We start from the raw sequence: 114,215 nt of genomic DNA on the forward strand, positions 1-114,215 counted from the left end.
TCGTGTGTGGTGGTCATGGCCTGGTGGGTCATGGCCTGGTGAAGATGGGGATGTAGCCGTCGCTGGTCTGTTCGACCTTGCCGTCCTTGACGATGCCCTCGATGATCTGGCTGTTGAAGAGGCGGGGCATGCGGGGGAGGTCGGTGAAGGGCCTGGTGGTGTTGAAGCCCTCGGGGAGCAGGCCGAAGACGTTGAAGTCGGTGAGGTTGCCGAAGGCCGCGAGGACGCTTTCGCGGGTGATGTCGCCGTCGATGGTGCGGGCGACCTGCGCGAAGGCCCAGGTGCCGAGCCAGCCCTGCAGGCCGACCTGGTCGAGCTTCTTGCCGGGCTGGTACCTGGCCATCTCGTCGCGGTAGCGGACGATGCCTTCCTGGTCGCTGGCGACGAGCGGGAGGCCGGAGGCGACGAGCACGCCGTCGGCTTTGTCGCCGAGGGCCTCGAGGGTCTCGGGGCGCAGAACGGAACTGCTCGCGGCGAGTTTCTGGTCGTAGTCGCCGGCCTGGGTGGTGGTGAGCCAGGCGGCGAAGTGGGTGGGCATCATCGCGAGGGCGACGGCGTCGCCGTCCGCGCCGCGGGTGACGGCGGGGGTGAGGTCGGTGGCGGTGACGTCGATCGGGATGCCGCCCTTGATGGTCAGCCCGCGGCCCTTCTGCAGGGCGGCCGTGTTGAACTGCACGGCGGCGGCCGCCTGCGCGACGTTCGTGTAGGCGACCTGGATGTCGGTGGCGCCCGCGTCGGCGAGGACGGTGGCGATGGCGGCGCCCTCGGAGCCGGACAGCGGGAACGAGTTCGGGGAGTTCAGGACGGACTGGCTCTGCGGCGGTGGGCCGATGTTCGGGACGCCGGCCTCGTTCAGGATGGTGTTCGTCTGTTCCTGGAAGGCCTGGAAGTCGCCGACCTCGGCGATGACGTCGCGGTCGGCGACGAGATCACGGGCGCACGCGATGGCCTTGGCCGGGGTGTCGGTCTCGCCGGCGTCGCAGACCTCGACCTCGAGCGGGCGGCCGTTGATGCCGCCGGAGGCGTTGACGGCCGCGGCGGCGGCCTGGGCGCCCTCGTAGGACTCGGTGTGCGGGGTGACGCTGTTCAGGGAGGTGAACACCTGCACGGTGATCGGTGCGCCGGTAAGCCCGGCCGCGTTGGTCGTGCCGCCGTCGTCGCCGTCGTCGCCGCAGGCGACGAGGGCGGCGGATAAGAGTCCGGCCGCGGCCATGGCCGCGAGGGCCTTGCGGATTATCACGTGATTTCCCTTCCCGGATGTGGTCACTGCGCACAGGCCGGTAGGCCGGCCCGGTGAAGTGGTCGGGTCGCGCGGTGGATGTGTCTCGCGGGTGGCCCGGCCCGGGGCAGGGCGGCACGGGGTGTTTCCGCGTGGCTGTGTTTCCCGTATGGGGCTGTTTCCCATGCGGGCGCGTGTGTGTTCCGGACTGGCCCGGTCCGGCGACCGGCCGCGAAGGGTGGTTTGTCCCATTCCGCCCGCCCGCGGCCAGAGTTTAAACTGAGTCAAATTTAGCGGGGTCCTCTTTTTAACAGGTGGAGGCAGGTCACACAACCCTGGAGCGGGGGTGGCCGTGGCGCGCGAGCCGGCGGGACGGGGCTGCGGCCGGACGGCGCGTGGCGGGACGGTGATGGACGGTGGCCACAGAGGCGCGGGCCGTTCAGGAGATGGAGATCCAGTCGTTCCGGACTCTTGCATAGTTAGACTCGGTCTAACTATGGTGTGCGAGCGAGGTCGTGTCGGACCATGGCGTCTCGGACCATGGCATCCAGGCCGGTTTCCACGCTCACCGCGGAAGGGAGCCACCACACGTGACTTTCACCATCGATCTGGGCGGCAAATCGGCCGTGGTCACCGGGGGCGGCCAGGGCGTGGGGCGGGCGATCTGCCTGAGCCTGGCCGCGGCCGGGGCCCGGGTCATCGTCAACGACTACGTGCCCGACCGGGCCACCCTCGTCGCCAAGGAGATCGAGGAGCTGGGTGGGTCCGCACTGGCCAGCCCCTTCGACGTCTCCGACTACGCGGCGGTGACCAGGGCGATCGGCACGGAGAAGGTCGACATCCTGGTCAACAACGCGGGCAACGCCGGCCCCCCGGCGCTGGAGGCCGCGCCGGCGGGCGGGCGCGGGCCCTCGGTCAGCCTCGGGGAGTTCACGAACACCGAGCCGGCCGACTGGGACCGGTACTTCGCCGTGAACCTCTACGGCGTCATGAACTGCACCCGCGCAGCGCTCCCCCACATGATCGCCACCGGCGACGGGCGCGTCATCACGATCGTGTCGGACGCCGGCCGCGTGGGTGAGCCGCACATGGCACCGTATGCCGCCGCGAAGGCGGGAGCGGCGGGCTTCACCCGGGCGATCGCCCGCGAGGTGGGCCGGGACGGGATCACCGTCAACAACGTCGCGCTGGGCACGGTCGACACCATCGGCCTCGAGGACATGGCACGCGAGTCGCCGGAAATCGCCGAACGCGTGCGGCGGCAGCTGAAGCGTTACATCGTTCCCCGACTCGGGCAACCCGACGACGTGGCCGGCCTCATCACCTTCCTCGCCAGCCCGGCGGCGTCGTGGATCACCGGCCAGACCTATCCGGTGAACGGCGGCTATTCGGTCAACATGTGACGGCGCGGCACATCGGAATGCCCGGTCTGCCAGAAAACCCGCACATTCCGGCGGCAGCGACAGTGGCACCATCACGCGGGCCGCGAAGCCGAGGAATGCGCAGCAGCGCACGGCTGCGCCGACACAGCCCCGAAGGGAACAGGAATGGATCCCGATCTCAGTCCGGACCAACGCCTCCTCAAGGAGACGACGGAACGGTTCATCGAGTCGCGCCTGCCGCTGCCGGCGTTACGTGAGCTGATCGACGCCGGCGGCGAGGTCGATGCCTCGTACCGGCGCGAGGCCGCCGAGCTGGGCTGGTTCGCGTTCCTCGCTCCCGAGTCGCTGGGCGGGGGCTCGGTGTCCGGTGACGGGCTCCTCGACGCGGCCGTCCTCGCCGAGCTGCGCGGCCGGTACCTGCAGCCGGGCGCCTTCATCGACACGAACGTCGCCGTGGCGGCCCTGTCCCGGGACGGTTCGGAGGAGCAGGTCACGAAGATCCTGCCGAGTCTGATCGAGGGCGAGGCATCGGTCGCCTGGGCCGTCGCGGACCCGGCCGGGGACTGGTCGGGCACGGCCGGCGTCGAGTGTCGGGCGGTGGACGGGGGGTACCGCCTGACCGGCGGCAAGGGTCTCGTCGTCGAGGCGCAGACCGCACAGTGGCTGCTGGTGACGGTCACCGCGCCGGAGGGCCCCACCCAGTTCCTGCTGCCGGTGGCGACGCCCGGAGTGCGCGTCGAGGTCCTGTCCGGGTTCGACCTCAGCCGGCGGCTGTGCGAGATCCATTTCGACGACGTCGAGGTGGACGGATCCGCCGTCCTGGGAACGCCCGGCGCGGCCGCGGGCACGGTCGAGGCCCAGCTGCGGATCGCCGGGGTGCTCAGCGCCGCGGAGACCGCCGGGGCCATGCAGTACCTGTTCGACCTGGCCCTTCAGTACTGCAAGGACCGCATCGCCTTCGGACGTCCCATCGGCTCGTTCCAGGCGGTCAAGCACCAGCTGGCGGACAGCAGCCTCGCGGTGGAGATGAGCCACGCCGTGGTCACCTCCGCGGCGCGGGCCGTCCAGGGGGACGTCCACGGCGCGGCGCATGCCACGAGCCTGGCGAAGGCGTTCGTCGGCGACGCCGCGGTGGAGGTCGCGCACAGCTGCTGGCAGCACTTCGGCGGGATCGCGTACACCTGGGAGCACGACTTCCACTTCTACCTGCGCCGCCTCACAACCGACGCCTCGCTGTACGGCTCGCCGACCTGGCACCGCGAGCGGGTCTGCCAGCTGGCCGGGGTCTGACCGCGATGGGGAACGAAGGAGGGGTCATGGCCGCCGAGCCGGACCTGGAGGAGTACCGCCTGGCGGCGCGCAGCTGGCTCGCCGCGAACCTCGAGCGCCGCGAGGCGGGCCAGACCGGCGGGCGTGGCGGCAGCGACGCGCACACGGAGGAGGACTTCCGTGCCGAGCGGGCGCTGCAGAAGAAGATCTACGAGGCTGGCTACGCCGGGATCAACTGGCCCAGCGAGTACGGCGGTCAGGGCCTGACCGACGCGCACGCACGCGTCTTCGCCCTGGAGGCGATCCCCTACCGGCTGCCCGATCTGGGCCACGCCGGGGGCACGACCTACGGCCCGGTCGGGCAGACCCTCATCCGGCACGGCTCGCCGGAGTTCCTCGCCCGGCACATCCCGCGGATCCTCGCCGCCGACGAGCTGTTCGTCCAGCTGTTCTCCGAGCCGAACGCGGGCTCGGACATGGCGGGCATCACCACCCGGGCGGTGCGCACCGACGGCGGCTGGCTGATCACCGGCTCGAAGATCTGGACCAGCGGCGCCACCGAGGGCGACTTCGGCATGTGCCTGGCCCGGAGCAACTGGGACGCGCCGAAGCACCGCGGCCTGACCTGGTTCGCGGTGCCGCTGCGGGCGCCCGGCGTGACGATCCAGCCGATCCGGGAGATCACCGGGGGCGCGGAGTTCTGCCAGGAGTTCCTCGACGACGTCTTCGTCCCCGACAACGACGTGATCGGCGAGGTCGACCAGGGCTGGACCGTCGCGCAGACCATGCTGCTCGTCGAGCGCGGCGCCGGCCGGGACGACCCGGTGAACCTGCCCGAGGTCGGCCCGGCCGACATCGACCCGTTCCTGGTCGAGCTCGCACGGTCCGCCGGCCGCGCGCAGGACCCGGTCGCGCGCCAGGCACTGGCGCGGATCCACACCGCCGACTGGGCCCGCGGGCAGCTCGGCCGGCGGATCACCGGCCTGTTGCGGTCCAGCGACAAGCCGGCGAGTGGAATCGCCTCCTACTGGAAGCTCTCCGCCGGTGTGTACAACCCGGAACGGGCGCGCCTTGCGCTGGAAATCGGGCGCGGGATCCCACTTGTCTGGCGGGAGGATGACGGCCGCCGGGCCACGCTGGACTATCTGAACAGCCGGGTCTGGTCGATCGCCGGCGGCACCAACGAGATGCAGCGCAACGCGATCAGCGAACGTGTGCTGGGCCTGCCCCGGGAGCCGAGCTTCGACCGGGGCAAGCCGTTCAACGAGGTACAGCGCAGCGCCCGGCAGTGGCTGGACAATAGCTGAGACGGAAGGCGCGATGTTCACCCGCGTTCAGCGGGTGACGGACGGAGGGGTGATGCGATCGGATGTGGCGGAAGTCTCGGGGACATCGGATGTATCACGCCCACTGTCGATGACCCCTGCGCCATCGGTATACTCCGGAAGGTGAGCATTTCGCCTGAGCCGCGGCGGCGCGCGGGTCTCCTGCAGGAGCGTTCCCGGGAGACCCGGCGCCGCCTGGTCCGTTCCGCGTTGCATTTGTGGACCGAACGCGGTTTCGAGACCGGTATCGAGGACACACGCGTCGAGGAAATCTGCCAGGCCGCCGGGGTGACAAAGGGTACGTTCTACTTCCACTTTGCCCACAAAGAAGACATCCTGCTCGAGATGGGTGTCGAGACGGCCACCCTCCTCAACGACACCGCGGATCGGTGTGTCCGCTCCGACCGCAGTCTCGACGACTCCCTGCGCATGATGCTGAACGCGTTGGCGCGCAATATCAAGGGCACGCCACCGGCCGCGGTCAGCCGTGCGCTCGCCGAGTTCCGGCGCCCGCACCGGGCCCCCGTCTCCTATCAGGGGCCGGCCTTCGCGGAGGCCTTCGAGAAGGTGTTCGCGAAGGCCCAGAAAAAGGGCGAGGTGACCGAGGAGATCGAGCCCGGGGAGATGTCACAGATCCTGGAGGCGCTGGTGGTCGACTCCATCATGGAGTGGTCACACGGCCGGCTCGGGCGGCTCAACCAGGCTCTGTACCGCCGGGCGGCCATCGTCACGGCGGGGCTGCACCCCGATGTCACTCTCCCGAGCTGACCCGGCTGCCCGCCCGCCCTCCGCCGGGGGCTCCGGCTCCCGGGCCTCGGCCAGGGAGCGCCGGTTGAGTTTTCCCGACTCGGAACGACCGAGATCGTCGACGATCTCGAAGGTCCGCGGGACCTTGTAGGCCGCGATGTGTTCCTTGCAGTAGTCGCGGACGTTGGCTCCGCCACTCACGATCATGCCGGTGCGCCGGTCCGCGATGTAGAGGTAGCCCTCGGCGTCCAGTAAGCCGACAGTGACCTCACCAGCGGCGACGGGTGGCCGGCCGACGATGACCACGGCCGGCCGGGCGGCCGCGAGGATCCGCTCGCGTTCCCGCTCCGGCAGGTCCGGGCGGAGCGGGAGCACCGTCGCGCCGGCCCGCCAGGCCGCGTGCGCGCACACCACATGTGCCGCGCGGCTGGGAAGTTCGACACACACCACATCGCCCGGACGAACACCCAGCCCGAGAAGGCCGGCAGCGGTGCGCCGACTCGCTTCGGCAAGGTCCTCCCAGCGCAGTGTCTCGCCGCCGCGGGCGGTGGTGGAAAGCGCGACGGCAGCCGGGTGAATCGCGGCCAGCGCGTCCACGCGCTGTGGCCAGGTGACCGCCGTCACGTTATCGGGCAAGGCCGCGGCCTGAAGCGCCCACATGCCCGTGCCGGGCGGCCGTCAGCCAACCGGATAAGAAATCTTCGCAACCCACGATCTCGCTCCTCGGCCACGCCGGAATACCACGGGGGACGGATGGCTGCGAGGGCGGATTGTACGCGGTTTTCGGACCGGAGCGTAGGGGGCCGCGAACCGCGGATGGGGTAGCGCCCGAACCTGTACCAGAGTTAGACTCGGTTCAAATCTGAAGGCCATGATGAACTCTCTGGAGGGCGAGTTGACTGAGACCCCTCAGCTTGGGACGCGCGGAATCTATGTCGCCGATCTTGAGCAGAGCCTGTCCTACGGCATTTTCGATGCGGATCATCATCTGTACCCGCCGGCGGACGCGGTGACGCGATACCTCTCGGCTGAGATGACCGAGCGGGCCTGGCTGCCCGGAGAGCCGCGGATGCTCACCGAGGAAGAACACGAGGAAGACGACGAGGCCGACCACGAGCGGCGCACGCTCGGTGTCCACTCGCAGCCCGAGGGCGGCCACGGTGGCGTCGACATCTCGGAGCTCCCCGCGATGCAGGGAAGTATCCCGATTCCCGGCGCGATGCTCAACAAGCTGAACCCGATGAAGGACCTCGACCAGCTGAGCCGCGCCCAGCTCGTCGAGCGGTACAACGCGATGCGCCCGGCCTTCGAGAAGAAGGACCCGCGGCTGGCACTGATGGACATGCAGAACGTCGAGGTCGCGGTGCTCCACGCCGTCGGCACCGGCTGGGAGAGCGCCTTCCGCCGCGGCGACGTCGAGGCCGGCTACGCGGTGAACCGGGCGTTCAACGACTGGCTGTACGAGGACTGGGGCTTCGCCCACGAGAACCGGATCCTCGTCCCGGTTCCCGTCCAGCTGTACGACGTCGACTACGCGGTGGCCGAGCTGAAGCGGGGCCTCGAGCGCGGCGCCAGGCTCGTCGACCTGCTACCCGGGCCGGCCTACAACGGGCGCTCGCCGTTCGACCCCTACTTCGACCCGTTCTGGCAGCTCGTGAACGACGCGAACATCCGGGTCGCCGTTCACCTCGGCGGCACCTACGCCCGGCACGGCGCCGAGTGGAGCGAGGACCCGAACGCCCGCTACCAGCACTTCAACGGCTTCCAGTGGGTGTCCTACTGGGGCGACCGCCCGATCATGGACACCGTGACGGCGATGTTCTACCACAACCTCTTCGGCCGCTTCCCCAAGATCAAGGTCCTGATCGCCGAGTTCGGCACCGTCTGGCTGCCGTACCTGCTGCGCAAGCTCGACCACGCGATGCTCCTGGGCCGCAAGCCGAAGTGGGGCACGCTCCCCGGCCGCCCGTCGTCGATCTTCAAGGAGCGGTGCGTCATCGCCCCGTTCCCGGAGGAGAACGTCTCCAAGGCGATCGAAACCGTCGGCTCCGACGTCCTCGTCTTCGGGTCCGACTTCCCGCACTCCGAGGGCATCCCCGACCCGATGCAGTACGTCTCGCTGATCAAGCACCTGGACGACGCGACCATCCGCAAGATCATGCGCGACAACCTCGTGAACTTCCTCGCCGACTGACACCGAACCCCATCCGGGCACGCACGATCCGCCCGGGACATGCTCGGTGGGTACCGGGCGGATGGGGCCTACCGGTACCCACCGGATCTGACCAGAACACCGGCCGGCGCACCGGCCGCCCGCGTCCCACCAGCCGCACGCGTCCCACCAGCCGCACGCGGTGTCGCCGGGCAGCAACTCCGCCGGGCACCGCGCCGGCCGGTGCCGCAGGAAGGTGGACTGGCCATGCGCTTCGCGCTGCGCTTCGATTTCCGCAACCCGGCATTCGCGGGGACCACGACAGCTGACCGCTACACCGCGGCGCTGGACATCGCCGAGTGGGCCGACCGGCTCGGCGGCTCCACCATCACGCTGTCGGAGCACCACGGCTGCGACGACGGCTACCTGCCGAGCCCGATCCCGATGCTCGCCGCGATGGCGGCGCGCACGAGCACCATCCGCTTCAGCATCGCGGCGATCGTCGCGCCGTTCCACGACCCGCTGCGGCTCGCCGAGGACCTGATCGTCCTCGACAACCTGAGCCGGGGGCGGGTCGACGTCATCATCGCCGGCGGCTACGTCCGCGAGGAGTTCGAGCTTTTCGGCGTGCCGATGCGGGAGCGACCGAGCCGGGTCACCGAGATGGTCACGACACTCAAGGCGGCGTTCACCGGCCTGCCCTTCGAGTACCGCGGCCGGCTCGTCCACCTCACACCCGGGCCGCACCAGCCCGGCGGGCCGTGGATCTGCCTCGGTGGGAGCAGCGAGCCGGCCGCCCGCCGGGCCGCGCGGATCGCCGACGGCTTCCTGCCCACGGACCCGTCGGTCTGGGAGTTCTACCGCGACGAGGTGCTGCGGCTCGGCCGCCCCGACCCCGGCCCGAGCCCGATCGGGGCCACCAGGACGGTGGCGCTGGCCGAGGACGCGGAGAAGGGCTGGCAGCAGATGGGCCCCTACTTCCTGTACCAGACGAACGCGTACGGCGCCTGGCAGGCGCGGGACGGCCTGGCGAATCCCTACCGCACCGTGCCCGACATCGACGCGCTGCGTGAGACCGGCCAGTACCGTGTGCTGACTCCGGACCAGCTGGTGGCGGACCTGACGGCGTCGCGGACCCCGTTCGTCAACTTCCACCCGCTCTGCGGCGGGATGCCGATCGACCTGGCCTGGTCGAGCCTGCGGCTCTTCGAGCACGAGGTGCTGCCCAGAATCCGCTGAGAACCCGGTCCGCCGGGGACCGGGTCCGCCGGGCCAGCCGCACCGGACGGCGCCGCCGCGCCCATCGACCGTCGAAGGAGAGATCGATGCCCGAGCCGACCCCGACCCCGGACCCGGCCCCGGCCCCGGCCCCGGCCCCGGCCCCGAAGCTGCCACTGAGCGGCGTCACGGTGCTGGACCTCACCCGGCTGCCGCCGGGCGGTTTCTGCACCGTCCTGCTCGCCGATCTGGGCGCCGACGTGATCCGGATCGAGTCGCCGAAGGGCCGGTTGTTCGACGGGCCCATCGGGCTGAACCGCGGCAAGCGCTCGTTCGCGCTCGACCTGCGGCACCCGCGCGGCCTGGACGTCCTGCGGACCCTGGCCGGGCATGCGGACGTCCTGGTCGAGAACGAGCGGCCCGGGGCGATGGACGAGCGTGGGTTCGGCTACGGCCACGCCGCCGCCCGGACGCCGCGGCTCATCTGGTGCTCGATCACCGGTTTCGGGCAGGACGGGCCGTACGCCCAGTGGTCCGGGCACGACCTGTCGTTCGCCGCGCACTCCGGCCTGCTGACCGCGCTGAACCCGGAGCAGCCATGGCATCCGCAGCTGATCCTGCCGATCCCGGTCGGCGCGCTGATGGCATGCGTCGGCATCCTCGCCGCACTGCGCGAGCGGGACCGGACGGGCACGGGCACCCAGCTCGACATCAGCCTCTCCGAGTCGGCGACGTGGCTGCTGTCGTCCGCCGACGGGATCATCGACCGCGGGCCCCGGGGGGTCCCGCTCGGTCCCGACCGGCGCGTCTACGAATGCGCGGACGGGACCTGGGTCGCTGTGACCGCCGCCGAGCCGCGCACCTGGGCGGCGCTGTGCGGGGCGCTCGGGCTGGACGACCTGGCCGGGTCGCTGCACCGCTGGGACGACGCCGAGGCTGCCACCGAACGGGTCGCGGCGGCGCTGCGGGCCCGGCGGGCCGAGGACTGGGTGGCCGAGCTCGGCCCGCTCGGCGCCAGCGTGGTCCGGGTGAACCGCGGGCAGGACCTGCCCGACGACCCGCATGTGGCGGCCCGCGGACTGCTGCAGACGGTCGGTGACCTGACTGTCCCGCGCTCCCCGATCCGGCTGCGCGACGGTGCGGCGGCCGAGGAGCGCCCGCCCGCCGCCACCTACCCGCCACCGCCGGTCGGTGAGCACACCCGCGCCGTGCTCACCGAGGCCGGGCTCAGCGCCGACCTCATCGACGAGCTGCACGACTGCGGCGCGGTGGGCCGCCGCGCCTGATCCGTCCAACCTCTGCCAACCTCTGCCGACCTCTGCCGGCTGGCCGGGTGCGCGGGGTGAGGCCGAACCCGGCACCCGGCCAGCGGAGCTCAGGTCAGCCGGTTCAGCTGGGGAAGCCCGTCGGGCAGGCAGAGGACCTTGTCCTCCGCGAGCTGTTTCATCTCGGGCTCGGTGAGGCCGAGCCCGGTCAGGATCTCGATGGCCTGTGAGCCCACCGCCCCGGGGTTGGCGCCCACGACCGGCGGGGTCTCCGACAGCCACCGCCCGATGCCGGGGCGGGCGATGTCCGCCCCGTGCGGGCCGCGCTCGAAGTAGACGACGCCGCGGCCGTGCAGGTACTCGACCGCGTCGTCGATCGCGACGACGACATGCGCGCCGAGGCCCGCCCCGGTCAGCACCTCGACCCAGTGCGCGGCCGGCCGGGTGGCGAACCGCGCGGCCAGCTGGTCGGCGAGGGCACCACCCGGGTCGCGCCAGCCGTCGGGGTCCTCCGAACGCTCAAGGCCGACCAGGCCGGCGAGGGCGGGCAGGTCCGGCGGCGTGGCGGCGACGAAGAACCAGGTGTCGCTGCCGGCGTAGAAGCGGTAGAGGGCGTTGGCGCCGTACTCGTTGCGCAGGGTGTCCGGGCCGGCGCCGGCACCGGTCGGGTCCTGCGCCTCGGCGATCAGGTGCACCGCCTGGTGGAACGTGGAGCCCTGCACCAGGGACGCACCGACCGCCTGGCCGCCCGCCCCGCGCAGCCGGGCGTAGAGCGCGACGGCCACCGCGTAGGCCCCGAGGATGCCGGTGTCGGCGTCGTTGATCGGGGTCGGCTGGTAGAGCGTCCAGCCGAAGCGCGCGCCGTAGCGCCAGCTCATGCCGGTCGCCGCGTTGCACTGGTTCTCGTAGCCGCGCCGGTGCGCCCACGGCCCGCGCCGCCCGTAGGCGGTGATGGAGCAGTGCACCAGGCCCGGGTTGATCCCGCTGGTCCGCTCGTAGTCGATGCCGTACCGGGCCTGCGACTTCCACGTGAAGTTGGTGACCAGCGCGTCGGTGTCGCGGATGAGGTCACCCAGCAGGCCACCGCCGGCGGAGCTGCGGGCGTCCATCAGGATGGTGCGCTTGCCCCGGTGCAGCTGACCGACGATGCCGTCGGTGACGGCGGGCACCGGGTTGCCGACCTTGACGACGTCGGCGCCGAAGTCGGCCAGCACCCGCGCGGCGGTCGGGCCGGCGACCGCCTGGCTGACGTCGAGGGCCGTGTACCCCTCCAGGGGCAGGTCCACCGACCGCCGGCCACCCGGACGCGCGGCCCCGGATCCGGCGGCCCCGGATCCGTCTGACCCGTGCGATCCGCGCGATCCGGTGGCCGGACCGAGGCCGCGCAGCTCGGTGCGCAGCTCCGTCAGCATCTCGGCGAGCAGGTCCTCGCGGTCGGAGTCGGGCAGGTGCCGCGGCCGCGGGGGCGGCGGCTCCAGGCCCAGGTCGAAGCTTCGCCCGGGCATCACCAGCGGGCCGGCGACCGGGTCGTCCAGCGTCAGGACGGCCCCGGACTCGCGTGCGTGGTCGGTCGCGACCCACTGCGCCGGGGTCCGAACCATCGACACCGGCATCTCCGCGGCGGCCGCCACCTCGTCCCACCAGGCCGCGGGACGGCTGCGCACCAGCTCGGCGAACATCTCCATCGCCCGGTCGCGGTGCTCCATCGAGAAGCCGCGGCCGGCGATGTCGACCAGGCCCTGGCGCTCCCACTCCTCGGCGACCCCGGCGGCGGCCAGCAGGGGGATGACGAACTTGGAGTAGGGCGACAGATCGATGAGACCACCGTCAGAACACCGGTAGGTGAGGTCGCTCAGCAGGTGGCTGTCACCCATCAACGGGTTCTCGTACACCCGCATGCCCAGCATCGTGCTGTAGGCCTCGGTGAACACCTCCGCCAGCGGGATCTGGATCTGCTGCCCGCGGCCGGTGCGCTCCCGCGCGATCAGGGCCATGACCACCGACACCGCGCCCATCAGCGCGCCGAAGTTGGAGGCGGTCGTGATCGGCGTGAACAGCGGCGCCGTCGGGTCGGCCACGGTCGCCTTCTTACGACCGGACGGATCCCAGTGCTCGCTCAGCGGCCGGTAGCCGGCGACCGCGGTCTGGATCACGCCCTCCCACGCGGCCAGCGGGGCCTTCGGGTCGTCGCCGGCGAAGCCGGGCAGCGACAGGTAGACGAGGCGCTCGTTGGCTGCGCGGACGGCACCCGGCCCGAGACCGAGCCGGTCCATCACCCCGGGCCGGAAGTTCTCGACCAGGACGTCGGCCCGGGCGACGAGGTCGTGCGCGGTCGCCCGGTCCGCGGCGTGCCGCAGGTCCAGGGTGATGCGCCGCTTGCTCCGGTTGACGTACGGGTCGATGGGGCCCGGGGCCCGCGCGGCGTCCGGGGCGTCGACGTGCACGACGTCCGCCCCGGCCTCGGCGAGCAGCAGCGCGGCCACCGGGCCGGCGATCTGGTGCCCGAAGTCGACGACCCGGACACCCGCGAGCCCGGCCATGCTAGTTGACCTCGCGGGTACGGCCGGCCCAGTACGGGGCGCGAAGCTTGAACTTCTGCAGCTTGCCGGTGGCGGTGCGTTCCAGGGCGGGCCTCAGCTCCACGCTGGTCGGGCACTTGTAGTGCGCCATCCGGGACCGGCAGAACTCGATCAGCTCCGCGGGGGTCGCCCCGGACCCGGGGCGCAGCACGACGAGGGCCTTGACCGTCTCGCCCCACCTGGGGTCGGGGACGCCGATGACCGCGGCCTCGGTGACGTCCGGGTGCTGGTAGAGGCACTCCTCGACCTCGATGGAGGAGACGTTCTCCCCGCCGGTGATGATGACGTCCTTCTTGCGGTCGGTGATGCTGAGCGACGAGCCGTCGAACGTGCCACCGTCGCCGGTGTGGAACCAGCCGTCCCGGATCGCCGCGGCCGTCTCCACCGGCTGTTCCCAGTAGCCGTCGAAGACGTGGTTCGACCTGGCGAGGACCTCGCCGGACTCATCGGTGCGCAGCCGCACGCCCAGCGCCGGGGCACCGGCCTGCGACAGCAGCCGGGCACGCTCGGCGGCGGGCAGCTTCTCCCACCCGCGCCGGGCCCGGTTGACCGTGAGCAGCGGCGACGCCTCGGTCAGGCCGTAGATCTGGATGAACTCCCAGCCGAGCAGCTCCTCCACCCGCGCGATCACCGCACTGGGTGGGGGCGCACCGGCGACCACCATCCGCACCCGGTCGCGGCCGGGGATCTCGCGGCCGGCCTCGGCCCGGGCGGCGGCGGCATCGAGGATGGAGGCGACCACCGCGGGGGCCCCGCACATGAGGGTGACGCCGTCGCGCTCGACCCGGGTGAGGATGTCCTCCCCGTCGATCCTGCGGATGACGACGTGCGTACCGCCCATGCCGGTCACCGCGTAGGGCATGCCCCAGCCGTTGACGTGGAACATCGGCAGCGTGTGCAGGTGCACGTCATGCTCGGTGACGGTGGTGTGCCAGCCGAACGAGGCGGCGTTCAGCCAGCAGTTGCGGTGGGTGAGGCGAACCCCCTTGGGCCGCGCGGTGGTGCCGGAGGTGTAGTTGATCGTGGCGACGGCGTCCTCGTCCGGTTCCCACTCGTCCGCGGCGCCGCCGGGGTCCGTGGGAGCGAAGAGCTCCGCGTCGGACACGCCGTCGAGCACCAGCCGCTGGGGGATCTTCACGTCGGCGAGTGCCTCGGCGTAGTCCGGGTCCACCAGCAGCAGTTCGGCGCCCGAGTGCTGGAGCACATAGGACACCTCCTCGGCCCCGAGGCGGAAGTTCACCGGAACGAGCACGCGCCCGCTGCCGGACACCCCGAAGAAGGAGGTGAGGAAGCGGCCCGAGTTGGGGGACACGATCGCCACCCGGCCGCCGACCGGCACGCCCAGACGCGACAGCCCCTCCCCCACTCCACGCGCACGCGCCGCGAGCTCCGCGTACGACAGCCGGCCCAGCGAACCCGTCTGGCCCGGCTCGTCGATCACCGCGAGCGCCTCCGGATACACCGACTCGGCGCGCTCCAGAAAGTCCCTGACCGTAAGAGCGACCTTCATGCCCGTCCTCCCCTCCGCACGACCGGGTTGACAGTACAGGTACTTCAACCTAGTGTAAATACAGACAGACAAATCCAAGATGACCAATCCAAGATGACCATTCGCCGCCACGACACGCGCCGGAGCAGTTGCACAGACCAGCAGAGCAGTTGCGGGTCAGTCTTCAATAGCGCGGGAAGCGATTCNTCTTATCCGGTTCCCGGCATGCCGTCAATACGCCGGCACCGGTTCCGGGCGGGATTCGCGCGCAGCCGTCGTGACGCGCACCCGAGCGCGGGGAGTTGTTCGTGGCAGAGCGGATTCCGCTGGTGGATTATCTGGTTCTCGGCGACGAGCCGCATATCGTCGCCCAGGAGTGCGTGCGGTGTTCCGCACGCTTCTTCGACCGGCGTAACGCGTGCGCGTCCTGTAGCGGTATGGAGTTCCGGGCGGTCGACCTCCCCCGGGAGGGAACGGTGTACACGTTCTCGATCGTGTCACTGGCCCCGCCAGGCGTCCCGGTGCCGTTCGTGGCGGCGGTCGTCGACTGCGGCGGGACGAAGGTGCGCGGAGTGCTGGTGAACATCGAGCCGCGCCCGGAGAACGTCACTCTCGGGATGAAGGTGCGGCTGGCCACCGTTCCCCTTGGGGCGGACACCACGGGCGTCGAGGCGGTCGGGTACGGGTTCGAGCCGGTCTAGCGCCGGTCACGGCACCAGTGCCGGTCACGGCGCCGGTCCAGTGCCGGTCACGGCACACCCCAGCAGGCTCGCGGAGACGATCGGAAGGTCAGCCATGGCGGAGGACGTCTGGATCCTCGGGATCTCGATGACGAAGTTCGGCAAGCACCGGGACAAGGACACCATCGACCTCGCGTCACAGGCGGCGCTCGCCGCGCTCGCCGACGCGGGCGTCACCATGCGCGACGTCGGCGTGCTCGCCGCCGGCAGCCTGACGGGCGGCAGCTCCAGCTTCGGCCAGCTGCTGCAGAAGCAGATCGGGCAGACCGGCATCCCGGTCTACAACGTCGCGAACGCCTGCGCCACCGGCGCGACCGCGCTGCGCGTCGCGATCATGGCCATCCGGGCCGGTGAGACCGACATCGGGCTGGCCGTGGGCGTCGAGAAGCTCGCCGGCGCGGGCCTGCTCGGCTCGCCGCCGAAGGAGGAGGACGGCACCTGGTCACGCCGGGGCCGCTTCGGCGCGCTCGCCCCGCTCGAGGGCCGGATCGGCACCGACTCCATGCCGGGCGTCTTCGCCCAGATCGGCCTGGAGTACGGCCACCGGTACGGCGGCGCGGACTTCAAGCTGTTCGCCCGGATCGCGGAGAAGAACCACGCGCACTCGACCCTCAACCCGCTCGCCGCCTACAGCCGCCGCTTCACGCTCGACGAGATCATGAACGACGTCATGATCGCCTATCCGAACACCCGTCCGATGTGCTCGGCGAACTGCGACGGGGCGGCGGCGGCGGTCGTCGTCAGTGACAGCCGGCTGCGACGGATGGATCCCGAGCAGCGCCGGCGCGCCGTGAAGATCAGCGCGTCGGTGCTCACCAGCGACCCGTGGCAGGACGCCTGCCAGGTGCTGCCGGACGTCAACACGCTCACCCGCCAGGCCGCCGCCAGGGCCTACGAGCAGGCCGGGATCGGCCCGAGCGAGCTCGACCTCGTCGAGCTGCACGACTGCTTCGCCACCGCGGAGCTGGTGCACTACGACAACCTGGGCCTGTGTGAGCCCGGCGGCGCGGTCGACCTCTTCGAGTCGGGCGCAACCTGGCGGGACGGGACGATCCCGGTCAACGTCAGCGGCGGTCTGGAGTCCAAGGGCCACCCGATCGCGGCGACCGGCATCGCCAACATCTGGGAGATCTGCCACCACCTGCGCGGCGAGGCCGGCGAGCGGCAGATCCCCGGCGCCCGTGTCGGGCTCGCGCACGTCATCGGGCTCGGCAGCGCCTGCGGGGTGCACATCCTGGAAAAAGCCGCCGCCTGATGCCGCCGGAGCGGGAGCCAGCCTCCTCGGCGGTCTCGGCGGTCTCGGCGGTCGCCGCGGAGCCCGCCGCCGGGGACGGCCCGTCGGTCGGCGGCCCGTCGGTCGGCGGCCCGTCGGTCGGCGGCCCGCTGGCCGTGCTGGTGATGGCCGCGACGGCCTTCTCCATCGCGCAGACCACGGTCGTCCCCGGGGTCGGGACGCTGACCGAGGCGCTGCACACCACCCCGGCGAACGTCTCGTGGGTGTTCAGCGCCTACCTCATCGCCGCCGCGATCCTCACCCCGATCATGGGGCGGCTCGGCGACATGTTCGGCCGGCGGCGGCTCCTCGTCGTCGCGTTGCTGCTGTTCGCCGTCGGCAGCGTGGCGGCGGCGCTCGCCGGCAGCATCTGGCTGGTGGTGGCGGCGCGGGTGCTCCAGGCCTCCGGCGGCGGGATCTTCCCGCTGTGCTTCGGCATCATCCGCGAGACCTTCCCGGAGCGCCGCCAGCCGGGCGCCATCGGCCTGATCGCGGCGATCGCCGGTATCGGTGCCGGTGCCGGTCTGCTCGTCGGCGGCCTGCTGCTCGACCACGCGTCCTGGCGCTGGATCTTCTGGATCGGAGCGATCATGTCCGGCGCCGCGGCGGTCGGCGCGCTGCTGCTGCGGGAGTCCGGCACCCGCAGCCCCGGCCGGATCGACCTGCCCGGCGCCCTGCTGCTCGCCGTCGGGCTGACGACGCCGCTCGTCGCGCTCACGCAGACGTCCAGCTGGGGCTGGGGCAGCCCGCGCACCCTCGGGCTGATGGCCGCCGGCCTGGCGGTCCTGGTGTGCTTCGGGCTGTTCGAGCGCCGGGTCGCCGAGCCCTTGGTCGACATGCGGGTGCTGGGCCGCCCGGTCATCCTGGCCACCAACTTCGCCACCCTGCTGGCCGGCTCCTGCATGTTCGGCGCGTTCGTGCTCGTCCCGCAGATCGCGCAGGCGCCGGAGTCGGTCGGCTACGGGTTCGGCCTCGACGCCACCGGCGCCGGCCTGCTGCTGCTGCCCGCCTCGGTCGCCATGCTGCTCATCGGCGCGAACGCCGGCCGGGTCAGCCTGCGGCTCGGCGCCCGCAGGCCCCTCATGGGCGGGTTCCTGTTCGCCGCCGCCGGCCTGGCCCTGCTGGCCGTCAACCACGGCAGTGAGGGCGTGGTGATCGCGGCGACGTGCGTCGTCTTCATCGGGATCGGCCTGAGCATGTCGGTGGTTCCGAACATCATCGTCGTGTCCGCCCCGGCCGACGCGACCGGGCAGGCCACCGGGGTGAACGCGCTGGTGCGCTCGGTCGGCGCGGCGCTCGGCTCGCAGGTCGTAGCCACCCTGCTCGCGGCCAGCGGGACCGCGGATCACCCGCTGCCCACCGACGGCGCCTTCACCCGGGCCTTCTGGCTCGCCACCGGCGCCGCCACCTGCGCGGCCCTCGCCGCCGTGCTGATCCCCCGGCACCGCCCCGCCCCGAACGTGGACGCGGACATCGCGGGCGTGCCCCCCGCCGACTCGGGCGCGGACCCGGCGGCGGCCGCGACCATGGGGCAGCCGAAAGCCGACCGGCCGGCCTGAGCATCTCCCGAGCTCCGGGGCGGCATCGGGTTCGCCCCGGAGCCGCCCCGGAGCCGGGTCAGCGCTGGCCGGGCAGGAGAGTGATGAACAGGGCCTCGGCGTCGGCGGTCACGGTCTCCCCGTCGTAGATCGCACCGGTGATGTGCCGCTTGCGCCCCTCCTCCCCGCCGAACAGGATCTCCACCCGCAGCCTGACGTCGATCGGGGTGATGTTGCGGAAGTTCACGTTCAGGTAGGCCGTGCGTGCCATCGGGCGACCACCGGCATTCGAAAGGCGCCCCATCATCTCGTCGAACATCAGCGGGATGGCCCCGCCGTGGGCCGCACCGAAACCGCCGAGATAATAGCGGCCGAAGGTCACGTGCCCGACCAGGCGCAGTTCGTCGGCCTCGTCGACGTGCACCACCGGGAGCAGCGCCTGCGCCCGGCCCGGGATACCGGGAATCCGGCCCGAGGCCTGCACGGCCTCCGGCACGGAATACGACTTCATGAGGCCGGTCAGTTCTTCCATCCCCTGCCGGGCCCGGGCCGCCACCTCCACCGGGAGCCGAACACCACTGATCGTGTCCTGCAAGACCCGCAGGGCATCGGACAGCCGACCGAACTCGGATTCCTCGGCGGACAGCTGCCGATCACTGTTCCAGATATCCACCCGCCGATTATCCCATTTCAGGACGCTTGGTGGAGCAGGTCGGCGCCAGGTTACTCAGTACCCGGCCAATACGTCCGACAAAGATCGCGAGAAGCATTGTCCGGCGCCGCCCGGCTCCGGAACCGCCCGGCGGGCCCTGGCCGACGTGCTCTCGGCCAGGGCCCTCGGTTCGCGGGCGGTCAGATGCGCCAGGAGACGCTGCCCGGGCCCGGGTCGTCGAACCGGACGAGGTCGTACCCGTCGGTGACGTCGAAGACGAGTGTCGTGGTCGTCGGGGAACCTGGCTCGCTGACATCCACACCGAACATCGAATCCGAGAAGAGCGGAGTGGTGATCCTTCCGTCGGGGCCCTGGATGGAGAAGGTGAGGAAGTCGGGCCACCCGTAGTTCGGGCTCTGCACCGTCACGTCCACCACGACGTAGGTGCCGTTGCGGGGCCGCGTCGGATATCCCCCTTCGGGGGCCGTCGCCTGCCGGCGGACGTTGTCGACGGTGAGGCTGAAGGAGACGGGCTGCTCGCAGTCGAGCATGTCGTAACGAAGGACCACCGTCTCGCCCGCGGCGACGACGGGGTCCGTTTCGTCCGGTGACCGCGGACCCAGATCCGCCACACCACCCAGGGGTTCGGGGCAGCCGGCGATCCCGCCCGACACCGGGCCCATACCCGACATCGTCGGGCCGTAGAAACCCTCCTCCTCGGGGCTGGTGTCGTTCAGTTCCCAGGCGAGGTCTCGTGCCAGGTCACCGCGGTCGTCACGGACGGCTGTGAGTGCGCTCAGCGCGACGGCCGCGGCCGAGAACACCGTGATGACGACGAGCAGCCAGCCGTGCCACGCCGGCGTGCCCGCGGGCGCCGCGGGTGGCTGCGGCGGATACCAGCCGTAGGGCGGCCACGGACTCCCGGGAACGCCTGGCGGCACGGGCCCGTGGTCGACCGATGCCACCTCCGGCCCCTGGGCCGGGGCCTCCGGAGACGGCGGCGACACCGGCGTGGATTGGGAAGCGGCCACTCCGGATTGTTCCTCTGGTGCTTTTTCGCGGTCCTCCGCCATGCCCCACCCCTTCGTTCGGGATCCCGGGGCTCCGGAATCCCGCCACACGGAACGACGCACATTAGCAGGAATGCACTGCCGGTCGCCTTTTCCGCATTTCGGCCGAAGATGGCGGGGACCGCGGAGGTCACGAAGCCTCAGAACAGCGTCAGGGGCTCCGCGGGAATCGGCGTCGGCAGCGCTTCGAGTTCCGGAACCCGGGCTCGGACGTCGTCGTGGAAACGCCGGGCGAGCAGCGGCGCGTCGGCGTTGTCGGGGGTGTGGATGAAGACTGTCGGCGAACGGCCCTCGCGCAGCCATCCGGTGACGACGTCGACCCAGGGCTGCCAGCCCTCGGCGGTCCGCTCCGCGTCGTCCCGGCCGAGGTAGCGGACGATCGGGCGGTCGGTCAGCGCCTCGGTGCGCAGGGGGGTGCGGGGTTTCTTGGCCCAGGCGTCCCGCTCGGCGTCGCTCGTCGGCGGGCTGCGGAAGAACACCGTCGTGTCGAAGGGGATCCATTCGGCGTCCAGCGGCGCGAGTGCCGACGCGAGCAGGCTCGCCGCGCGCGGGTTCTCGAAGAACGCCGGATGGCGGACCTCCACGGCGTACCGGTGGCCGGTGCCGAGCCGGCTCAGGAACCGGCCGAGCAGCCCGACGTCGGCCGGCCCGAAGGCCGCGGGCAGCTGCGCCCACACCGCGTGCACCCGGGGGCCGAGCGGCTCGATCGCGGCCAGGAAGGAGCGGGCGAGGTCGTCGACGTCGGTCAGGCAGCGGTCGTGGGTGATGGTTTTCGGCAGTTTGGCGACGAGGCGGAACCCGGGGTCGGTCTGCCGCGCCCAGGAAAGCGCCGTCTCGCGGTTCGGGGTGGCATAGAACGTGGTGTTCCCCTCGACCGCGTTGCACCAGCTGGCGTAGCTGCGCAGCCGCTCGTGTGCCGGCAGCGGATGCGCCAGGAAACGCCCCTGCCAGGAGCGGTGGCTCCACATCGCGCAGCCCACGTGAAGGCGCATGCCACGGAGCATATGCACCGCCGGCACCGGAACCGCCGCCGTGACGGGTGCGGTGCGGTGCCGGATACCGGGTGCCGGGTGACTCCGTCAGACCGCCGTGCCGGAGCTGGCAGGGCTGCCGGAGCTGGCTGACCGGCCCCGCGGGATGGCCACCGACAGGAGTGCGGCGATCACGGCGGCGGCGGCGCACATGGCGAACAGCACCTGGTAACCCTCGAGCGAGGGCAGCTCGGCGGCGCCGACGGACACCGTCTGCGCCGCGAGGATGCTGCCGCCGATGGCGCTGGCCAGCGAGCTGCCGATCGAGCGGAACAGAGCGTTCAGGCCGTTTGCCGCCGCGATCTCGGTCGGCGGGGTGAAGAGGTTGATGAGCGAGGGCATGGCGGCGTAGCCGATACCCGTTCCGATGCCGACCACGGTGTTGCACAGGATGATCTGCCACAGCGAGTCGGAGAAGATGATGCGCGTACCCCAGCCGAGGGCCACCACGACGGCGCCGACGGCGAGCGTGGACGCACCGCCGAACCGCACCACCATCCGTGCGGCGACGGGCGCCAGGAGCAGCATGCCGATACCGCTCGGCAGCATCGCGAGGCCGCCGACGACCAGCGACGAGCCGAAGCCGTACCCGGTCTCCTCCGGCGCCTGCACGAACGACGCCGTGCCGATCATCGAGGCGAACAGGGCGAAGCCGAACAGCAGCGAGGCGATGTTCGTCAGCAGCAACGGGCGGCGCAGGAAGGCCGCCATGTCGACGAGCGGGTCACGGATCCGGCGCTCGACCGCTCCGAGCGTCACCAGCAGGACGACACCGAGGGCCAGCAGGCCGAGCACCCACGGCGAGCCCCAGCCCCAGTTGCCCGCTTCGGCGAGCGGGAGCATCAGCGCGACCAGCCCGGCGCTCAGCAGCGCCGCTCCCACCAGGTCGACCCGCCCCCCGGTGCGGCTGGGAGCCTCGGGAACGATCGCGAGAATCAGGGCGAACGACAACACGCCACCGACAGCAGTGATCCAGAAGAGCACGTGGAAGTCGGCGTGCTCGGCGATCAGGCCGGCCAGCGGCAGGCTCAGCGCCGCGCCGACACCGAGCATCGAGCTGATCAGCGCGATGGCCGACCCGACCCGCTCCTTCGGCAGCAGCGACACGAGCAGGCTGATCCCGAGCGGAATCGCGGCCGCGGACAGGCCCTGGATGGCCCGCCCGACGATCAGCAGCGCGACGTTGCTGGTCAGTGCGGCCATCAGGGATCCGGCGGCCAGGGCGGCCATCGCCACGAGCAGCATGCGGCGCTTGCCGAACATGTCACCGAGCCGCCCCATCACGGGTACGGCGACGGCTGCGACCAGCAGCGTGGACGTCAGCAGCCACTCGACGTTCGTGTGCGTGGTGTTCAGCTCGGCCGGCAGGATCGACAGCACCGGCACGAGCAGCCCCTGCGCCATCGCCACCAGCAGCGCGGCAAAGCCGACCACGACGAGCTCGAGGCTCGCGCGGCCGGGGGACGTGTGGGACCTGATCTCGGCCTCCGCCGCGGCCTGACGGCCGGGCGGGCCCGCGGTCTGGGCGGTCCCCTGCGGGCCGGCGTTCCCCACCGACACGGACACCTCGGTCATACCTGGTCCCTCGGGGTCTTGTGTGCTGACAGCCCCGCCCGGCCCGCGGGCCGACGGCGGAGCCGAGCGCTACCGGAAGAATTTCCTCCATTTACGCTAGCACAACCGGACGACAGGCCTCCGCTTAGTCCTGACCGACCCCCCCTGCAGGTCACGTCACCCGAGCCGGGGCCATCGGGTAGCAGGAAGAAGGCCAGCAGGGCCCGGCGTCCCGTCGGGTCGGAAGGAGGGGCCGTGGCGACGCAGTCCGTGCCCAAGGAGCTCGGTGAGCTGCTCACCGCGCCGAACCCGAGCGTCATCACGACGCTGCGGCCGGGCGGCCAGCCCGTGACCGGATCTCCACGCACTACATCGGCGGGCCCTGTCCCGACCGGGTCCGCGGCCGGGTGAGCGCCTGGATCGAGGTCCTGCGCTGGCACGGCTGGCAGGCGGGCAGGAGCAGCGGCGGCACCACCCACTGACCACGGCGAAAGGCGCGGGCGCGGGACGACCTCCGAGAGGCACCCAACACCCGCGCCCGGTGGCTCAGCCTGTGGCTGTTCCGCCCGCGGCAGCCCCCGCGACGGAGCCGGCGGCGGCGCTCCCGGTACCGGCGTTCCCGGCGGCGGCGTTCCCGGCGGCGGCGTTCCCGGCGGCGGCTTCGGCGCCGGCACCGAGGCCGCGCAGACAGAACGCCCAGACGCGGTCACCGACCTCGGCGGCCGACTCGTTCCTGTGGGATGCGAAGGCGTAGTGGTGGAACACCGCCCGCACCAGCAGGTTGACGAACTCCGCGGCCTCCGCGGTGTCGATGGGCGCGATGAGCCCGGCGTCGCGTGCCGCTTCCAGCTCGCCGGCGACGAGACTGGCGAAGGGGCGGGTGGCGTGCTCGACCTCGTCGGGGTAGAGCTGGTGCAGCCGCCAGTGCTCGGCGGTGATGAACCGCGCCCCGCCGCCCACGCCGAGCTTGACGCCGTTGCCGCCGCCCCCACCAGCGGCGGCACCGTCACCAGATCCGTCACCGGCGGCCTCGCGGTCGCGGTCGATGGCGGACAGGGCCGCCTGGATGTGCAGGCGCAGGCGGGCGAGCGGGTCCGGCTCGTGTGCCGCCCGCTCCCGGTAGTGCGTGGTCTGCTCGCTGATGACGTCCTCGATGACCGCGAGCAGGAGCTGGTCCTTCCCCGGGAAGTGCCGGTAGAAGGTCTGCATGGCGACGCCGGCCTCCTTCACGAGGTCCTGCGTCGTGAAGGAGGAACCCCTGCTGGTGATCAGTCGCCGCGCGGCGTCGACGATCACCTTCATCTGCTGCATGCTGCGGGACCGGGACCGCTGGACCAGCGGCGACCGGTCCACGGCACGGTCGGCCCAGGACACCCCTCCGACGGTACCGGTGTCTAGGCCGCGGGCGCCGCGGGCGTCGGGGACAGCACGACCACGGGTATCGGGCGCTCCGTTCTGGCCTGGTACACGTCGTAGTTCGGCCAGACCTCGGTCATGATCTTCCATAGTCGAGGCTTCTCCTCGTCGGAGGCGGTCCGCGCGACCACCGGCAGGTGCTGCGCGCGGACCTGGATCTCCGCCGCCGGCTGCGCGGTCAGGTTCTCGTACCACAGGGGCGCCGTCGGCGATCCGCCCTTGGAGGCGATGACCAGGTAGTCGTCACCGTCCCGCCCGAAGATCAGCGCGGACGTCCGGGGCTGCCCGGAGCGCCGGCCGGTCGTGGTGAGTAACAGGGTCGGCACGCCGTTCCACTCGTAGCCGACCGCACCGTCGGTCTCCCGGTAGCGCGCGATGTGCTCCGCGCCGCGGAGAGAGATATCCGGCGGGCGGTATCCGGGCTCACTCATGCTGGACTGTCTCCTGCCGTGTCAGTGCTGCGAAGAGGGCTCAGTGCCGCGAAGAGGGCTCAGCTGTCGAACAGGACGGGGATCTCGGTCGCGCCGCGCTCGTACATGCCGATGAGGCGCGGCGGCTCGGCGGCCGGGTCGAGGCGCAGGTTCGGCAGCCGGTCGAGCAGTGCCCCGATCCCGACGGTGATCTCGGCCCGGGCGACGTGCATGCCGAGGCACACGTGGGCGCCGCTGCCGAAGCCGAGCGAGCGCTTCATCGGACGGTGGATGTCGAACTCGTCGGGCCGGTCCCACCGGGCCGGGTCCCGGTTCGCGGCTCCCAGGCACAGGTGCACCACCGACCCGCGCGGGATCGCCAGCCCGCCGAGCTCGACGTCCCGGGTGGCGAAACGCGCGAACATCGGGTCGGTCGGTGACCAGCGCACCGACTCCTCCACGGCCGGGCGCAGCAGCGACCGGTCGGCCCGGACGGCCTCGAGCACCTCGGGCCGGCGCAGCAGGGCCGTCAGCGTGATGCCCATCTGCTTCCAGGTGGTGCCGGAGCCGGCGAGCAGCAGCAGGATCGCGAACGTGTAGATCTCGTGGTCGGACAGCTGGTGGCGCACCCCCTCCTCGTCGGTGATCTCCGCCTGGACCAGCACGCTGATCAGGTCGTCCTGCGGCGCCTCACGCCGGGCGGCGACGATCGGCGCGAGCATGCGGATCACCTCCGGCGGGTCGTTGAGCACCTCGCGGATGTGCAGCGCCTCCTCGACGGCGACCCCGAAACTGCTGGTGATGGTCAGCACCGGGATCGCCGCGCAGAAGTCGACGTTCAGCTCGGCGGCGCCGTCGCCGGCGAACCGGTCGATGAGGGCGTGCACCGTCTCCTCGATCCAGTTCGTGATCCACCACGGCCCGCGGGCCGGGACGAACGACGGCTGGACGAGCGCGCGGTAGCGGCGGTGCTGGGCGCCGCCCATCGACAGCATGCTGCTGCTCGCGCCGATCTGGCCCCCGGTGGGGTCGACGGCCTGCGGCGACGACGCGAACGTCTCGTTGTCACGGAAGACCTGGTCGCACACGTCGAACGAGAACACCGAGAAGTGCGGCCGGTCCGGGTAGGGCAGGCCCTGGAACATCGCGGGCCGGTCGTAACCGGTCAGCTCGTGGACGATGCCCTCGTGCACGGGACCCTGCTCGCGCAGCTCCCGCCAGACCGGGTTGGGGTCATCCTCGTAGTCGCCGCCGCTGCGCGCGTTGTAGCTGCTGCGCAGGTCGAACAGCTCCCGCAGCCGTTCCCGGTCGAGCACCGCCGCCGTCGGCGGGGCATCACTGCCGCGGTCGTTCACCTGGGTCACTCCGCTCATCCGTCCTCATCCGTCCTCACCTGGCCAGATATCCGCCGTCTACCGGGAGGAGGACGCCGGTGATGTTGGCGGCCCGGTCCGAGACCAGGAAGACCGCCGCCTCGGCGCAGTCCTCCGCGGTGATCGGCCGGCCCAGCGGGTGGTTGGCCCCGGTCTGGCGGGCCACCGCCGCCGTGGTCTCCTCGTCGCCGCCCAGGCCGCCGGCGGTCATGAAACCGGTGTACGGCATCCCGGCCGGGCAGATCGCGTTGGCCCGGATCCCGAACGGGGCCCCCTCGATCGCGACGGCCCGGGTCAGCTGGTGCACGCCGCCCTTGGTCGCGCCGTACACGGAGCCACCCCAGGCGACGCTCCCGGCGACGGAGCCGGTGTTGAGGATGACCCCGCCGCCGCCCTGCCGCCTGAACCGGAGCACCGCGTGCTTGCTGCCGAGGAACACCCCGCGCAGGTTGACGGCGATCAGGCGGTCGAAGTCCTCGACCGAGTGGTCCTCCAGCTTCGCGCCGAGCCGCGGGGTCGGCACACCGGCGTTGTTGAACACGATGTCGAGGGTGCCGAACCGCTCGGCGGCGTGGTCGAGCGCGCCGACCACGTCCGCCTCCACGGAGACGTCGCACCGCACGGCGACGGCCCGCGCCGCGACGCCGCCCGTCCCGCCCGGCCCGCCCGGCCCCTCCGATCCATCGAGCTTCTCGATCTCGCGGACCGTCTCCTCGGCACCGTCGAGGCTGATGTCCGCGCACACGACCCGGGCGCCCTCCGCGGCGAAGCGCAGGGCGGAGGCCCGCCCGACCCCCGATCCGGCGCCGGTCACCACGGCGACCTTCCCGTCGAGCAGCATGCTCGTCACGTTCCCTTCTCCTGTGTCAGCTCCTGTGCCAGCCGCAGCGCGCCGGTCGGGCAGGCGTCCACGGCGGAACCGATCACGTCCTCCTCGTCGCCCATCGGGTCCAGGACGACGACCTTGGCCACCTCGTCGTGGGCGAAGCTGTCCGGCGCGTAGAGGACGCACATCCCACTGCCGACACAGCGCTCGCGGTCGACGGCGACCGAGGGGGCGCCCACTCAGACGCCGCTGAGGACGGGCGGCTCGGCCGGGGTGAAGCGGTAGAGCCGCTCCGCGTTGCCGCGCAGGATCTTGTACTGCGTCTCGGCCGGGAGGTGGCCGATGATGCCCTTGACCGTCTGGATGCAGTTCGGCCAGGTGGAGTCCGAGTGCGGGTAGTCGGTCTCGCACATGATGTTGTCCTCGCCGATCTCGGCGATGCTGGCGATGCCGTGGTGGTCCTCGATGAAGCAGCCGTAGACGTGCTCACGGAACGTCGCGCGGATGTCGAGCGTGTCCAGGTCGAGGTTGGCGGCGGCGGCGTGGTCGTTCCACTGGACGCCCTTCTTGACCCAGTGCCGCTGCTTGTCGAGCACCTGCTCGGCGCGCTCCAGGTAGTACGGCATCCAGCCGATCTCACCCTCGGACAGCGCGATCTTCAGCTTCGGGTACCGCTGGAACATGCCGCTGAACAGCCAGGAGAGCATCGCGCCCGAGGTGCGCATCGCACCCCAGGTCAGGTTCGCCATGAACGGCGCGTCCGGGGCGATCTTCGGCACCTGCGACGACGAGCCGACGTGCATCGACACGACCATCTCCAGGTCGTTCGCCGCGGCCATCACCGGGTCCCAGTACCGGTCCTTGTCATGGATGGTCGGCAGGCCGAGCGGCGCCGGGTTCTCCGAGAAGGCGAACGTCGTCGCGCCCTTGGCGGCGCAGCGCTCGAGCTCGCGGGCGGCGAGCTGCGGGTCCCACAGCGGGATCAGCACCAGCGGGATGTAGCGGCCCGGCGCGGCGCCGCACCACTCCTCGATCATCCAGTCGTTGTAGGCCTTCAGGCAGACCAGCCCGAAGTCCCGGTCGCTGGCCTCCATGAACAGCTGGCCGCAGAACCGGGTGATGGTCGGGAAGCACAGCGAGGCGAGGATGCCCGCGCGGTTCATGTCCTCGACGCGGGCGGCGGCGTCGTAGCAGCCCGGCCGCATCTCGGAGTACTTCAGGGGGTTCGGGCTGAACTCCTCCTTCTCCTTGCCGGCGACCGCGCTCAGCCCCGAGCTGGGGAACCGCTTCCCGTCGTAGACCCAGGCGTCCATGCCGTCGGCGTCGAACTCCATGTGCGGGGCCCGGTCACGGTCCTTCGCCGGAAGCCGGTCCAGCCACAGGTTCGGCGGCTCGAGCACATGGTCGTCCACCGAGATCAGCCAGTCGAGCGGAAGGTTGCCAGTCATTGCTGCTCCTTGTAGATCGTCAGTACTCGGACATTCGGGCACTCGAACTCGCGATCAGCGGAGGTCGCTGATCGCCAGGTGCTTGACCTCCTGGAACGAGCGGATGCCGTCGGGTCCGCGCTCGCGGCCCAGACCGCTCTGCTTGTAGCCGCCGCTGGGCGCGTAGGCACTGAACATGCCGCCGACGTTGACGTTGACCGCGCCGGTGCGCAGCCGGCGGGCGATCGCCGTCGCGGTGGCGACGTCGGCGCCGAAGACCTGCCCGGACAGGCCGTAGTCGCTGTCGTTGGCGATGCTCACGGCGTCGTCGATGTCGCGGTAGCCGATGATGCTGATGACCGGCCCGAAGATCTCCTCCCGGGCCGCCGGGTTGGTGTTGTCCCGCAGGTCGAGCACGGTCGGCTCGAAGTAGTAACCGCGCTCCAGGCCCGCCGGGCGGCCGCCGCCGAACGCGACCTTGCCGCCGTGCTCCTCCGCGGTGGCGACGAACCGCTCGCAGCGCTCCCGCGCCGCCGCGTTGATGAGCGGGCCCATCCGGGCCGCCGGGTCGCTCGGCGGGCCGACCGTGATGGCCGCGTACGCCCGTGACACCGCCTCGACGACCTCGTCCTTGCGATCCTGGGGCACCAGCATCCGGGTGGCGGCGACACACGCCTGCCCGGCCGTCGCCCCCACCACCATGGCGGCCCCCGCCGCGACCCTGCCGAGCGCGTCCGGCAGGTAGATCTGCGCCGACTTGCCGCCGAGTTCGAGGGCGACCCGCTTCACCGTCGGCGCGGCCTGGGCGAGGATCCGCCGGCCCACCACCGTCGAGCCGGTGAACGACACCATGTCGACGAGCGGGTGGCCGGTGAGCAGCTCGGCGCCGGCGGCCCCGGCCTCGACGACGACGCTCAGCGCGCCCGCCGGCAGCCCGGCGGCCTCGGCGGCCGACCCGAACAGCAGCGAGGAGATCGGCGTGAGCGGGCTCGGCCGCAGGATCACCGAGTTGCCCGCCATCAGCGCCGGGATGAGCTTCTGGAACGCCATGATGATCGCGCCGTTGTACGGCGTGATCGCGGAGACGACGCCGACCGGCTCGTGCCGGCGGATGCTCAGCGTCGCCCCGGCGCGCACCAGGTCGTCCAGCGGCAGCGGGTTGTGGTCCTCGTGCTGCATGGACAGGTACAGGTCGATCGTGCCGCGGGCCAGCGCCACACCCGCGCCGAACTGGGCCCGCTCGGCGAACGACACGGGCTGGCCCGCCTCGGCGACCATCGTGGCGACGAACGCGCCGCGCTGCGCCACGATGTGGTCGACGAACGCGTGCAGCACCCGGGCCCGTTCGACCGGCGGGGTGTCCGCCCAGGTTCCGGCGTCGAAACAGCGCCGCGCCTCGACGACGGCCCGCTCGATCTCGGCCAGCGGCGTGACGGAGACGTCGGCGACATGCGACTCGTCCGCCGGGTTCTCCACGGCGAGCGGCGCGTCGCCGTCCACCCAGGTGCCGGCGACGTAGGAGCGCCGCTCGGCGATGAGGTCATCCACCGGCTCTCTCGCTTTCTCTAGGGCAGGGTCAGGAAGGCACAGCGTCAGGAAGGCACACAGCGTCAGGACGGCTCGGCCGTGTAGACGACGGCACCGCCGTAGTGCGGGGACGAGTGGCAGGCGACACCGACCGTCGCGCCCGCGCGCTGGCGGTCACCGGCCCGGCCGGAAAGCTGCAGGTAGCACTCGAGCATCTGGGGGATCCCGTGCATCCGGCCGTTGCCGAGCGCACCGCCCCCGGACAGGACGGGCAGCGCGCCCGGGCGGTCGCTGTCGATTCCGCCGTTCTGGACGAAGCGGTGTGCCTCGCCACGCGGGCAGAGGCCCAGGGCCTCCAGCCAGAAGTAGACGAACGGTGAGAACCCGTCGTAGACCTGCGGCAGGTCGACCTCGGCCGGCCCCACCCCGCTGGCCTCCCACAGGCGCCGGGCGGTCTCGGTGCCGACGTCCATGATGTCGTCGAGCGGCCAGTGCAGCGGCGCGCGGCGCGTCGCCGGCAGGCCGCTGGCGAAGCCGGAGACGTACACCGGCCGGTGCGGCAGGTCGGCGGCCCGCTCGGCCGAGGTGAGGACGAAGGCCGCCACCCCGTCGACGGGGATGTCGCAGTCGTACCGGCAGACCGGGTCACTGATCATCGGCGCGGCCAGGTACTCCGCCTCGGTCAGCGGGCGCTTGTACCAGTACGACCAGGGGATGCGCGAACCGTTCTTGCGGGCCTCGACCACGACGGACGCCATCGCCGCGCGGTCCGCGCCGTACCGCTGCAGATACTCGTTGTACGGCAGGCCGATCATGGCTAGCGGGCCGAAGAAGCCCTGCGGGGCGGTCCACTGCGCCGGCCCGGCGGCCCGCTCCATGCTGTTGGCGTGGTACTTCCCGGGCGGGTTGTACAGCGCCCGGTAGACCACGACCGTCTGGGCGGCGCCGCTGGCGACCGCGTTGACCGCCATCCCGACCATCCCGGGGATCTGGCCGATGCCGTGGAACCCGGCGACATGCCGCGCGGCGGTGTGGCTGGGAGCTGTGTGGCTGGGAGCTGTGTGGCTGGGAGCTGTGTGGCCAGAAACGGTGTCGAGCCGCTCCGCCAGCCAGGTGGCCGGCACGGAGCTGATCCCGTCCTGGACGGCGTGCGAGCCCGCGGTGGGGAACAGCGCCGAGGTGACGACTCCGTCGACGTCCGCGGGCGTCAGCCCGGCATCGGCGATCGCGGCCCGCGCGGTCTCCAGCGTGACCGCGCCGAGCGGACGCGCGGCGTGACGCTGGACGGCGCTGTGCGCGTACCCGACGAGGGCCACCTTGTTGCGGGCCGCGAACCGCCGCCCGCTCACCGCGCACCCCCGGACGACTCCGCCGGGCCGGGCACCGCCGGGCCGGGCACCGCCGCCAGCGTGAACGCGGGGACGCTGACACCGGGCTGGACGTCCTCGAAGGCGACCTGGACCGGTACGCCGAGGCGCAGCGCGGGCTCGGGGCCGGCCAGCACGCCGGGGCCGTCGAGCAGGCGCCCGATCATCCGCAGCTCGGCCTGCTCGGCGAGCTCGACGTCCACCAGCACGAACGGCACCTCGGCCGCGAAGCCCGGCAGGCCGGACTGGCGGACGACCGTCCAGGACCGGACGGTGCCGCGGCCGCTGACCGGTTCGAAGGCGTAGTCCGGGTCGGTGCTGCGGCAGTGCGGGCAGGCCAGGTCGGGCGGCAGCACGAACGACCCGCAACGGGCGCACCGGGCCAGCGCCAGGACGTGCTCGGCCGCGGCCGACCAGTAGGGACCGGACGTCTCGTCCGGCACCGGTAACGGTCGCGCGGCGGCGGGCGGCGGGGTGGCGGGCGGCGGGGTGGCGGGCGGCGCGGCGGCGGGCACGGGGGCGCTCACGGGATCACCCGCGTCTCGGCGAGCTCGCCGATCTGTTCCCAGGTGTAGCCGAGCTCCAGCAGCAGCGACTCGGTGTGCTCGCCGTGCTCGGGGGCGCGCCGCAGGTGCGGCGGCTGCCCGTCGAACTGGACCGGGCCGGTCGGCAGCCGGTAGGACGGTCCGCTCTCGGCGGCGACCTCGCCGATGTAGTCGTTGGCCAGCACCTGCGGGTCGGTGAGCAGCTCCTCGACCGCCTGTACCGGGGCCCACGGGGCGTCGATCCCGGCGAGCAGGTCCTTCCACTCGGCGAAGGTCCGGTCGGCGAAGATCGCCGCGATCTCGGCGACGCACGCCGGGCGGTTGGCGGCGCGGGCCGCCAGATCGGTGAAGCGGGGGTCGGTGACGAGGTCCTCCCGACCGACCAGGCGGCAGAAGTCGGCCCAGTAGCGGTCCGGCTCCAGGAACACCAGCTGGATGTGCCGGCCGTCCTTGGTGCGGTAGGAGCCGACCAGCGGGTTGCGGTAGGCGTCGGTGCCGGACGCCGCCCGCGGGGTGTGGCCGGCGAGGGCGGAGAGCACGTCGGAGGACAGCGTCCACATCGCGGTCGCGAGCAGGGAGACGTCCACGACCGTGCCGCGCCCGGTGCGCTCGCGCCGCAGCAGCGCCGCGGCGATCCCGAACGCCACCGCCATGGCGCCGTTGCGGTCGCCCATCGCGCCGCGCTGGCTGATCGGGGCGTCCTGGTCCGGTGGGGTCAGGACGTGGGCGAGGCCGCCCTGCGCCCAGAAGGCCGAGGAGTCGTAGCCGGGGCGGTCGGCGCCGGGGCCGCGCGCGCCGTAGCCGTGCCCGCGGGCGTAGACCAGACGCGGGAACCGCGCGGTCAGCGTGTCGGAGTCGAGCCCGAGGCGACGCAGCGCGCCGGGCCGGAAGTTCGTGAGGAAGACGTCGGCGGTCTCCAGGAGCTGGCCGAGCACCTCGCGGCCCCGCTCCGTCCGCAGGTCCATGGCGAGTGAACGCTTGCCCCGGTTGGCCAGGGCCACCGAGAGGTTGACCCCCCCGCCGTCCGTCCCGATGCCCTGCGTGGCCAGCCCGCGGTACGGATCGCCCTCCGGACGTTCCACCCGGACGACGTCGGCGCCCCAGTCGGCCAGCAGCGCACCGGCGACGGGCACGAACACCCACTGGGCCAGCTCGACCACGCGGACACCTTCGAACGCGGCCTGATCCACGCTGACACCTCCCCTCGACCTCGGAAAACAAGCACGTAGAGCGAGAATGTAGAACGTCACTCTCGTACTTGTGAAGACGTTGACTTCTCCCACAATGCGTGTAAACATCCACTCGCCAGGCTGACCGGTCGGGCCGGCCGGCCAGGCCACCCGGATCCGAACCGTCGCGAGCCGCCGCGGATCACGCGGGCCCCTCCGTCCAGCCGGACCCCTCCGTCCAGCACAGTGAGTGAACGCTCTTTTTTTAGGTGCGGGAGTGCGGCGGTGCGCCCCGGCGCCGCCTGACACGGCCGAGAGGAACGCCTGTGGACATCCAGATCAGCCATGCCCGCCGCATCCGTGAACTCGCCGCGACCCGCCCGGACGAGGTGGCCGTACGCAACGTGTCCCTCGACGGGACCACGACCGCGGCGACCTGGGTCGAGCTCGACCGCCGCTCGAGCCAGCTCGCCGGCGCGCTCGTCGAGCGTGGGCTCGCCGTGGGTGACCGCCTCGGCATCGGGCTGCGCAACTCCCCGCAGTTCGTCCTCGCCGTGCTGGCGGCCTGGAAGGTCGGCGCCGTCCCGGTGCCGGTGCGCTGGGACATCCCCGAGTGGGAGCTGGCCCGCCTGCGGGAGGTCATCGACCCGCGTGTCTTCCTCGGCGCCGAGGACATCCCCTGGATCGACGCCACCGCCGGGCTTCCCGTGCCGTTCCTGCCGGACGCGGTCTCCCCGCAGATCAACGGCATCTGCAGCAGCGGCTCGACCGGGACGCCGAAGGTCATCCTCACCGATCGGCCGTCGCTCTACGACGAGCGGACCACCGTCCCGTTCATCGCCGCGTGGAACCCCGTGCCGCGCCCGCAGACGATCCTCGTGCTCGCGCCGATGTACCACGCGAACGGGCTCACGACTCTCTACACCCTTCTCGCCGGCGACCGCCTGGTCATCATGGAGAAGTTCGACGCCGCCCGGGTCGTCGACGTGATCGAGCAGCACCGCGTCACCACGTTCACCGCGACGCCGACGATGCTGCAGCGCATCGCCGACCTGCCCGGCATCGAGCAGCGGGACCTGTCCAGCCTCGTCTGGATCCTGCAGGGCGCCGCGCCGATGCCGCCGTCGCTGGTGCACCGCTGGGCGAAGCTGATCGGCGCCGAGCGGATCGTCATGGCCTACGGGATGACCGAGGGCCTCGGGTCCACCGCCCTGCGCGGGGACGAGTGGATGGCTCACGAGGGCAGCGTCGGGCGCCCGTTCCGCGACACGGAGATCCGCGTGCTCGACGACGACGGCAACGAGCTGCCCGCCGGCGAGGCCGGGCTGATCTACCTGCGCTCGCGGATCACGGGCAGCTACCGCTACCTCGGCGACGCGCCGCCCCTACGGAAGACCGAGGACGGCTTCAGCACCGCCGGGGACGTCGGCTACCTCGACCCCGACGGCTGGCTGTACGTCCTCGACCGGCGCGTGGACATGATCGTCACCGGTGGCGCGAACGTCTTCCCGGCCGAGGTCGAGGCCGCCCTCATCGAGCACCCCGAGATCGCGGACGTCGTCGTCATCGGCCTGCGCGACCCGCGGTGGGGCCGCCGCGTCCACGCCATCATCGAGCCCGCCGACCCCGCCAACCCCCCGTCGACCGGCGAGGTCGTCAGCTACGCCAAGAGCCGTCTCGCCCCCTACAAGGTCCCGAAGACCGTCGAGGTCGTCGACGCCATCCCGCGCAGCGCGGCGACGAAGGTGAACCGCGGTGCCCTGGTGGCAGCCCGCGACGCCGTGACAGCCTGAGAACGAACAGAACCAACCGGGAGGATCGGATGCCAGTCAGCAAGCCGAGCGAGTTACCCAGGGGTGGCGGCGGCCGCTGGCCGGCCAGCGGCAGCGGGTTCAGGTCGGCGCAGTGGGGTGACATGGAGGTCGGCTACACGGCGACCGGCCCGCTGGACTGCACGCCCGGCTACCAGGGCCTGCCCGGCGGGGTCTGCCCCTGCCCGCACTACGGCTACGTCTTCGCCGGCCGGGTCCGGGCCGTCTACCCCGGCACGAACTGGCCGGACGAGGTGGCCACCGCCGGAGACGTCTACTTCTTCCCCGCCGGCCACTCGCTGATCTACGAGGAGCCCAGCGAGGTCCTCGAGATCAACCCGGCGGCGGCTCTGCAGCAGGTCATGGCGCACTTCGAGTCGCTCGCGGGCACCGGCCGCCTGGCCTCCGACGGCGGCTGACACCGGGCATCCGGCCAGCCCGCCCACCGACACCCAGGAGGAAGCGACGTGTCCGACCTGCCCACCGCCACACCGGCCCGCGTGCCCGAACAGCTCGACGAGGTGCTGTCCCCCGGATGGCTGAGCGCGGCGCTCGGCGCCCGCTTCCCGGGTATCGAGGTCACCGAGGTGACCCCCGGCCCGGTCGTCAGCCGGATCTCGACCAACGTCCGGTTCCACATCACCTGCGCCGGCGGTGTGCCCGCCGGACTCTCCCCCCACCTGTGCGTCAAGGGCTACTTCTCCGAGCGGACCCTGCCAGCTCGTCACGCCGGCATCCCGGAGACCCTCTTCTACCGCGACCTGGCCGAGCGGACCGGGGTGCGCACCCTGCGCAGCCCCTACGCCGAGGTGGACACCGCGAACGGCGCGAACGTCCTCATCACCGAGGACGTGATCGCCGCCGGCGGCACCTTCCTGGACGGCCAGCACCCCTACTCCCCCGACCAGACCGCCGCCAGCCTCGAACAGCTCGCCCGGCTCCACGCCACGACCTGGGGCGACCCGAGCCTGGCGGACGCCAGCTGGCTCTCCTCGCGGATGGGGCCCCGCACCGGCCCCACCTGGCGGGAGAAGATCGAGGCCAACTTCACCACCGCCACCGGCGCCGGCGCCCCCGAGGAGGTCCGCGACGTCGGGCGGCTCGTCGCCGCCTACAGCGCGCTGGCCGATCTGGTCACCACCACCTCGCCGTGGACGATCGTGCACGGCGACCCGCACGTCGGCAACATCTTCCTGGACGGCGAGGGACGGCCGTCGCTGCTCGACTGGCAGCTGGTGCAGCGGGCCCCGTGGTACATCGACGTCGGTTACCACATCGCCTCCGCTCTCACCGTCGCCGACCGCCGCACCCACGAGACCGACCTGCTGCGGCACTACCTGGACGCGCTGGCCGCCGGCGGGATCGAGCCGCCGTCGTGGGACGAGGCCTGGCTCGGGGTACGCCGCAGCGTCCTGCAGGGCTTCTACCTGTGGAGCATCACCTCGATGGTGAACCCGGCGATCACCGCCGTGCTCATCGAACGCCTCGGCACCGCCGTCGCCGACCACGACTCGTACGCCACCGTCGGCCGGTAGGCCGCCGACCAGCCGACCGCGGAGCGGCCGGCCCTGCAGTCGACGAACGGCGTCGCCTCATGAGGTCAGTACACGCAGTCCTCAGGCGGTGCCGGGGCCAGCGGGGCCGCCGCCTGGAGCGGTTCCGCGGAACCGCCCGGCCCGGTCGCTGTGCCCGCAGCGCCGGTGGCGGCTGCGACTGGGGCGCTCCGGGTGGAGGGCGTCGCCCCGGGGCCCGACGCCGGCCCGTTCTCGCCTGCCGCGAGGGCCTGCACCGCGGGATTCGGGTCCGGCGGGTCGACCACGCCGTCGAAGGCGGATCCCACGATGATCTGGACACCCTCGACGGAGCCGTCGGACGCCAGCCTCGCGCCCGGCATCAGGGGCAGCAGCCGGCGTGCCGTGGCCTCGGCGTCAGCTCCATAGCGGATCCAGGTGGCCTTGTAGTCGCTGCGCGGGGCGCTGTCCGCGGTGTCGGCGCTGACGCCCCTCGCCGCGAGGTCGCGCACGACTCTGCTCGCGACTCCCGCGACCGTGGTGCCGTTGACCACCGTGATCCTCGCACCCGCCTCGCCCTGGGCCCCGGAGTCGGCATCGACGGACCCACCTCCGCCACCGAGCGGCTCGAAGACGGCGTCGAGATCCGCCTGATTGTACATTTCGACGGACCCGACACGATTGGAGATTTCTCCCCGGGAGGGGTCGATGGCGCCCTCCTCCCGGGTAGCGGCATGCGTGGGAATCGTCTGCGTCTGGAGTCCGCCGCTGGCGGCGCCCTGCAGGCGGCCGGCAAGCCGGCCCAGGTCGACCGGCTTGGTCTTGCTGTCGAGTTCCAGCGCATCGCCGACCGCGCCCAGCAGGCCAGTCACCCTGGACGGGTTGTTCAGCACGCCACCGCTGCCGACCTTGGCGAGGATTCTGCTCAGAAAGTACTGCTGACGTCTGGTGCGGTCGATGTCCGAGTCGGGAAGGCCGTAGCGCTGACGCACGAAGGCCAACGCCTGCTCACCTTGGATCTGGATGGTTCCGGGGCCTCCCCGGAACTGGCTGTAGGGGTCGTTCGTGTTCGTGCTGACGATGTTTCTTCCGAGCTCCTCGTTGTAGTTGGTGGCCGAACCGTCCCATTGTTTGATGCAGACATCCACACCGCCGACGACCTCCGAGATCTTCATGAAGCCGGCCAGGTCCACGGAGACGTAGTGGTCGATGCGCAGCCTGGTCATCCGCTCGACCAGCTTGATCAGAAGCGTGGGTCCGCCCTCCGAGAGGGCGGAGTTGAACTTGTTCTCGGTCGGCGGGTGCACCTTTCCGTCGGTACCGGTGTACTCGGGAACGAGGACGTACATGTCACGGGGGAAGGAGACCATCGTGACCTGGTCGTCGGCGCTGATATGCGCGAGGATCGTGGTGTCCGAGCGCTGCCCGGCCACATCACCGAATGCCTTCCCGGTGCCGAGGCGGCTGTCCGTGCCGACCAGGAGGACGTTCGTCGCGTCCCCGCGCGCGGGCGGGCGGTCGTCACCGAGGTCGCCGATCGCGACCCGCTCGATCCTTCTGTCGAAGTAGGCGTACGCGGCCCAGCCGCCCACCGCACCGAACAGGACCAGTACGGACAGCACCGCGGCGAGCCCGTAGCGCAGACGCCGCGCCATCGTCGGCCGCGGACGGCCTCCTTGCAGGTCAAAGGGGTGCCCCCGACCGGTCGGCCCCGGATCCGACCGCTCCGGATCCGGTTGTTCCGAAGCCGGCTGTTCCGGATCCGACCACCGCGGCGCGCCCTCGTCCAATCCGTGCTCCTCTGCCGTCTCCCCGCCCCGACACCCGCACCACCCACCAGGAGCAGCCGCGCCGGCTGGCCGGAAGCCCGAAGGCCGGGCGCGGCCGTTCCGATCGCACCCGATACCAGGACAACAGGCCTGTATGGACCCGTTGGCTGCGAATGCTAGCCGAACGCAAAACGACGTTCTTCACAGGCGAGAGCGCCATGAGTTACCCGTACGGGGCAATCACGCCAGATCCGTCCAGAACGGCCCATTGACCTGCACATATCCGTCCGGAACGGGAACGGCTGCGGTCACGGCTGGCAGCGGTGTGCCGACGCGGTGACGATGGCGGCGACATCTGACGTCGTCAGTCGTGAGGAGCGGGCCGGGGATGGCAACGGTACGTGCCGCGATCACACAGGTGGCCTGGACGGGCGAGCGGGAGTCGATGGTCGCCCGGCACGAGGAACTGGCCCGCGAGGCCGCCGCCGGGGGTGTGCGGGTGATCGGGTTCCAGGAGCTGTTCAGCGGCCCCTACGTCGGGGCGGTGCAGGACCAGCGCTACTACCGCGGCGCGGAGCCGATCCCCGGCCCGACCGTCGAGCGGTTCCAGCGGCTGGCCGAGCAGCTCGGTCTGGTCATGATCCTGCCGATCCACGAGGTCGCGGCCCAGGGCGAGTACTACAACGCCGCCGCGGTGGTGGACGCCGACGGCAGCCTGCTCGGACGGTACCGCAAACACCACATCCCGCAGCTGCCGTCGTTCTGGGAGAAGTTCTACTTCCGCCCCGGGAACCTCGGTTACCCGGTGTTCGACACCGCGGTCGGCCGAATCGGGGTGTACATCTGCTACGACCGGCACTTTCCCGAGGGCTGGCGCGAGCTGGGGCTGGGCGGGGCCCAGCTGGTGTTCAACCCCTCGGCGGCGAAGCCGGGCCTGTCGAACCGGCTGTGGGAGATCGAGCAGCCCGCCGCCGCGGCCGCCAACCAGTACTTCGTGGCGGCCAACAACCGCATCGGCCAGGAGGCCGGCGAGTTCGGGGCCGACGCCCCGCGTTTCTACGGCTCCTCCTACTTCGTCGACCCCCGCGGCGTCGTCGTCGGGGAGGTCGCGTCGGCGGACAAGGAAGAGCTCGTCGTCCGCGACCTGGACCTCGGCGAGATCACCCGGGCCCGCGACGACTGGCAGTTCTACCGCGACCGCCGCCCCGAGACCTACCAGCGGGCGGTGCGGGAATGACCACCCTGCTCATCCACGGCGGGACGGTCGTCAATCCCACCGGCCCCACCCGCCAGGACGTCCTGGTCGAGGGCGAGACGGTCGCGGCGCTGCTGGCGCCCGGATCAGCCCTGGCGACGGCGGTGCACAGCGGCGCGGTGCGCCCCGACCGGGTGATCGACGCGACCGGGCGGTACGTGATCCCGGGCGGGGTGGACGTCCACACGCACATGGAGATGCCGTTCGGCGGCACCCGGGCGTCCGACACGTTCGAGACCGGAACCCGGGCCGCCGCCTGGGGTGGCACGACGACCATCGTCGACTTCGCCGTCCAGACCCGCGGGCAGCGGGTGCAGGACCAGCTCGCGCTCTGGCACGCGAAGGCGGCCGGCAACTGCGCGGTCGACTACGCGTTCCACCAGATCATCGGCGACGTGAACGACGAGTCGCTCAAGGCGATGAGCGAGCTGATCGACTCCGGCGTCACCAGCTTCAAGCTGTTCATGGCGTACCCCGGTGTGTTCCTCTCCGACGACGGGCAGATCGTACGGGCGATGCGGGCGGCGGCCGGCAACGGCGCCCTGATCATGATGCATGCCGAGAACGGGCCGGTGATCGACGTGCTCGTGCGGCAGGCGCTGAGCGAGGGCCGCACGGGGCCCTACCACCACGGCACGACGCGGCCCTGGCAGACCGAGCAGGAGGCCACCCACCGGGCGATCATGCTGGCGGACCTGACCGGCGCCCCGCTCTACGTGGTGCACGTGTCGGCCCGGCAGGCACTCGCCCGCGTCGCCGAGGCCCGCGACGCCGGGCAGAACGTGTTCGCCGAGACCTGCCCGCACTACCTGTACCTGTCGCTGGAGGAGCAGCTCGGCGCCCGCAGCGCGCAGTGGGGGGAGTTCGAGGGTGCCAAGTGGGTCTGCTCGACCCCGCTGCGCGCCCGCTCCGAAGGACACCAGGAGGCACTGTGGCGTCACCTACGCACGGGCGACGTCACCGCCGTCTCCACCGACCACTGCCCGTTCTGCATGACGGACCAGAAGGAGCTTGGCCGTGGTGACTTCTCCCGGATCCCCAACGGGATCGGCGGCGTCGAGCACCGCCTGGACCTGATGTTCCAGGGCGTGAAGGAGGACCGGCTGAGCCTGGGTCGGTGGGTGGAGGTTTGCTGTGCCGCCCCGGCGCGCATGTTCGGCCTGTACGGCCGCAAGGGCGTGATCGCCCCGGGCGCCGACGCCGACATCGTCGTCTACGACCCGGACGGGCACACCTCTTTCGGGCTCGGCCCGGGGCGCAGCCACCACATGAACATGGACCACTCGGCCTGGGAGGGCTGGGAGATCGACGGGCACGTGGACGTCGTCCTCTCCCGCGGCACGGTGATCAAGGACGAGTCCGGCTACGTGGGGCGCCCGGCCCACGGCCGGTTCGTCCGGCGCGGCCTTTCCCAGAACCTGATCTGACCGACCCGCAGAGGCATCGGCAACGGAGGCATCGGCAACCATGGATTTCGGCGTCGTCCTGCAGACCGACCCGCCGGCCTGGCGGGTGGTCGATCTGGCCCGCCGGGCCGAACAGTACGGCTTCAGCCATGTGTGGACGTTCGACTCGCATCTGCTGTGGCAGGAGCCGTTCGTGATCCACAGCCAGATTCTCGCCGCGACCCACCGGGTCACGGTCGGGCCGATGGTGACCAACCCGGCGACCCGCGACTGGACCGTCACCGCCTCGCTGTTCGCCACCCTGAACAGCATGTTCGGCAACCGCACCGTGTGCGGGATAGGCCGCGGCGACTCCGCGGTGCGGGTCATCAACGGGCGTCCGGTGACCCTGGCCCAGCTCGGCGAGGCGATCGAGGTGATCCGTCCGCTGGCCAACGGCGGGGTCGCCGAGCACCGGGGCGGCAAGCTGCGGTTCCCCTGGGGCGGGGAGTCCCGGCTGCCGATCTGGGTGGCGGCCTACGGCCCGCGGGCACTCGCCCTCGCCGGCCGGCTCGGCGACGGTTTCATCCTGCAGCTGGCCGACCCGGACATCATCGCCTGGTCGGTGGCCGCCGTACGCAGGGCCGCCGCCGACGCCGGGCGCGACCCGGGCGCTGTCACGATCTGCGTGGCCGCCCCGGCCTACGTCACCGACGGCTCCGCGGCCGGCCTCGCCCACGGACGCGACCAGTGCCGCTGGTTCGGAGGCATGGTCGGCAACCACGTCGCCGACATCGTCGCCCGCTACGGCGCTGGCCCGGACGCCACGCCGGCCGCGCTCGTGGCTTCCATCGCCGGCCGCGAGGGCTACGACTACAACGCCCACGGCAAGGCCGGCAACCCCCACACCGACTTCGTGTCGGACGAGGTCATCGACCGGTTCTGCCTGATCGGCCCGCCCGCGACCCACGTGCGGCGCCTTGACGAGCTGGCGACCCTCGGTGTCGACCAGTTCGCGCTCTACCTGCAGCACGACCACAAGGACGCCACCCTCGCCGCCTACGGCGAGAAGATCATCCCACAGGTGAGCACGCACCTCACTGCCCGTCCTTAGCCGTCCTCAGCCGTCCTCAGCAGCCGTCCTCAGCCCTGGCTCCCTCCTGCGCGCGCGCTGTCACGCCGATCGCGCCGACGGTGGGCGATCATGGGCACGCCGCCACGCGGGCGGAGGGTGAACGACGGTTCCGGGCGCACCCGCACCTCGGGCGCCGGCGTCAGCGACCACTCCCGGGCGATCGTCGCCAGCGTCAGGACGCCTTCGGTGATCGCGAAACTGGTGCCGATGCACTGGCGCTTCCCGCCGCCGAACGGGAAGTAGGCGAACCTCGGCCGCCCGGCAGCAGCCGCCGGGTCGAGCCAGCGGCCGGGGTCGAACCGCTCCGGCTCCGGCCACCAGCGTTCGTCCCGGTGCATCACCCACTGCCCCAGGACCAGGGTCGACTCCGCCGGGAGGAGGTAGCCCGCGACCACCCGGTCCTCCAGCAGGTGGCGGACCATCGCCCAGACGGGCGGGTACAGCCGCATCGATTCGCGCAGCACCGCGTTCGCGTAGACCAGTCGCGGCACGTCGGCCACGGTCGGCGTCCGGTCACCGAGGACGGTGTCGAGTTCCGCCCGCAGCCGGGAGGCGGCTTCCGGTGCCGAACCGAGAAGGTGAAACGTCCACGTCAGGGCATTTGCCGTGGTCTCATGGCCGGCGAGCAGCAGGGTGACCGCCTCGTCCCGGATGTGGATGTCGTCCATCCGCTCACCGGTGTCGGCGTCCTGGACGGCGAGCAGCAGCGACAGCAGGTCGTTGCCGGACGCCCCGGCGGCGCGGCGCTCGGCGATCAGCTCGTACACGGTCTCGTCGAGCGCGGCGGTGGTGGCGCGGCGGCGCCGGGCGGCGGGCAGCGGGAAGCGGTCGACGTGCCCGAGGCCAAGCCCGCTCGCCTCCTGCGGCGCCGATCCGGCCATCGTCTCGTCCAAGGCAGCACGTACGACGTCCACGACATGGTCACTGATGTCGACGTCGAACAGGGTCCGGGCGACGATCGCCAGGGTCAGCTCGGTCATCTCGGCGTGCACGTCCATCAGCTGCCCGTCCTGCCAGCCCGCGGTCGCCGCGGCGGCGAGCGCGACGAACTGCTCGCCGTAGCCGGCGATCCGCTGCTTGTGGAACAGCGGCTGCATCAGCCGGCGCTGGCGCAGATGCGACTCCCCCGTACTGGTCAGCAGGCCGTCGCCGAGCAGCATGCGCAGCGGCTGGACGAGGTGTGTCCACGAGCCGGGGCCGTGCATGACGGCGCCCTTGCCGTAGGCCCGGCTTCCACCCACGAGGATGTCGGCGATCGCGTCCGGGTCGCTGACGAGGAACAACGACACCGGACGCCGGACCAGTCGCACCAACGGCCCGTACCGCTGGTGCAGCTCGGTGAATCGGGCCAACGGATCGCGGCGCATGCGGAGCACGGCTGCGAACGGGCCACCGGGCGGCCCGGGGACCTCGTCGGCGGAGTGGGGCGGCGGCTTCGACAGCCGCGGCGGGGTCACAAGCGAGGACACAGCGGACACCACGCGGACCTTTCGCGATCGAGAACGGTGGTCGTGGTCAGGCGCACGAACACGCTCACATCGGCCGGCCGGGCGACGCGCAGGCTGGGCGCCGGCCACACGGCCGGGCACCTTCCCCACAAGCACGGTATGCCCGCCCGCACCAGTCCGCATCCGCTCGCACCCGCTCTGGTGCCGCAGCCGGCCCGGTGACCGGAATCGTCCGTACCGATCGGACGAACGGGAATCAGGGGCGAAATCGGAGTACCGGCGGGAATGACGGGTAAATCCAATGTATCCGCCTCCCCGCGAGGCCCGACCGCAACGAAGCCTCCCTGGGGGAGGTCCTGGAAAGGAGCGCAGGCCAATGGGCATCGGTGCCGCCATCCTGTTGATGGCCCTCGGCGCGATCCTCACCTTCGCCGTCGACTTCAGCGTTTCCGGGCTCGACATCGCAGTCGTCGGCGTGGTCCTGATGTTGGCCGGCGCCGCCGGGCTCATCCTTGACCTCGCGTTCCTCGGCCCCCGCCGCCGCGGCGGCGTCGTCTACGACAAGGCGCCGACGGAGACGAGCACCACCGAGGTCTATCCGGAGGCCCCCGACTACCAGCGGTCCACGGAGGTCTACGAGGACCAGCCGGTCGGCCGGTCCTGGCGTCGCCGCCGGGTCACCAACGTCTACCGCGACTGACGCACGGCAACCGCCCCGCCTCCCCCGCCCACCCGGTGGACGTCCGCCGGGTGGGCGGGGGAGGCGGCGTCGCGTCCGGCGTCCGGCGTCCGGGGTCCCGCCAACGGCCCCGAGAATTTCCGAGGTCGCCGTGTCGATCCGCGGCGATGCCGTTCGACCACCAGGTGAGAGGGTCGACAGGCAGCCCGCAGACAGGAAGGACGCCGGCGATGGCGAAGTACATGCTGATCATGAGGAGCACGGACGAGGACCTCGCGAAGATGGCGGACATCTCGTTCGACGAGATGCTGGCGACCGTCGGGCGCTTCAACGAGGAGCTGATCCAGGCAGGTGTGCTGGTGGCGGCCGAGGGCCTCGACGACCCGGCACAGGGCGTGGTCGTCGACTTCGGCGGCGAGACCCCGGTGGTCACCGACGGCCCGTACGGCGAGACGAAGGAGCTGTTCGGGGGCTTCTACATCATCGAGGTGGCCTCGAAGGAGGAGGCTGTCGAGTGGGCCAGGCGGATGCCGTCGCTCGGCGGTGGGAAGTGCGAGATCCGCCGGGTCCCGAGCGTGGACGAGTTCCCGCAGGACAACGAGTGGATCGCGCGGGAGCGGGCCTGGCGCGAGCGCACCGGTCAGCTCTGATGCCAGCGGCAGCCGACTGTCCGCCCGGCGCCGGTGGCACCGATCCGGTGCGGCGGGCCGTCGAGGCCGTCTGGCGGATCGAGTCCGCGCGGATCGTCAGCACGCTCGCCCGCTACACGGGTGATTTCGCCCTTGCTGAGGACGTCGCCCAGGAGGCGATCGCGGAGGCGCTCGCCAGCTGGCCCCAGGCCGGGATCCCGGCGAGCCCGGCCGGGTGGCTGCTCACGGCCGCCCGGCGCCGCGCGGTCGACAGCTTCCGCCGCCGGTCGGCGCTGGACGAGCGGTATGCGCTGCTCGCCGGCCCGCTGGCCGAGGGTGAGGCGAGCTCCGGCGCGCTGGTGCCGCGGAGCCGCCCCGAGGACGACCTGCCGTGGGATCCGGACCGGGTCGACGACGACGTCCTCGCGCTGATGTTCATGGCCTGCCACCGGGTGCTCGCGCCGGAGGCCAGGGTGGCGCTGACCCTGCGCGCGGTCGGCGGCCTGTCGAGCGAGGAGATCGCGCGTGCCTTCCTGGTACCGGTTCCTACCGTCCAGGCTCGGATCACGCGGGCGAAGAAGACCATCGCCGCGGCGAAGGTGCCGTTCGAGCTGCCCCCGGCCGAGGAGCGGCGGGCGCGGCTCGGCGGCGTCCTGAGTGTCCTCTATGTGATCTTCACGGAAGGCTCCACAGCGACGTCCGGTGACAGCCTGCTGCGCCCTGATCTCGCCCACGAGGCGATACGGCTGGCCCGGATGCTGGCCGCGCTGCTCCCGGACGAACCGGAGGTGCACGGGCTGCTCGCCCTGTGCGAGCTCACCGCGGCGCGTTTCCCCGCGCGGACCGGGCCCGACGGCGAGGCGGTGCTGCTGGCCGACCAGGACCGGCGCCGATGGGACAGGTCGGCGATCCGCCGCGGCCTGGCGGCGTTCCGCCGGGCCACGGCCGCGGGGCGTGGCCTCGGGCCCTACGGCCTGCAGGCCGCGATCGCCGGCGCTCACGCGACGGCGCCGTCCACCGCGGAGACCGACTGGGAGCGGATCGTGCTGCTCTACGAGGCGCTCGGCCGGGTGGCGCCGTCCCCCGTCGTCGAGCTCAACCGCGCCGTCGCCGTCGCGATGGCGAGCGGCCCGCAGGCGGCACTGGCCATCGTGGACGAGCTGGTCGCCACCGACCGCCTGGCCGGCTCGCACCTGCTCCCGAGCGTGCGCGGGGAGCTGCTCACCCGGCTCGGCCGGACGGAGCAGGCCCGGGCCGAGCTGGAGCTGGCCGCCCGGCAGTGCCCCAACCTCCGTGAACGGGCGGTCCTGCTGCGTAAGGCAGCCGCCCTGCCACCAGCCTGAACATCCGGCACCATGCCCCATTCTGCCCACCTTGCCCACCCGGGCTGCCCATCGGCGATCCTGGACATCGGCGACGGAGCTCGCCGGGCGGCTGCGGAACGGAGACAGCGGATGCGCACGGGTGATGCCGACCGGCTGGCGGCCTTCGTCCAGCTCGCCCAGCCGACGGCCGCGGCCGTCGTCAGCCTCACCGGACCCGTTCCGGACCGGCGGGAGCACGCCGACCGGATCGTGCGCCACTGGCGTACCGAGCTGGCTCCGCTCTCGGCTCTCCCCGGCTTCGCCGGGCGCTTCGGCGCGCCGATCCGGGATGTCCTCGCCGCCACGGTGCAGGGTCTGCTGGTGCTGTCGCTGGCCAGGCTGTGCGAGGTCACGGACGTCCACAGCCAGGTCCGGCTGCTCGCGCACGCCGTGCTCGACGAGGAGCTCCCCACCGGCTGGCGACCGCCGGCCGGCGTGGTGGCTGACGCCGCCGCCGACGCCACCCTCGTCGTTCCGCAGGGCGGCACCGAGGTGGGCATCGACGGGACCGACGAGGAACGGGCGCAGTGGGTCCGCCTGATGCGCCGGGTCCCGACCGGCGTCGTCCGGCTCGCGCGGGAGATGTGGGGGGTGCGGCGTCTGATCGACGGTCGCGCCGAGGGGCGGCTGTGGCACCGTGCCGTGGCGAACGTCCCCGCTGTCGGTGTGGTCGGCGCGACGCTCGGCGAACGCCACGCCGCGACGGAGATCGCCGCCCGGGTGTACGTCGCGCTCAACCTGGCCGACACCCTCCCCGGCATCTGAGCCCCGGCATCTGAGCCGCCTGCCATCTGACCTGTCTGCCACCTGGCGCGGCAACCGGCACCGCCGCGCGGCGGCTCGCCCGCTGCGCTTGACAGAAAGATCTGCCGCGGCCAGGATCGAATGTATGTTCGATCTCCTCGGACTTCGCGCCCGCCCGCACCATTCCCCCGGCCCGTCACGCCGGCCGCACAGCCCCAGCTACAGCCCCAGTCCCAGCCCCCGCGACGAGCAGGACATGCCGAGCGGCACGGTTCCCGCGCAACGGGGCCGCACCGCCCCGGCACCCCTGCCACCGAGCGTGGCCCGGGTCGCGGCGCGGACGAGGCTGTCCGCCGAGATCCTCGCCGCCATCCTCGCCGTCGACGGCCGCACCCGAGCGACCCTCGACGACATGGAACGCGCGGACGCGCTCGCCGACGTCATGATGACGCGCCGGCGCGAGCGGGGTGGCCGGCACCGTCCCGAGGGGTCTGTCCCCGCTGGGCATGACGAGGGTGCGCTTCGCTGGTCGGCCTGACCCACCGGAGCGCGGCCGGTCAGTGCGCCGTTTCCGGCATCGGCCCCGGGAGCGCGGTCAACGCTCGTGACCGGGTCCGGTCACGGGCACGGTGACCTGCAGGACGGCCTCCGTCAGGGCCTCGGTGCGGAGGCTGACCGTCTCCTGGTACTCGGGGTCGGCGACCATGCGGAGAAAGGCCGCCCGCGACGGGTAGCGGATCAGTAGCACCGCGTCCCAGGCCTGCCCGGGCTCGGCGACGAGCGCGGTTGAGCCCTCGCCGAAGTAGACGAGCTCGCCGCCGTGGCGGGCCAGCGCCTTTCCGGCCCGCCGGGAGTACTCGGCGTAGGATTCTCGGCCGCCGTCCGGCCGGAACCGCAGCAGGTTCAGCATCACGAAGGGTTCGTCCGGCAAGCTGTCAAGAAGACTCTGCATATCGGCACTGCTCGGGTTGACCGCCATAACACCCTCCAGTCGACCGTCCGTGGTGTAACCACGCCCGGGAGCTGCAAGGCTATGACAGAAGCAGGCCAGGTGAGGGGTTCATCGGCCACCAGATCAGGGCTAGGATCATCCGGGTTTCGGAATCGACTCCCGCAGGAGGTCCGGCATGAATCCCGGTGGCATGAATCTTGGTGGCAAGGTCGCCTTCATCACGGGCGTGGCCCGCGGGCAGGGGCGGTCGCACGCGGTCCGGCTCGCCCGGGAGGGCGCCGACATCATCGGTGTCGACATCTGCGCCGACATCAATTCGGCGGGTTATCCCCTCGCCACAGCCGAGGATCTGAAGGAAACCGTGCGCCAGGTGGAGGCACTCGGGCGCGGCATTCACGCGGCGGTGGCCGACGTTCGCGACCCGGATGCCTTACAGGCCGCGCTGGGCGCGGGTGTCGCGGCACTCGGCCCGGTCGACATCGTGATCGCGAACGCCGGAATAGCGCCGTTCTCGCCCGAAGGTGTCGGCGGGGAGTGGAAGGACGTCGTGGACGTCAATCTCACCGGCACCTACAACACCGTGCAGGCCGCCGTTCCCGGCATGATCGAGCGCGGCGCCGGCGGGGCGGTCGTCATCGTCAGCTCCACCGCGGGGCTCACCGGCATGGCCGCGGGCACACCGGGGGTGCTCGGCTACACCGCCTCCAAGCACGGCCAGGTGGGCCTCATGCGGACCTGGGCGAACGCCCTGGCACCGCACCGCATCCGCGTGAACACCCTGCACCCCACCGGGGTGAACACACCGATGGTCGTCAACGACATGATGCTGCGGTTCCTGCAGAGTGATCCGAAGATGTCCGATCCGCATTCGCTGCCCGTCGGCATGCTCGAGACCTCCGACGTCTCGGATGCCCTGGTGTGGCTGGTCTCCGACCAGGCCCGTTACGTCACCGGCGTCACGCTGCCGGTCGACGCCGGCTACGTCAACAAACGCTAGCTTCACGCCGCTCCCGCGCTAGCTTCCCGCCGCTCCCGCGCCCGCGCCCGCGTCGGCCTCCTCGCCGGCGCCGGTGTGCGGCGCGTGCAGGCGGCTTCCGGCGGCGACGGCGAGCAGGGTCACGCCGAGCGTGATCGCAAGGTCGGTCGGCGGCGAGGGTGCCAGCAGCCGCATCGCGGAGAGAGCGAAGACCACGAGCAGCCCCAGGACGCAGCCGGCCGGAACGAAACGCAGGCCCCGCAGCTTCGACGCCCCCGGCGACAGCACCGCGGCGGCGAGAAGCAGGCCGGCCAGGACGAGCAGGCCCAGGCCGAGCAGGCCGTAGGTCGACAGCAGCGAGCCGTGGACCTGCGCTTTTCCGTCCCGAGCGACGACGGTGTCGAGGTCTGTGTCCCGGATCTCGACCCGGATCGGTATCAGGCCGGTGGCCCGCCCGGTGATGTCACGCAGGTCCAGGTCGACGGTCCAGTTCGCGGTGCCGCGGGCGGGCACGGTTGTCCGCACCCGGGTGTCGTAGTCGAAGAAGGTGAGCCCGAGCACCATTCCTCGGAGCCGGACGGAATCGACGTCCAGCGCCGACGCGCCGAGATTCTCCACGCCCACGACCAGGCGGGTGGCTACCGCCGCGTCCAGCACGACGTCACCATCGAGTGGTTGGCCGTCGATGCTGACGGACAGCCTTGCCGTATTCTGATCCGCCGCCCAGGCGGCGGACGCCGGGAAGACGCCGATCCATGTTGCGAACACCACAACAAATGCGAGCACGCGGCATTTTTGTGCCCGTCTCGGCATGCGCGATCCGGAAATCACATCTCCCCCCATGGACCAGGTGGTCGCCGGCTGCGATGTTACGCTGGCAATCAGGTAGGCAGGCTTCCACTGAAGATGAATCAACGGCAGGCGCATTAACGGGCGGGATCCGGGGGCTGCCGATGTCGGGCGACAAACAGGCTGCGGGAATGCGCGCGGCAGCGCGGCCGCTGCCACGCGTGTTCTCCCTGCTTGTGCTGGCCACGCTCCTCGTGGCCATGCTGGCCGGTGCCACCCCGGCGACGGCTGCCCAGGTCCCGTCCCCGCCGGCGGGGACCGGCGCCGCCGCGGAACCGGCGTCCACTCCGCCTGACGAGCCTCCGGCCAGCGCGCCGGCTGATGCACCGGCTGGTCCACCGGCCGACAGGTCGGCCGGTCCACCGGCGGATCGAAGCTCACCCGGCACCCCGGATCCGCGGCCGGCGCAGGACGCCTCCGCCCCGCCCGCCCCGCCCGCCCCGCCCGATGACGGGCCGACCGCGGATCCTCCCGTGGCCACGCCTGACCCTCCGACGACCACGCCGGACGCCCCGGCGCCTTCGCCGTCCACGAGCCCGGGTGAGGACGAGGGCGGGTCCCCGGAGCCGTCGTGCCGCCCGCGCTGGCGGCCGCGCTCCACGGCGGCGCCGGACGGGAGCTGCGCCAGCAGCGGGCCGGTCATCTGCCCTGGCCCGGGCGGGCCCACGGACGACGTGCCGATCCCGGGCTGCCCGCCGCCCGGCGAGCAGCCCACCGGCCCCTCCGGCAGCCCGCCCGCGGGCGGCAGCCCCGGTACCGGCGGCGGCGGCAGTGAGGGTGGTGGGGCCGGCGGCGGCACCGGTGGTGGTGGCAGCGGCGGTGGTGGTGGCAGCGGCGGAGAGCAGGGGGTGCGCTGTGCCGACGGGTCGCGTGCCCCGTCCACGGCCGACTGCCCGGCCGAACGGGTCCAGTGCCCGAACAGCCCGGTGAGTGTGGGGCCGGGTGAGTCGTGCCCCCGGCCGGTTCCAGCCCGGCCGTCGCTGGTGGCCTGCTGGGATGGTTCCTCGGCCACGTCCACCGCCGGCTGCCCGCCGGGGCGGACCTTCTGCCCGGGTGGGGTGACGGTGCCGGTCGGGGCCAGCTGCGCCGAACCGGTGACAGCGGTGACAGCGGCCTGCCCGGACGGGACCGTGCGGGTCCTCGGGGTGTGCACACTGATCGCCGCGCCGGGATCGCCGGCGCCGCGGCCGGGTGTGCCGGTAGCCCGCGCGCCGGTACCCGGAGAGCTGCGCTTCGACCGGTACGTGTTGTCCGCCGGTGACCTCCTCTACGCGCAGGGCGCGGGCTGCACGCCCGGTGCGGAGACCACACTGACCGCCGGCGGAGAGCTCGTCGGGCGCACCGTCGCCGACCAGGACGGCCGTTTCGAGACCGTCGTGCGCTTCGCGAGCTTCCGACCCGGCTACCGGCAGGTCGACGCCGAGTGCGGGATCCGGCTCGGCTCCGGTGTCGAGATGATGCTGGTCTCCGCGCACACCAGTGCGTCCACCCCGTCCCTGCTGCTCCTGTTCTTCCTGGCTGGCGGCGGCCTCGCGGTCCGGCCTGGACGGCTGACGTCGCGGTCGCGGTAGTGGTGGTGGCGGTAGTGGTAGTGGTAGTGGTGGCTGGCGATGGCGGGTGACCACGGGCCCGACCCGGACGAGGTCGGGCCCTACCGGCTGCTGCGGCGCCTGGGCGCTGGCGGCATGGGCACCGTCCACCTCGGTGTCGACCGTGCCGGTCGGCAGGTCGCGGTCAAGCTCATCCGCCCGGACCTGGCCCGCCGTCCCGAGTTCCGGGACCGTCTCAAGCGGGAGGCGGACAGCGCGCGCCGGGTCGCCCGGTTCTGCACCGCCGCCGTCCTGGACGTCGACGTGACCGGCGATGTCCCGTTCCTCGTCACCGAGTTCGTCGACGGGCCGACCCTGGCGGAGTCGGTGCGGGCCCGCGGGCCGCTGAGCCACGGCGAGCTGCACCAGCTCGCGGCCAGCATGGCCACCGCGCTGATGGCGATCCACCGGGCCGGGATCGTGCACCGCGACCTCAAGCCGGGCAACATCGTCCTTTCCCGGCTCGGCCCGAAGGTTATCGATTTCGGTATCGCCCGCGCGCTCGACACGACCTCCGCCCTCACTGGCGAGCATCCCGTGGGCACGCCGGCCCTGATGGCGCCCGAGCAGGCCCGCGGCGGTGTGATCACCTCCGCGGCGGACGTCTTCGCATGGGGCGGTGTGCTCGTCTACGCCGGCACCGGCCGCTACCCGTTCGGCAGCGGCCCGCCCGCCGCGCTGCTGTACCGGGCGGCCAACGACCAGCCTGTGCTGGACGGTTTCGAGGACTCGCTGCGCCCGCTGGTCGAGGAGGCGATGCGCAAGGATCCGCAGGAACGGCCCTCCGCCGAGGAGCTCTACGCCCGGCTGCTCGACCTGCGCATGACCGAGACCGCGTCGCCGGTCGGGCCGCCGCTGGCGGAGGTGGCGGCGCTGGTCGAACCGGTGTCGACACCGTCGCCGAAGTCCCTGCCGACACCGGTGACCATCCTGCCCCGACCGGGCTCCGCCGCCGCGGACGAGACGGTCACCGTCGCCGCGGGAACGCCGCCGCCGTACCTGACGCTGCCGACGATGCTCTCCCCGGATGCCCCCGCGCAGCGCCCGGAAGCCCCCGGCCGCGAGCGGGGCGGCTCCCCGGCCGGCCGGGCGAAGCCTGGTCGGCGCGCGTCCTCCGGTTCGGCGGCCTCCGGCACCGCGGCCGCCACCGGCGCGGCGAAGTCCCCCGGCCGGGCGAGATCCGCCGGTGCCACGGGGTCGACTGACGCCACGGGGTCGGTCGGTGCTGGCGGGTCCGCCGGTCCAGCCGCGGCAGCTGGGCGGCCCCGCACCTCCGGGAGGGCCCGGCCGGCCCGCCCGCGCGGGCCGCGCGGGCTGGCCGGGCCGCGCCTGCTCGGCGTGCTCGCGGCGGTGCTGGCGGTGGCCGTCGCGGCGGTCCTGCTCGTCGTTCTGGGCCGGGGCGGTGAGCCCGCGGGGACGAACACCCCGGAACAGGTCGCGGGCCGGGCACTGCGGCTGCAGGACCAGGACCAGGACCGGCCGCTGGCCCGCCGGCTCGCGCTCGCCGCCTACCAGCTGGCGCCGGACGCACCCGCCACCCGCCGGGCGATGGTCGGCCTGTTCGCGACGGACGTCGACCCACTGGTCGTGACCCTCGGCAGCCGTCTGCTGAGCGCCGCCGTGCGGCCGGACGGGCGTCTGCTCGCCGCCGGCACGGACACCGGGGCGGTCGAGCTGTGGGACCTGGCGGACATCGCCAACCCCGTGCACGTCGACACCGTCACGGGCGTCGGTGACTGGGTGTACACGGTGGCGTTCAGCCCGAACGGGACGACGCTGGCGGCCGGCGCGGGCAACGGGGACGTCCGGTTGTGGGATGTCGCCGAGCCCGGTCGGCCGCGCGCGCTGGCCACGCTCACGTTCCACCGTGACCGGGTCCGATCCGTGGCCTTCTCCCCGGACGGGGCGACGCTCGCGTCCGGCGGCGACGACGGGCAGGTCGCGCTGTGGGACGTCGCCGACCCGGGCCGTCCGCAGCGGCGGTGGGTAGCGGACGGCGCCACCGGCGGGATCCGTTCGGTGGTCTTCTCGCCCCGTGGCGGACTGCTGGCGTTCGGCGGCGGCGACGGCACCGTCCGGCTGTGGGACGTCGTCGATCCGACGCGCCCGAACCCGCGCCCGGCGCTGCGCGGCAGCGGGCGGACGGTGCAGTCCGTCGTGTTCTCCCCCGACGGCTCGACCATCGCCGCCGGCGGCCTCGACGGCTCGGTGCGCCTGTGGGCGCTCACCCCGTCGGGTGCCTCCGAGCTGGGGTCGACACCCGGCGGCGTCGGCGGGGTGACCAGCGTCGGGTTCGGCGCCGACAGCGGCGGTGGCCTTATGGTCTCCGCCAGCGAGGACGCCGTCGTCCGGCTCACCGACGTCTCCGTCGCCGCCAGCCCGGTGCCGCTCACCGACCTGCACGGCCACACGAAGGCGGTGAACGCCGCCCTGTTCGTCCCGGGCGGGCGGACGATCGTCTCCGCGGCCGGGGACGGATCGGTCCGGCTCTGGACGGTCGACCCGGCCACGCTCACCGGGGCGGCCTGCGCCGATCCGGCAAACCTGATCACCGAACGGGAGTGGCGGGACGCCTTCCGGACCGTGCCGTTCGCCCCACCGTGCCGCTGACCGCGGGAGCCGTCGGGAAGCCGACCTGCGCGGTGTCGTCTCCGCTCCAGCGCACGGGGCCGCCTCGGGCCACGATCAGCCGGTGCTCAGCAGACAACGTTCCTCCGCCGCCCGGTCGACGGCGGTCGCCCTCGCCGGCCTGGTCCTGACCTGCGCCGCCGTCCTCACCGCCTGCGGCCCGGAGACCGGGGCCGGGGCCGGCCTTTCCGCGTCGACTGCCGGGCCGACCGCAGCTCCTGCCGGGCCGACCGCAGCCGCCTCGGGCCCGTCCGACGGGCCTCAGCCGCAGGCGGCGGAATACCAGATCACGATCCGGCAGGAGGAGGGGCGGATCGACCCGGAGGCCTCGTTCCGGGCCGACATCCCGGTGCTGTCGGGGCCTGATGCCACGGTGGTGGGTCGGGTGAACGCGGCGATCGCCGACTACGTCCGCGGCGAGAAGGCGCAGACCGCGTACGAGTCCCTCACCCTGACGGCCGGGAACCCCCATGTGGGCGCGCACGTCCTCGCGCTGTCCTTCGGCGGCGACCGCTACCCGCCCGGTGCGGCGCATCCCGCCGAGCTGGCCAGCGGCCTGGTCTTCGACCTGCGCAGCGGCGCCCGCGTCACCATCGAGGACGTCTTCACCTCGACGCCCGCGGGGCTGCGCAGGCTCGAGTCGATCGTTCGCGCCGAGCTGGACCGGCGTTTCCCCGACGGCCCGACCGGCGGCGTCACCGACCCGGACCCGGCCAACTACCGGCAGTTCGTCGTCAACCCGCGGGGCCTGGTGGTGATCGTGGCCGAGCTGCCGTACGTGCTCGGGCCGCAGAGTGTTCTCGCGCCCTGGGACCAGCTGGACGGACTCGTCCGGCCGGAGCTCGCCGACGTCCTGCGTTCCTGAGCCGGGCCGGCAGCCCTGTCGGGAGCCCGGCCGGCGGCGGCCGGGGAATGCCAGCAGCCGGGGAATGCCGGCGGCCGCGGCGGGATTGACGTGGACGTGACTGTCGTTGCGGGTTCGCTTCCACTGGCCGTGCTCGACTTCGTCGGCATCGAGCACGGGGAGAGCCCGGGGGCGGCGATCGCCGGCGCGGTGGCCGTCGCGCAGACCGTCGAGGCGGCCGGCTACCGGCGGTACTGGGTCTCCGAGCACCACAACATGCAGAGTCTGGCGTGCAGCGCCCCGGAGCTGCTGACCGCGCATGTGGGCGCGCTGACGTCCCGGATCCGGGTCGGTGCCGCCGGGATCATGCTGCCCAACCACGCCCCGTTCAAGGTCGCGGAGATGTTCCGGACCCTGGTGGCCATGTACCCGGGGCGGGTCGATCTGGCCCTCGGCCGGGCGCCGGGAACCGACCCGCTGACCGCGCACGTGCTGCGCCGCGGCGTCGCCGGCGACGCGGGAGCGGAGTTCCCCGGGCAGGTCGGCGAGCTGCTCGCCTTCCTCGACGACGGCTTCCCGGCCGATCACCCGTACGCGCGGCTGGTGGCGGCGCCGGTGGTCGACGAGCAGCCCGAGCTGTTCGTCCTGGGGTCGAGCGGCTACGGGCCGCGGTTCGCCGCCGTGAACGGGCTGAGCGCCGTGTTCGCCCACCACATGAGCCCGGAGCTGGCGTTCGACGCGCTCCGCGCCTACCGGCGCGACTTCACCCCGCGGCACGACGGTGCGCAGCCCTACTCGGCGATGTCGGTGCTGGCCTTCGCGAGCGAGGACGAGGAGGCCGTCCTCGACTTCGAGGCGGCGTGGACGCTGACCATCCAGAACATCAGCCGTGGGGTGCGGGAACCGCTGCGCCCGGAGGATGTCCGCGGGCTCGCCCGGTCGGCGCGGTTCCGTGCCGACCGCCAGGACGACGGCCGGATGGTGACCGGGGAGCCGAAGGCCGTCGCCGAGCGGCTGCTCGGCATGAGGCGCGAGGCCCAGGCCGACGAGATCGTCGTCGTCACCCCGAGCCTGGACCGGGCGCGCCGCCAGGCGAGCTTCACCGCGCTCGCCGAAGCCTGGCGCCACGCCGCCTGAACCGGCCGTGCGTCAGGGGGTCGCATCCGGCGGTCGACGGGATGTCAGCTCCGCGCCGGACGGTCGGGGCCGTCCGCCGTCCGGACCATCGGGGCCGTCCGGACCATCGGGGCCGTCGCCGGCACGGATCGCGGCGCTCAGGGTCCGGACCACCCAGTGCACGGCCCGGGTCGCGCGGGCGACGTCGAACTCCCAGGTCACGGTCAGGCGCTCGTAGGACGGGACGTTCCAGAAGACGTCCAGCATGGCGGCGGCCACCGCCGCCTCCCGCTCGGACCAGCCCGGCGCCGCCTCGGTGACCGCGGCGACGAGAGCGGCGCGGCGGCGTCTGTCGACGTCGGCGAAGGTGGGCTCGTCCGGCGGTGGCTGGGCGGGGAAGGACGCCAGATACTCGAACATGCGCGCGATGACGTCGCCGAAGCTCTCCAGGCGCAGGCCCTCCAGGTCGACACCGGCCTCCTGCTGCAGCCGCTGCATGACCGCGTCGCGCAGCCGTCGCTCGTTCGAGAAGTACCGGTAGATGGTGCTCTCGTTGACCTCGGCGCGGCGCGCCACCGCGCGGATCGTGAGCGCGCCCCAGTCCCAGGTCGGAAAGCCGTGCACCATCTCGACCGCGGCGGTCAGGATGCGCTCGCGGGTCAGCGCGGCCTGCTGACGGCGCAGCGGGCTCTCGTACGAGCGGCGGCGCGCCCCCGCGGTCACCTCGCCGGCCGGGGCCTGCGGCCGTCCCCCCTCGGACCCGCCCGCCGGCATGAACCACCAGCCCCTTCCGCACCCGTCGTCACCACCGGCGGGCGCCGACCGCGATCGGGCGACGGCCCCGCCACCCGGTCGACTATGCCGGACGTCTCCCCCCGCGCCATCCGCCGGCGTCCGAACCATCCCGGTCCTCGCCCTGAGTCGCGCCTGACCGACCGGTCAGCCCGGTCAGCCCGGCCGGTCGGCGGCGGCGCAGCGGCCGGGTGAGGCCAGCCCGTCCGCGGCCGCCCGCCCCTGGCAGACGAGCACGGCCGTCCGGCTCCCACCGGCCGCCTTCATTGCGCGTCCGCTCCCCGCGCGTCCAGTCTCCGCGCGGCGCTCATCCGTTCGCCCGGCCGCCGGTGCGGCCACCGGTCCGGCCGTGGCCGCGGGTGCGGGCCGGGAAGGCGAAGGCCTCCTCCACCGCCCGCAGGCGCAGCGCCTCGATCGCGTCGGCCTGCGCCTTCGCACGGTCACACAGATGGTCGAGGAAACCCGCCTCCAGGCGGTCGTCCTCGATCGCGGCACTGCGCAGCGTCCGCCACAGCCGGGACTTGCCGTTCACACCGAGCCACAGGCTCTCCAGCTCGACCACCGAGCTCATCGGTGACCGTCGCCAGAGCCTCCGGTTCGGTTTGAGCCTGCCCACCTTCTCGGCGAGCCTGCCGAGCAGGAACGCGTGGCGTCGGCGCGGAACGCCGAGATCGCTCATGATCTGGATCAGGACGGCCCGGTCCTGCGCGATGTCCGCGGCCATGTCGGCCAGGGCCGGGCCGGCGGGCATGTCCCGGTGCTCTCTGGCGATGCGGCGGGCGAGGTCGACGCCCGCGGCCGCACCCGTCAGATGGTCGGTCAGGTAGGCGCCAAGCAGGCGCGGGTCCGGCTCGTTGGTGACTTCGGCCATGCAGACGAGCTGCCCGCACAGCGCCCGCTCAAGCTCGCACCGAGGCGAGCCTGAGCGGACGGCCCGGCTGCGGACGGCCCGGCTGCGGGCGGCCCAGCTGCGGGACTGCGGGATTGTCAGCTGCGGCCGGCGAGACCGTAGAGGCTGACGGTGCCCGTGATCTCGTTGGAGACGATCACCAGTGGCCGGTGGGTCGGGCTGTTCCGGGCGTCGACGAAGTCGATGATCTCCGGTCCGCTGTCCGGGCCCACGGTGTCGGTCAGGGTGAAGTCCCGGTTGTTGAGGTACTGCACGATCTCCGGCTCCTTCGGGTTGCTCAGGTCGACGACGGCGAACCCACCGACCCGCTCCATGCCGACGAAGCCGAACGTGCGGCCGTTGACCTCACCGACCGCCACGGCCTCGGGCTCGGGGCCCTTGTCGTCGCTGCGGTTGTCGAACGTGTTCTCGTCGTTGTTGGAGTTGAAGTTCGCCGGCAGTGCCGTGGCGAGCGTCTGCTCCAGCTGGTCGCCGCTGTCGGCGACCAGAGCGCCCGTCGAGCCGTCCCACACCGTGAACGAGCGGGTGCCGAAGGCGTAGGCCTTCGACTGCCCGGACGGCTGGCCGGGGGTCGCGGTCGTCACGTTGAGGCGGCCGGCGGCGGTGTCGGCCCGGTCCGGTCCGAACGAGGCGTCGGTGGTCGTCGAGCGCAGCCGCGCGGCCTCCACCAGCCCGTCGTACTCGCGCGCGTCGCCCTCGTTGGCGGACAGGACGTAGCTGCGGCCCCGCACGCTGAAGGCCGCCAGCGCGTCCGGCTGGTACATGCCGAGGATGTTCGGCCAGGTGCGGATGTTGATCCCGCCGTCCCGGTCGCTCGCGTCGAGGCCGTTCCCCGGGGCGGAGAGATCCTTGAAGCCGAGCGCGTTGATGCGGCTGACCGTGAGCCGCTTCAGGTCGAGCACGGCGATCGCGTTGTTCTCCTGCAGCGAGACCCAGGCCGTGTGGCCGTCGGCGGAGACGGTGACGTACTCCGGTTCCAGGTCGAGCGACGGCAGCGGCGAGCCGAACACCCGCACGCCGGCCGGCAGCTCCTTCGCCCGGCGGGCACCGGGGTCGAAGTCCTGGAAGCCGATCGTGGTCACCTTCGGCTGGCGCGGCGTCAGGTCGATGACGCTCACGGAACCGGCCGGGTCGACGTCACCGGGCTCGTAGCCCGAGGGCTCGCCCTCGTTCGCGACCAGGATCCGGCGCCCGTCGGGAGTGAAGGTGACCATGTCCGGGCCGGCGCCGACGGCGACGGCGCGCAGGTCCCTGCCCTCCGGGGTGAACAGGACGACCTTGCCGGGCTCCGTGCCCGACTCGACCGCCGCGGCGATCTGGTTGCGGCCCGCCGCCACGCTGGTCACGGTCTCGCCGTAGGCGGAGAGGTCGATCCGGCGCAGCAGCCGGGGCGCGGCCGGGTCACGTGCGTCGACGATGTCGACCGAAGCGTCGGTGGCGTTCGTGACGTAGAGGCGGCCGTCGGCGAAGTGCGCGACCTCGCCCGAGGTCGCTCCCTCGGCGGGGTCCGCAAGCCCGGTGCGGTAGCTCCCGACCAGCTCGAAGGTCGGGTCGGCCGCCCGGCGGTAGTCGGTGTGACGGCTCGGGCCGCCGCGGCCGTCCTGGCCGCCGGGCCCGGCGGACCCGGCGCTCGCGGCCGGGATCGCCACGGCGGTGAGGGTGACGCCCGCCACTGCGGCCACAGCTGTGCGCAGTCGTACTCGCACGTGTTTGCACCTCCGGTTCGGTCTGGAGGACGAACGCTGGAGCAGGGAAGTTACGGGACTGCGCCCAGCTTCGCGGCCTCAGCCTGAACACCGGCACAACATCTGGGCACCTGGATGCACGCGGCAGCCACTCATCGGTATCTGGATCTGCGCCCGGCGCCGGCGCCGGGCGCGGCACCGTCCGCGCCCGGCAACGCTGCGGTGGCGCGCTCCCATGCCCGAAAAGCCGCGCTGTCCCGACGCTGTCGGCGCCGCACATCCTGGCGATGCGCTCCAGCGGACCGAATTCCGACGGCACCGAACGGCCCGTACAGCAGCGGTGCACGGTGGATTTGCTGGCGTTGACTTTTCGGCCAAGCCATTCGTGGTGGTGACCGCGAACCGCTTGTTACCGCCAGCTCACGCCGGCCCGTTCCGTGTCCCAGCGAGCGATGTTACAGCAGGTCAGGGCCGATCATTTGTCCCATCGCCCCAGACCGTGCCGAGGCGGTTGCCGGCCATCCGGCCGACTGCCAGGCTGACGAGAGATGCCGCCGGGCCGCCGGCACCCGCAATTCCCGGCAGCTGCCCCGATATCCTCTGACAGGAACCGGCAGGAATTTTACTGGTGTTGTCCCGGGTGCCGACCCGAGACGGGGCCCCGCCGGCTCCTGGAGTCGACGGCCCAGCACATCTCGCCAGATGCGCCTGCGGATCAGACGCTTCCACGACAACGAGGAAAAGATGCCAAAGACACGCCGGAGCCCGGGGGACGTGGCCACCGCGGCACTGAGCCTCGCGGCCGTGGGTACCGTGCCGCCGGATCCCGCCGCGGCAGCGGTCGCCGACCTGCCTCAGGAGGCGAATCCCGCCCGGCGATGGCCGACCCAGGCGGGAATGGCCCACGCCGGTCCGGCCCACGCCGGTCCGGCCCACGCCTGCGGATCTCGCGACGGCACGGACCGGATGGCGCCGGTGCATCTCCTCGCCCATCAGCTGGCCGAGGAGATCAGAACCCTGGCCGCCGACGCCCGGGCCGGGCGCGCCGAGGTGCCCCTGGCCGTCCATCCGGCGCTGCTGGCGAGCTTCGCTCTGGAGGCCCTGACCGGGCCGGAGGTCACGGCGCAGGCCACGGAGCTCCGCGCCCTGCGGTTGCGCCAGGTCGCCCAGAGCCTGCGCGGCGCCGCGGATCTGCTGGACGAGCTCGCCACGTTCGACTGACAGCGGTTGAGCCGTCCCGCCGCCGCCGCGCCCGGAATCATGCCCGTGGGTGGGACGTCAGGTCGGGGGGCCTGACGTCCCACCCACGCCGAGCAACGGGCAGCCGTCGGCGCTCGATCGGCCCGCTCCCCGCGGCGGAAGCCGAAGGCGGTCAGCCGGAGACGGTCAGCCGGAGACGGTCAGCCGGAGACGGTCAGCGCCTCGCGGAGCACCCGCTGGTAGCCAGCGGGCAGCTGGCTGGCGAAACAGCGCAGGACGTCATCGGGATTCTCACCCCGGCGGACCAGCGCGACCATCTGTACCGCCGCGTGGTCCTCGGCGCGCCGCAGCGCCCGGTAGCCGAAACCCTTTCCTCGTGGGGCGCGGTCGGCGAGGCCCTTGTCCATCAGCCGCAGCAGGGTGGTGGCAACCGTGCTCTGCGCGAGTCCACCCCCGAGGCGCTGCTGCACCTGGAACGGCATGAGTGGCTCGTCCGCGGACCAGAGCAGGTTGAGGACCTCCCGCTCCAGCTCGCCGGAGGCACGCCGGTTCGGCGCGCCTCCGGCCGCTGCCGGCGGCTGTACCGGGTGTGTCGGGTGTGTCGGGTGTGTCGGCGCGGGACGCGAACCGACGGAATGACCAGTGGGGTGCGTTTCCTGGCTCATGGTGGCTCCCAAACGCCATGGTCCACCAGAGGTGGACCGGGTCGGGCGGCGGCCGGCCGCCGGCAGGGGACGCCGCCCAGCACGGCACAGCTGGCCGCAGTTGCCGACAGGGTGGATGCGGGGCGGGCCACGCCGCCTCCGCGCGCGCTCGATGCAGTCACGCCGGTCGCGCAGCCGACACGCGGCGGCGCGACGGCCCGGTGCAACCAGCTGGGCGAGGTGGGCCGGAGAGGTGGGCCGGAGAAGGCCAGCGGCCTCTGACGGCCGACAACCTCGGGGTCAGTGCCCCGGTAGCGCGACCGGCGGGTTCACCCTGAGAACGCCGGGGCGAACCGCACTACCGGCACCAGGCCGGCGCGGCGCCGGGGCGGCGCCGGGGCGGCCCGCGGCGCGGCATCACATGGCGCAGCGGCAGCAGCCGCGCCGCCCCCGAGCAGGGTGGCAGTCTGAGCAGCAGCCGGACGGCCGGTGGCACCAGGCGCGCGCGGCGACGCCGCAGCCGCCCGGCCGCCCGCCTCACGGCCGTGGCGGCCCGGCTCGCGACCCGCCACACCAGCCGTTCGCCCGCAGCCAGCCACACCGCCAGGCAGAGAGTCGCGAGGCTGTGCCCGGCCAGGGCGGACACACCGCCCGCCAGCAGGTGCACTCCTTCGCCGGTGACCGGGCCGGGAGGCATGTGCCCGGCAGCCAACGGGCCGCCGTGCCGACCTCCGGGTGCGCTCATCGCGAAAGCGAGGTGCAGGCCCGCCTGCACTCCGAACACGAGGGCGACCAGCCGTGCAGACGAGACCCGGGTGGCGGCGACACCCCAGCCGACCCGGCAGGTCAGCAGCAGGCCCATGACGCTGACGGGCAGCGAAGGCGTCATGCCACCGGACACCCGGTGCGCGGCGACCGAGAGACCGACTGTCAGGCAGGCGAACACAGCGGCACGGGCGGCACGGCCAGACCGCCCGCCGGCCCATACCGGTGGTTTCGCCGTGCCCGCAGCGGCCAGTACAGCGCCCGAGCTTCCTGGCACCACGGAGGCTGCTGCCGCATGCCTGCGCCCCGCAGCGGCCAGGGATGGTGTCGACAGGGATGGTGTCGACGGGCCGCGCGGAGAGACGATCTCCGCCGACAGTCCATCGATCACACTGTCCAAGTGTAGTGCCGCGATCGCCCTACTCCCTCGCAGCGTTGGTTCCGGGTGACCGGCGGCACGGTGCGGCGACCTGCGGCTCCGTTTCGCCCCCGCGCATACCGACCCATTGACCAGCGGTTTCGTCGCGGCGCCCCGGCCGCGTCATCATCCACACGATTTGGCGGATCAATGCCGCCGGGACGAACACCCCGACGCGGGGAACCCGCCTGGAGGCCGAAGTCAGGGGTTGTCTCAATTTTGAACTTAGTATAATTTTTGGGGCCTTGTAGGCAGTGGCAGGGAGGCCAACCATGTCCATGGGCAGCGCGTCGTCCGACGCGGCATCGCAGGGATCGAATCCGATGGAGAACCCGGCGTTCCTGACCGCCCCGCAGGCGATCTTTCCCGCGTTACGCGCCAAGGGGGCGCTCCCGCTGGGCACCCGTGGCGTGCTGCTCACCCGCAGCGCCGACATCGCGGCCCTGCTCACCAACCCCGCGGTCTTCTCCTCCGGAGTCGCCACGACGCAGACCGGCACCGAGCGGCCGCTGATCCCGCTGCAGATCGACCCGCCGAGGCACCGCGACTACCGCAGGATCCTCGACCCGTTGTTCTCGCCGCAGCGCATGAAGCAGATGGAAGAGCCGATCACCGAGCTGGCCCGCGGGCTCGTCGACACGATCGCCGCCGAGCGGGAGGTCGACTTCGTCGATCGTTTCTCGGTGCGCTTCCCGTCCCAGGTCTTCCTCTCGTTGCTCGGGCTGCCCCTCGACCAGCTCCCCACCTTCCTGGAGTTCAAGGACGGTTTCATCCGCCCCGAGGCGATCACCGGCCAGCCCCGCGGGCACGAGGACTCGGTCGCCCTGCTCAAGAAGACCGCCACGGCCATCTACGAGTACTTCGACGCCGTGATCGCGGACCGGCGTGCCAGCCCGGGCGACGACATTGTCAGCCGGTTCCTGGAGACCGAGGTCGACGGCGCCCGGCTGTCCCACGAGGACATCCTCGATATCTGTTTCCTGTTCCTGGTCGCCGGCCTCGACACCGTCTCCGCCTCGCTGGACTGCATGATGCTGCACCTCGCGCTGCATCCCGAGCGGCGGCAGTCCCTGGTGGACGACCCCGCGCTGATCCCCGGTGCCGTCGAGGAACTGCTCCGCTGGGAGTCGCCCGTGATGATGGTGGCGCGTTTCGCCACCCAGGACACCGAGATCGCCGGCTGCCCGGTGAGCAAGGGGCAGGTCGTCACCGGCCTGCTCGGTTCCGCGAACACCGACGAGGAGGAGATCCCCGACCCGGATGTCGTCCGGTTCGACCGCGAGCCGAACCGGCACATCGCGTTCGGGCGGGGCCCGCACCGTTGCCTGGGCTCGCACCTGGCTCGTCTGGAGCTGCGCATCGCACTGCGTGAATGGCTCGCGCGCATCCCCGACTACCGTGTGCCGGAGGGTTTCGAGCCCACCTTCACGACCACGATCCGCTCGCTCGTCGCCCTGCCGCTTCAGCTCGGCCGGTCCGCCTGAGCCTGGCGGCGCCGACCAGCGTCTTTCCTGGTGCCGCCGGGGGGTTGCGGGACCTGCCGATCGTCGGCAGTGTTGCCTGCACATGCCTGGTGCCCGAGTCCGGCGCGCACTCCTGGACTCGGGCTCCGGACAATGCCGCGACACGGTCCGTAACCAGGGGGAGTTCGAACGAGCGTGGACACGACCGACGCACGGATCCAGCCGCCACGGCCCGGTGAGCCGACCACGCTCGGGCGGCACCGGGTCATCGGCCGCCTCGGCAGCGGCGGCATGGGGGTCGTCTACCTCGCGGACGGGCCGTTCGGGAAGGTGGCCGTCAAGCTCGTCCGCGAGGAGCTCGCTGACGATCCCGATTTCCGGCGCCGGTTCCAGCGTGAGGTCCAGGCGTGTTTCCGGGTCGGCGGGACCCGCACCGTCCGCCTGGTCGACTTCGAGCTGGACGCCGAACGGCCCTGGCTGGCCACCGAGTTCGTCGACGCGCCGAACCTGGCCACGCACATCCGCACCATCGGCAGGCTCGGCGAGGACGACCAGATCGCCCTCGCCACCGGCCTGGCGGAGGCCCTGCTCTCCATTCACGCGAGCGGGCTGATCCACCGGGATCTCAAACCGTCGAACGTGCTGTGGACGCCGCACGGGCCCAAGGTCATCGACTTCGGCATCGCGGCGGCTGCCGACGCCGCCGCGCTGACCGTCAGCGGCCAGTTCGTCGGCACCCCCGGCTGGCACTCTCCGGAACAGGTCTCCGGTCAGGACGCGACACCGGCGACGGACGTGTTCGCCTGGGGCGCCATCCTGTGCTTCGCCGCCACCGGTGAGCCGCCGTTCGGCTCCGGCCCCGCTCCGGCCGTCCTGCACCGGGTCCTCCTCGCCGAGCCCACCATCGACCTTGACGCTCTCGCCGCACCTCTGCACGGACCGGTGACAAGATCACTGGCCCGTGATCCCGCCGGGCGGCCGACGGCTGTCGATCTGCTCACCGCCCTGGTCGGCGCCCTCCCCGAGGGCGAGCCCGGCCTGGCCACGCGCCAGCTGCAGACCTCGTCCGCGCTGCCGCCGACCCCGCCCTGGTCCGCGACGGTCGTACCCGCCGGTGCCGGTCAGGGCACCGGGAACGCCGCGGGGACGGGCAGCTCCCCCGGCAGTGCGGACGCCGGCCCGCCTCCCGACGACGACGGGGGGCACGGGGGGCACGGGGGGCACGGGGGGCACGGGGGAAGCGGCCGGAGGAGCAGGGCGCGGATCGCGGCGCTCGCGGGTGTGGCCGGCATCGTCGCCGGGGCCGCCGTCATCGCGGCCGTGGTGCTGTCGCTGCAGGGTGGCGGCGACGATGACGGAGGCTCGTCCGCCTCCTCCTCGTCGTCCGACCTCGACGCCGGTACCTTCAGCGCCGACGCGCCGTGGCGGCTGCGCATCGACAACCGGATCGACGGCGACGGGTCGAGCGGCTGCACGATCGTCGTCTCGGACGTCACCACCGGGGAGCGCCGGACGCTGCCCGAGCTGTGGGGCACCAGGACCTACCAGGTCGCCCAGACCGGCGAGTTCCGTTTCGACGTCAACAACGAGCAGTGCGAGGTCCAGGGCCTGCGATCGACGGGCGACGCCGCACTGCCGTTCGCGCAGGAGTCGTATGTGGGCGACACCGAGGCGTTCCACACCGAGGGCACCGTTCAGGTCGAGGTCGTCGACTTCGACGGTGGGGAGGACTGCGAGCTCGCGCTGCACGCGCTGAGCGACGGCCGCATGCTCGACTTCGCGACCGCCTCGGTCAACGAGAACCAGATCACGCTGGACGCCGGCCAGCCCGACCAGGTCTACCTCGCGGAGCCGTCCTGCGGCATCCGCGTTCTCTCCGGCTGAGCCCAGGCCGTCGATCTCGGGCGGTACCCGAGAAGTCCACCGCGGCGGATGTTTGGGGCGCGGGTGCGAGGTCACGTCCAGGGCAGGACCTTTTGTCTGCCGCCAGCGGAGGTGACCATCATGACGCACAGCCTCGAGAACCGAAAGATCGCGATCCTCGCCGCCGACGGTGTCGAGCGGGTCGAGCTTGACCAGCCCCGCGGGGCGCTGCTGGGCGCCGGCGCGACCACGGAGGTCATCTCGATCCACCCGGGCGAGATCCAGACCCGGCAGTTCGACACCGATCCTGCCGGGACCGTCCCCGTCGACCGGCTGGTGTCCGATGCCTCGCCGGACGACTACGACGCCCTGCTCCTGCCGGGCGGGACGACCAATCCCGATCATCTGCGGATGAACCGGTACGCGGTCAGCTTCGTCCGGTCGTTCGCCGAGGCCGGCAAGCCCGTCGCCGCGATCTGCCACGGGCCCTGGCTGCTCGTCGAGGCCGACGTCGTACGCGGGCGTCGGCTCACCTCGTACCCGAGTATCCGCACCGACCTGCGCAACGCCGGGGCGGAGGTCGTCGACGAGGAGGTCGTCGTGGACGACAACCTCATCACCAGCCGGTCGCCGGCTGACCTGCCGGCGTTCTGCCGGACGATCGTGGAGCGCTTCGCGCTGTCCCGGGTGACGGGCTGACGGGCTGGTGGGCTGGTGGGCTGGTGGGCTGACGGGCTGGTGGGCTGGCTGGCCCGGGTCCGACCCGGGCGGTCAGCTCCCACCGTGGCCATCGAGGAGCAGTGCCCAGGTCAGGCAGCCGAACGCGGCCAGGGAGCCCGCTGTCCGGACCAGGTTCCACCGGGCCCAGGTCGCCTCGAAACGGGCCCGCGCCGCCGTCAGATCGGCAGTCCTGTCCAGGTCGCCGGCGGCCACGAGCTCGTTGTTGAGGGGAACGTTGACCGCGCCGGTGACGACGATCGTGAGGCCGTACAGAAGGAACGCGGCGATGATCCAGGGCAGGGCCGGGCGCGCGCCCGCGCCGAACTGCGCCGCGAGGGCCAGTCCGGTCAGCAGCAGCGCGCCGATGAAGACCAGAAAGAACCAGCCGTTGAGGATCGCCCGGTTGATCGACTGCATCGAGGTGACGAAGGTGCGGTCGTCGGTGGCCCGCAGGCCCGGCATGACCGAGCACGCATAGGCGTAGTACAGGCCGGACATCAGGCCCGCGGTGACGGTGGCGGCGATCAGTGAGCTGGTCCGGAGCAGGTCCACGCGCGTCCCTCGTCCTGTCGTGCGGCGTCGGCGTCTTCTCCCTCCAGTGAAGGACGGTGGGCGCGGCGGAACCATCGTCCAGGAGCTTGGAAGCATGTTCGTGCGTCCAGGCCGGGTGACTAGACTCCGATCATGGACGCTGTCGTCGGCCTGCTGGACGGGCCGCGGGCGCACGGCGCCTTCCTGCAACGCTCGATCCTCACGCCGCCCTGGTCGCTGCGCATCCAGGACGAGGCTCCACTCGCGGTCGCGGCGATGGTGCGCGGCGACGCCTGGGTGCTGCCCGACGGCGGCGCGCCGGTGCGGCTCGGCCCCGGCGACGTCGCGATCATCCGTGGGCCAGCCCCGTACACCGTGGCGGACGCCCCGTCCACCGCGCCCCGGATCGTGATCCACCCGGGTCAGCGCTGTACCGACCTGGCCGGGAACAGCCTGGCCGCGGCGATGGACCTCGGCGTGCGCACCTGGGGTGAGCGCCCGGACGGCCCCACGGTGATCCTCACCGGCGCCTACCTGCTGGACGGGGAGGTCAGCCAGCGGCTGCTGCGGGCACTGCCACCGCTGCTGACGGTGACGCACCACAGCTGGAACTCCCCGCTGATCCCGCTGCTCGCCGACGAGATCGTGCGGGACGAGCCAGGCCAGGAGGCGGTGCTCGACCGGCTGCTCGACCTTCTGCTCATCGCCGCGCTGCGCACCTGGTTCGCCCGGCAGGGGGCGGCGGCTCCGGGCTGGTACCGCGCGTACGCCGACCCGGTGGTCGGCCGGGCGCTGCGGCTGATGCAGAGCCATCCGGCGCAGCCGTGGACGGTCGCCGCCCTGGCGGCCGAGGCCGGTGTCTCCCGGGCCGCGTTGGCCCGCCGGTTCACCGAGCTGGTCGGCGAACCGCCGATGGCCTTCCTGACCGGCTGGCGTCTCGACCTCGCCGCCGACCTGCTCCGCGCACCCGACGCGACGGTCGGCGCGGTCGCCAGGCAGGTCGGCTACGGCAGCGCGTTCGCGCTGAGCACCGCCTTCAAACGGGTCCGCGGCGTCACCCCCCGCGAGCACCGGGCGGCGCTGCGGGCAGGCTGACCCCCACCGGGGGCAGGCTGACCCCCACCGGGCGCCCGGGAGGAACGCCATCCGGGCCTGACGGCGTCGACGACCGATGAGTTTCCCGCCACCGGGCAGTCCGAACCGGTGACGCGCCGGCCACCCGCGGGCCAGCAGGCCCGGTGGGCTGCTCTCGACCGCGAGGATGGCGAGGCGGGACATTCACGATCCAGCAGAGGAGAAAGCAGAATGCGCACACTGATCGTCACCGCGTTCGTGTCCGTCGACGGTGTCATGGAGGCGCCGGGCGGGGAGTCGGGATACCGGAACACCGGCTGGACGTTCAAGGACATCGACTTCGACCCCGCCGCCTACGAGATCAAGGGCCGCGAGCAGGAGGAGACGACGGCGCTGCTGCTGGGGCGAGCCAGCTACGAGGCGTTCGCGCCGGTCTGGCCGACGATGGACGACTTCGCGGGCTACAACGCGATGCCGCGGTACGTCGTGTCCAGCACGCTGACCGAGGCCGACCCCCGGTGGCCGGCGACGATCCTGCGCTCCGTCGACGACGTCGCGGCGCTGAAGGAGACCGAGGGCGGCCCGATCGCGGTGCACGGCAGCGCGGCCCTGGGGAAGAGCCTCGCCGACGCCGGTCTGGTGGATCGCTACCACCTGCTGGTCTTCCCCGTCCTGCTCGGCGCCGGGAAGCGGCTGTTCAGCGAGGCGGACAAGGACAAGACACTGCTGAAGCTGACAGAGTGCGAGGCCTACCCGAACGGCGTCCAGAAGCAGGTGTTCGATGTCGTTCGCTGACGGCGACGTACCAGGCGGGCCGGGCGGCGCGGGTGAGGCCGCCGGTGAGGCCGTCTGCGAGGGCACCGGCGAGGGCACCCGCGGCAGGCTCGTGCGCACCGCGGCGGCCCTGCTGGAGAAGGAGGGCCGCGCGGCGGTGACGCTGCGGGCTGTGGGAGCGGGCGCGGGGGTGTCCCGCTCGGCGGCCTACCGCTACTTCGACAGCAAGGACGCCCTGCTCGCGGCTGTCGCCACCCAGGCGCTGACCAGCATGACCGAGAGCCTCGCCGCAGCCCTCGCCCGCGTGCCGATGTCGGATCCGCACGGCCGGCTCGTCGAGATGGGCCGGGCCTATCTCGACTTCGCGGGCACGAACCCCCAGCAGTACGCACTGATCTACAGCCGGGAGGTCGCCGAGGTCGACTGGCCGGAACTGGGCCCGGCGGCGGCCGCGGCCTACGGCCTCTTCGTCGAGGCGACGGCGCGGGCGGCAGAAGCCGGGATCCTTCCGCCCGGCGATCCGCGCCCGTTCGCCGCGGTGCTCCTCGCGGCGGCCCACGGCGCCGCCGACCTCACCTCCGCCGGTCACCTCCAGCCCGACAAGTGGGGTATCGAGGCGGGAGAGCTCACCCGCCTGCTGCTGGAGATGGTCAGCCCCGTGAGCCGCGTCAGCCGATCGGGAAGTTGAACCGGCGGGCGAAGATGATCGGGTTGGCGTACTCCTCACCGGAGACGAGCCGCCCGTTCCGCCAGTCGAAGCGGAACAGATACACGTTCCGATACGGGCCGCCGTCCACACCGGTGAAGTCGCCGTTCGCCTGGACGAAGGCGGTGTCGCCACCCGCTCCGACGGTGATTCTCTCGTCGACGAAACTGATTCTCCCCATCGCCGCGAACACCTGGCGGAAGTAGCCGATCACCTCGTCCCGACCGGAGAACCGGATCGCCGGTTCCGGGGCTCCGGTGAAGCTCATCGGCTGTACCAGGGTGACCTGGTCGGTCAGCAGGTCCGTGATGGTGTCCAGGTCGCGCCGCTCGAACGCGTCGAGGAACCCACGGGTCGCCGCCGCCGTCCGCCGCTCACGAACGGCGGCGCCGCTGTCATCAGCGCTCACCGTCGATGCGGCGTCGTCGGTGGTGGCGGCGTCGTCGGTGGTGGCGGTGACGGTGACGGTGGCGGCGGTGGCGGGCGCCGCCGGAGCCGTGGCACCGCCATCGGAGCAACCGGGGAGCAGAAGTGCCGGCCCAGCCAGCCCGGCAGTCAGCCACATACGCAATCTCGCCACGAACCCGACTCCTCACGACGCCCCAGAGGGGAAGCAAGTTGACACCGTCAACATCTAGCCTGGCATCGCATGTTGACAGCGTCAACATGCTTCGGTCAGGCCACGGTGACGTCGTGGATGTCGATGGCTATGGCCGAGCCGTCCGGCCCGGGGAGGGAGCGGTCGGCGGTTCCGTCCGGCCTGCGCGGGTAGACGCGACGGCGGGTCGGGAAGACCAGCCCACCGAAGGTCCGGTGACCGTCGGTGTAGTGGGCGACGGTCGCGTTCGCGTTGACGTCGACCGTGTAGTCGAGGCGACGCAGCAGTCCGTCGGCGTCGAAGTAGAAGACCTGTTCGGCCGTGTGGGTGGGAATCGTCGCGGGAATGCCGACCTGTAGCCTGCGCCAGGTCTGTCCGTCCTCGTCCCAGGAATCGATCTCGTGGGCGGCCACACCGGGATCGGCCAGTAGGTACGGCGTCGTGAGGTAGTTCCACATGGCGTAGCCGAGGAAGTAGCCGACCTGGAGCCGGTCCCACGCCGAGTAGAGGTCGTATCCGGTATAAGAGGGACGGGGCCTGTCGCGACTCTCGACGACGGAGCCGTCGGCGGCGTGCAGGGCCACCCCGTCACGGGCGAGATCCGCGACCAGGCTGTGGTCCGCGGCAACCCAGGGGGAGAGAACAGCTCTCCGGTCGGCGACGTCGATGTGCAGCGTCTCGTCGAGGAACGCGTCGGGGAACCCGCGCATCGCCCAGAACGGGCCGCCGACCGACAGGTTCGCGGTGAGTTCGGAGACCTTCGACCAGCGTTCCCGACCGCCATGGGCCTCGAGCGCCTTCTCCAGCAGGGGGTCCATTTCAGTTCCCTTTCTCCATAGTCGTCGTGTCATATTTCCGGGCAGTATGACCGTGGTTCTCACCGGCGGGAGCACCCTCAGCCGAAGGGGTGCTCCGCGTCGAGGAAGCGCGTTGCCTGGCTGACGAAGAGCTCGGGGTACTGGAAGATTGATCCGTGGCCGGAGTCCGGGTAGATGACCAGCTGCGCGGCGGGAATGTGCTGAGCCAGGACGTAGGAGTTCACGGTCGAAATCATGTCGGGGGCGGTTCCCTCGGCCTCGCCCGCCCGGGGCCGGAACCCGGCAATGACCAGCCGTCGGACGAGCCGTGGGTGCCTCAGCGCGAGCTCCTGCGCGACCGCCCCACCCATCGAGAGCCCCAGCACGTCGACCTGCTCCAGGCCCAGCGCGCCGACGAACCCGGCGGCGTGGTCCGCCATCGCGGCGAACGTCTCGGGGGTCTCGCCGGACGAGCTGGCGACGCCCGCGTTGTTGAAGAGAATCACCTCGCGGTTCGCGGCCAGGCCGTCGGTCACCGCCGGGTCCCAGTGGTCCAGGCCGCCGCGGAAGTGCTGCAGGAACAGCAGAGGCGTCCCCTCGCCCGCACCGAACCGGCGATAGGCGTAACGGATTCCGTTCACCTCGAGGTAGCGAGTTGGTGCAGTCACATGGGTCAGAACGTCGGCCACGACTTCTCCTTCGTCAGATCAGGTACCGATCGGTACCTGACAGACATTAGCCAGCTCGGAAACCGATCGGTACCCGACATTGACGTGACGCCCATCACATCCAAGATGAAGGGGTTCGTCCACTTTGCCGAAGCCGATACCGATCGTTACTCTGGATGTTGTGACGATCAATCCAGCGACGGCCGGAGCGCCCGCCGACAGGCGCGGTCCCCGGGAGCGCATCCTGGCCACGGCGTGCACCCTGTTCTACCGGCAGGGCATCCACACCACCGGCGTGGAGCAGCTCGCCGAGGTTGCCGGGGTTTCCAAGCGCACGCTGTACCAGCTGTTCGGCAGCAAGGACGATCTCGTCGCGGCCTACCTGACCTGGATGAGCGAGCACGCCCCGACCAACGAGCAGTACCTGCGCCACACCGATCTGGCGCCGAGCGAACGCCTGCTGGCCCTCTTCGGCCGCCCCTCCTCCACGGTGGCCGTGCGGGGCTGCCCGATCCACAACGCCGCCGTCGAGATCACGGATCCGCGGCACCCGGGAAGTGCGGTGATACGCACACACAAGGAGGGATTTCTGCGCCAGCTCGTCGACACCGCGGCGCAGGCCGGCGCCGACGACCCCGAGACCCTGGGCCACCAGCTGTTCGTCTTGTTCGAGGGCGCAGCCGCGCTGGGCACCTCGATCGGCGAGCTCGCGTCCTACGACTACGCGCGGCCGATCGCGCACGCTCTGGTCAGCGAGGCGCTGCCGGCGTCACCCGAACCCTGACCCGTGAACGCCGGCCGCGGTGCGCGCAGCACGGCCTACGGCCCTCGGCGCACCGCCCACCCGCCCTCGGCGCACCGCCCACGGCCCACGGCCCGCTGCCCTCCTGTGACCTGCGCCCGAATCCCGGGCCGTCGTATTCTTCTCCCCATGAAAGGCACCCGGGCCGGCCGCTGGGCGTTGAGCGCGCCGTGAAGCCCGCCAGGAACGAGGGAATGCGGCAGGACTGGGCCGACAAGGCAGCCGGCTGGGTGGCCAACCAGGCGATTTTCGACGCGGTGTTCTCCCCGGTGACCACGGCGATCCTCACGGCCGCCGCGGTCGGGCCCGGGCAGCGGCTCCTCGACGTCGGCTGCGGCTCCGGTGCGCTGCTGGCCGCCGGTGTCGCCGCGGGGGCCAGCGCGGTCGGCGTCGACATCTCGCCGGGGATGGCCGACGCGGCGCGCCGCCGGGTACCCGAGGCCACGGTGGTCGTGGGTGACGCCCAGGTCCTCGACCTGACCGCGGCGGCCCCCGGCCCGTCGTTCGACCGGGTGCTCTCCCGCTTCGGCGTGATGTTCTTCGACGACCCGACCGCCGCGTTCGCCAACTTCCGCCGGGCCGCGGTACCGGGGGGCCGGCTGGTGTTCGCCTGCTGGCGCGGCCGGAGCGAGAACCCGATGTTCACGCTCGGTTCGGACGTCCTCGCCGACCGCCTGGAGCCGAAGCCCGCGGATCCGACTCCGGGCGCACCGGGCCCCACCGCCTTCGCCGACTCCGGCCGACTCGCCGCCCTGCTCGGCGACGCCGGCTGGGCCGACATCACCATCAGCCCCTTCGATTTCAGCTGTGACTACGGTACCGCTGGCGGCGACGGCGTGGAGGAGCGTCTCGCCACCGTGCTCAGCACGTCCACCGGTCGGCTGGCACAGCAGCAGCTCGAACCACGACTGGGGCCCGAAGGCTGGTCGGCGCTGCTCGACGACGTCCGGGCGGAGCTGCGTCGCCACCTGGTGAACGGCGCGGTCCGGTTCCCCGGCGCGATCTGGCTGGCCACAGCGACCAACCCCATCCGGCAATGATCACCAGCCGCCGTCCCGGGCGGGCTCAGCGGCGGAACAGGCCGGCCTCCTGGATGGCCGAGGCGACGGCCTGACCGTCCTGGTTGAAGAACACACCGCGGGACAGCCCCCGCCCGCCTCCCGCACTCGGGCTGTCCTGGGCGAACAGCAGCCAGTCGTCCGCGCGGAACGGCCGGTGGAACCACATCGCGTGGTCGAGGGAGACGATGTCGAGTCGCCCCGGCAGCCCCGCGTAGGGCAGGTACGCGGTACTGGACAGGGTCAGATCCGACAGGTAGGTCAGCGCGCAGACGTGCAGCAGCGGATCGTCCGGCAGCGTCTGGTCGACCCGTACCCAGACGTTCTGCCGCGGCATCCCGTCGTCCGGCGTCGACTCCGGTGCCGCGGGCGGGCCTCCGGTGGCTGACCCGGCTGACCCGGCTGATCCGGCCGCTTCCGGCGATCCCGTTGCCCGCCCGGTCCCGTCGGTGGCCCGCGAGGCCTCGGTGCGCCCGGCGCGCCCGCCGAGGCCTCGCGGCGAACGGATGTCGATCAGCAGGAACGGCCGGAACTCGGGGGCTTCGTCGATCGGTTCCCACCAGCGGGGCAGATTCTCCGGCCCGGGTACGTCCGGGGCGCGGAGCTGGTGTGTCTCCTCGGCGTCGCGCGGCAGCTGGAACGAGGCCGACATCGAGAAGATGGTCTCGCCGTTCTGCACGGCGCTGACCCGGCGCGTGGTGAACGACCGGCCGTCACGGATACGTTCGACGAGGTACACGATCGGGCTGTCGGTGCGGCCGGGGCGGAGAAAGTAGCCGTGCAGCGAGTGCATCCGCCGGTCGGGATCCACGGTGCGGCCCGCGGCCACCTGGGCCTGGGCCGCGACCTGCCCGCCGAAGGCACGCATCGGCGCACCGGCGTGGCACAGGCCGCGGAAGATGTCCCGGTCCACGGAATCCAGCGTCAGCAGGTCCGCGAAGTCGGGCTTGTGCCCGTTCATGGCCGCCCGCCGCCAGGCAGGCAGGTGGACGTGGCACTCCCCCGCGGCGCGGGACCCGCGGGCTTCGCGGCAGCGCTCCACTGGGCGGCCGGATCCGTGGGCAGGGCTGCCAACAGCCAAAACGGGCACATGAGGATCACGGTGCGAGGCTACGCCGTACGCACCGTCCCGGACACCAGACCCAGACCCAGACCCAGGTGAGTGTCTCCGCGACTAATCGTCCACGGCCGGTTCAGGGGAACCACCGAAGATGCTGTCGCAGAGCAGCAGGTAGAACCGGTCCGGGTGCGGCACGTGCTGGAGTTTCTCAAGGTCACTTGTGTGGTCTCCTTCGGTCTCCAGTTCGAATGCGCCGTAACCGAGTACCCGACCGTTGGGGTCCAGGTTGTACGAGAGATCCGTGATCTTGCTCAGCGGGATGCTCTGGACCCTCGTGGAGATGATGCCGGACACCTTGATCAGCCGCGAACTGGTGATCAACAGGCAGGTGCGGTGCCAGTCGAGCAGGCGCCACAGCAGCCGCACGACGGCGGCCAGCGCCACCCACCAGAGAAGTGTGACCACGACTCGCACGTTCACGTCACGACCCGCGGAATAGACGGCGATCGCCACGACACCGACGAGGAGCGCCGCGGTCTCGATAACCACCCGGGCAAGCACCACCCAGTGCAGTCGAATCTGGACGACGGTCTGCTCGTTCGCAGCCAGATATCTGGAATTGTACACAGTGAACCTGCCCCCCGGCTTAGGTCACCACATAGTCGCATGTTCGGCTGTACGCCGACCACCCTGGAAGGCCAGTATTTTTCAGTCCGGAGCAGGACATCGACAATTCGCGGGGACGAGCCGCCGCCGGGGGTAGGGAGCACAGCTCAGGCCACCCGCCACCCGCCAACCCAACCGCCAACCGCCGACCCGCCCGCCGCCCGGCCACCCGCCGCAGTGATCAGCCGGCCATCGTCCATGCGCCTCAGCGCTCGAGCGGTGTCCGGGGGTCCGCGCGTCCGCCGCACCCTGGCCTGTCTGAGCCCGGTCCGGCGCGATTCCCCTTCAGCCAGGGCAGGGCGAGCAGGGCAGGGCGAGCCGGCAGCCAGGCCGCCGCGGAGCTCGGCGGACGCAGGTTCCGCGGACGGCCCGGCGCGTTGAATCGCCTCCGGCCCGGTCGTTGTCTCGTGGCCGCATCGCATTCGAAACTGCCGCGACGGCGTCCATGACCAGAATCAGTCGCACCGGTCTCCCGGGAACCATCCCGCCCGGAACGCGAAGCCGCGACCGTGAGGAAAAAGGCCCACCAGCGGCCGGGGAAGGAACCGGGAATATGTGGCGACAAGGCCGGGATTCGATGGTCAGGTCCGCTCGCACGGTATGTCCGTCTCGGTGGGCCGCCCGTGTACCCGGCCGGCCACCGGCACCCTCGGCGGAAACGTGAGCCGATCCACGTCGGTGCGTATCGCAGCCACACGGTGACCCGTCTCGGCCACCGTGGGTACCGCGGGCACTCCGGGGCCTCCGGACAGGTAGGACTGTGGCGCCGCTTGTCAACCGCCCGGCCATCCTGGACTGGCCGCCCGGAGCGGGCCCTCAGCCGGTAGAGTCGAGGCGTTACCTGTTCTCCGTTGTGTGAGCGTCATGCATCGTCGAACCGGAACGGCTGGGCGCGGGGCCATCCGCGACCGGTGCGAGGCCGGGAGACGAGAGACGTCTACCGGGAAAGCAGCAGGGAGAACGCTGGTGGCTCAGGGTACGGTCAAGTGGTTCAACGCGGAGAAGGGCTTCGGGTTCATCTCCGTAGACGGCGGCGGTCCGGATGTGTTCGTGCACTTCTCGGCGATCATCGCGGACGGCTACAAGTCGCTTGACGAGGGGCAGAGCGTCCAGTTCGAGATCGTGCAGGGCCAGAAGGGCCCGCAGGCGGACAACGTCCAGCCGGTCTGACACGGCACCCCGCCCTACCCCGAACAGCGCGCGACCGATGCGGCCGCGCGCTGTTCTCTTTTGCCGGCGGCGCCCGTCTACCGGCGGTGATCGTCTACCGGCGGTGATCGCCCGGTCAGGCCAGCCGGGCCGGGGCCAGCTCCCGTAGCAGGGCTCGGGTGCGGGCCGCGTCCGGCGCGGAGAACTCGGCGGCGACGAAGTCGGTGACACCGGCGCCGGCAAGCTCGGCGATCCGGTCCCGTACCGACTCCTCGCTGCCGATCAGCGCGACGTCCGCCGGCCCCGCGGCCCCTTCCCGGTCCAGCATCGCCCGATAGGACGGGAGCCCGCCGTACATCCTGAATTCGCGGGCGGCCCGCTCGCGGGCGGCGTCCGGTTCGTCGGTGACCGCAACGGGCAACATCGCGACCACCCGGGCAGGCGGGCGGGCGGCGGTCGACGCCGCGGCCTGGATCGTGGGAACGATGTACTCGCGAATCGTGCGCGGGCCGGTCATCCACAGCACGGTGCCGTCGACCCGCGCGCCGGCCAGCTCCAGCATCTTCGGGCCGAGGGCCGCGACCAGCACCGGGAGCCTTCCCAACCGCGGGGTGCCCAGGGCGGCCGCGGCCCGCACCGTCTCCCGCCGGACGTCGACCGGATCACCGTCGAGCAACGGCAGCAGGACGTCCAGGTAGTCGGAGAGGTGCCGTAGCGGCCGGTCGAAGCTGTAGCCGAGCATGTCCTCGACGACCACCCGATGAGACAGGCCGATGCCCAGCGTGAACCGCCCGCCGACAGCGAGGGCCGTCGTCAGCGCCTGCTGGGCGAGCGCGACCGGATGGCGGGGGTAGGTCGGCACGACCGCCGACCCCACCTCGATGCCGGTGTCTCCCCCACCGGGAAGCGGGCTGCCGGCGACGGCGAGGGCGGTGAGCGCGTCCAGGCCGAAGATGTTCGACAGCCACGCCGAGTGGAGCCCGTCGTCGGCCGCCCGGGCGATGTCGTCGCGCAGGCGCGTGAGCGCGTCCGGTCCGCCGCCGTCCGACAGGGTGATGCCGATGCGCATGATCGCTCCATCCGTTGCTGGCTGTCCGTCGCCGACCGTCGCGGATCACTGACCGTACCGCGATCACCCCGCGGCGGATCGGCCAGCGGCGGGCGGCTCGTCCGGACAGGTGGCAGCGCATCACCGGGTTCGGCCTCGTCGCCGACAGCGGTGTGCCGCGACACCGCACCGGGATGCGAGCCGGGACGTACTGTCGGTCCACAGGTTCCTGACGGATCCTTCCCTCGACGCCGGATCGATTGGAGACTTCCGTTCTGTGAGCATTCTCGACGACGCACGCGACGGCATGGACCTCGACGTACGACCGCAGGACGACCTCTTCGGCCACGTGAACGGCCGGTGGCTCGCCGAGGCGGAGATCCCGTCCGACCGCTCGAGCTGGGGTCCGTTCGTGCAGCTCGCCGACACCGCCGAACAGCAGGTCCGCGACATCATCACCGACCTCGCCGGACAGGACCCGGCCACCCAGGACGACGAGGCGCGCAAGATCGCCGACCTGTACAACTCCTTCCTGGACGTCGAGACGATCCAGGCACTCGGCCTGGGCCCGGTGCAGCCGCTGCTGGACGCCGTGGAGGGCGTGGGCGACATCCGTGATCTCGCCGTGTTCCTGGGTGAGTTCGAGCGGGTCGGTGGCCGTGGGCTGTTCGGTTCCTACGTCGACACCGATGACCGCAACTCCGACCGTTACCTGTTCCACCTGCTCCAGGGCGGTCTCGGTCTGCCGGACGAGTCGTACTACCGCGGCGACCGGTTCGCCGAGATCCGCGAGAAGTACGTCGCCTACCTGACCCGCATCCTCGGGCTGGCCGGGCACCCCGGTCCCCAGGACGCCGCGCAGCGGATCCTCGCGCTGGACACCCTGCTCGCGAAGGGCCACTGGGAGCGGGCCGACACCCGTGACGTGCAGAAGACCTACAACCTGCTGACAGGCCAGGAGCTGGCTGCGCTCTGCCCGGCCTTCGCCTGGGACGCCTACATCACCGGTCTCGGCGGTCAGCTCACCGGCACGCAGGCGACCCTGGCCGAGGTGTGCGTACGCCAGCCGTCGTACTTCGAGCACCTGTCGGCCGTGCTGACCGAGACGCCGATCGAGGTGTGGCGCGACTGGCTGCTGAGCCACGTGCTGCGCGCCGCCGCGCCCTACCTGCCCGAGGAGTTCGTCGAGACGAACTTCGACTTCTACGGTCGTACGCTCAGCGGCACCCCGGAGCTGCGGGCCCGGTGGAAGCGCGCGGTCGGCTTCGTCGAGGGCGCGATCGGTGAGGCCGTCGGCCGGGAGTACGTCGCCCGCCACTTCCCGCCGCGCGCCAAGGCGCAGATGGACGATCTCGTCGCGAACCTGCTCGCGGCCTACCGCGCGTCGATCTCCCGTCTCGACTGGATGACGGAGGAGACCAAGCAGCGGGCCTACGAGAAGCTCGAGACGTTCCGACCGAAGATCGGCTACCCCGACCGGTTCCGGGACTACTCGGGCCTGAAGGTCCGCGCCGGCGACCTGATCGGCAACACCCAGGCGGCTGCCGCGTTCGAGACCGACCGGCAGCTTTCCAAGATCGGCGCCCCGGTCGACCGCGACGAGTGGTTCATGCTGCCGCAGACCGTGAACGCCTACTACAACCCCGGCACCAACGAGATCTGCTTCCCGGCCGGCATCCTGCAGAAGCCGTTCTTCAGCCCCGACGCCCATCCGGCCGAGAACTACGGCGGTATCGGCGCGGTGATCGGCCACGAGGTCGGCCACGGCTTCGACGACCAGGGCGCGCAGTACGACGGCGCGGGCAATCTCAACGACTGGTGGACACCCGCCGACAAGGCCGCGTTCGAGGTCAAGTCGAAGACCCTCGTCGAGCAGTACAGTGCGCTCGAACCGCGCAACCTGCCCGGTGAGAAGGTCAACGGTGCGCTCACCGTCGGCGAGAACATCGGTGATCTCGGCGGTCTGACGATCGCGCACACGGCCTACGTCATCTCCCAGGGCGGCGAGGCGTCCCGGGATGACCGGCGGCGGCTGTTCATGAACTGGGCCTACGTGTGGCGCACCAAGCGCCGGCTCGAACTCGAGCGCCAGTTCCTCACCACCGACCCGCACAGCCCGCCGGAGCTGCGCGCCAACATCGTGCGCAACCTCGACGAGTTCCACGACGTCTTCGGCACCGTCCCTGGCGACGGTCTGTGGCTGGACCCGTCCGATCGCGTCCGCATCTGGTAGGCGCTGCCCGTTCAGCCGCGCTGCCCGTTCAGCCGCGCTGCCCGTTCAGCCGCGTTGACTGTTCAGCCGCGTTGGCCCGCGAGCCACTCGCGGTACGACGTCCCGGCGAGGAGGGCGCCGTCCTCGGCGATGAGAGCGTCGCCGGGGACGGCGGCGAACATGCCGGCGCTGTCGTCGGTGACGACCGTGCGATGGTCGCCGCGCGCCGCCAGTGTGATCCGGCCGAGCTCGTCAAGTGCGAAGACCTCGGGGCCGGCGACGTCACGGGTGCCCCGCAGCGGGTGGCCCGTGCTGACGTCGGCCACCGCCCGGGCGACGTCGGCGGCGGCGATGGGCTGGACGGGCGTGGCAGGCAGACGAACGCTGTTCTCGTCGGCGGTCCAGGAGAGCACGGCGTCGACGAACTCGAAGAACTGTGTCGCGCGGACGATCGAGTATGGGATGGGGCCGGCCCGGAGAATGTCCTCCTGCAGCACCTTCGCGCGGTAGTAGTCCAGGCCGGGCACCTTCTCCGCTCCCACGATCGAGAGGATGACCGCGTGGCCGGCACCGCCGGCCTCGGCGGCCGTCAGCATCGTGTCCATGGTCTTCCGGAAGAACACGGACGAAGCCTCGTCGAACGTCGGCGAGTTCGTCAGGTTCACGACGACGTCGATCCCTTTCAGGGCTTCGGGAAGGCCGTGCCCGGTAAGAAGGTCCACGCCGGTTGACGGTGAGAGCGGCACGGCTTCGTGCCCACCCGCCTTCAGGATCCTGACCACCTGGGAGCCGATGAGCCCGGTGCCGCCGATGACAGCGATCTCCATGTTCGTCGCCTCTCCTCTTCCCGGACGGTGACGCTTCCCGGACGGTGACGCTTCCCGGACGGTGACGCCCGTTCACCGGCGCCACGGGGACGCGGGAACAGGCGTCGGCCTGGATCCCAGGCGCCGGTCGCGCGCTGATTCTGCCTGCCCCGGGCGCCGTCGTCCTGCCGGCCGGCACGATCCCACGAGCCGCTGACGGGTGGGCGCGGCCTGCGCCCGATAGCGGAGCCGCTATTCCTGGACGTACTTCCTGAGTGCGTCGGCCTCCCGGCGAAGGCGATCGCCGGCGGCGGCCTGCCCGAGTGCGTCGTAGCGATCGGCCTCGGCCACGCGTTCGGAGAGCTGCGCGCGCAGGATGGAGTGAACGGTGCCCGCGGACAGCTCGCGGCGGTCCGCCTCGGTCACGCCGAGCCCCTCGCGCCCACCCGCGATGCGGCCACTGGCCGGTGGCTGTTCCTGACCCGGCACCTCCACCTCCACCGCCTCCGCGTTGTCGAGGGCGGCGATGGTCGTGCGCAGTGCCGTGACCGCATCGCGGTTCCGGGCCTTCATCGCGGCGACGAGGTCGTCCCGCAGCGCCGCTCGCAGCACCCGCACGTCAGGGGTGACCATCGGGACGCTTCCTCCTCATGGTCAGAGGCCAGCGAGCATACCGCCGTCGACCACGACCGACGTTCCGGTCACGAAGCTCATTTCCGGGGAGGCCACGGCGAGCGCCGCGGCGGCGATCTCCTCGGGCCGCGCCATACGCCGCAGGGCGTCGACGTTGTCCGCTCCGTACTGGGCCTTCCCCGCCGCCCACTGTTCGTCGGTTATGTTCGGGGGACGTCGGCTGTCGAGCAACGGCGTGTCCGTCGTTCCCGGGGAAATCGCGGCGACCCGGATGTTGTCGTCCCATTCCTCGACCGTCATCTCGTGCAGCTGCTTCACGATCTGGATCCCCGCGTTGTTGAGAGCGACATGCAGGGCGCCGTACTTTCTGACCACACCGGCGACGAAGGCCTCGACCGGGACTCGGCGCACCAGCGCCCTGGACCCAGGTCCGGCTGGCCGCTGACCGCAGGTGCACCGCGGATCGAAGTCTTACGGCATCAGAACGGATGTCGGCCGTATGACGTGCTACCGCGCCGCCGCCGGCAGTCCGATTCCTGCCTCAGCGCCAGGTCAGACACTTTTCGCCGCCCGACCCTGCACAGCGGGGGAACGGGGGAGGGCGGAACGGAGCAGGATCGCCGACCGGCGGGGCGGAACGTCCATGGCACAATACCTAGCGTGCACGGACAGGACGGTGCGGCACCCGTGGCGCGCCGGCTGCCATCGGCCGGTGCCGGTGCCGGTGCCGGTGCCGGTCCCGGTGCCGCGCCGGGCGCGGGCGCCGCCCGCCAGCCGCCCTCGCGGCACGAGACCGTGGAGCTGCACGGCCGCCTGGTCGCCGGTGATCCCACCGCGCTTGCCGTCGTGCACGAGCGGTACGCCCGCTACCTGCTTGCCGTCGCCGCCCGGGTGACCCGCGACGCCGACGCGGCCCGCGACGTCCTTCAGGAGGTGCTGGTCGCCTTCTGGCAGCATCCGCTCAGGTTCGACCCGGAGCGCGGGGAGCTGCGTACCTGGCTCGCGGTGCTCGCCCACCGGCGCGCCGTCGACTGGGTCCGCCGGGAGACCTCCCGGCGCCCGAACGACCTGGTCGCCCGGCAGCTCACCGAGCACCTGGACGGGCCGGCGGCCGACCATGACTTCCTCGCCCGCGAGGACGAGGTGGCCACTCGGCTCGCCATCCCTGAGGGGACGGCGAAATCGCGCATGCGAGCCGCTCTGTCAGCTCTTGCGCTCACCCTCACCCGCCTGGGAGCCGCCCCGTGACGGCCGACCCGACGATCGTGCCCAGCCCGGACGCATGCGTGTCCGAGCTGCTCGGCGCGTACGTCCTGGGTGCCTGCACAGCCGCCGAGGCGGATGCCGTCGAGACACATCTCGGCCGGTGTGTGGCCTGTTCCACTGACGCCGCGGAGCTCGCGCTGGCCGTTCCGCCACCGGTCCGGTCCGCCACCGGGGAGGCTGGCGACGGACCGCCACCGGTCGGGGCCGCGTCGCTGGACGCTGTCCTCGCCGCGGCGCTCGCCGTCCGGCCCGCCGCACCGGGCACGCCTGTTCGGGTGGAGGCCGGCCCCGTCCGGGCGCACGGGTGGCAGACCCCGGCCTACGGGAGCCGTGTGGCCGCGCTGGACCGGTTGCTGGTCGAGCTGGCCCCGGCGGACTGGACCCGGCCGGCCGCGGCTGGCTGGTCGGTGCGCGACCTTGTCCTGCACCTGTACGCCGTCGACGGTCTGCTGCTGGCCGCGCTCGGCGAGGCCGCCGGCACCGGCGACGCGGGGCATGATCTGGAACGGCCGGACGAGGACCCCGTGACGCGTACCGAGGTCGTTCTGGCCGCCGCCCGGGAGTGGCCGGCGGAGCAGGCCCAACGCCGCTGGTACGAACGCGCCACGCTCCTCTGCACGGCTGTGGCCGATGCGTCCTCAGGCGCCGGCTCCGGCGCTGCCGGCGGCCCTGAGCCACCGGTCGTGACGGCGGGTGGCTGGCCGGCCATCCCGGTCGATCATCTGACCGCCCGCGGTTTCGAGACGTGGATCCACACCCGCGACATCGCCGCGGCCGCGGGGGTCACCATGCCGGATCCGGGTGAGGACGAGCTGCACACCATGGCGGATCTCGCACTGCGCGTGCTGGCCGGGCGCTGGGCGGCCGCCGTCGCGCCGGCCGGGCCGGCAGCGCTGACGGTGACGTTGACCGGGCCGGGCGGCGGCACCTGGTCACTCGACCCGTCAGGCGTGGCGGAGCGGCAGCCCGGCCACGCCCCGGTGGAACCCTCCTGGGCCGCGGGACTGCTGCGCGCCGCCGGCCCGGCCACGGCGGCGGGCCCGACGGCAGTTCCGACGGCAGTTCCGACGGCAGTTCCGACGGCAGTTCCGGCGGCAGTTCCGGCGGCGGCGAACGCCGTGACCCTGGGAATCATGCCGTTCTGCCTGCTGGCCGGCGGTCGTGCGACGGTGCCGACCGTGGCCGCCCAGGTGGAGGGCGACGAACGGCTGGCCGCCGAGCTCCTCGCCCTCGCACCCAGCCTGGCCGGCCCCTGACGGTCAGCCTGCGGGGCGATGCCAGCGCGGGCGACAAGAGGTGTTACTGGCGGCAGGCCGGGCATGTCGTGTTCAGGCCGGTGACCGGACGACGAGGCCCGGACACCCACGCAGGCACGGCGAAGCTCGAGGAGGAAACGATGAAGTTGCTACGGAGGCTCCGTAATGAGGCCCGACGTGATGTGAACGCGGCCGATCGGTCGGCGGCGCGAGGTCTGCGCCGGCTCCGTCGCCGTCCGCGGAACCGCTCGACGGCGAGCACCCGCTACTGACAGACCAGGCACCGGCCCAGGTAGTGCTGCCCGCCCCCCGTGTGTGAAGCGCGGGGGGCGGGCAGCGGTCTTTCTGTCCAGTGCAGCGTGCTCCTCGGAGAGGCAGGCCAGACGATGCGGTTCGATGACTCGCCGGTCGACACGTCCCAGCTGGAGGACCGGCGCGGCGGATCGGACGCCGGGGCCGGCGGGCAGGCCCAGAGAGGCTCAGAGAGGCTCAGCGAGCTCGGCTCATCACGAGCACGGCGTCGCGGCGGGGCAGCGCACCGAGCGGCGAGGCGCCGGTCGGGTCGGGGCTGCCGAAGATCCAGGTCGGGCCGTCGCCAAGATGGTCGAGTGCCTCGCGGGCGACATCGGCCGGGTCGGCGACCTCGCCGTACGGCTCACCCTTGGCGTCGAACACCCGCCGCATCGACGGCGTGTCGGTCTTGCCCAGCACGAGGCTCAGGACGTCGGCCCCGCTCGCGTGCCACTCCGCCCACAGTGCCTCGGCCAGGATGAGATCAAAAGCCTTGGTCGCTCCGTAGGTGGCGAGGGTGGCGCCGCCGGCCCAGGCCGCGCCCGAGGTCACGAGTACCACGCCGCCCCGCCCGCGGGCCACCATCGGCCCGCCGAACCGGTAAGCCGCCTCGAGCACACTGTCGCAGTTGCGATGCACCAGTGACAGATGCGTGGCGAGGTCCTTGTCAAGGAACGGCGTGCTGAAGTCGTCACCGCCGGCGTTGTAGACGAAAAGCCCGACCTCGACGTCGGAGGTCACGCTCGCCAGTTCCGCCAGCGCGCCCGGGGCACTGAGATCGAGTGCGACCGTGCGGACCTCGACACCGTGTTTCGCGCGGATCTCCTCGGCGAACGCCTCCAGCACGGGAATCCGCCGCGCCACCAGCACGACGTTCAGCCCCCTGGCAGCCATCTCGTGGGCGAACGCGGCCCCGATTCCGTCGGACCCGCCGGCCACGATGCCCCATGGGCCGTACTTGCTCGTCACGGTTGTCACCCTGTTCTCCTCGTGGTAGCTCTCGACGTCCCGCCGTCTCCGCCTGATTCACCTCGTCGTCGCACCGCGGGCCGGCGAGACGGCGGAAGGGCGAAACGGTGGGGTTGTTCCGTCGGTGGTCAGTGCGTCAGGTCCGGCGCGTTCGCCCGGCGGAGCACCTTGCGCTCAACCGCGTCCGACGACAGGACCGTGCCGATGATTCCGAGGTCCGCGCCGGCGCTGCGGGCCACCTCACGCACCACGGTGACGTCCTTGTGCATCAGGTCGCCGATCCGGCCGGCGACGGCATCGACCGAGCCCCCGCCCGCGACGACGCCGAGGCCCCGGCTGGCACCGCTGCCGTGCTGCAGTGCCGCCAGGATCGCCGTCTCCTCGATCCCGAGCGAGCCCGCGAGACGTACCGCGTCGATCGCGAGCCCCACCTGCGCCACGAACAGCGCGTTGTTCACGAGCTTCACCCGCTGGCCGTCGCCCGGCCCCCCGACGAACATCACGGGCGACGCATACGTGCCGAGCACCGGGCGCATCCGGTCCAGCAGGGCCTCGTCCCCGCCCACCCACAGCGTCAGCCGGCCCGCGGCGACATCATGCGGGCCGCCGGAGAGCGCGGCGTCCAGCACACCGACGCCGCGGCCGGCTCCCGCCTCGGCGAGCAGCTGTGCGGTCCGCGGGTCGGACGTCGTGTGCTGGACGAGCGTCGCTCCCGGCCTCATGGCCGCGACAGCGCCGTCCGGACCCAGGCACACCGAGCGGACCTGATCGTCACGCAGCACGGCAACGAAGACCGCGTCGGCGTCACGAACCGTCGCCGGCACCGTCCCGGCCCAGGTCAGCCCGTCGCTTTCCGCCGCCATCCGCGACTGGGGACGACGCGCCAGAACGGTCACGTCATGGCCCGCCGCCCGCAGCCGGTCGACCATCGGCCGGCCCATACGACCCGCCCCGACAAATCCGATCTTCACTGATCCTCCTGAGGGCGTACCACGTCCACCGGACCGGTCACAGCTCAGGCCGGCGGTGGCGGTGGCGGTGGCGGTGGCGGTGGCGCGAGCATCTCGCGGTGTTCGGGCGTGCCGTCGAGGTTGGCGTTGATCCGCTCGCGGATGCGCCAGCCCCGCGCGGTACGCACCCAGCGCCACGTGTTCGCGGAGACCCGGGCCACCCAGAACCGGTCGGCGTCGGCGTCCCAGCGGATGTTGAGCGCATAGCTGCGGCCGGTCGCCTCGTCACCGTCGACCACGATGTGCGGCACTGTCAGGACATGGCCGCAGCCGTTGCGGATCAGGCTCTGGTGGCCGCCGTCGACCATGGCGGCGATGTCGCCCCGCCCCCGCATCCGCAGTGTGGGGACGGCGTCGAAGGTGCCGTCCTCGGTCCAGAGCGCCGCCGTGGCCTGCGCCGACCCGCTGTCGACAGCGGGCCCGTACTGGGCGACGAGCTGCATGATCTCGATCTGATCCTCGAGGGCGTGGATCCTTGCCGCCAGTCCTTCGACCACGGCGCGAAGCTCGTCCAACTCACTCATCCACGGACCTCGTCTCAAGGGACGACGACGATGCGGACCGGCCCGTCGGCGTCACGCGACGCGCTGAGAGCGTCGGCCACGCCGTCGAGCCCGACGGTCCGGCCGAGCATCGGCGCGACGTCGAGGCTGCCGGAACAGACCGCCTCGAAGGCCTCGTCCCAGTGGTGCGTCAACGGGCCGCCGCCGAACTGGATGTTCAGGCCCTTCCGTTTGGCGGTCAGGGTGTGCAGGTGCTCGCCCTCCGGCGGGCCGCCCATGGAGAAGATCCGGGTACCACGCTCACATCCCCTGATGATCGAGTCGAGGACGCCCGGGAGACCGACGCATTCGAAGACGACGCAGCCCGGCAGGCCGGCCGCCGACAGCATCTCTCTCATCGGCTCGGGAGTGCCGTGGGCCACGTCCCGCCAGGCCTGGTACGGCGAGAGCTCGGCGGGGTCGATGACCACGTCGGCTCCCATGGCCAGCGCGGTCTCCCGCCGCGAGGCGGCCGACCAGCCGACCGAGATCGCGTCGGCGATGCACACGATCTCGCTCGGGAGCTCCGAGACCGCGACGCGGGTGAGGGACTCGTCCAGCAGGAAGTACTCGCCGAACCCGCCGGGTGACTCCGGGTTCTGCCCGATGATCCTGCGCCCGGTGGCGGTGGCCAGCACCGGCAGGGAGCTCACCCGAGTACCGACGGGGATGCGACGCTCGGTACCGGGGCCGTAGTCGACGACCTCGGCGCAGCACTCGTGGCCCATGACGATGTCGGCGTCCCGGTCGTAGGTCGACATCCCGCTGTCGTCCTCCACGCCGGCTTCCAGGTGATCCATGAAGTGGATGTCCGACGCGCAGATCCCGCACGCCAGTGACCGGACGAGAAGCTGCCCCGGCCCTGGCACCGGATCACTGATGACGCGTGTCTCGACCGTCCCACCCCGCAGCACAGCAGCTCGCATCAGCTTCTCTCTCCGTCGCCACCAGCGCCTGTCCCCGGCACCGGACTGTAGTGACGGCCGGCGAGTTATAGAAGAGTTCGTCCTGAAATTTTATAGAAGATCTTGTCCTGGAACTCGACGGAGCCGGCGTGGGCCCGAGTCGTCGCCCATACGATCGCCGGCATGGCCGAGCCCCCCCGCCGCCGCCCGGGGCGCCCCCGGGACACGAGCATCGACGAACGGGCCCTCGCGGCAACGCGCGAGCTGCTCGTGGAGCGTGGCTTCGAAGCGACGACGATCCACGCCGTCGCCGGGCACTCCGGTGTCCACGCCTCCGCCATCTACCGCCGCTGGGGTTCGCGGATCGAGCTGATCGAGGAAGCCACGTTCCCCGGCCTCAGCCCACTCGGCGTCCAGCCGACGGGGGACCTCCGCGGCGACCTCCGCCGCTTCGTCCGCGCCTACGTCGCCGCCTTCGACGCACCCGCGGCGCGCGCGGCCGCGGCGGGGCTGCTCGCGCACCACCAGGCCGCGAGCCGGCATCGCCCACCGGAGTTCTACCTGCGTGTGTCGGCGCGACCGCAGTTCCAGGACATCCTGCACGCCGCGCCACCCGGGAGCATCGACCCCGCCGTGGACCCGGACGACGTCTTCGACATGCTCCTCGGCGCCATCCTGACCCGCACGCTGCTGTCCACGGTCACCGCCCGACGCCGTCCGCTGGACCGCACCGTCGAGATGATCATGCGACTTCTGCAGCCAGCGGCCAGCACCAGCACCAGCACCAGCACCAGCACCAGCACCAGCACGATCGAACCCGGCAGCCAGCCGGCCTGAAGGAACAGGCAGAGGGGAACCCCGACGGCGGTGAAGGCGACGGACCACCAGAAGGCTGCGCCGAGCGCGTCGGCGAGCGCGTCCGGGCCACCATCGCCCACGCCCTCGGACGTGACCGCCGCGTGACCCCCGACACCGGGAGCCTGCGGGGCGACGTTCTCGCCCTCATGCGCGAGGTCAACGCCACCCGCGCCCAGCTCGCCACCGTCATGAGCGTCCACCTCGCCGGCTATTACCAGGAGACCGGCACCAGCCCCGCCGACCTCCGCAGAATCGTCGCGGTGGGCCGCGAGAACCCTCTCGACGTTCTGTTCGCCCGCGCAGCCGACCGGGGGGAGATCAGGCCGGAGCGTCTTTCCGACCGCGTGCGGTCACTCCCCTTCGATCTCCTGCGGCACGAGTTCGTCATGAACCTCGCCCCCGTCACCGACGAGGTCCTGACAGAGATCGTCGACACGATCTTCCTGCCACTGGTGCAGCAGCACACCTGACAAACCGCGCACCCGCCCCTGCGGAAGGACCGCGGTGGCCGGCCGAACAGCTCGCCACCCCGCCGCCGCGATGGCGGAAACCCTCGCCCACGGGATCATCCCCTAGAATCCCGGAAGTCGTCCGAACCTTTTTCTCGTGCAGTTGCCTCGAGACGAAGGGCGGACTTCTGCGCTGGCAGGAGACAGCCCGCGCATCGATCATGCGGCTGGATTTCGGGGGGTATCTGTGAGGGTCGAGAAAACAAGGTCGCGGTCACTCACCGTGGGCTTCGGGGTGGGCCTGGCGCTGCTGGCCACCGCGTGCGGCGGGAGCGGTTCGACCGTCACCTCCCAGTCACCGAGCGCCCAGGATGCGGCCGGGTCGGCCGGCCAGGCCCCCACTCCGCTGGCTGGCTGGGTCACTGACCTGCCCACAGCCCTGGCAGGCGGCTCGGCGGCTCTGCCCCCGACCCCGGCGGCAACAGCCGACCTCGCCGCCCCGGCGCCCGCCCTCGCACCCGCACCCGCACCGACTCCCGTCGCCGGCGCGGGCCCACTGGCGAACTCCATCGTCCCCGAGAACTTTCCGTTTCCGCCCGGAGTGACGTTCACCGTCTCCAAGAACAAGCCCACGGACGCGACACTCACTCTTGACGGCATCACTCCGGCCGCGGCCGTCGACTATTATCGCCAGAATCTGCCCGGCGCCGGTTACAAGTTCTTCCAGGAAGCCGGCTCCGACGGCAGAACGAAAATCACCTACACGGGCAACAGCCAGAGTGTCCAGCTCGTCGTAGGCGGATCCAGAACACCGGAAATGGTGCTGCTCATCTTTGTGCAGTGCACCAGCGAGGTGGCGGGGGAAGAGATCCCGGGCCGGCGCAGCGACCGGGTGGCGTGCGTTTGACGACGATCAGCCGACAGGCGTCTCGCCGGAGGCCAGCAGGCGCGCGATCCGCGTGGTGCGGCGGCTGATCCGCCAGCCTGCCGGAGTACGGACGAGCTCGTCGGTGTAGTTGCCGATCACGTCGATCCAGCGGCCGGGGTCGTCCGGCGAAAGCATCAGGACCGCATGGACGTAGGAACGTGCCGACGCCCGGTCCCCCTCGACGTCGACGACGACGTTCGACAGGCGGTGGTGGGTCGGGCCCATGTTCTCGTGTGCCCTGGTCATGTACTCGGTGATCGCCTCGACGCCGGCATGCTTCACGGTGCCGTAGTCAGCCTCGACGTCCGCGGTCCAGCACGTGCGGAACAGGGCCCAGTCCCGCTGGTCGATACCTGTCGCGTACCGGACCAGCACCTCGGCGATCTGCGCCTTGTCCTCCCGAAGGTCCGCCACGGCAGTTCCCCTCCCGCATGGTCGCGGCCCAGGTCCGAAGGTCAGGGCCCGGAACGTCGGGAACGCTACTTCTGCGCCGGCGACCCGTCCACCCGTCCGCCCGACAGCTGAACGACGTCCTGCTCCGGGGTTGCGCCGAACGGCTATCGCGGTCAGCGGGTCGCCCGGTCCGGGCGCCGTTTCTGGATCGAGGACACGACGATCTGGAACCTCGTCGATCGCGACGGCACACTGCAGGGGCAGGCTGCCATGATCCGCGCCTGGTACGACGGGTGCGACGGGTGCGACGCCTGACGGAGTGCCTGACTCAGGGCTGGGGCGGTTCGGTTATCCCCAGTGCGGCGAGGAGAGCGGCGGTCAGCGGCTCGCGCAGGTCCTCGGCGGAAGCCTTGGCGAGTCGGGTGAGGGTTCCGGCGTCCCGGGCGACTCCCACCCCGAAGAGCAGGGCGACGGCGAGCTCGGCTGCCAGCTCCGGGTCGGGCGCCGCCGCCGTCTCGCCCAGCGGTAGGCGAACGGTGTCGAGCCGTTCGCGGGTCGCTGCCCGTGCGGCGGCGTCCACCTCACGACGGAAGACGTTCTGGGCCGCGGCGCTGACACCGCTCGCTGTCCATCTGTCCAGCGCCCGGCCCACCAGGGCACGCACCGCTGCCGCCGGGTCGGCCGGCGTCTCGCTCGCCGCGGCCGACCCGCGGGCGGGCGACGCGGCGCCGGCCGCGGACCGCGCCGGCGGCTCCGCCTGCCCCTCGCCGGCGGAGCCGCCGCTACCCGCGGCGTCACTGGCCGGGCCGCCGCGGTTCGGGCCGCCGGAGACCGGAACGGTCTGTCCGATGAGCGGATCGGCGGCGAGAACCGCCTGGTACAGCCCTTCCTTACCGCCGAAGTACCGGGCGATGAGGGCCGGGTCGACGCCGGCACGGTCGCCGACCGACCGGATGGCGGTGCCGGCGTAACCGCGCTCGGCGAACAGGTCGGCCGCTGCGGCGAGCAGCGCCTGACGGCTCCGCGCCGCGTCGCGCCGGCGGGTGGTGTTCATGGCTCGACATCATCCGCCATCGTGGGGCGCGAGGCGGCGGTGCCCACCGGCTCCTCCCACGGTGTCGCCAGCTCTGCCAGCCGGGCAGCGGGGATGGCGGCTGGGGCCGCGGCCTGCTCACCGTCACGTGGCGAGGCCGGCAGGGCCAGCGCCGCGAGCACGGCCAGCGCGCAGACCCCGCCGGCCAGGCCGAACGCCAGCGTGTAGCCGCTCTCGCCGGGCTGCGACGAGCCGGTCGGGGTGTGCGCGGCGAGCATGGCCGCTCCGAGCGCGCTGCCCACCGAGCCGCCAGCCGTCCGCAGGACCTGGTTGAAGCTCGTGGCGCTGCCGGTCTCCTGCGGTGGGACGGATCCGATGATGAGCGCGGGCATCGCCGCGAAGGCGAGCCCGATGCCGACCCCGAACAGGAACGTGGCCGCACCCAGCTCGACGAGGTGGTCGTGGCGGACGGCAAGGCCGAACTGGGCGAGGGCCACCGCGAGCAGACCGGTCACCAACAGTCCCCGGCCGCCGCCGGTGCGTGGCCCCAGCCAGCGCGACCAGCGGCTGGCCAGGACTGTTCCCGCGGACAGGGGCAGGATCACCAGGCCGAGCACCGCGGGCGACGCCCCGAAGCCGTAGCCGGTCGACGTCGGGGCCTGCGCGAGCCGGTTGATCAGGGTCATCGCGTTGAACATGCCGAAGCCGGCGAGCGCCGCGCACACGTCGGCCACGAGCACCGGGCGGGCTCTGAGGTACCTCAGCTCGACCAGCGGGTTCGCCGTCCGCAGCTCGACCAGGGCCCAGCCGACCCCGCAGGCGGCGCCGACCACGAGAAGCGCCACCACCCCCGGCGACGTCCAGCCCCAGGCCCGTCCCTCGCTCAGCGCGAGCAGCAGTGGGCTGAGCGCGGCGGCGAACAGCCAGGCGCCGCGCAGGTCGAGCCGCCCGGATGCGGGCCGGGCGCTCGCCCGCCCCGGCACGACGGCGACCACCGCCGCCATCGCCGCGCCCGCCAGCCCGGCCGCCATCCAGAATCCCGCGTGGTAGTCGAACGTGTCCGCGATCAGGCCGCTGAGGGGGTAGCCGAGCCCGGCCCCGGTCGCGACCGTGATGGACAGGGCCGCGATCCCCGGGCCGACCCGGCTCGGCGGCAGCAGATCGCGGGCGATCGCCAGCGCCAGCGGCATCAGGCCCATGCCGATGCCCATCAGGCCCCGCCCGACGAGCAGCTGAACGAAGCTCGCCGCGGTGGCCGCGAGGACGGAGCCCGCTCCCACGGCCCCCAGGCCGGCCAGCAGCACGGTGCGCCGGTGTGGCCCGTCACCGAGCCGCCCGATCAGCGGGGTGGTGGCGGCCCCGATCAGCAGCGTCAGGGTGAGCAGCCACTGGGCGTCCGTGAGCGAGACGTGCAGGTCGGTCGCGATCGTCGGGATCAGCGGCGTGCCGAGCGTCCCGATGACCGCGATCACGAGTCCGCAGTAGACGAGGACGCCGAGCAGGAGACCCGGGCTCGCCCGGCCCGGTAGGCCTGACCTGGCCGGCGCCGCCTGGATGATGCCCCGTCTCCCACGCACCGCGCCTCCCGATCTTTGCCTCCAAGCAATGTCATCATACGATGACATCACTTGAAGACAAAGCGGGGCCCGTGGGTGCCTGGGCCTGGCCGGCGTCCGCCCGAGCGGTCGGTCAGGGGCCCGTCAGAAGACGGTGCCCACGTCCTGGGGAACGATCCTGGCCATGCTGTGCTCGGCCAGCGCGGCGATGGTCATGGACGGGTTGCAGGCGCCAGTCGAGCCGGGGATGCGGGAGCCGTCGAGGACGTACAGACCGCGGTGGCCGCGGACACGGCCGTAGAGGTCGGTGGCTGATCCCATGGGGACGCCACCGAGGGCGTGCCAGGTCGAGTTCTCGGTCAGGTTCGTGTCGATCATGATTCCGCCGCCGGCGAGGGCCAGGCCGGCCATCCGCGCCGCGATCAGCGTCTGGAGGGCGATGTCGGCGCCGATCGGCCAGTTCAGGACGGCGTCGTCCTTGGCCGCGTCGTAGGCCCACGTGCCGACCGGGGGAACGATGCCGAAGCCGACGACGGTCATCAGTCGCTGGATGCCGGCGATCAGGGGCGGCGCGCCGGCGTGGATGATCCGGAGCGGAATCGGGCTGACCGGGTCGGTCGCGCCCACGCAGGCGGGGCCACCCTGGGCGGCGCCCGGGTTGCGCAGCATCCCGATCCACTCGTAGATGCGGTCGCCGTTGTTGCCCCACTGGGTACCGATGGAGTCCGGCAGGTTCGGGATGAGGTTCTTGGCCTTCGCCTTGACCAGCAGCCGCGTCGTTCCGGGCGAGCCGGCGTTGAGGAAGACCGCGTCGGTGGTGATGGTCTTGTGTTCCTGGACGTTGCCGGCAGTGTCGATACGGTCGACGGACAGGACCCATTTGCCGTTGGCGCCGAGGGAGACGTCCCGCACGATGTGCAGCGTCTGCACGGTCACCTTGCCGGTGGCCTCCGCGGCGGCGAGGTAGGTGACGTCGATCGAGTGCTTTCCTCCGTTGTTCACGCCGAAGGCGATGTCACTGTTGGTGTAGGCCTTCTTGTAGGTACCGTTGAGCTCTCCGCGGACGAAGTTCCAGTCGACGGGAAGCGGGACCTTGAACGTCCGCAGGCCGGTCCGGGGCGCGACGTCCAGGAAGATTCTGGACGAGGTGTACGGGTCCGCGTTGAGGATGTCGTCGGGGACGGTGGAGACTCCGAGCATCGATGCCACGGTGGGATACCACCTGGCGTTGAGCTCGTCGTACATTCCGGCGGCCAGCGGCATCGACCGGTTGAAGTCGGACCTGGTGGGCTGCAGGGTCATGCCGTGGTACATGACCGAACCGCCACCGACGCAGGCGCCGCAGTTGACGGTCATGTTGTTGCCCTTGATGACCTCGATGACCCCGGTGTAGAGCGGCCAGGTCTGGTCGGCGCCCGGAACGAGGCTCGCCAGGCTCGGCAGCGGTGGTTTCGGGGAGAGCCAGGCCGACCGGTTGTCGAGGTTCGCGACGGTGGCGAAGGTGTTCGCGTTCGGCCCGGTGGGCCAGCGCAGCCCCCGTTCGAGAACGAGGGTCGGCACTCCGGCCCTGGCGAGGCGCAGCGCGGTCACGCCACCGCCGAAGCCGGTGCCGACGACCACGGCCCGGGCGTTCACCTCGGTGTTCGTCACCGCACGCGCCGGTGACGCACCGGCCACGAGGCCGCCGAACGTGACCGCGCCGGTGCCCGCGGCGCCGATGAATGTCCGTCGACTAAATCCGGTGGCGGATTTCTGGCCAGCGGTCTCGGATAATCCTGACGACACCTCGGACATGCCACTCTCCTCTTTTCGGCGATCCTGCTCCGGCGACACCAGGACATGCCCGGAAGTCGCCCGATGTCATCCCGCGTGCTTTTTAGCACGCACACCGAAGACTTAACCAGTAGCTTTTTTACGGGTCTGCCGTTGACGCAGTCGACCTACGACAATATTCTCGCCCACGAAGGAAGCGACAAAAAGGTGACCGAGATGGAGAGTTTTCCGAAAAATAGCGACGGCGCCACAGCCGGGCCGTGACGACGGCCGGACCAGGGGCGCCCGTCATATCCACGCCGACGAGGGGGCACCAGGCCGATGCCTGCAGCACCGTCGCCCGTGTCGATCCGCCAGCGGATCCGCGTGGCTGTTTCCTTTCTCGCCGCCGCCACGGTGGTTCTGCTCGCCGCACCGGCCGAGGCCGCCGGCGGTCCACCGGCCGTCCCGCTGACCGCGCGGGATCTCACCCCGCAGTGGGCCGGCGACAGCCGCGTGGTCGCTGTCAACGACGTCGGCCAGGCACTCGTCTCGACCGGCCCGGATTCCCCCGCGTATCTGTGGGCCCGCGGCCGTCTCACGCCGCTGACCTATGACGGACGACCGATCGAGCCGATCGGCCTGAACAACCGCGGCCAGGTCATCGGGCATGGGCAGTCCGCCTCCGGAGCACCGGTCGCCGTCCGCTGGGAACACGGAACAGCAGCCGTGCTGCCCGTTCCCGGGGACACGGTCATCCCGGCCGACATCAACGACCGTGGGCAGGTGGTGGCCATCTCCGCCGAGCTCGACGGGCCGGAGCCGGTCGTCCGGGCCTACCTGTCCGGCTCCGACGGGCGTACGGCCCGCGATCTCGGCGTGGTCCCCAGCCTCGCCAACGCGAGCCTGCACGTGAACGAGTCCGGGCAGGTCGCCGGCACCAGGACCGGCGAGGGAGGCCCCGTCTACGGCATGCCAGGCGGGTTCCTGTGGGCCGACGGCCGGGTCACCGACCTCGGGTCGCTCGGCGGCGACTCGACGCAGGTCACCGCCCTCAACGCACGCGGCCAGGTGGTCGGGCAGAGCGTCCGCGCCGACGGGCGGACCCACGCCTTCTTCTGGAGCGCCGGCACGATGACCGATCTGGGAACACTGGGCGGGGACTACTCCCGGGCGACGGCCCTGAACGACCTGAGCCTGGTCACCGGGACGTCGACCGACGCGGGAGGCCAGCAGGACGCCTTCGTCTGGTCGGCCGGCCGGCCGACCACCCCACTCGGCCTCACCGGCCTCGCCGCCGAGGCGGTCGACGTCAACAACCGGGGGCAGGTCATCGCCACGGCCACGGGTTCGACCGGCCCGGGCAGCCCGTATCTGACCCGCGGCTTCCTGTGGCGCGCCGGGAAGCTCACCCCGCTGGCCGCCCTCGGCGGCCCGGACGCCACACCGGCCGCCATCAGTGCGACGGGCACGATCGGCGGCAGCGGCAGCCTCCCGTCGGGAGGCACCCACGCCGCCCTCTGGACCGCTGGGCCCTGAGCAGCACAGACACACAGCGGCACGGTGCGGCGCGACGGACATCTTCCACGGATGCATGTTCGTGGGTGAGTACGGCGGTAAAGCGGGTAGAAGCGTTGCGACGATCGATCACGTCAGCCCGAGCCGGCAGGAACCGGCAGGAGCCGGCAGGAACCGACAGAGAACGGACGAGTCGAGAAACGGAGTCGCAATGACGAAGCCGACGCCGGTGCACCGCACCGGAGATCCTCAGGTCACGGGCGACAATCCCTACCTGCCGCCGAACGAGGCCGGCCAGAACCCCGCGGGTCACGCCGGGCCCGGCACCGGTGGCCCGGCCCCGTATGAAACGTACCCGCAGGCTCCGGCTGACCAGGCCGGTTATATGCCGTACCCGGAAGGCGGGCAGGACCAGGCCCAGTACGGCCGCGCGCCGTATCCGTACGGCCCGGCCCCGGTCGGCGAGACGTCCGGTGTGCGCACGCTGTGGATTCTGGGATTCGTCCTGGGTGCGCTCGGTCTGCTTTTCCCGCTCGCCGGAATCGCCGGCATCGTGTGCGGTGCGGTGGCCTGGAGCAGGCACAGCAGCCGCGGGAAGATGGCGACGTTCGTGGCGATCGCCGGCACGGTGATCGGCTTTGCGATCGGGATAGCGTTCTACATTTGACGTCCTCTCCCGCCTGAAGGCGGGAGATTCCAACGACACGAAAGCTGGTTTCGTGTAGTTGAGGTTCGCGGTTCACAGGAGCCCCACCGGGCTGCCTCCCCGCGCGTTCACCGGCGTCCCTCGGCGATGTTACGTGCAGCATTCACATCGGCGTTGCTCTGATACCCGCAGGCGACACAACAGAACCGCGCTTGGCTCTCACGCGACCCGGCGACGACATACCCACAGGCGAAACAACGCCGACTGGTAAACGCGGCCGGGACCCGCTCGACCCGGCCAGGTGCCTTCTGTTCCACACGTCTGACGAGCAGACCCCATCCCTGAGCCAGGATGCCCCGATTCAGGCCGGCTTTCCGCGCCACGTTCCGCCCCGGTGCGGCCGGGGTACCACGCGCGGAGCGGGTCATCGCCCCGATCCGCAGGTCCTCCACCCGGATCAGCGCGAAACGGCGGGCAAGATCGGTGCTGGTCTTCTCCACCCAGTCCTTACGCCGGTCGGCCTCCCGCGTCCTCACCCGGGCGATCCGGGCCCGCAACCGGGCCCGCCGGTTCGACCCGCGCCTGGACCGGGCGAAACGCCGTTGCAGCCGGCACAGCCGTTCGGTTTCCTTCGGCCTCAGGCCCGGGCAGCACAGCAGCTCCCCGGTCGACAGCGCCGCCGACACCGCGACTCCACGGTCCACCCCGACCACCCCACCGGTGTCGGGAACGGGAATCAGATCGGGGACCGCGGCGAAGGCCACATGCCAGCGGCCCACCCGATCCTGTGTCACCCGGTACGACCGCGCCGCCGGCACGGGGCGGGACCGGCGGAACCGCACCCACCCGACCTTGGGTACCCGTACCTGCGACCAGCGGCCGTTGACCCGCCGCACATCGGCGGGCTTCACCGCAACGATCCGGAAACCCTCGGCCCGGCCCCGCCTACGAAACGACGGCCGCCGATGCGAACCACGAAAAAGTGGGCCATCGCCGTCGTATAGTCCCGCAGTGCCTGCTGCTGCACGATCACACTGCCTGCCGCCAGCCACGGATTGTCTCCCCGCGCGTCGGTGAGCTGCCGGTTCTGCTCCACATAGCCGGGAGCGGGCCCACGGCGCGGATTCCACCACGACCCCTGCTCGCAGGCAAGGTTCCACACATACCGGGCATGCCCGCAGTGCACCAGCAGAGCTTCTTCCTCCGCCGCATCGGGATACAACCGGAACCGGGACACGACCACACCCTAACAGCCATCCCCCAACAAACCGCACACCCGCCTCATCGAGACCACGAAAGGAAACACACACCCCCAACCGCGAAACGATTCACCTTGAGCGCCGTTTCCTCGAACGGCGACCCACCTGACAGCGAACCGCCTACCAACGCCCCGTTGCGCGGGAAACCAGATTCCTCCCCGACCTGAAAGCCGAGGCATCCTCCGGGAATTTCGGTGAGGTACGGCTGCCCCGCCGCCGTGGCTGCGCCTCACTAGCCGAAGGCACGCACCGCGTCGTACATCACCTGGGCGGCGCGCTGGCACGGCATCATCACCCCGAACCAGTCCACCTGCGGCTCGCCCGCCGTCCCGCAGGTGGCGCGCAGGTCGGCGAGGAACTGGTTGTCGACGGCGAGCCGGCGCTGCTGGGTGGGGTCGACCCGCGGGCCGTTCAGGTAGTTGCGGTAGCCGAAGTCGTGACGCAGGCAGGCGTCGGCGAACAGGGCGTCCACCGCGGGCGGTGTCGGCCCGCTGCACCCGTCGGTCGTCCACACCAGGTCACCGTCCGGCGGGTCGGCGGCCCGGTCCCGCCAGACGATGGTGAAGTCCGCCAACGGGAGCCCGTACACGCTGGGAACGTCGACGTCGGGCACCTCCCCGCCGGGTGCCTCATGGACGTCGGCGTCGCCGCCGGTGACGAACACGGCGCCGCCCTGGAAGTAGCTGACGCTGTCCGCACCGGCGGCGGGGCGCGGGTCGAGCAGCGGGTATCCGAGGGCACCGTCTCCCCCACCGGCCTCCTCCCAGGCGTCGGCGGCGGGCGCCGCCACGACGCGGGTGCCGGTCGACGGGCTGGCGGCCACCGCGCCGTGCTCGAAACGCTGGGAGGTGCCGCCGCCGGCCGCCGTCGCCTCGTCGACGGGACGGCCCAGCGCACCGGTCGGGCCACCGGCCTGGGCGTACCGGTCGTAGATCGGCCCGCACACGTCGAAGCCGCCGACCCGGTGGCAGTCAGCCCGCGCCGCGGTCCGCACGGGGGCCGCCTCAGGCGAGGCGATACCAGAGGGCCGCGGCGACGGACCGGCCGGCAGGTCGCCGCCGGCCGCCGGCGGTCCGCCGCCACTCGACGACCCGGCCTGCCCGAGGGATCCGCCCGGGTCGGCCGGGCCGCCGCCCTGGTCGATCACCTCCGACCCCGCGAGTGTCAGCGCGGGCTTCGGCTCCGCGCCCGCGACCGGTCCAGTGCCCGCACCGGGCTGGCAGCCGGCGGTCAGCAGCGTGAGCGCCGCCGCGAGTGCCAGTGTGGTGACAGCGGCAGGACTGCGCGCCAACAGAACCCAGGCGGTGGGGCCCCGACGGTCCGACATGATCTGGTTCCTCTCGACCAGTCGAACCTAGGCCAGGACGAGACCGTCCGAAGCCGGCCCTGCTGTGCGATAACCAACCTGTCGGCTGTCGCACAGCCCGCGGTCCGGTGGTCCGGTGGTCCGGTGGTCCGGCTCTCAGGCGGGCGCGGGCGCGGGCGCGGTGTCAGCGGCTCGTCCCGTCGGCGCAGACGTGCTGGCGGTTGACCTCGAAATCGGTGCCGCCGGCATTGATCCGGACGAAGGCGTAGCAGCTGAGCGGCTGGGTGGGGCTGGTGCTCAGGTTGACGGGTTCGATCAGCCCGCCCGCGTCGTAGTCGGACACCTTGCGCAGGGCCTTGATGAAGCCGTCCCTGGTCGGGCACGCACCGGCCAGGTCGAGCCCGCGCAGGAACATGTCGGCGTAGATGTAGGCCTGCAGGGCGAACTGCTGGTCCGGGTGGACGACCTCCGGTGCGAAACGGGCCATGGCGGTGCGGTAACGGTCGAGAGCGGTGCCGCCGGCTTCGAACGGGCGGGTGTACACGGGGAACGAGACTCCGGCGAGTGCCGTACCCAGGATGGGCAGCAGGCTGTGGTCGTATCCGGCGAACGAGACGGTGGGTGCGAGTCCCAGATTCACGGCCTGGGCGGCCTGCACGATCCGCGCGAGATCGTCGGGCGTCGTGAAGCTGACCAGCGAGTCGGCACCGGCGGCCGCCAGCTGCTGGACGACCCCGCTCGGGTTGTCGGTGCCGGCGAAGGGGATGGTGTCGGTCAGCGCAAGGCCGACCGACTCGAAGGCGGTCCGGTACCGCCCGAGGTTCTCCGTCACGGCGGCCGACGTCCCGGTGGCGACGATGCCGACCTTCCTGCCGCCGCTGGCCCGGACGTACTGGCCCACGGTCACCGGAGACGCCTCGTACATGTTGGAGAACATGTTGGGGAACCGGCTCCAGGACGGCAGCCCGAAGCCGACGACGGGCACTCCCGCAGCCGCCAGGGCCGGCAGCGAATCGCCGACGCCGGTGCTGACCAGCATGACACCGAGGACACCTCCGCCCCGGATGAGATCCTCGGTGACACTCGCGTTCTGCGAGGGCGAGCTCGCGTCGTCATGCCACTCGTAGGAGATCGCCCGGCCGTGCACGCCCCCCTCCTCGTTGGCCAGCCCGATCCTGGCGGCGGCGCCGGAGCGGGCCGAGGAGAACGTCGCGCTGCCCACGCCGGTATCAGAGAGCACCATGCCGAGATTCACCTTGTCGGGTGTCACTCCGGGTGCGTTGCATGCCGCCGGCGCGCCTTTGTCCGCCGATGTCGCGGTGCAGCTGGCGACGGCAGCCACAAGAACTGCGACCACCAGCCCTAACGGCCCTGCCGATCTACCTGAACGCACGTGTTCCTCCATGGAAGCCAAACAAAGACCGACGGGATCAGGGATTACGGCGCACGAGACGGACCGCCCCGCCAGAGGCATTTCCACGGCCGCCGGACCTGCCGGCCCGCGGGTCTCCCATACAGGTCAGGGCAGCCGGGGGCACCGCGGCAGCCGCAGCGGCCACGACCGGTTCGACATCGCGCCCAACCCCGGATACAGCCCTGCGGGCCCCTGCAGGGCCGGCCGCACAGTGGCGCAATGCCCCCGCTTCAATTTTGAACTGAGTATAACTAACGACTCTCCCTCTTCCGCGCCGGGTGACCAGGCACATCAGGCCGCAGGCGGGGAGCCGGCATGCCTGGCCGGCGAGGCGAGGAACCATCGGAGGTCTCTCGGCAGGAATGTGTTGCACCCCAGCGTGATCCCAGGCGGCGCCTGCCACCTCCGTCGGGTTCGGCAACAGCCAGCCGCTGGTCGCTGGCCGAGGAGACGAACCCGGACGGCTCCCCGGCCCGAGAGCAGGGTCGAGTAGCCGGGAGGGGTTTCACCTCCCGGCTCTCGCAGAACCGTGCGTGACGGTCTCCCGTCACACGGCTCCTGTCATCCTGGTCACCGGAAGGTCGGGACCCACCGCCAGTGCGCGAACAACCCCGGGGAGCCCGTGACTGCCCGCTGCCAGGCGGCTGACGCCTTCCTCACGGGTCGCAGCCGCTTGTATTTCTTGCGGATCCAACGCACCAGGTAGGAGTTGATGCGCGTGAGGAGAGCAGACAGCGCGGAGCGGTAGAACGCCCCGTAGTACGCCATCCAGCCCCGGATGACCGGATTGATCATCCGGGCGAGGTCGGCGAGCGTGACGTCGCTGCGGCGGTGCAGGCGCCAGCGGCGGACCTGCCGGCCGAGCGTGGTCAGGGCCTGTCTGCTGATCGCGGGCTGGAACGAGGCGAAGAGCCGCCCGTTCCTGCCACGCGCCGCGCGGGCACGGAAGGTGTACCCGAGGAACGTGAACGCGGTGTGCTCGTGGTCGAGCCGCCGGTTGGCGTCCTTGCAGTACACGATCCTGGTCTTGGCCGGGTGCAACCGCAGCCCGACCTCGGCCATCCTGTCCTCGATCGCCCGGTGCACCTGGTGGGCCTGGCGTTCGCTGACGCAGTGGAGCACCGCGTCGTCGGCGTAGCGCTCGAACGGGACGGCCGGGAAAGTCCGGGCCATCCACATGTCGAGGGCATAGTGCAGGAACAGGTTCGCCAGCACGGGCGAGACCGGAGACCCTTGTGGGGTCCCCCGGTCGCGCACCCGCAGGCTCCCGTCGGGCAGCTGCAGCGGCGCCTGGAGCCACCGCTTCACATACAGCACAACCCATGGGGCGTCGCTGTGGGCTTCCACCGCCTTGACCACGAGGTCCCAGCGGACGCTGTCGAAGAACGCCTGGATATCGAGATCGACGACCCAGTTGTACTTCCAGCACCGCCGTCGGCACACCGCGACCGCGTCCAGCGCCGACCGCCGCGGCCGGTAGCCGTAGGAGTCCGGATGGAAGATCGGCTCGATCTCCGTTTCCAGCCTGCGGGCTACCACCGTCTGGGCGACCCGATCCGCGACCGTGGGCACGCCCAGTGTTCTGACCCCGTCGCCGTGCGGTTTCGGTATCTCCACAGCGAGCACCGGTGGCGGAAAGTAGCTCCCGGACGACATCCGGTTCCAGACCTTGTACAGGTTTCCTTTGAGGTCCTTCTCGAACGCCTCCAGGGTGCAGCCATCCACCCCCGGCGCCCCTTTGTTCGCCTTCACTCGCTGATATGCCTCCCACACTTCCCACTTTGAGATGCCAAACGGCTTCGCCGGTGACTTCAGCTCGCTCATGCAGCTCCTCCCGAAGATTCACCCCGGTTGACCGGACGAACAAACCGCAGATGACCCGGCCTCTTCACTCCCCCTCCATTACAGAGGGTTCGCCGCTACTACAGGCCGGTCCGCCAGCGCCTCCCGAGGGTTCTGCCTGCCATGTGCGACAGGCAGGAACACCCAGGTCGGCGCCTTCCCATGTTCCACGCGAGACCCGCAGACCAGGATCATGCCGCCTCCATGCCGGACACCGCCTGGCCGGTAGTCGGGTATCCGCCAGACTCTTCCCGCAGCCCGAAGCATGCCACGGTTTTGATGTCACCTATTTTGTAACGACACGTCAACAGCGGTTCGGGTTCACTCATCTTCCTGGTCCCCACCTGACGCCTCTCCGGCGCCTTTTCCACATCGCTCACCACGACGGTCTTCAGCCAACGCAGCATGTGGCGGTTTGAAGCCTCCCCCCGAAGGGCGACTCCGAAGGGCCAAGCCTTCATCTCTCGCGCAGCATCGACTCCAGAGCACGCCCTACCTGCCCATCAGCACTCCTTCGTCGTTCATGGCACACGCCTCGGCAAAGTTGTCGGCCAGCAAGCAAACTTCATGATCGCCTCTAGTGGGCGTTCGGGGCGGCGGGCGTGGTGACGGGTTCCCGCGGCGATGTTGGTGACGCCGGTCAGGCGCAGGATCGCGATCGCGAGGTTGCGCAGGCTGGCCATGACCTGGGGCGCGTTACCGGTCCGGACCTGGCTGAGGTCCTCACCGAAGGTGACGTCGCGGACCCAGCGCAGCCGGTTCTCGACCAGCCAGTGCTCGCGGACGAACGCGGCGAGCCGGGTCGGGCTGGCCTGATGGGTCGCCACGCTGGCATCTCCCCCACCCCACACCCCCACTCGCCCATTTCTGACCGCCCGGGAGCAGCCTCGGCGGTGTTCGGCGCCCAGTGCCCGGTGGCCCGGTGCCCGGTTGCCGGCGTCGGTTCGGCGGCGCAGGATCCGCCCAGCGGTGAGGCGCGATTTCTGGAGGCGCGGCATGGCCGATGCGATCTTTCCTTTCGAGGACCGACGGGACTTCGCCGACGCGGAGCGGGGCCTGCTGGCGACCCTGGAACCGGCAACCGTCAGGGACGACGACGGAACGGTCGTGTGGGACAACGATTCGTATACGTCCTTTCTGACCGGTGATGGCCCGGATTCGGTTCACCGCAGCCTTTGGCGGCAGTCGTCACTGGTCGCGAAGCAGGGCCTTTTCGAGGTGGTTCCCGGCATCTACCAGGTGCGTGGTCTGGACCTGTCGAACGTCACGTTCGTCGAGGGCGCAGACGGAGTCATCGTGATCGACCCGCTGCTGTCCGTGGAGACGGCGCGGGCCGCACTGGAGCTGTACCGGTCCCAGCGCGGGAAACGGCCGGTCACGGCTGTGATCTACACGCACAGTCACGCGGACCACTTCGGCGGGGTGAAGGGTGTCGTGGCCCAGGAGGAGGTCGACGCCGGCCGGGTGCCGGTGATCGCCCCGCTGGGGTTCATGGAACACGCGATCTCGGAGAACGTCTACGCGGGAACGGCGATGGCCCGCCGGGCCGGGTACATGTACGGCGCCGCGCTCGCACGCGGTCCCCGCGGGGGTGTCGGGGCCGGGCTGGGGCAGACGACCTCGACCGGGACGGTCAGCCTGATACCGCCCACGGTCGACATCACGCGGTCGGGCCAGGAGATGACCGTCGACGGGGTCCGGATGGTGTTCCAGCTGGCGCCGAACTCCGAGGCGCCGGCCGAGATGCACTTCCTGTTTCCGGAGCAGCGGGCGCTGTGCATCGCCGAGAACGCCACCCACACGCTGCACAACGTCCTGACGCTGCGCGGGGCGCTGGTGCGGGACCCGCACGCCTGGGCGCGCTATCTGACCGAGGCGATCGAGACGTTCGCGGCCGGCGCCGACGTCGTCTTCGCCTCCCATCACTGGCCCACCTGGGGCGCGGACAACGTCGTCGAGTTCCTGCGGCTCCAGCGTGACCTGTACGCCTACCAGCACGACCAGACCGTCCGACTGATCAACAAGGGCCGCACCGGCGCCGAGATCGGCGAGGAGCTCACGCTGCCGCCCGCGCTGACGCGCGCCTGGCACACGCACGGCTACTACGGATCGATCAGCCACAACGTCAAGGCGATCTACCAGCGCTACATGGGCTGGTACGACGGCAACCCCGCCCGGCTGTGGCAGCACCCGCCACAGGAGGCCGCGCGCCGCTACGTGGACTTCATGGGCGGCGCCGACACCGTCGTCGAGAAGGCCCAGCGATCGGCGGACGAGGGCGACCTGCGGTGGGCGGCACAGGTGCTCGACCACGTCGTGTTCGCCGAGCCCGAGTACAAGGAAGCCCGCGCCCTGCTCGCCGACGTCCTGGAGAAGCTCGGTTTCGGCTGCGAGAACGGCACCTGGCGAAACTCCTATCTGTCCGGGGCGCGGGAGCTGCGCGAGGGCGGCTTCGGCACGCCGACCGTGTCCAACTCCCCCGACGTCCTCGCTCAGCTGCCACCGGAGATGTTCTTCGACGCGCTCGCCGTCCAGGTGAACGGGCCGCAGGCGTGGGATCTCGAGCTGGCGCTGCGCTGGGTGTTCCCCGACCACGGATCGGATTTCCGCACCACGCTGGTCAACGGCGTGTTCACCTACGTGCGTGCGGGGTCGGGCGACGTCTCGCTGACCGTGACGGTGCCGCGACCAGCCCTGGTTCCCCTGGCTTCGGGGAACGTCGACGCCGCCCGCGCGGCCGGGCTCTCCCTCGACGGCGACGAAGGCACGCTGCGTCAGCTGCTCGGTGCCCTCGACCCCGGCGACCCGAACTTCAACATCATCGAGCCGTAGCCGACCTGTCGATGACGGAGCCGTGGACGATGGAGCGGTAGGCGATGGCGGACGCACCGGGCGCCGCCGGGGCCGGTGCCGGTGCCGGCGGCCGGCAGCCCCCGCAGGATCCCGCCCACCCGGCCCCGGCCCCGGCCGGCGGGCCGGGCGGGCCGGGCGCCGGCTCGCGGGCCCGTGACCACCTCGCGAACGAACGGACGTTCCTGGCGTGGCTGCGCACGTCCGTCAACGTGATGGCGCTCGGGCTCGCCTTCGCGGCGTTCGGCGACGTCACGACCGCCCCGTCGCTGGCGGCGGGGGCGATCCTCGCCCTGCTCGGCGGAGCGGGACTCTGGTACGCGACAGGCCGCTACCGCCGCGTCAACCGCGAGATCGACGAAGGGTCCTTCACCACCGGGGCGAACGTGGCCGGCCCGACGCTGGTCAGCCTGGTCGTCGCCACGACCATCCTGATCGCCCTCCTGCTCCTCGTCCTCGCCGCACGATGACGGACGGCCCCGCGCCGGAGCACGAGTGGTGCCGGCCGCCGCGGCACCGCCACCACGGGCTGGGGCACCGCTGGCGCACCCGCGTCGTCGCGGGCACGATCATCGCCGGCGGGACGGTCCTGGGCTGGGCGGTCCCGCACTGGGAACCGCACCTGCCCCGGGTCGGGCTCGACTACCAGGCATCCACCGCCCAGGCCACGCTGGCGGCGATCGCCGGAGCCATGATCACACTCTCGGGGTTCATCGTCACCGCGATCACCGTGGTGGCGCAGACGGTGCAGGGCATGTCCCCACGTCTGGTCGGCGCGCTGCGTCACGTGGGCCGCTACACGGCCGCGTTCGCGCTGCTCGTCGGCACCGCACTCTATGCTCTCACCGCGCTCAGCCAGATCAACTCCGAACGCATTCCGCGTACGACGGTCACCCTGGCCGTGGCGTTCGTCCTCCTCGACGCGGTCGCCCTGCCCTACCTGCTCGGTTCCCTCCGGGAGGCCGTGACCGGCGGCGGGCCGGCCCCTGGTCGAGATCGCCGGGCCGCACCGTCCCGGCATCGTGCAGGGATTCGACGAGCACCGCATGGTACGGATGGCGTCCCGTGCGGGTGTGCGCATCGAGCTCCGGCGCGCGATCGGGGACTTCGCCGGCTCCGGTACCGAGGATCGCGGTCCGGGCGCTCTCACCCGGGGTCGATGATCCGTCCACGGCCGTGCAGGCTCTCGACCAGATCGAGGACTGCCTGACCCGCCTGGCCGACCGCGCGCTGGGGACCTGCGCGCTTCTCGATCGCGGCGGCGAGGCCCGCGTCGTCTACCCCGTGCCGCGATGGCCCGATCTCGTGTCGCTCGGCCTGGACGAGACCATCCAGTACGGCGCTGCCAGCCTCCAGGTCGTCCGCCGGGTCCGCCTGCTGCTCGACCGCGTCGAACACGCCGCGCCGACGGACCGGCAGCCGCCCCTGGCGGAACGGCGGGCCCTGCTCGACCGCCTGATCCGAAGCGGCTTCCCGGACCCGGTGCTCGCCGCGACGGCGGTCGGTGCGGCGATCAGCCCGCTCCCCATCGTGGCGAGCACCGGGTCCGGGAAGCCGCGACAGGTGGCCGGACGGGCGTGACCATGGACGGCGGTGTGCCCCAGGCCTTCCGAGGCCTGGGGCACACACCAACCACGGGCTTTCGGGACGGTGTCAGGCCTTCGCCTGGGCGCTGGAACGCGCCGGACTGGCCTGCTTCGCGGCCTTCGGGTCGACCTCCGACTGCTTCGCGCGCACCATCTCCTCGACGTGGTCACCGAGGTCCTTGTCGACGTTGCGCCAGTACTGGAACGCACGCAGCAGAACCGGCTCGCTCACGCCGTTGAGCAGGTGGCCGGCGATGTTCTCGACGAGCCGGGCGCGGGCCGCGTCGTCGAGGACCTCCCGGACCATCGTGCCGGCCTGGCCCCAGTCGTCGTCGTCACGGCGCGGGGTGTACGCGGTACGGACCATCTCGCCGTCGGCGTACCAGTGGCCACCGTCGTCGGTCAGCTCCGGCTGCGCCGCCGGGCCGCCGTAGGAGTTCGGCGCGTACACCGGGTCGGAGACGTTCTGTACCCGCATCGCGCCGTCCTTGGAATAGCTGTGGACGGGTACCTTCGCCGAGTTCACCGGGATCTGCTTGTAGTTCACCCCGAGCCGGGCGCGGTGGGCGTCGGCGTAGCTGAACCCGCGGGCCAGCAGCATCTTGTCCGGCGACAGGCCGGTGCCGGCGACGAGGTTGTTCGGCTCGAAGGCCGCCTGTTCCATCTCGGTGTGGTAATCCGCGATGTTCCGGTTCAGCGTGAGGCGGCCGACCTCCTGCAACGGGTAGTCGCTGTGCGGCCACACCTTGGTCAGGTCGAACGGGTTGAAGCGGTAGGACTTCGCCTCGTCGAACGGCATGATCTGCATCTTGAGCGTCCAGCTCGGGAACTCCCCGTCGCGGATGTGCTCGTACAGGTCACGCTGGTGGTAGTCGGTGTCGATAGCTGCCATCTGGTCGGCTTCGTCCTGCGTGAAGCACTCGACCCCCTGGTCGGTCTTGAAGTGGTACTTCACCCAGAAACGCTCACCCGCCGCATTGATCCACATGTAGGTGTGGCTGGAGTAACCGTTCATGTGCCGCCAGGTCCGCGGGATGCCGCGGTCCCCCATCAGCCAGGTCACCTGGTGGGCGGATTCCGGCGAGAGCGTCCAGAAGTCCCACTGCATGTCGTGGTCCCGCAGGTTGTTGTCCGAACGGCGCTTCTGCGACCGGATGAAGTGCTGGAACTTCATCGGGTCCCTGACGAAGAACACCGGCGTGTTGTTGCCGACGATGTCCAGGTTGCCGTCCGGCGTGTAGAACTTCACCGCGAACCCGCGCGGGTCACGCCAGGTGTCCGGGCTGCCCCGCTCCCCCGCCACCGTGGAGAACCGGATCAGCACGTCCGTGGTCGCCCCCGGCTGGAACACCGCCGCCCGTGTGAAGGCACTGACGTCCTGCGTCACCTCGAACGCCCCGAACGCCCCGCCGCCCTTGGCGTGCGGCTGGCGCTCCGGGATCCGTTCCCGGTTGAAGTTCGCCATCTGCTCGATCAGATAGTGGTCCTGGAGCAGCAGCGGACCGTCCGGGCCGACACTCAGCGAGTGTTCGTCGCTGGCGACGGGGATCCCGGCATCGGTGGTAGTTGGACGACGCTCCTGTGTTGTCACCGCAAACTCCTCATCCTGCCGCCATCACGATTCTCGGATGGAACCCACCGCCCCCGGCTGGTGGGCCCGCCGCCGCCCGCCGAGCCAGGCACAGGCCAGGCGCGCGCCGTTCGGGCCGGTGACCTGCGCAGACGCAGACCAGACCGGACCCGCGGACAGTGCCGCTCACTCCGCCTACCCGTCTACCGCCGCCACACACACCCCAGCCCCGACCGATCGATCTCATCCACCCGTACCCGCACCGCCACCCGTACCCGTACCCGCACCGCCACCCGTACCCGTACCCTCACCGCCACCCGTACCCGCACCGCCACCCGGCCCCGGACACGGACCCGGACCCGGACACGGACCCGGCCCCGGACCCGGGCACGACCCTGAACCTGGCCGGCTGCCTGGGCACGGTGATCCTCAACCAGCCGTCCGTCGCGACGAACGACACCCTGACGGCCGGGAGCAGCAACAAGAACGGCGGATCATGGTTCCGACCTTGACAGCCCTCGGCCCATAGTTAGACTCAGTCCAAAAATTGGGCTTGAATATCGGGTTGTGAACACCGAGAAGCTCACCGCGTTCGGGCGTCGAGAGAAAGCGCAGGAACCGTGCACAAACCACTCACCGGCATCAAGATGGTCGAGGTCGCCCAGTTCACCTTCACTCCCGCCGCCGGCGCGGTGCTGACCGAGTGGGGTGCCGAGGTCATCAAGGTCGAACATGCCGAGATGGGTGACGCCCAGCGAGGAATGCGCAGTCAGCCCAGGGCCGACTCGTGGCACCCGGTGATGGACCATCCCAACCGCGGCAAGAAGAGCATCGGGCTCGCCCTGGAGCAGCCGGCCGCGTACGAGGTCCTGATGGATCTCTGCCGCGACGCCGACGTGTTCCTGACCAACTTCCTGCCCGATGCGCGCCGGCGCCTGCGGCTGGACGTCGAGGACATCCGCAAGGCGAATCCGAACATCGTCTACGTCCGCGGCAGCGCCCACGGGCAGCGGGGGCCCTGGGCCGAGCGGGGCGGGTTCGACGGCTCGTCGTTCTGGTGCCGGATGGGGAGCGCCTGGGGCGTCACCCCCACCGACAGCGACCGACTGATCACGATGCCGGCCGGCGCCTACGGTGACACGACGGGCGGCATGGCGATCGCCGGCGGCATCGCCGCCGCACTGCTCGGCCGGGCCCGCACCGGCGAACCGACAGTCGTCGACGTGTCGCTGATGAGCGTCGGCGCCTGGGCGTTCGCGCTGGAGGTGGGCAACGCCGATCTCCTGGGCCCCGACAATCCGCCCGAGCGCCTCAACGACATGATGGGCCGGATCAGCAACCCGACTGTCGGCAGCTACCGGACGTCCGACGGTCGTTGGATCAACCTGACCATCATGCAGTCGTTCCGGTACTTCCCCGACCTCTGCCAGCACCTCGGCCTCGACGAGCTCATCGACGACGAGCGCTTCGACACCGCCGAGAAGCTGATGGCCAACGGGCCGGCGGCCGGGGGCCTGGTCGCCGAGGCCATCGGGGCCAGGCCGTACGCGTACTGGGTGGAGAAGCTGCAGACGCTGCAGGGCCAGTGGGCGCCGGTCCAGGGCCCCCTCGACATTCTCGAGGACCCGCAGATGACCGCCAACGGCTACCTCGTCCCGGTGGTGGACTCCGCCGGGCACCAGCGGCGGATGGTGACCAACCCGGTCCAGTTCGACGAGACGCCGCCGGAGACCCGGCGGGGCCCGCTGTTCGCCGAGCACACCGACGATCTGCTGCGTGAGCTCGGCCGGACCGAGGAGGAGATCCTCCAGATGAAGATCGACGGCGCCTGCACCTGAGTGCGCTGTCGTTCCTGTCGGTCAGGAGGCCCCGGCGGCGCCGCGGCCTCGCCGCAGCAGGACGAGCGCCGTCAGGGCAAGCAGACCGACGACGGTGACGAACACGAGCCCGGCGAGGCGCAGCGTCGTCAGTTCGGCCAGCACCCCGACTCCGACGACCGGCAGCGAGATCGCGACATAGGCCACGACGAAGAAGGCCGACGAGGTCTCGGCTCGGGCTGGTGGCGGGGCGGCGGCCAGCAGCCCTCCGAGGCCCGAGGCGAAGCTGAGGCCCTGCCCGATGCCGGCCACCACGCCCCCCGCGACGAGCAGCGGAAGGGACGAGGCGGCGATGGCGCCGCCGACCAGCGCGACTCCGACCACGAGCGCCGCGCAGCCGGCCGGCAGCCCGACGGCGTGCCCGGTGCGGCGGGCGAGCACCTGGCCGAGCGCCGAGCCGGCGAACACTGCGGCGACGACCAGACCGGTGACCAGCGGGTTGTGCTCGTCGAGCGTCTGGGCCAGGAAGGCCGGGCCGACCGCGGTGAACAGGCCGAGGACCGCGAAGCCGGCGAAGCCCGCGAGGGCCGCGCGCACGAACACCGCCCGGGCGGCGGGCGGCACCCGCGGCCGCGAGAGCAGCCGGGCACCGCCGGCGCCCTGCGCCACCGACGCCCGGGCCTGCCGGGACACCGTCTCGGGGGCCAACAGCACGCCCAGCACCGCCGGAACCAGCAGGGCGAGGTTGATGACGTAGGTCAGCTGCAGCGGGTCCGGACCATAGCGGGCGATGATGCCGGCGAGCAGCGGGCCCAGGCCCAGACCGCCCATGTTCGCGATCGTGGGCACGAGGGTGGCTCGGCCCGCGCTCCGCGGTGGGGCGAGATCGACGAGGGTCGCGGTCGCGGTCCCGGTGAAGATCCCCGCGGACAGGCCGGAGAGCAGCCGACCCGCCAGCAGCGCTGGCAGCCCACCGGCGAACAGGAACATCAGCGCGCTCGCCACGGCGGCACCCAGACCCGCCAGCAGGACGGGACGCCGGCCGACCCGGTCGGACAGCCGGCCGAAGGCCAGCAACGCGATGATCACCCCGACCGCGTAGGTGGCGAAGATGATCGTGATGGTCAGCTGTGAGAACCCGAACTCGGCGCGGTAGCCCGGATAGAGCGGGGTCGGCAGAGTAGTGCTGGCCATGGTGAGGGTGAACGCGTAGGCAACGGCGGCGAGCCCCCCGGCCCGCCCCAGCGCTCCACCCCCCGGGCCAGGGCCGGCGGTGGCGGGCTCGGCGGGCGGCGGCGGGACGACGGATGGCCGGTTCACCACCCGCACGCTATTGCCGCCGGTTCCTCCGACGCGAGGCCCACCCCCCATCCGGCGTCGAGGGTGACCGCTCCACCCCGATCCCGTGGCCGCGGGATCGGGGTGGGACGAACCGAGTGCCTACGCGGCCTCCTCCTCGCTGATGCCGAGGTAGGCGCCTTCCAGAAGCTTGGGGGCGGCGGCCAGTTCACTGGCCGATCCCCGTAACACGATGCTGCCCCGGTTGAGGACGGCCGCGGTGTCGGCGACCTCGAGGGCGAGGTTGACGTGCTGTTCGACCAGGATCACCGCGCACTGGTGGTCGGCGGCGATGCGGCTGACGGTGTTGAACAGGTCCTCGACGATCAGGGGAGCCAGGCCCATGCTGAGTTCGTCGATCAGCAGCACCCGGGGCTGCTGGATCAGGGCCCGCGCCATGACCAGCATCTGCTGTTCGCCACCGGAGAGCGCCCCCGCCGGCAGGTGCCACCGCTTCTCGAGCGCCGGAAAGGTCTCGAGGAGGCTTTTCGCTTTCGGACCGTTGCGACGCGCCGCGACTTTTATGTTCTCCTCGACGGACAGCGAGGTGAACAGACAGCGGTTGTCGGGGACGAGTACCACCCCGGCCGCGTTCGCCGTGGCGGGTCGGCCGTTACGCAGCCGCTTGCCATCGACGCTGATGGTGCCCTTCTGCGCCGGCAGCAGGCCGGCAAGGGTCAGCAGCAGCGTGGTCTTGCCGGCACCGTTCGGTCCGAGCAGCGCCAGTACGGAGCTGGCCTCGACCGTGAGATCGAGGTTCCGGAAGGCGGTGGTGCTGCCTCTCCCGCCGCTGAGGTCGGCACATTCCAGCCGGGTGGTCATGTGGTCACCGCCGAGGATGTGGTCGCGGCGGCCGGAGCGGCCTCCGCGGTTGGGGGGGTCGTCGTCTCCGCCTTCGACGGTGGCACCTGGGCCACCGCCTCCGAGGATGTCTCCCCTGCTCCCTTCGTCAGTGGCGCCGGCGCCACGATGCCCGGGGACGTCTCCTCGACGTCCTCCGTGTCCTCCGTGTCCCCCGTGTCCGCCGCGTCCCCCGCGTCCGCCGCCGGAGACGCCTCCGCCACCGGAGACGCCTCCGCCACGCCCGTCGCCGGCGGTGCCGCGTCCACCGAGGAGTCGTGCACGGAGCCCAGGTAGGCGTCGGCGACCGCGCGGTCGGCACGGATCGCCGCCGGGTCGCCCTCGGCGATGACTTTGCCGAAGTCGAGGACGTAGATGTAGTCGCAGACCGACAGCACGAGGGAGACGTCGTGGTCGACGAGAACGATCCCCACTCCCGTGCGACTGATCGAGCGGATGCGCTCGCCGAGCCACACTGTCTCGGTGGTGTCGAGCCCGGCGGCCGGTTCGTCGAGGAGCAGGGCCCGGGGCTTGGTCGCGCAGGCCCGGGCGATGGAGACCAGCTGGCGTTCGCCCTGGCTCAGTTCGTCGGCGTGCCGGTCGGCCCGGTCGGCAAGGCCGACGAGGTCGAGTGCGGCGGCCAGGGCGCGGTGGCGTTCGTCGGCGCTCGCGCCGAACAGCGCCGCGCGGACGTTCTCCTCGACGGTGAGGTCGTCGTAGAGCTCCAGGGACTGGAACGTGCGGGCAAGGCCGCGCCGTACCCGGGTGTGCGTCGGGAGCCCCTCGACGTTGTCGCCGCCGAGCCTGATGGTGCCTGAGGCCCGGGTGAACCCGGTCGTCGCGTCGATCACGCTGGTCTTGCCGGCGCCGTTCGGTCCGATCAGACCGACGATCTGACCGGCGGCGACCCGCAGCGAGACCTCGGAGACAGCCGTCACGCCGCCGTAACGAACCGTGAGCCCGGTGACGTCGAGCACCGTGGCCGCCGGTTGCGCGGGTACCGCGGCCGGCTTCTCTGCCTGGTCGGTGGCCGCATCGGTGGGCGCATCGGTGGGCGCATCGGTGGGCGCAGAGGTGGCGATGGCTGCCGCGGTCGGAGTTGCGGACTCGGGCATGATCGCCTTGGCCCCATCCGCCGGGCTCGGAGCCGGCCGGCGGCGATGGCGTAGTCGGTCGATGCGGTCGGCGAGCTCGTGGCCGCCGCTGGCGAGGCCCTCCGGGTGGCCGATGAGGGCGACGAGGAGGGCGACACCGGTGATGACCGGGAACCAGTCACCGAGATGGACCCAGCGGTCCATCGCGATGAAGGTGATGCCGGAGGACGCCATCACCCCGGCGAGGATGCCGCCGTAGACAGAGGTGACGCCGGCGAGATAGGCGGTTGACAGCAGGGCGAGCCCGCCGAGCGCCGTGAACGAGTCGAAGGTGACGACATCGCGCCGGTAGGCCAGCAGGCTGCCACCCAGGCCAGCGATGAAGGACGCGATGGCGAAACTGGCGACCTTGACCGCGACGACGTTGATGCCGATGCCGGCGGCGGACTGCTCGTTCGCGCGGACAGCGAGCATGGCCGAGCCCAGCGAGCTGGTGCGCAGCCGGGCGACGCCCCAGGCCACGGCCACCAGGACCGCCAGGCAGAGCAGACCGAAGGGAATCCGTGGGAAGGCATGGCCGGTACCGATACTGAGATCAAGACCGAAGATCTCCGGCTGGGTGACCCGGGCCCCCTGGCTGTCGACGATCTGCGTGTTGCGGAACCACACGGCTTCGATCGTGTAGGCCAGCGCGAGGGTGACGATGCCGAGAGTCAGACCTTTCAGTCGCAGCGCGGGTAGCCCGATCACCACGCCCAGCACCGTCGCCACGAGCGCGGCCAGCAGTGGTGCGAACGGGAACGGGATGTGCCAGCTCTGGGTGAGGCCACTGAGTGTGAAGGCGGCGCTGCCGGCCAGCGCGAGCTGGGCCAGTGACACCTGCCCGGCGTAGCCGGTCACGACGACGAGAGACAGACCGATGATCGCGGCGATGAACGTTCCGATGACCGCGCTGCGCCAGGTCCCGCTGGTGACCAGCAGGCCGAGCACACCCACGCCGGTGCCGAGAATCGTGGGCATCAGCAGGGACCGCGGCCGGGGGGCCCGGCCCAGCGGCTGTCGGACCAGTCCGCCCCGGACCGCCAGGCCCCGTCCGGTGACGAGCAGGGCCAGCAGGATCACCACCAGCGGAACGAGTTCCTGCGAGCCGCTCCTCGGCAGCCAGGACGCGCCGTCGGCGGCCAGCGCGGCAGCCTCCGACTGGACCATGCCGATCGCGATGCCGGCGACCACCGTCGGCACCAGGCTCTTGAAACCGCCGACCACCGCGGCGGCGAGCGCCGGCACCACGAACAGCGTGTAGGTGGTCGGGGACAGCGGGCTCAGCGGTGCGATCAGGATGCCGGCCGCACCAGCCGTCACACCACTGATCATCCAGTTGAACAGGGCAATCCGGTCCGGGGACACACCGCTGACATAGGCGCCGGTCTGGGACTCCGCCACCGCCCTCGTCAGCAGCCCGAACCGGGTGAAGCGGTAGACGGCGGCCAGCACCAGCGTCAGGGCCACCACGGCGACGACCAGATAGAACCGGTCGGACAGCACCCTGGCGCCGCCGAAGTCCCACCGTTCCGCCGGGAAGATCGCCTCGACGCTGACCGGTGAGGTGCCGAGCCGGATCGCCATGACCGACTGGAT

General features: G+C 71.7%; 104 protein-coding genes and 4 pseudogenes (1 of these 108 running past the window's edge). 53 read left to right on the top strand and 55 right to left on the bottom strand.

The window, feature by feature from the left end:
* Nucleotides 1-28: 28 nt before the first annotated feature.
* Nucleotides 29-1,240, bottom strand: coding sequence for an ABC transporter substrate-binding protein (locus tag B207_RS0108265; protein ID WP_154675213.1), 1,212 nt, complete (start codon nt 1,238-1,240; stop codon nt 29-31).
* A 569-nt stretch (nt 1,241-1,809) separates the two neighbouring features.
* Between B207_RS0108265 and B207_RS0108270 the strand changes: the two genes are divergently transcribed.
* From B207_RS0108270 to B207_RS0108285, 4 genes are all read left to right on the top strand, one after another.
* On the top strand, nt 1,810-2,622 hold the full coding sequence (locus B207_RS0108270) for an SDR family NAD(P)-dependent oxidoreductase (protein WP_018636055.1): 813 nt from the start codon (nt 1,810-1,812) through the stop codon (nt 2,620-2,622).
* Between the two features lie 144 nt (nt 2,623-2,766).
* Nucleotides 2,767-3,891: an acyl-CoA dehydrogenase family protein gene (locus B207_RS0108275; protein ID WP_018636056.1), complete on the top strand. Its 1,125-nt coding sequence runs from the start codon at nt 2,767-2,769 to the stop codon at nt 3,889-3,891.
* Between the two features lie 26 nt (nt 3,892-3,917).
* Entirely contained in the window at nt 3,918-5,177 is a 1,260-nt protein-coding gene (locus B207_RS0108280; RefSeq protein ID WP_018636057.1) for an acyl-CoA dehydrogenase family protein, read from the top strand.
* 141 nt (nt 5,178-5,318) lie between these two features.
* The gene (locus B207_RS0108285; protein WP_026310827.1) at nt 5,319-5,963 is read left to right on the top strand and encodes a TetR/AcrR family transcriptional regulator; all 645 of its coding nucleotides are present in this window, start codon (nt 5,319-5,321) and stop codon (nt 5,961-5,963) included.
* Here B207_RS0108285 and B207_RS39590 read toward each other — a convergent pair.
* The gene (locus B207_RS39590) at nt 5,868-6,578 is read right to left on the bottom strand and encodes an AMP-binding protein (RefSeq protein ID WP_230204914.1); all 711 of its coding nucleotides are present in this window, start codon (nt 6,576-6,578) and stop codon (nt 5,868-5,870) included. The genes B207_RS0108285 and B207_RS39590 overlap by 96 nt on opposite strands.
* A 259-nt stretch (nt 6,579-6,837) precedes the next feature.
* Between B207_RS39590 and B207_RS0108295 the strand changes: the two genes are divergently transcribed.
* From B207_RS0108295 to B207_RS0108305, 3 genes are all read left to right on the top strand, one after another.
* On the top strand, nt 6,838-8,136 hold the full coding sequence (locus tag B207_RS0108295; RefSeq protein WP_230204915.1) for an amidohydrolase family protein: 1,299 nt from the start codon (nt 6,838-6,840) through the stop codon (nt 8,134-8,136).
* 225 nt (nt 8,137-8,361) lie between these two features.
* Nucleotides 8,362-9,333 (top strand): LLM class flavin-dependent oxidoreductase, encoded by a 972-nt coding sequence (locus B207_RS0108300; protein WP_018636061.1) that lies wholly within the window; start codon nt 8,362-8,364, stop codon nt 9,331-9,333.
* Between the two features lie 86 nt (nt 9,334-9,419).
* Nucleotides 9,420-10,598, top strand: a complete 1,179-nt coding sequence (locus tag B207_RS0108305; protein ID WP_018636062.1) for a CaiB/BaiF CoA transferase family protein — start codon at nt 9,420-9,422, stop codon at nt 10,596-10,598.
* A gap of 89 nt (nt 10,599-10,687) precedes the next feature.
* Here the strand turns inward: B207_RS0108305 and B207_RS0108310 are convergent, their stop codons facing one another.
* Together B207_RS0108310 and B207_RS0108315 are read right to left on the bottom strand one after the other, a co-directional pair.
* Nucleotides 10,688-13,117, bottom strand: coding sequence for a CoA transferase (locus tag B207_RS0108310; protein WP_018636063.1), 2,430 nt, complete (start codon nt 13,115-13,117; stop codon nt 10,688-10,690).
* A 1-nt stretch (nt 13,118) separates the two neighbouring features.
* Nucleotides 13,119-14,666, bottom strand: a complete 1,548-nt coding sequence (locus B207_RS0108315) for an AMP-binding protein (RefSeq protein WP_018636065.1) — start codon at nt 14,664-14,666, stop codon at nt 13,119-13,121.
* Nucleotides 14,667-14,953: 287 nt separating this feature from the next.
* Between B207_RS0108315 and B207_RS0108320 the strand changes: the two genes are divergently transcribed.
* The 3 genes from B207_RS0108320 (at nt 14,954) to B207_RS33080 (ending at nt 18,217) form a co-directional block, all read left to right on the top strand.
* Nucleotides 14,954-15,346 carry a Zn-ribbon domain-containing OB-fold protein gene (locus tag B207_RS0108320; RefSeq protein ID WP_026310828.1) on the top strand — a complete coding sequence of 131 codons (393 nt, stop codon included), beginning with the start codon at nt 14,954-14,956 and terminating at the stop codon, nt 15,344-15,346.
* Nucleotides 15,347-15,440: 94 nt separating this feature from the next.
* Nucleotides 15,441-16,640 (top strand): thiolase family protein, encoded by a 1,200-nt coding sequence (locus B207_RS0108325; RefSeq protein ID WP_018636069.1) that lies wholly within the window; start codon nt 15,441-15,443, stop codon nt 16,638-16,640.
* A complete protein-coding gene (locus B207_RS33080; RefSeq protein ID WP_018636070.1) occupies nt 16,640-18,217 on the top strand; it encodes an MFS transporter in 1,578 nt (525 codons plus the stop codon). Before B207_RS0108325 ends, B207_RS33080 begins: the two co-directional genes overlap by 1 nt.
* Before the next feature lie 58 nt (nt 18,218-18,275).
* Here B207_RS33080 and B207_RS0108335 read toward each other — a convergent pair whose 3' ends face one another.
* The 4 genes from B207_RS0108335 to B207_RS0108350 form a co-directional block, all read right to left on the bottom strand.
* Nucleotides 18,276-18,869, bottom strand: a complete 594-nt coding sequence (locus B207_RS0108335; RefSeq protein ID WP_018636071.1) for a hypothetical protein — start codon at nt 18,867-18,869, stop codon at nt 18,276-18,278.
* 179 nt (nt 18,870-19,048) lie between these two features.
* Nucleotides 19,049-19,813 (bottom strand): DUF4352 domain-containing protein, encoded by a 765-nt coding sequence (locus tag B207_RS0108340; protein WP_154675216.1) that lies wholly within the window; start codon nt 19,811-19,813, stop codon nt 19,049-19,051.
* 245 nt (nt 19,814-20,058) lie between these two features.
* Nucleotides 20,059-20,910 carry a DUF72 domain-containing protein gene (locus tag B207_RS0108345; protein WP_026310829.1) on the bottom strand — a complete coding sequence of 284 codons (852 nt, stop codon included), beginning with the start codon at nt 20,908-20,910 and terminating at the stop codon, nt 20,059-20,061.
* An 87-nt stretch (nt 20,911-20,997) separates the two neighbouring features.
* Nucleotides 20,998-22,524: an MFS transporter gene (locus tag B207_RS0108350; protein WP_018636074.1), complete on the bottom strand. Its 1,527-nt coding sequence runs from the start codon at nt 22,522-22,524 to the stop codon at nt 20,998-21,000.
* A gap of 234 nt (nt 22,525-22,758) precedes the next feature.
* Between B207_RS0108350 and B207_RS39595 the strand changes: the two genes are divergently transcribed.
* A complete protein-coding gene (locus B207_RS39595; protein WP_018636075.1) occupies nt 22,759-22,914 on the top strand; it encodes a hypothetical protein in 156 nt (51 codons plus the stop codon).
* Nucleotides 22,854-22,985, top strand: a pseudogene (locus tag B207_RS42765) (PPOX class F420-dependent oxidoreductase); the annotation flags it as partial. The gene B207_RS39595 and the pseudogene B207_RS42765, both read left to right, overlap by 61 nt.
* Nucleotides 22,986-23,049: 64 nt before the next feature.
* Here the strand turns inward: B207_RS42765 and B207_RS0108360 are convergent.
* The 10 genes from B207_RS0108360 to B207_RS0108405 form a co-directional block, all read right to left on the bottom strand.
* Nucleotides 23,050-23,814: a TetR/AcrR family transcriptional regulator gene (locus B207_RS0108360; RefSeq protein WP_230204916.1), complete on the bottom strand. Its 765-nt coding sequence runs from the start codon at nt 23,812-23,814 to the stop codon at nt 23,050-23,052.
* A gap of 83 nt (nt 23,815-23,897) precedes the next feature.
* Nucleotides 23,898-24,350 (bottom strand): nitroreductase family deazaflavin-dependent oxidoreductase, encoded by a 453-nt coding sequence (locus B207_RS0108365; RefSeq protein WP_018636077.1) that lies wholly within the window; start codon nt 24,348-24,350, stop codon nt 23,898-23,900.
* Between the two features lie 59 nt (nt 24,351-24,409).
* Complete coding sequence (locus tag B207_RS0108370; protein ID WP_018636078.1) at nt 24,410-25,702, bottom strand: cytochrome P450; 1,293 nt, start codon at nt 25,700-25,702, stop codon at nt 24,410-24,412.
* 16 nt (nt 25,703-25,718) lie between these two features.
* The gene (locus B207_RS0108375; RefSeq protein WP_035740324.1) at nt 25,719-26,543 is read right to left on the bottom strand and encodes an SDR family NAD(P)-dependent oxidoreductase; all 825 of its coding nucleotides are present in this window, start codon (nt 26,541-26,543) and stop codon (nt 25,719-25,721) included.
* A gap of 5 nt (nt 26,544-26,548) precedes the next feature.
* Complete coding sequence (locus B207_RS0108380; RefSeq protein ID WP_018636080.1) at nt 26,549-26,767, bottom strand: ferredoxin; 219 nt, start codon at nt 26,765-26,767, stop codon at nt 26,549-26,551.
* On the bottom strand, nt 26,768-27,976 hold the full coding sequence (locus B207_RS0108385) for an amidohydrolase family protein (RefSeq protein ID WP_018636081.1): 1,209 nt from the start codon (nt 27,974-27,976) through the stop codon (nt 26,768-26,770).
* A gap of 54 nt (nt 27,977-28,030) precedes the next feature.
* A complete protein-coding gene (locus tag B207_RS0108390; protein ID WP_018636082.1) occupies nt 28,031-29,503 on the bottom strand; it encodes an aldehyde dehydrogenase family protein in 1,473 nt (490 codons plus the stop codon).
* Between the two features lie 62 nt (nt 29,504-29,565).
* Entirely contained in the window at nt 29,566-30,831 is a 1,266-nt protein-coding gene (locus tag B207_RS0108395) for a thiolase family protein (protein WP_018636083.1), read from the bottom strand.
* The gene (locus B207_RS0108400) at nt 30,828-31,376 is read right to left on the bottom strand and encodes a Zn-ribbon domain-containing OB-fold protein (RefSeq protein WP_018636084.1); all 549 of its coding nucleotides are present in this window, start codon (nt 31,374-31,376) and stop codon (nt 30,828-30,830) included. Before B207_RS0108400 ends, B207_RS0108395 begins: the two co-directional genes overlap by 4 nt.
* Nucleotides 31,373-32,584, bottom strand: coding sequence for a CaiB/BaiF CoA transferase family protein (locus B207_RS0108405; RefSeq protein WP_018636085.1), 1,212 nt, complete (start codon nt 32,582-32,584; stop codon nt 31,373-31,375). Before B207_RS0108405 ends, B207_RS0108400 begins: the two co-directional genes overlap by 4 nt.
* A 305-nt stretch (nt 32,585-32,889) precedes the next feature.
* On the opposite strand from B207_RS0108405, the gene B207_RS0108410 reads away from it, so the two are divergent.
* From B207_RS0108410 to B207_RS0108420, 3 genes are read left to right on the top strand one after another with little or no spacing between them, the layout of a single operon-like run.
* Nucleotides 32,890-34,356, top strand: a complete 1,467-nt coding sequence (locus B207_RS0108410) for a class I adenylate-forming enzyme family protein (protein WP_018636086.1) — start codon at nt 32,890-32,892, stop codon at nt 34,354-34,356.
* Nucleotides 34,357-34,385: 29 nt separating this feature from the next.
* The gene (locus B207_RS0108415) at nt 34,386-34,793 is read left to right on the top strand and encodes a cupin domain-containing protein (protein WP_084692050.1); all 408 of its coding nucleotides are present in this window, start codon (nt 34,386-34,388) and stop codon (nt 34,791-34,793) included.
* A gap of 48 nt (nt 34,794-34,841) precedes the next feature.
* Nucleotides 34,842-35,909: a phosphotransferase gene (locus B207_RS0108420; RefSeq protein ID WP_018636088.1), complete on the top strand. Its 1,068-nt coding sequence runs from the start codon at nt 34,842-34,844 to the stop codon at nt 35,907-35,909.
* Between the two features lie 65 nt (nt 35,910-35,974).
* Here B207_RS0108420 and B207_RS0108425 read toward each other — a convergent pair whose 3' ends face one another.
* Nucleotides 35,975-37,540: an LCP family protein gene (locus B207_RS0108425; protein WP_018636089.1), complete on the bottom strand. Its 1,566-nt coding sequence runs from the start codon at nt 37,538-37,540 to the stop codon at nt 35,975-35,977.
* 502 nt (nt 37,541-38,042) lie between these two features.
* Here B207_RS0108425 and B207_RS0108430 point away from each other — a divergent pair.
* Genes B207_RS0108430 through B207_RS0108440 form a run of 3 tightly spaced genes read left to right on the top strand, consistent with a single transcriptional unit; the run spans nt 38,043 to nt 41,408 of the window.
* Nucleotides 38,043-38,891 (top strand): nitrilase-related carbon-nitrogen hydrolase, encoded by an 849-nt coding sequence (locus B207_RS0108430; protein WP_018636090.1) that lies wholly within the window; start codon nt 38,043-38,045, stop codon nt 38,889-38,891.
* A complete protein-coding gene (hydA, locus tag B207_RS0108435; RefSeq protein WP_018636091.1) occupies nt 38,888-40,336 on the top strand; it encodes a dihydropyrimidinase in 1,449 nt (482 codons plus the stop codon). Before B207_RS0108430 ends, hydA begins: the two co-directional genes overlap by 4 nt.
* Before the next feature lie 40 nt (nt 40,337-40,376).
* Complete coding sequence (locus B207_RS0108440) at nt 40,377-41,408, top strand: TIGR03842 family LLM class F420-dependent oxidoreductase (protein ID WP_018636092.1); 1,032 nt, start codon at nt 40,377-40,379, stop codon at nt 41,406-41,408.
* 29 nt (nt 41,409-41,437) lie between these two features.
* Here B207_RS0108440 and B207_RS0108445 read toward each other — a convergent pair whose 3' ends face one another.
* The gene (locus B207_RS0108445; protein ID WP_230204917.1) at nt 41,438-42,898 is read right to left on the bottom strand and encodes a cytochrome P450; all 1,461 of its coding nucleotides are present in this window, start codon (nt 42,896-42,898) and stop codon (nt 41,438-41,440) included.
* A 355-nt stretch (nt 42,899-43,253) separates the two neighbouring features.
* Between B207_RS0108445 and B207_RS0108455 the strand changes: the two genes are divergently transcribed.
* The 5 genes from B207_RS0108455 (at nt 43,254) to B207_RS33085 (ending at nt 46,831) form a co-directional block, all read left to right on the top strand.
* On the top strand, nt 43,254-43,577 hold the full coding sequence (locus tag B207_RS0108455) for a DUF6458 family protein (protein ID WP_018636095.1): 324 nt from the start codon (nt 43,254-43,256) through the stop codon (nt 43,575-43,577).
* Between the two features lie 209 nt (nt 43,578-43,786).
* Nucleotides 43,787-44,206, top strand: coding sequence for a YciI family protein (locus B207_RS0108460; protein ID WP_018636096.1), 420 nt, complete (start codon nt 43,787-43,789; stop codon nt 44,204-44,206).
* Nucleotides 44,206-45,528, top strand: a complete 1,323-nt coding sequence (locus B207_RS0108465) for an RNA polymerase sigma factor (protein WP_195905261.1) — start codon at nt 44,206-44,208, stop codon at nt 45,526-45,528. Before B207_RS0108460 ends, B207_RS0108465 begins: the two co-directional genes overlap by 1 nt.
* Before the next feature lie 111 nt (nt 45,529-45,639).
* Complete coding sequence (locus tag B207_RS0108470; protein WP_018636098.1) at nt 45,640-46,314, top strand: hypothetical protein; 675 nt, start codon at nt 45,640-45,642, stop codon at nt 46,312-46,314.
* 124 nt (nt 46,315-46,438) lie between these two features.
* On the top strand, nt 46,439-46,831 hold the full coding sequence (locus tag B207_RS33085; protein ID WP_026310833.1) for a hypothetical protein: 393 nt from the start codon (nt 46,439-46,441) through the stop codon (nt 46,829-46,831).
* 57 nt (nt 46,832-46,888) lie between these two features.
* Here the strand turns inward: B207_RS33085 and B207_RS0108480 are convergent, their stop codons facing one another.
* Complete coding sequence (locus B207_RS0108480; RefSeq protein ID WP_018636100.1) at nt 46,889-47,272, bottom strand: DUF1330 domain-containing protein; 384 nt, start codon at nt 47,270-47,272, stop codon at nt 46,889-46,891.
* Nucleotides 47,273-47,420: 148 nt separating this feature from the next.
* Between B207_RS0108480 and B207_RS0108485 the strand changes: the two genes are divergently transcribed.
* A complete protein-coding gene (locus B207_RS0108485) occupies nt 47,421-48,242 on the top strand; it encodes a mycofactocin-coupled SDR family oxidoreductase (RefSeq protein ID WP_018636101.1) in 822 nt (273 codons plus the stop codon).
* 18 nt (nt 48,243-48,260) lie between these two features.
* Here B207_RS0108485 and B207_RS0108490 read toward each other — a convergent pair whose 3' ends face one another.
* Complete coding sequence (locus B207_RS0108490; protein WP_195905262.1) at nt 48,261-49,007, bottom strand: hypothetical protein; 747 nt, start codon at nt 49,005-49,007, stop codon at nt 48,261-48,263.
* A 536-nt stretch (nt 49,008-49,543) separates the two neighbouring features.
* Here B207_RS0108490 and B207_RS41200 point away from each other — a divergent pair.
* The 4 genes from B207_RS41200 (at nt 49,544) to B207_RS0108510 (ending at nt 55,268) form a co-directional block, all read left to right on the top strand.
* On the top strand, nt 49,544-50,641 hold the full coding sequence (locus B207_RS41200; protein WP_230204928.1) for a hypothetical protein: 1,098 nt from the start codon (nt 49,544-49,546) through the stop codon (nt 50,639-50,641).
* 39 nt (nt 50,642-50,680) lie between these two features.
* The gene (locus B207_RS0108500) at nt 50,681-53,269 is read left to right on the top strand and encodes a WD40 repeat domain-containing serine/threonine protein kinase (protein WP_018636104.1); all 2,589 of its coding nucleotides are present in this window, start codon (nt 50,681-50,683) and stop codon (nt 53,267-53,269) included.
* Nucleotides 53,270-53,351: 82 nt separating this feature from the next.
* Entirely contained in the window at nt 53,352-54,152 is an 801-nt protein-coding gene (locus B207_RS0108505) for an RsiV family protein (protein WP_018636105.1), read from the top strand.
* 96 nt (nt 54,153-54,248) lie between these two features.
* The gene (locus tag B207_RS0108510; RefSeq protein WP_026310836.1) at nt 54,249-55,268 is read left to right on the top strand and encodes an LLM class flavin-dependent oxidoreductase; all 1,020 of its coding nucleotides are present in this window, start codon (nt 54,249-54,251) and stop codon (nt 55,266-55,268) included.
* Between the two features lie 12 nt (nt 55,269-55,280).
* Here B207_RS0108510 and B207_RS33090 read toward each other — a convergent pair whose 3' ends face one another.
* The 4 genes and pseudogenes from B207_RS33090 to B207_RS42770 all read right to left on the bottom strand — a co-directional run.
* Complete coding sequence (locus tag B207_RS33090) at nt 55,281-56,021, bottom strand: TetR/AcrR family transcriptional regulator (protein WP_018636107.1); 741 nt, start codon at nt 56,019-56,021, stop codon at nt 55,281-55,283.
* A 325-nt stretch (nt 56,022-56,346) separates the two neighbouring features.
* On the bottom strand, nt 56,347-56,910 hold the full coding sequence (locus B207_RS0108525) for a hypothetical protein (protein WP_018636109.1): 564 nt from the start codon (nt 56,908-56,910) through the stop codon (nt 56,347-56,349).
* Nucleotides 56,911-57,026: 116 nt separating this feature from the next.
* Entirely contained in the window at nt 57,027-58,655 is a 1,629-nt protein-coding gene (locus tag B207_RS33095; protein WP_230204919.1) for a choice-of-anchor I family protein, read from the bottom strand.
* Nucleotides 58,656-58,893: 238 nt separating this feature from the next.
* Nucleotides 58,894-59,022, bottom strand: a pseudogene (locus B207_RS42770) (helix-turn-helix domain-containing protein); the annotation flags it as partial.
* A gap of 356 nt (nt 59,023-59,378) precedes the next feature.
* Here B207_RS42770 and B207_RS0108535 point away from each other — a divergent pair.
* The gene (locus B207_RS0108535) at nt 59,379-59,855 is read left to right on the top strand and encodes a hypothetical protein (RefSeq protein WP_154675218.1); all 477 of its coding nucleotides are present in this window, start codon (nt 59,379-59,381) and stop codon (nt 59,853-59,855) included.
* Between the two features lie 179 nt (nt 59,856-60,034).
* Here B207_RS0108535 and B207_RS33100 read toward each other — a convergent pair whose 3' ends face one another.
* Both B207_RS33100 and B207_RS0108545 read right to left on the bottom strand, forming a co-directional pair.
* On the bottom strand, nt 60,035-60,499 hold the full coding sequence (locus B207_RS33100) for a BlaI/MecI/CopY family transcriptional regulator (RefSeq protein WP_018636112.1): 465 nt from the start codon (nt 60,497-60,499) through the stop codon (nt 60,035-60,037).
* A 337-nt stretch (nt 60,500-60,836) separates the two neighbouring features.
* Entirely contained in the window at nt 60,837-61,367 is a 531-nt protein-coding gene (locus B207_RS0108545; RefSeq protein WP_230204920.1) for a hypothetical protein, read from the bottom strand.
* A gap of 617 nt (nt 61,368-61,984) precedes the next feature.
* Here B207_RS0108545 and B207_RS0108550 point away from each other — a divergent pair.
* From B207_RS0108550 to B207_RS0108560, 3 genes are all read left to right on the top strand, one after another.
* Entirely contained in the window at nt 61,985-63,145 is a 1,161-nt protein-coding gene (locus tag B207_RS0108550; RefSeq protein WP_018636114.1) for a cytochrome P450, read from the top strand.
* A 174-nt stretch (nt 63,146-63,319) separates the two neighbouring features.
* A complete protein-coding gene (locus B207_RS0108555; RefSeq protein WP_018636115.1) occupies nt 63,320-65,008 on the top strand; it encodes a serine/threonine-protein kinase in 1,689 nt (562 codons plus the stop codon).
* A 120-nt stretch (nt 65,009-65,128) separates the two neighbouring features.
* The gene (locus B207_RS0108560; RefSeq protein ID WP_026310838.1) at nt 65,129-65,686 is read left to right on the top strand and encodes a type 1 glutamine amidotransferase domain-containing protein; all 558 of its coding nucleotides are present in this window, start codon (nt 65,129-65,131) and stop codon (nt 65,684-65,686) included.
* 72 nt (nt 65,687-65,758) lie between these two features.
* On the opposite strand, the gene B207_RS0108565 is transcribed toward B207_RS0108560, so the two are convergent.
* Entirely contained in the window at nt 65,759-66,259 is a 501-nt protein-coding gene (locus B207_RS0108565; RefSeq protein WP_018636117.1) for an anthrone oxygenase family protein, read from the bottom strand.
* A 132-nt stretch (nt 66,260-66,391) separates the two neighbouring features.
* Here B207_RS0108565 and B207_RS0108570 point away from each other — a divergent pair, with 132 nt between their 5' ends.
* From B207_RS0108570 to B207_RS36760, 3 genes are all read left to right on the top strand, one after another.
* Entirely contained in the window at nt 66,392-67,333 is a 942-nt protein-coding gene (locus B207_RS0108570) for an AraC family transcriptional regulator (protein ID WP_018636118.1), read from the top strand.
* 210 nt (nt 67,334-67,543) lie between these two features.
* Entirely contained in the window at nt 67,544-68,107 is a 564-nt protein-coding gene (locus tag B207_RS0108575) for a dihydrofolate reductase family protein (RefSeq protein ID WP_018636119.1), read from the top strand.
* Nucleotides 68,094-68,774, top strand: coding sequence for a TetR/AcrR family transcriptional regulator (locus B207_RS36760; protein WP_018636120.1), 681 nt, complete (start codon nt 68,094-68,096; stop codon nt 68,772-68,774). Before B207_RS0108575 ends, B207_RS36760 begins: the two co-directional genes overlap by 14 nt.
* On the opposite strand, the gene B207_RS0108585 is transcribed toward B207_RS36760, so the two are convergent.
* The 3 genes from B207_RS0108585 to B207_RS0108595 all read right to left on the bottom strand — a co-directional run bounded on the left by B207_RS0108585 (nt 68,755) and on the right by B207_RS0108595 (nt 70,876).
* Nucleotides 68,755-69,372 (bottom strand): nuclear transport factor 2 family protein, encoded by a 618-nt coding sequence (locus B207_RS0108585; protein ID WP_154675220.1) that lies wholly within the window; start codon nt 69,370-69,372, stop codon nt 68,755-68,757. The two genes, B207_RS36760 and B207_RS0108585, sit on opposite strands and share 20 nt — an antisense overlap.
* A gap of 95 nt (nt 69,373-69,467) precedes the next feature.
* Entirely contained in the window at nt 69,468-70,208 is a 741-nt protein-coding gene (locus B207_RS0108590) for a hypothetical protein (protein ID WP_018636122.1), read from the bottom strand.
* A 77-nt stretch (nt 70,209-70,285) separates the two neighbouring features.
* Nucleotides 70,286-70,876: an alpha/beta fold hydrolase gene (locus B207_RS0108595; RefSeq protein WP_018636123.1), complete on the bottom strand. Its 591-nt coding sequence runs from the start codon at nt 70,874-70,876 to the stop codon at nt 70,286-70,288.
* A gap of 160 nt (nt 70,877-71,036) precedes the next feature.
* Here B207_RS0108595 and B207_RS0108600 point away from each other — a divergent pair, with 160 nt between their 5' ends.
* Entirely contained in the window at nt 71,037-71,639 is a 603-nt protein-coding gene (locus B207_RS0108600; protein ID WP_018636124.1) for a TetR/AcrR family transcriptional regulator, read from the top strand.
* 212 nt (nt 71,640-71,851) lie between these two features.
* Complete coding sequence (locus B207_RS0108605) at nt 71,852-72,697, top strand: class I SAM-dependent methyltransferase (protein WP_018636125.1); 846 nt, start codon at nt 71,852-71,854, stop codon at nt 72,695-72,697.
* Between the two features lie 25 nt (nt 72,698-72,722).
* Here the strand turns inward: B207_RS0108605 and B207_RS0108610 are convergent, their stop codons facing one another.
* Both B207_RS0108610 and B207_RS0108615 read right to left on the bottom strand, forming a co-directional pair.
* Nucleotides 72,723-73,676, bottom strand: a complete 954-nt coding sequence (locus B207_RS0108610) for an acyl-CoA thioesterase (RefSeq protein WP_018636126.1) — start codon at nt 73,674-73,676, stop codon at nt 72,723-72,725.
* Nucleotides 73,677-73,889: 213 nt separating this feature from the next.
* Nucleotides 73,890-74,402, bottom strand: a complete 513-nt coding sequence (locus B207_RS0108615; RefSeq protein ID WP_018636127.1) for a PH domain-containing protein — start codon at nt 74,400-74,402, stop codon at nt 73,890-73,892.
* A 1,005-nt stretch (nt 74,403-75,407) separates the two neighbouring features.
* On the opposite strand from B207_RS0108615, the gene B207_RS0108620 reads away from it, so the two are divergent.
* On the top strand, nt 75,408-75,611 hold the full coding sequence (locus tag B207_RS0108620; RefSeq protein WP_018636128.1) for a cold-shock protein: 204 nt from the start codon (nt 75,408-75,410) through the stop codon (nt 75,609-75,611).
* A gap of 115 nt (nt 75,612-75,726) precedes the next feature.
* On the opposite strand, the gene B207_RS0108625 is transcribed toward B207_RS0108620, so the two are convergent.
* On the bottom strand, nt 75,727-76,659 hold the full coding sequence (locus B207_RS0108625; protein ID WP_018636129.1) for a TIGR03564 family F420-dependent LLM class oxidoreductase: 933 nt from the start codon (nt 76,657-76,659) through the stop codon (nt 75,727-75,729).
* Nucleotides 76,660-76,915: 256 nt separating this feature from the next.
* On the opposite strand from B207_RS0108625, the gene B207_RS0108630 reads away from it, so the two are divergent.
* Complete coding sequence (locus B207_RS0108630; protein ID WP_018636130.1) at nt 76,916-78,871, top strand: M13 family metallopeptidase; 1,956 nt, start codon at nt 76,916-76,918, stop codon at nt 78,869-78,871.
* A gap of 62 nt (nt 78,872-78,933) precedes the next feature.
* On the opposite strand, the gene B207_RS0108635 is transcribed toward B207_RS0108630, so the two are convergent.
* From B207_RS0108635 to B207_RS0108645, 3 genes are all read right to left on the bottom strand, one after another.
* Entirely contained in the window at nt 78,934-79,677 is a 744-nt protein-coding gene (locus B207_RS0108635) for an SDR family oxidoreductase (RefSeq protein ID WP_018636131.1), read from the bottom strand.
* Between the two features lie 231 nt (nt 79,678-79,908).
* Nucleotides 79,909-80,289: a hypothetical protein gene (locus B207_RS0108640; protein ID WP_018636132.1), complete on the bottom strand. Its 381-nt coding sequence runs from the start codon at nt 80,287-80,289 to the stop codon at nt 79,909-79,911.
* Between the two features lie 21 nt (nt 80,290-80,310).
* The gene (locus B207_RS0108645) at nt 80,311-80,700 is read right to left on the bottom strand and encodes an SDR family oxidoreductase (protein ID WP_018636133.1); all 390 of its coding nucleotides are present in this window, start codon (nt 80,698-80,700) and stop codon (nt 80,311-80,313) included.
* A gap of 276 nt (nt 80,701-80,976) precedes the next feature.
* Between B207_RS0108645 and B207_RS0108650 the strand changes: the two genes are divergently transcribed.
* On the top strand, nt 80,977-81,537 hold the full coding sequence (locus B207_RS0108650) for an RNA polymerase sigma factor (RefSeq protein WP_018636134.1): 561 nt from the start codon (nt 80,977-80,979) through the stop codon (nt 81,535-81,537).
* Nucleotides 81,534-82,811, top strand: coding sequence for a maleylpyruvate isomerase family mycothiol-dependent enzyme (locus B207_RS0108655; RefSeq protein ID WP_154675221.1), 1,278 nt, complete (start codon nt 81,534-81,536; stop codon nt 82,809-82,811). Before B207_RS0108650 ends, B207_RS0108655 begins: the two co-directional genes overlap by 4 nt.
* Nucleotides 82,812-83,300: 489 nt before the next feature.
* Here B207_RS0108655 and B207_RS0108660 read toward each other — a convergent pair whose 3' ends face one another.
* The 4 genes from B207_RS0108660 to B207_RS0108675 form a co-directional block, all read right to left on the bottom strand.
* Nucleotides 83,301-84,071, bottom strand: a complete 771-nt coding sequence (locus B207_RS0108660) for an SDR family NAD(P)-dependent oxidoreductase (protein WP_026310841.1) — start codon at nt 84,069-84,071, stop codon at nt 83,301-83,303.
* Nucleotides 84,072-84,199: 128 nt separating this feature from the next.
* Nucleotides 84,200-85,042 (bottom strand): NAD(P)-dependent oxidoreductase, encoded by an 843-nt coding sequence (locus B207_RS0108665; protein WP_084692052.1) that lies wholly within the window; start codon nt 85,040-85,042, stop codon nt 84,200-84,202.
* A 44-nt stretch (nt 85,043-85,086) separates the two neighbouring features.
* Nucleotides 85,087-85,605 (bottom strand): nuclear transport factor 2 family protein, encoded by a 519-nt coding sequence (locus tag B207_RS0108670; protein ID WP_018636138.1) that lies wholly within the window; start codon nt 85,603-85,605, stop codon nt 85,087-85,089.
* A 14-nt stretch (nt 85,606-85,619) separates the two neighbouring features.
* Complete coding sequence (locus B207_RS0108675; protein ID WP_026310842.1) at nt 85,620-86,549, bottom strand: alcohol dehydrogenase catalytic domain-containing protein; 930 nt, start codon at nt 86,547-86,549, stop codon at nt 85,620-85,622.
* A gap of 162 nt (nt 86,550-86,711) precedes the next feature.
* Here B207_RS0108675 and B207_RS33110 point away from each other — a divergent pair, with 162 nt between their 5' ends.
* The 3 genes and pseudogenes from B207_RS33110 (at nt 86,712) to B207_RS0108690 (ending at nt 88,742) form a co-directional block, all read left to right on the top strand.
* Nucleotides 86,712-87,365: a TetR/AcrR family transcriptional regulator gene (locus B207_RS33110; protein WP_018636140.1), complete on the top strand. Its 654-nt coding sequence runs from the start codon at nt 86,712-86,714 to the stop codon at nt 87,363-87,365.
* Nucleotides 87,366-87,439: 74 nt separating this feature from the next.
* Nucleotides 87,440-87,856: pseudogene (locus tag B207_RS33115) on the top strand (TetR-like C-terminal domain-containing protein); the annotation flags it as partial.
* Between the two features lie 262 nt (nt 87,857-88,118).
* The gene (locus tag B207_RS0108690; protein ID WP_018636142.1) at nt 88,119-88,742 is read left to right on the top strand and encodes a hypothetical protein; all 624 of its coding nucleotides are present in this window, start codon (nt 88,119-88,121) and stop codon (nt 88,740-88,742) included.
* A 6-nt stretch (nt 88,743-88,748) separates the two neighbouring features.
* Here the strand turns inward: B207_RS0108690 and B207_RS0108695 are convergent, their stop codons facing one another.
* The gene (locus B207_RS0108695; protein WP_018636143.1) at nt 88,749-89,177 is read right to left on the bottom strand and encodes a nuclear transport factor 2 family protein; all 429 of its coding nucleotides are present in this window, start codon (nt 89,175-89,177) and stop codon (nt 88,749-88,751) included.
* 186 nt (nt 89,178-89,363) lie between these two features.
* Here B207_RS0108695 and B207_RS38090 point away from each other — a divergent pair, with 186 nt between their 5' ends.
* Nucleotides 89,364-89,471 (top strand): MEKHLA domain-containing protein, encoded by a 108-nt coding sequence (locus tag B207_RS38090; RefSeq protein ID WP_230204926.1) that lies wholly within the window; start codon nt 89,364-89,366, stop codon nt 89,469-89,471.
* Nucleotides 89,472-89,484: 13 nt separating this feature from the next.
* Here the strand turns inward: B207_RS38090 and B207_RS0108700 are convergent, their stop codons facing one another.
* The 3 genes from B207_RS0108700 to B207_RS0108710 all read right to left on the bottom strand — a co-directional run bounded on the left by B207_RS0108700 (nt 89,485) and on the right by B207_RS0108710 (nt 93,539).
* On the bottom strand, nt 89,485-90,210 hold the full coding sequence (locus B207_RS0108700) for a helix-turn-helix domain-containing protein (RefSeq protein WP_018636144.1): 726 nt from the start codon (nt 90,208-90,210) through the stop codon (nt 89,485-89,487).
* Nucleotides 90,207-91,766 carry an MFS transporter gene (locus B207_RS33120; RefSeq protein WP_230204922.1) on the bottom strand — a complete coding sequence of 520 codons (1,560 nt, stop codon included), beginning with the start codon at nt 91,764-91,766 and terminating at the stop codon, nt 90,207-90,209. The genes B207_RS0108700 and B207_RS33120 overlap by 4 nt, the downstream gene beginning before the upstream one ends.
* A 123-nt stretch (nt 91,767-91,889) precedes the next feature.
* Entirely contained in the window at nt 91,890-93,539 is a 1,650-nt protein-coding gene (locus tag B207_RS0108710) for a GMC oxidoreductase (protein ID WP_018636146.1), read from the bottom strand.
* A 63-nt stretch (nt 93,540-93,602) separates the two neighbouring features.
* On the opposite strand from B207_RS0108710, the gene B207_RS39600 reads away from it, so the two are divergent.
* From B207_RS39600 to B207_RS0108720, 3 genes are all read left to right on the top strand, one after another.
* Entirely contained in the window at nt 93,603-93,782 is a 180-nt protein-coding gene (locus B207_RS39600) for a hypothetical protein (protein ID WP_154675222.1), read from the top strand.
* Nucleotides 93,783-93,884: 102 nt separating this feature from the next.
* Nucleotides 93,885-95,036 (top strand): hypothetical protein, encoded by a 1,152-nt coding sequence (locus B207_RS0108715; RefSeq protein WP_195905263.1) that lies wholly within the window; start codon nt 93,885-93,887, stop codon nt 95,034-95,036.
* A 190-nt stretch (nt 95,037-95,226) separates the two neighbouring features.
* Entirely contained in the window at nt 95,227-95,682 is a 456-nt protein-coding gene (locus B207_RS0108720) for a DUF4190 domain-containing protein (RefSeq protein ID WP_018636148.1), read from the top strand.
* A 58-nt stretch (nt 95,683-95,740) separates the two neighbouring features.
* Here B207_RS0108720 and B207_RS33125 read toward each other — a convergent pair.
* The 5 genes and pseudogenes from B207_RS33125 to B207_RS42535 form a co-directional block, all read right to left on the bottom strand.
* A pseudogene (locus B207_RS33125) lies at nt 95,741-96,898 on the bottom strand (RNA-guided endonuclease InsQ/TnpB family protein); the annotation flags it as partial.
* Between the two features lie 254 nt (nt 96,899-97,152).
* Complete coding sequence (locus B207_RS0108730) at nt 97,153-98,247, bottom strand: phospholipase A2 (RefSeq protein WP_018636149.1); 1,095 nt, start codon at nt 98,245-98,247, stop codon at nt 97,153-97,155.
* Nucleotides 98,248-98,410: 163 nt separating this feature from the next.
* Entirely contained in the window at nt 98,411-99,469 is a 1,059-nt protein-coding gene (locus tag B207_RS0108735; RefSeq protein WP_326828396.1) for an ABC transporter substrate-binding protein, read from the bottom strand.
* Between the two features lie 741 nt (nt 99,470-100,210).
* Nucleotides 100,211-101,464 (bottom strand): group II intron reverse transcriptase/maturase, encoded by a 1,254-nt coding sequence (gene ltrA, locus B207_RS0108740; RefSeq protein ID WP_026310844.1) that lies wholly within the window; start codon nt 101,462-101,464, stop codon nt 100,211-100,213.
* 539 nt (nt 101,465-102,003) lie between these two features.
* The gene (locus B207_RS42535) at nt 102,004-102,480 is read right to left on the bottom strand and encodes a transposase (RefSeq protein WP_326828397.1); all 477 of its coding nucleotides are present in this window, start codon (nt 102,478-102,480) and stop codon (nt 102,004-102,006) included.
* Between B207_RS42535 and B207_RS0108750 the strand changes: the two genes are divergently transcribed.
* Genes B207_RS0108750 through B207_RS0108765 form a run of 4 tightly spaced genes read left to right on the top strand, consistent with a single transcriptional unit; the run spans nt 102,479 to nt 105,913 of the window.
* Nucleotides 102,479-104,314, top strand: coding sequence for an alkyl/aryl-sulfatase (locus B207_RS0108750; protein WP_018636153.1), 1,836 nt, complete (start codon nt 102,479-102,481; stop codon nt 104,312-104,314). The two genes, B207_RS42535 and B207_RS0108750, sit on opposite strands and share 2 nt — an antisense overlap.
* A 44-nt stretch (nt 104,315-104,358) precedes the next feature.
* Complete coding sequence (locus tag B207_RS42295; protein ID WP_018636154.1) at nt 104,359-104,802, top strand: YidH family protein; 444 nt, start codon at nt 104,359-104,361, stop codon at nt 104,800-104,802.
* Nucleotides 104,799-105,542, top strand: coding sequence for a DUF2254 family protein (locus B207_RS0108760; protein WP_018636155.1), 744 nt, complete (start codon nt 104,799-104,801; stop codon nt 105,540-105,542). The genes B207_RS42295 and B207_RS0108760 overlap by 4 nt, the downstream gene beginning before the upstream one ends.
* Entirely contained in the window at nt 105,509-105,913 is a 405-nt protein-coding gene (locus tag B207_RS0108765; RefSeq protein ID WP_018636156.1) for a DUF2254 family protein, read from the top strand. The genes B207_RS0108760 and B207_RS0108765 overlap by 34 nt, the downstream gene beginning before the upstream one ends.
* Before the next feature lie 72 nt (nt 105,914-105,985).
* Here the strand turns inward: B207_RS0108765 and B207_RS0108770 are convergent, their stop codons facing one another.
* Nucleotides 105,986-107,509 carry a catalase gene (locus B207_RS0108770; protein WP_018636157.1) on the bottom strand — a complete coding sequence of 508 codons (1,524 nt, stop codon included), beginning with the start codon at nt 107,507-107,509 and terminating at the stop codon, nt 105,986-105,988.
* A 599-nt stretch (nt 107,510-108,108) separates the two neighbouring features.
* On the opposite strand from B207_RS0108770, the gene B207_RS0108780 reads away from it, so the two are divergent.
* Nucleotides 108,109-109,326 (top strand): CaiB/BaiF CoA transferase family protein, encoded by a 1,218-nt coding sequence (locus B207_RS0108780; protein WP_018636159.1) that lies wholly within the window; start codon nt 108,109-108,111, stop codon nt 109,324-109,326.
* Nucleotides 109,327-109,347: 21 nt separating this feature from the next.
* Here B207_RS0108780 and B207_RS0108785 read toward each other — a convergent pair whose 3' ends face one another.
* The 3 genes from B207_RS0108785 to B207_RS0108795 form a co-directional block, all read right to left on the bottom strand.
* Entirely contained in the window at nt 109,348-110,634 is a 1,287-nt protein-coding gene (locus B207_RS0108785) for an MFS transporter (RefSeq protein WP_018636160.1), read from the bottom strand.
* 111 nt (nt 110,635-110,745) lie between these two features.
* Complete coding sequence (locus B207_RS0108790) at nt 110,746-111,465, bottom strand: ABC transporter ATP-binding protein (RefSeq protein ID WP_018636161.1); 720 nt, start codon at nt 111,463-111,465, stop codon at nt 110,746-110,748.
* Nucleotides 111,462-114,215: the 3' portion of a branched-chain amino acid ABC transporter permease/ATP-binding protein gene (locus tag B207_RS0108795; RefSeq protein WP_018636162.1), read on the bottom strand. 360 nt of this gene lie beyond the right edge of the window; the window shows 2,754 of its 3,114 coding nt (coding positions 361-3,114); its start codon lies beyond the right edge, outside the window — the gene reads right to left on this strand; the stop codon is at nt 111,462-111,464. The genes B207_RS0108790 and B207_RS0108795 overlap by 4 nt, the downstream gene beginning before the upstream one ends.

The organism is Parafrankia elaeagni (genome assembly GCF_000374165.1).
Classification (GTDB): domain Bacteria; phylum Actinomycetota; class Actinomycetes; order Frankiales; family Frankiaceae; genus Parafrankia; species Parafrankia elaeagni.

What these genes read in the sequence shown, in the direction of transcription:
- B207_RS33085 (WP_026310833.1), top strand. Translation starts at nt 46,439, where the DNA reads ATGTTCGATCTCCTCGGACTTCGCGCCCGCCCGCACCATTCCCCCGGC.
- B207_RS0108480 (WP_018636100.1), bottom strand. Translation starts at nt 47,272, where the DNA reads ATGGCGGTCAACCCGAGCAGTGCCGATATGCAGAGTCTTCTTGACAGC.
- B207_RS0108345 (WP_026310829.1), bottom strand. Translation starts at nt 20,910, where the DNA reads ATGCGCCTTCACGTGGGCTGCGCGATGTGGAGCCACCGCTCCTGGCAG.
- B207_RS0108790 (WP_018636161.1), bottom strand. Translation starts at nt 111,465, where the DNA reads ATGACCACCCGGCTGGAATGTGCCGACCTCAGCGGCGGGAGAGGCAGC.
- B207_RS0108750 (WP_018636153.1), top strand. Translation starts at nt 102,479, where the DNA reads ATGGCCGATGCGATCTTTCCTTTCGAGGACCGACGGGACTTCGCCGAC.
- B207_RS0108430 (WP_018636090.1), top strand. Translation starts at nt 38,043, where the DNA reads ATGGCAACGGTACGTGCCGCGATCACACAGGTGGCCTGGACGGGCGAG.
- B207_RS0108375 (WP_035740324.1), bottom strand. Translation starts at nt 26,543, where the DNA reads ATGCTGCTCGACGGGAAGGTCGCCGTGGTGACCGGCGCCGGATCGGGG.
- B207_RS42535 (WP_326828397.1), bottom strand. Translation starts at nt 102,480, where the DNA reads ATGCCGCGCCTCCAGAAATCGCGCCTCACCGCTGGGCGGATCCTGCGC.
- B207_RS0108360 (WP_230204916.1), bottom strand. Translation starts at nt 23,814, where the DNA reads ATGCAGCAGATGAAGGTGATCGTCGACGCCGCGCGGCGACTGATCACC.
- B207_RS0108440 (WP_018636092.1), top strand. Translation starts at nt 40,377, where the DNA reads ATGGATTTCGGCGTCGTCCTGCAGACCGACCCGCCGGCCTGGCGGGTG.
- B207_RS36760 (WP_018636120.1), top strand. Translation starts at nt 68,094, where the DNA reads ATGTCGTTCGCTGACGGCGACGTACCAGGCGGGCCGGGCGGCGCGGGT.
- B207_RS0108370 (WP_018636078.1), bottom strand. Translation starts at nt 25,702, where the DNA reads ATGAGCGGAGTGACCCAGGTGAACGACCGCGGCAGTGATGCCCCGCCG.
- B207_RS0108700 (WP_018636144.1), bottom strand. Translation starts at nt 90,210, where the DNA reads ATGAACACCACCCGCCGGCGCGACGCGGCGCGGAGCCGTCAGGCGCTG.
- B207_RS0108305 (WP_018636062.1), top strand. Translation starts at nt 9,420, where the DNA reads ATGCCCGAGCCGACCCCGACCCCGGACCCGGCCCCGGCCCCGGCCCCG.
- B207_RS0108365 (WP_018636077.1), bottom strand. Translation starts at nt 24,350, where the DNA reads ATGAGTGAGCCCGGATACCGCCCGCCGGATATCTCTCTCCGCGGCGCG.
- B207_RS0108730 (WP_018636149.1), bottom strand. Translation starts at nt 98,247, where the DNA reads ATGTCGGACCGTCGGGGCCCCACCGCCTGGGTTCTGTTGGCGCGCAGT.
- B207_RS0108325 (WP_018636069.1), top strand. Translation starts at nt 15,441, where the DNA reads ATGGCGGAGGACGTCTGGATCCTCGGGATCTCGATGACGAAGTTCGGC.
- B207_RS0108570 (WP_018636118.1), top strand. Translation starts at nt 66,392, where the DNA reads ATGGACGCTGTCGTCGGCCTGCTGGACGGGCCGCGGGCGCACGGCGCC.
- B207_RS0108535 (WP_154675218.1), top strand. Translation starts at nt 59,379, where the DNA reads ATGCCAAAGACACGCCGGAGCCCGGGGGACGTGGCCACCGCGGCACTG.
- B207_RS0108280 (WP_018636057.1), top strand. Translation starts at nt 3,918, where the DNA reads ATGGCCGCCGAGCCGGACCTGGAGGAGTACCGCCTGGCGGCGCGCAGC.
- B207_RS0108485 (WP_018636101.1), top strand. Translation starts at nt 47,421, where the DNA reads ATGAATCCCGGTGGCATGAATCTTGGTGGCAAGGTCGCCTTCATCACG.
- B207_RS0108275 (WP_018636056.1), top strand. Translation starts at nt 2,767, where the DNA reads ATGGATCCCGATCTCAGTCCGGACCAACGCCTCCTCAAGGAGACGACG.
- B207_RS33080 (WP_018636070.1), top strand. Translation starts at nt 16,640, where the DNA reads ATGCCGCCGGAGCGGGAGCCAGCCTCCTCGGCGGTCTCGGCGGTCTCG.
- B207_RS0108590 (WP_018636122.1), bottom strand. Translation starts at nt 70,208, where the DNA reads ATGGACCCCCTGCTGGAGAAGGCGCTCGAGGCCCATGGCGGTCGGGAA.
- B207_RS0108550 (WP_018636114.1), top strand. Translation starts at nt 61,985, where the DNA reads ATGGAGAACCCGGCGTTCCTGACCGCCCCGCAGGCGATCTTTCCCGCG.
- B207_RS0108350 (WP_018636074.1), bottom strand. Translation starts at nt 22,524, where the DNA reads ATGACCGAGGTGTCCGTGTCGGTGGGGAACGCCGGCCCGCAGGGGACC.
- B207_RS0108525 (WP_018636109.1), bottom strand. Translation starts at nt 56,910, where the DNA reads ATGGCCGAAGTCACCAACGAGCCGGACCCGCGCCTGCTTGGCGCCTAC.
- B207_RS0108575 (WP_018636119.1), top strand. Translation starts at nt 67,544, where the DNA reads ATGCGCACACTGATCGTCACCGCGTTCGTGTCCGTCGACGGTGTCATG.
- B207_RS0108670 (WP_018636138.1), bottom strand. Translation starts at nt 85,605, where the DNA reads ATGAGTGAGTTGGACGAGCTTCGCGCCGTGGTCGAAGGACTGGCGGCA.
- B207_RS33090 (WP_018636107.1), bottom strand. Translation starts at nt 56,021, where the DNA reads ATGCCGGCGGGCGGGTCCGAGGGGGGACGGCCGCAGGCCCCGGCCGGC.
- B207_RS0108470 (WP_018636098.1), top strand. Translation starts at nt 45,640, where the DNA reads ATGCGCACGGGTGATGCCGACCGGCTGGCGGCCTTCGTCCAGCTCGCC.
- B207_RS0108720 (WP_018636148.1), top strand. Translation starts at nt 95,227, where the DNA reads ATGACGAAGCCGACGCCGGTGCACCGCACCGGAGATCCTCAGGTCACG.
- B207_RS0108300 (WP_018636061.1), top strand. Translation starts at nt 8,362, where the DNA reads ATGCGCTTCGCGCTGCGCTTCGATTTCCGCAACCCGGCATTCGCGGGG.
- B207_RS42295 (WP_018636154.1), top strand. Translation starts at nt 104,359, where the DNA reads ATGGCGGACGCACCGGGCGCCGCCGGGGCCGGTGCCGGTGCCGGCGGC.
- B207_RS0108640 (WP_018636132.1), bottom strand. Translation starts at nt 80,289, where the DNA reads ATGGTCACCCCTGACGTGCGGGTGCTGCGAGCGGCGCTGCGGGACGAC.
- hydA (WP_018636091.1), top strand. Translation starts at nt 38,888, where the DNA reads ATGACCACCCTGCTCATCCACGGCGGGACGGTCGTCAATCCCACCGGC.
- B207_RS0108735 (WP_326828396.1), bottom strand. Translation starts at nt 99,469, where the DNA reads ATGGTGCTCTCTGATACCGGCGTGGGCAGCGCGACGTTCTCCTCGGCC.
- B207_RS0108465 (WP_195905261.1), top strand. Translation starts at nt 44,206, where the DNA reads ATGCCAGCGGCAGCCGACTGTCCGCCCGGCGCCGGTGGCACCGATCCG.
- B207_RS33110 (WP_018636140.1), top strand. Translation starts at nt 86,712, where the DNA reads ATGGCCGAGCCCCCCCGCCGCCGCCCGGGGCGCCCCCGGGACACGAGC.
- B207_RS0108500 (WP_018636104.1), top strand. Translation starts at nt 50,681, where the DNA reads ATGGCGGGTGACCACGGGCCCGACCCGGACGAGGTCGGGCCCTACCGG.
- B207_RS0108310 (WP_018636063.1), bottom strand. Translation starts at nt 13,117, where the DNA reads ATGGCCGGGCTCGCGGGTGTCCGGGTCGTCGACTTCGGGCACCAGATC.
- B207_RS0108460 (WP_018636096.1), top strand. Translation starts at nt 43,787, where the DNA reads ATGGCGAAGTACATGCTGATCATGAGGAGCACGGACGAGGACCTCGCG.
- B207_RS0108385 (WP_018636081.1), bottom strand. Translation starts at nt 27,976, where the DNA reads ATGACTGGCAACCTTCCGCTCGACTGGCTGATCTCGGTGGACGACCAT.
- B207_RS0108610 (WP_018636126.1), bottom strand. Translation starts at nt 73,676, where the DNA reads ATGAACGGGCACAAGCCCGACTTCGCGGACCTGCTGACGCTGGATTCC.
- B207_RS0108315 (WP_018636065.1), bottom strand. Translation starts at nt 14,666, where the DNA reads ATGAAGGTCGCTCTTACGGTCAGGGACTTTCTGGAGCGCGCCGAGTCG.
- B207_RS0108605 (WP_018636125.1), top strand. Translation starts at nt 71,852, where the DNA reads ATGCGGCAGGACTGGGCCGACAAGGCAGCCGGCTGGGTGGCCAACCAG.
- B207_RS0108545 (WP_230204920.1), bottom strand. Translation starts at nt 61,367, where the DNA reads ATGACGCCTTCGCTGCCCGTCAGCGTCATGGGCCTGCTGCTGACCTGC.
- B207_RS0108760 (WP_018636155.1), top strand. Translation starts at nt 104,799, where the DNA reads ATGACGGACGGCCCCGCGCCGGAGCACGAGTGGTGCCGGCCGCCGCGG.
- B207_RS0108560 (WP_026310838.1), top strand. Translation starts at nt 65,129, where the DNA reads ATGACGCACAGCCTCGAGAACCGAAAGATCGCGATCCTCGCCGCCGAC.
- B207_RS0108675 (WP_026310842.1), bottom strand. Translation starts at nt 86,549, where the DNA reads ATGCGAGCTGCTGTGCTGCGGGGTGGGACGGTCGAGACACGCGTCATC.
- B207_RS0108455 (WP_018636095.1), top strand. Translation starts at nt 43,254, where the DNA reads ATGGGCATCGGTGCCGCCATCCTGTTGATGGCCCTCGGCGCGATCCTC.
- B207_RS0108425 (WP_018636089.1), bottom strand. Translation starts at nt 37,540, where the DNA reads ATGGCGCGGCGTCTGCGCTACGGGCTCGCCGCGGTGCTGTCCGTACTG.
- B207_RS0108415 (WP_084692050.1), top strand. Translation starts at nt 34,386, where the DNA reads ATGCCAGTCAGCAAGCCGAGCGAGTTACCCAGGGGTGGCGGCGGCCGC.
- B207_RS33100 (WP_018636112.1), bottom strand. Translation starts at nt 60,499, where the DNA reads ATGAGCCAGGAAACGCACCCCACTGGTCATTCCGTCGGTTCGCGTCCC.
- ltrA (WP_026310844.1), bottom strand. Translation starts at nt 101,464, where the DNA reads ATGAGCGAGCTGAAGTCACCGGCGAAGCCGTTTGGCATCTCAAAGTGG.
- B207_RS0108625 (WP_018636129.1), bottom strand. Translation starts at nt 76,659, where the DNA reads ATGCGCATCGGCATCACCCTGTCGGACGGCGGCGGACCGGACGCGCTC.
- B207_RS39600 (WP_154675222.1), top strand. Translation starts at nt 93,603, where the DNA reads ATGTCATCCCGCGTGCTTTTTAGCACGCACACCGAAGACTTAACCAGT.
- B207_RS0108635 (WP_018636131.1), bottom strand. Translation starts at nt 79,677, where the DNA reads ATGGAGATCGCTGTCATCGGCGGCACCGGGCTCATCGGCTCCCAGGTG.
- B207_RS0108710 (WP_018636146.1), bottom strand. Translation starts at nt 93,539, where the DNA reads ATGTCCGAGGTGTCGTCAGGATTATCCGAGACCGCTGGCCAGAAATCC.